Origin of the sequence: Bradyrhizobium sp. SSBR45G (assembly GCF_030159255.1) — a bacterium.
Lineage (GTDB): Bacteria > Pseudomonadota > Alphaproteobacteria > Rhizobiales > Xanthobacteraceae > Bradyrhizobium.
Genome location: NZ_BSCT01000010.1, coordinates 74,907 through 185,308 on the forward strand (window position 1 = coordinate 74,907; position 110,402 = coordinate 185,308).

A 110,402-nucleotide genomic window follows, 5' to 3' on the forward strand; every position below is an offset into this window, starting at 1 on the left:
CTCGAACAGCGGTGGTGGGGGGGCCCCCCCCCGGGGGGGGGGGGCCCCCCCCCCCCCGGGGGGGGGGGGGGGGGGCTTGTCCGGGACGACGCCGGTTTTTTATCGCGCTACCGGTCTCTGTCGCGCTTACGTTGGGGGCAAGCCCGAGCGTAGGCTGCCCTAATTCGTCGGCAGCGGCACCTGATCGTCGATCAGGGCATCGAGGGTCGCCTTCACGTCCACCTTGGCGTCGACCACGCCGGCCTGCTGCAAAGCGAGGCCAGCGGCCAGGATCGAGTCGCGCTGCGGCGCGCCGATGCGGCTGTGGGTCAGCTCGGTGCGCTCCTTGAGCTGCTTGTCGACGACGGTCTCCGGCAGCTTGGTCACGGTGATGAAGGTCTTCTTCAGGTCGTCGTAATTGGCCAACGCATCCTTGCGGGCGACCTCGTAGGTCGCGAGCACGCGGCGGACGATCTCCGGATTGTCCTTCAAAAACTGCTCGCGGACGTTGAGGATGCCCCAGGTGTTGGCGTCGGCCTTGCGGTAGAACAGCTTTGCGCCCTCCTCGACCTCGGCCTGCGCCATCATCGGATCGAGCCCGGCCCAGGCGTCGACGTCGCCGCGAAGCAGCGCCGCCTTGCCGTCGGCATGCTGCAGCAGCACCGGGGTGATGTCCTTGTCGGTCAGTCCGGCGCCGAGCAGCGCGCGCACCAGGAAGATGTGCGGGTCGGTCCCCCTGGTGACCGCGACGCGCTTGCCCTTCAGATCGGCCACGGAGGCGATCTTGGAGTCCTTGCCCGTCACCAGAGCGGTCCATTCGGGGCGCGAATAGACGTAGATCGATTTGATCGGGTTGCCGTTGATCCTGGCGACCAGCGCCGCGGAGCCTGCGGTGGAGCCGAAATCCAGCGAGCCGGCATTGAGGAACTCGAGCGCCTTGTTGGAGCCGGCCGATTGCACCCAGACGATGCTGATGCCGTCCTTGGCGAACTCCTTCTCCAGGAGGCCCTTCTGCTTCAGGACCAGTGACACCGGATTATAGGTCGCCCAGTCGATCCGGATTTCCTTGGGCTGCTCGGCAGCTGTTGCAATGCCGCATCCCAGTAGAAACACGGCAGCCGCCGCAGCAAATCCGCGCCTCGACAATCCACCCATCGTCAACCCTCCTGGCTTAAGAAAACATCGTTGTTGTTTCAAAGCGTTATGCCAGGGCTCAACGAGAATTGTTTTTCCTTTCGCGCGGCCGGGCCAGCACGATCATCATCCGGCATGAACCGGTGACAGCATGGATCGATTGCTGCATTGGAAGTTTCGTGACAGCACAGGCCTTGTTCGATATCCGGTTGCATCCATGGACAGCGTCACCACAGATTCGAAGACCATCTCGTTAGCCGATTTCGACAGCACCGGCATTGCGGCCGCGGTCGATGCGCTCGCCAAGCAGCACTCCGGCCGGGAGGACATGTTCCGCGCCGCCGTGGTGCAGTTCCTCAAGGCCGAGATGGTCAAGGCGCGCACGGCGGCCCAGGCGCAGCTCCTGAAGGACCGTCACGGCCGGCACTGCGCCGAGCAGCTCTGCTGGGTGCAGGATGAGATCATCCGCATCCTCTACGCCGCCGCCACCGAGCATCTCTACAAGTCGCAGGTGCCGAGCGGCGCCGAGCGCATGGCGGTGGTGGCGACCGGCGGCTATGGCCGTGGCCTGATGGCGCCGGAGTCCGACATCGACCTGCTGTTCATCCTGCCCTACAAGCAGACCGCCTGGGGCGAGCAGGTCGCCGAGGCCATCCTGTATTCGCTGTGGGACATGGGCCTGAAGGTCGGCCACGCCACCCGCTCGGTGGATGAATCGATCCGCCAGGCCCGCGGCGACATGACCATCCGCACCGCGATCCTGGAGACGCGCTACCTCGCCGGCGACCGCCCGCTCTATGACGAGCTCGTCCAGCGCTTCGACACCGAGGTCGTCCAGGGCACCGCGGCCGAATTCGTCGCTGCCAAGCTCGCCGAGCGCGAGGAGCGGCATCGCCGCGGCGGCCAGTCGCGCTACCTGGTCGAGCCCAACGTCAAGGACGGCAAGGGCGGCCTGCGCGACCTCCACACGCTGTTCTGGATCGCCAAATACGTCTACCGCGTGCGCGAGACCGCCGAGCTGGTCGAGCGCGGCGTGTTCGACGCCCATGAATACCGAACATTCCGCCGCTGTTCGGACTTCCTGTGGTCGGTGCGCTGCAACCTGCATTTCGTCAGCGGGCGGCCCGAGGAGCGGCTGTCGTTCGACCTGCAGCGCGAGATCGCGGTGCGGCTGGGCTACACCAGCCATCCCGGCCTGCAGGACGTCGAGCGCTTCATGAAGCACTACTTCCTGGTCGCCAAGCAGGTCGGCAACCTCACGGCCATCCTGTGCGCCAAGCTCGAGGACCAGCAGGCCAAGGCGGCCCCGGTTCTGAGCCGGATGATCTCCCGCCTGACCACCGGCTCGACCTGGCGGCGTGTGCCGGAGAGCGACGACTTCATCGTCGACAACAACCGCTTCAACCTCGCCGCGCCCGACGTCTTCAAGCACGATCCGGTCAATCTCATCCGCATCTTCCGGCTGGCGCAGAAGAACAACCTCGCCTTCCATCCGGACGCGATGCGCGCCGTGACTCGCTCGCTCAACCTGATCAACACCGAGCTGCGCGACGATCCCGAGGCCAACCGGCTGTTCATGGAGATCCTGACCTCCAACGACGCCGAAACGGTGCTGCGGCGGATGAACGAGACCGGCGTGCTCGGGCATTTCATCAGCGCCTTCGGCCGCATCGTGTCGATGATGCAGTTCAACATGTATCATCACTACACAGTCGACGAACACCTGATCCGTTGCATCGGCTTCCTGCAGGAGATCGAGCGCGGCGGCAACGACGAGTTCGCGCTGGCCTCCGACCTGATGCGCAAGATCCGCCCCGAGCACCGCGCCGTCATCTACATCACCGTGCTGCTGCACGACGTCGCCAAGGGCCGCCCCGAGGATCATTCGGTCGCCGGTGCCAAGATCGCGCGCCGGCTATGTCCGCGGCTCGGCTTCAACAATGCCGACACGGAGCTGATCGCCTGGCTGATCGAGGAGCATCTGACGATGTCGACAGTGGCGCAGTCGCGCGACCTGTCGGATCGCCGGACGATCGAGAAGTTCGCCGCGGTGGTACAGTCGGTCGAGCAGATGAAGCTCCTGACCATCCTGACCACTGCCGACATCCGCGGCGTCGGCCCCGGCGTCTGGAACGGCTGGAAGGCGCAGCTGCTGCGCACGCTGTATTACGAGACCGAGCCGGTGCTGACCGGCGGCTTCTCCGAGGTCAACCGCGCCAAGCGCATCACCGCGGCGCAGGCCGAGTTCCGCAACGCCTTCACGGACTGGCCCGAGGACGAGCTCAACACCTATATCGGCCGGCACTATCCGGCCTACTGGCTCAAGGTCGAGCTGCCGCGCAAGATCCGCCACGCCCGCTTCGTGCGGTCGAGCGAGGATGCCGGGCACAAGCTCGCGATCAATGTCGGCTTCGATCCGGCGCGCGGCGTCACCGAGCTGACGATCTTCGCCATGGACCATCCTTGGCTGCTGTCGATCATCGCGGGTGCCTGCGCCTCGGCCGGCGCCAACATCGTCGATGCCCAGATCTACACCACGACCGACGGCCGCGCGCTCGACACCATCGCGATCTCCCGCGAGTACGAGCGCGACGAGGACGAAGGCCGCCGCGCGACTCGCATCGGCGAGACCATCGAGCAGGTGCTGGAAGGCAAGCTGCGGCTGCCGGACGCCGTGGCGCGCCGGACGACGCGTGGCAAGCAGCACAAGGCGTTCTCGGTCGAGCCGGAAGTGACCATCAACAATCAATGGTCGGAGCTCTACACCGTGATCGAGGTCTCCGGCCTCGACCGCCCCGGCCTGCTCTATGAGCTGACGACGGCGATCTCGAAGCTGAACCTGAACATCGCCTCGGCCCATGTCGCCACCTTCGGCGAGCGCGCCCGCGACGTGTTCTACGTGACCGACCTCCTGGGCGCACAGATCAACGCGCCGACCCGGCAGGCGGCGATCAAGAGCGCGCTGCTGCACCTGCTGGCAACCGACGAGACGGCGGCGCAGCCGGCAGCATGACGGGATAAGGGGCGCGCCGGTGCGACCAGTCCGGTCGGTCGGCGGCGGATTTGAGGAAGGGACGCGGCAACACCGCCGGTCCCGGCAGGCTTGGGGGAGCCAGATCAATGGCATTGATCGCAAACATCGTCGTCGGGCTGATCGGTCTGCTTCACGTCTACATTCTCGTGCTTGAGATGTTTCTCTGGACCAAGCCTGCGGGCTTGCGGGCGTTCAACAACACGCCGGAGCGCGCGGAGCAGACCAAGGTGCTCGGCGCCAATCAGGGCCTCTACAACGGCTTCCTCGCCGCCGGCCTGTTCTGGGGCTTGGCGCATCCGGCGCCGGCCTTCGCGTTCCAGATCAAGATCTTCTTCCTGCTCTGCGTCCTGGTCGCCGGCCTCTACGGTGCAGCCACCGCGAGCCGCAAGATCCTGTTCATCCAGAGCGTGCCCGCCACGATCGGCCTGGTGCTGGTCTGGCTGGCGGGCTGAGTCGAACTGCACCTCCATCACAGGTGTCGTCCCGGGCAAGCGCGACGGCGCGAAGCGTCGGCGTGCGCCGACCCGGGACCCATAATCCCGGGCAGCGCTTGGGGCAGGATCGCCACTCCGAGTCATCGCCCCACGACCGCCTGTGGCTATGGATCCCGGCTCTGCGCCCGGCATCGCTGTCGCGACGCCAGGCTTGGCCGGGACGACACCGGAGTTTGGGGAGCCAGCTTGGCGACAAAGTCGGGTGTCGTCCCGGGCAAGCATGACGGCGCAACGCGCCGGCATGCGCCGACCCGGGACCCATAATCCCGGGCAGCGCTTGGGGCAGGATCGCCACTCCGAGTCATCGCCCCACGACCGCCTGTGGCTATGGATCCCGGCTCTGCGCCCTGACGTCGCTACGCGACGCCACGGCTTGGCCGGGACGACACCGAGTGCGAGGCGGCGGCTTCGCTCCGAACTCGATGGCGTCCCAAGCAAGCACATTGGCGCGCCCCGCCCCGCGGAACCCTCCCCGCCTAATCCCCTCGCCTTGCACTGGCCAAGCCGTTCCTCCACACTGCCCATAGCGGTGGTGCCCCGTCCGGGCAGACCAGCCGCACAACAAATCAGGAGGAACGCTCAACCCATGCGACAGGGAATTTTCCATCTCGCGGGAGCGGCCGCGTTGGCCGTCACCCTCTCCGTCACGTCAGCCTCGGCCCAGAAGAAGTACGATCCCGGCGCGTCCGACACCGAGATCAAGATCGGCCAGACCGTGCCGTTCTCGGGTCCCGCCTCGGCCTATGCCTCGATCGGCAAGACCCAGGCCGCCTATTTCAACATGGTCAACGAGCAGGGCGGCATCAATGGCCGCAAGATCAAGCTGATCCAGTATGACGACGCCTATTCCCCGCCCAAGGCGGTCGAACAGGTGCGCAAGCTGGTCGAGGACGACGAGGTGCTGCTGACCTTCCAGATCGTCGGCACGCCGTCCAACGCCGCGGTCCAGAAATATCTCAATTCCAAGAAGGTGCCGCAGCTGTTCGCCGCCACAGGCGCCACCAAGTTCACCGATCCGAAGAACTTCCCTTGGACCATGGGATACAATCCCAACTACTTCACCGAGGGCCGCATCTATGGCCAGTACATTCTGAAGGAGTATCCGAACGCCAAGATCGGCGTGCTCTATCAGAACGACGATCTCGGCAAGGACTATCTCAACGGCATCAAGGCCGGCCTCGGCGACAAGGCTGCGACCATGATCGTGGCCGATGCCTCCTACGAGGTCTCCGACCCGACCATCGATTCGCAGATCCTCAAGATCAAGTCGGCCGGCACGGACCTGCTGTTCTCGGCGGCGACGCCGAAACAGGCCGCACAGGCGATCAAGAAGCTGCATGAGCTCGACTGGCACCCCACGCACATCGTCGACATCAACGCGACGTCGGTTGGCGCCGTGCTGCAGCCGGCCGGCCTCGAAGCCTCGAAGGGTTTGATCTCGGTCAACTACGGCAAGGATCCGCTCGATCCGACCTGGAAGGACGATGCCGGACTGAAGCGCTATTTCGACTTCATGGCCAAGTATTATCCGGAAGGCGACAAGAACTCGAACTTCAACACCTATGGCTACGGCAACGCAGAGCTGCTGGTGACGATCCTGCGGATGTGCGGCGACAACCTCACGCGCGAGAACGTCATGAAGCAGGCGACGTCGCTGAAGGACGTCGTCGGCGACCTGTCGCTGCCGGGCATGAAGATCAACACCTCGCCGACCGACTATCGCGTCAACAAGCAGCTGCAAATGATGAAGTTCAACGGCGATCGCTGGGAGCTGTTCGGCCCGATCCTAGAGGACAAGGGCCCGGCGGGCTAGCACCGATCTCTCGTCATTCCGGGGCAGCCCGACAGGGCTGAACCCGGAATCCATCTCACGACCGGAAATGAGGCCAAATGGATTCCGGGCTCGCGCTTCGCGCGCCCCGGAATGACGCCTGAGGCAAACGGTAAGGGGCTGCGCGAAGGCGCAGCCCTTTTGCGTTGCGGCACGGATTGCGCCCGTTCGTCGCTGCGTGAATCCGTTGCGTTGGCGACTTGCTTCCTCCACACTCGCGTGCAGCGATGGCGACATAACAACCAACAAGGACCATCGTACACATCACGGGAGGGAGGACTCACATGAAAAGGTCACTGCTCGGTCTCGTCGGCAGCAAAACACGTGTCATGGCGCTTGCTGCGTCACTTGCCATCGCGCTTTCCAGTTCATCAGCCTACGCCCAGAAGAAATACGACACCGGCGCCACCGACACCGAGATCAAGATCGGCCAGACCGTGCCGTTCTCCGGTCCGGCCTCGGCCTATGCCGGCATCGGCAAGACCCAGGCCGCTTACTTGCGGATGATCAACGAGAAGGGCGGCATCAACGGGCGCAAGCTCAATCTGATCCAGTATGACGACGCCTATTCGCCGCCGAAGGCGGTCGAGCAGGTGCGCAAGCTGGTCGAAGGCGACGAGGTGCTGTTCACCTTCCAGATCATCGGCACCCCATCCAACGCCGCCGTGCAGAAATATCTCAACGGCAAGAAGGTGCCGCAGCTCTTGGCCTCGACTGGCGCCTCGCGCTTCACCGACCCGCAGAATTTCCCATGGACGATCGCCTACAATCCGAACTACCAGTCGGAGGGGCGCATCTACGCCAAATACATTCTCGCCAACCATCCCAACGCCAAGATCGGCATCCTCTACCAGAACGATGATCTCGGCCGCGACTATATCGCCGGCCTGCGCAGCGGGCTCGGCGCCAAGGCCGATGCGATGATCGTCTCGGAGGCGTCCTACGAGCTGTCCGATCCGACCGTGGACTCGCAGATCGTCAAGCTGAAGTCCTCCGGCGCCGACCTGCTCTACAACGCCTCGACGCCGAAATTCGCGGCGCAGGCGATCAAGAAGCTCGCCGATCTCGGCTGGAAGCCGGTGCACATCCTCGACATCAATGCCAGCCCGGTGTCCGCAACCTTGAAGCCGGCCGGGCTCGACATCTCCAAGGACATCATCAGCACCAATTACGGCAAGGACCCGGCCGACCCGCAATGGAAGGACGATCCGGGCGTGAAGGCCTATTTCGACTTCATGGACAAATATTATCCGGAAGGCGACAAGCTCAACACCGTCAACACCTACGGCTATTCGACCGCGGAGCTGCTGGTGCAGATCCTGCGCCAGTGCGGCGACGACCTGACCCGCGAGAACATCATGCGCCAGGCCGCCGGCATCAAGGCCTACGTCCCGAGCCTTGCGCTGCCCGGCCTCTCGATCAACACCTCGCCGACCGACTTCCGCATCAACAAGCAGATGCAGATGATGAAGTTCAACGGCGAACGCTGGGAGCTGTTCGGCCCGATCATCGAGGACACGGGGGCGGCGGGGTAGGCCGGGCTGCTTGAGGCCAAGCTGCTTCTGCACACACCATCGTCATGCCCGGGCTTGTCCCGGGCATCCACGTCGCTCTCGGGATGCCGAACGACGTGGATGGCCGGGACAGGCCCGGCCATGACGGCTTGGCGTGAGACACGCGCAAAAACTCAGACATTCGAATGCGGTGACCGGCAGACGGTCAGTCGCTACTCACGCTGCCCAGATCTCTCTGCTTCACGACCCGGTCGATCAGGCCCCATTCCAGCGCCTCGTCCGCCGTCATGAAGTGATCGCGGTCGAGCGTCCGTTCGACATCTTCATAGCTGCGCCCGCAATGTTCGGCATAAAGCCGGATCATGCGGCGCTTGGTCTGCTCCATCTCTTTGGCGTGGATCATGATGTCGGACGCCTGGCCCTGAAAACCACCGAGCGGTTGGTGGACATGGAGGCTCGCATTGGGCAGCGCTGTCCGCTCGCCCGGCTCGCCCGCCATCAGGAGAAACGACCCCATCGACCGCGCCGTTCCCATGCACAGCGTATGCACCGGCGCTTTGACGAATTGCATCGTATCGTACATCGCGAGCCCGCTGGTGACGACGCCGCCGGGTGAATTGATATAGAGATGGATCGGCCGTTTCGGATTGTCCGCCTCGAGGAACAGCAGTTGCGCGCAGACCAGAGCGGACACGGTGTCGTTGACCTCGCCGTTGAGGAACACGATGCGCTCACGCAGCAGCCGTGAATAGATGTCGAAGGATCGTTCTCCCCGACTGGATTGCTCGATGACCATAGGGACGAGTTGCATCGTGTCGCGCATGCGCGAGCTCCCGGTTCAGTGAGTTGGCGGTGAGTTGAAGCGTCAGGCCGCGCGCATGAGGCTGCGCGTGTTGCTGTTCGCCGCCGATGGCGAATGCCGTATGAGTTTCGTGGCGGCCAGTCCGTGAATGATCCGCAGCCGCGTGCCGCCTCCGGCATTGGGCATGACCTGGAACGTCACGATGCTTTCGAGGTAGGGCGGTTCGTCGTCGCGCATCCGATAGCGGACCTCTTCGCCTGAGATCGACGAGATGGGCGCGGCATCGGCCAGATCGCCGCGCGGCAGCCAGCTGTCCCGCAGCTCGGGAATGTTGATGGCGCGCCAGACCTTCTCCGGCGGCGCCTCGAGGTCGTAGTCGAGAACGAGCTCTTCGCCCTGCTGAGCAGCCTTGGTGTCGGTCATTGGTCCATGTCCTTCAGCAGGGTTTTCAACGCATCGACACGTGACGGCCAGTAGGCGCGATATTTCGTCAGCCAGCGAGCGATCAGCGCCAAGCCCTTGGGATCGACCTCGTAGTTGACGAAACGGCCCTGGCGCTCTTCCCGCACCAGCCCGGCATTGCGCAGCACCGCGAGGTGCTGCGACATCGCCGGCTGGCTGATCGCCATGCCATCGCGCAGGGCGCTGGCATTCATGCGGCCAGCCGCCAGCTTCTCGAAGATCACGTAGCGCGTCGGATCGGCCAGCGCCTTGAAGATGTCACTCTCGATCATGACAACACATAAGCATAAACTTATGTGACGTGCAAGCAAGCATTGCGCGGGCGGCAGCTGTCCTTTCGATGCTTGGGTCCGGCCGCAATGCCGCTCCACAACCGGTGTCGTCCCTGCGAACGCAGGGACCCATAACCCCGGGCGCGGCTTAGGGCACGACAGGTCCAACATGCGACCTGCCTCAAGATGGATCACGCGGTATGGGTCCCGGATCTGCGCCCGCTGACGCGTTGCGTCGGCGGGCTTGTCCGGGACGACAGCTTTGGATGATCGCCAGCTTCGCGGCCAGTTCTCGAAGACGTGTTTGCTGCGCAGGCGACTCGTCACCTCGCGCGCAGGATGATCACTCCGGCACCTCGCCAAAATTCTTCCCTACCGGCAGCACCGCGTGACGGATCAGCCGCGAATCCTCCACCGCCGCCTGCCGATGCTTCACGGCTTCCCGATAGACCGGATCGCGGATCATCTCGACGAACGCCTGCACGCTCGGATATTCGGCGATGAAGCAGTGGTCCCAGCGCTCCTCCTGCGGGCCGATCAGCATCAGCTCGAAGCGGCCCTGCCAGACGATGCGGCCGCCGAGGCGCTCGAACACCGGGCCGCTGTCGCGGCCATAGGCCGCATAGGCTTCGGCGCCGCTGACCTTTCGCCCGTCCGGATAGGCGGCCTCCTTGCGCAGCCGGACCAGGTTCAGCATGTGGATCGGACCGGGACGATCGTTCGCCCGGAACTGCGCGAACACCTCCTTGGTCGGGTCGATATGGCCCATGAGCTCCCTCGCCTCTTCGTTGTTTACCTCCGCTTAACCATAACGCGGCGTTAGCGGCGCGAAACTCCTAATCGCGCGTTAAGCTTTTCCTAACTGGCCCTTAAACTCCGCCCACTACCGTGGTTGGACGGCGGGGTCGCGGGCTCGGGTTGCGTATGGCGCGGGGACGGAAACAGGGCGGCGGACGCAAGGAGCCGCGATTCGGCCTTGCGGCTGCGATGGCCGATCTGCGCCTCGATCCAAAGGACCGCATTCCGGCCGGCGAGGACGCGCCGAAGAAATCAGCCAGGAAAAAGCCGGTCGAGTTCGACGACGACGATGAGGCGCCGGCGCGTGAGCCCAAATCAGCTCCGCCCAAGGCCGCTCCGCCCAAGCCGAAGCCTGCCCGCAGCAAGTCACGCTGGGGCATGTCCATTGGCCGCATGTTCTACTGGGCGCTGGTGTGCGGCCTGTGGGGCGTGATCGCGCTGGTCGGCGTCGTGATCTGGGCCGGTGCGCATCTGCCGCCGATCCAGTCGCTGGAGATTCCGAAGCGGCCGCCGACCATCGAGATCGTCGGCTTCGACGGCAGCATGCTGGCGCAGCGCGGCGAGATGGCCGGCGCCAACGTCGCGCTGAAGGATCTGCCGCCCTATCTGCCGAAAGCCTTCATCGCCATCGAGGATCGCCGCTTCTACCAGCATTTCGGCATCGATCCGATCGGCATTGCCCGCGCCGTGGTCGCCAACATCCTGCATCGTGGCGTGTCGCAGGGCGGCTCGACCCTGACGCAGCAGCTCGCCAAGAACCTGTTCCTGACCCAGGAGCGCACGCTCGCCCGCAAGCTCCAGGAGGCCGAGCTGGCGCTGTGGCTGGAGCGCAAATACTCCAAGCGCGACATTCTCGAGCTGTATCTGAATCGGGTCTATTTCGGCTCCGGTGCCTATGGCGTCGAGGCGGCTGCGCAGCGCTATTTCGGCAAGTCGGCGCGGCAAGTGACGGTCGGCGAGGCGGCGATGCTCGCGGGCCTCGTGAAATCGCCGTCGCGGCTGGCGCCGAACCGCAACCCGGAAGGCGCGGCCAAGCGCGCGCAGACCGTGCTCGCGGCCATGGCCGAGGCCAAGTTCATCAGCGACGCCCAGGCGCAGGCGCAGATCGCGCATCCCTCCGTGGCGGTGAAGCCCGCCGGCGCCGGCACCGTGAACTACGTCGCCGACTGGATCGGCGAGGTGCTCGACGATCTGGTCGGCCAGGTCGAGGAGTCGATCGTGGTCGAGACCACGATCGATCCGAAGCTGCAGAGCGTGGCGGAGGCCGCCATCATCGACGAGCTTGCCGCCAAGAGCGTGAAGTTCAACGTCAGCCAGGGCGCGCTGGTGGCAATGACCCCGGATGGCGCCGTGCGCGCCATGGTCGGCGGCCGCAACTATGCCGACAGCCAGTTCAACCGCGCCGTCACCGCCAAGCGTCAGCCGGGCTCGGCGTTCAAGCCGTTCGTCTATCTCACCGCGATCGAGCAGGGCCTGACGCCCGACACCGTCCGCCAGGACGCGCCGCTCGACCTGAAAGGCTGGAAGCCCGAGAACTACACCCGCGAATATTTCGGCGCGGTGACGCTGACGCAGGCGCTGGCGATGTCGCTGAACACGGTCGCCGTGCGCGTCGGCCTCGAGGTCGGACCGAAAAACGTGGTGCGCACCGCGCACCGCCTCGGCATCGCCTCCAGGCTCGATCCCAATCCGTCGATCGCGCTCGGCACCTCCGAAGTGTCGATGATCGAGCTGGTCGGCGCCTATGCACCGTTCTCCAATGGCGGCGTCAGCGTCTCGCCGCATGTGGTGACGCGGATCAAGACACTCGACGGCAAGCTGCTCTATATGCGCCAGGCCGAGCAGCCGGCGCAGGTGATCGAGCCGCGCAACGCGGCGATGATGAACCAGATGATGCAGGAGACGCTGATCTCCGGCACCGCCAAGAAGGCGGAGATCCCCGGCTGGGTCGCCGCCGGCAAGACCGGCACCAGCCAGGATTTCCGTGACGCCTGGTTCATCGGCTACACCGCGCATCTCGTCACCGGCGTCTGGCTCGGCAATGACGACAATTCGCCGACCAGGAAGGCGACCGGCGGCGGACTGCCGGTCGAGGTCTGGACCCGCTTCATGCGATCGGCACATCAGGGCGTGCCGGTGGCGGCGCTGCCGAATGCGCAAGGCTCGGGCCTGGTGCCGACCCTGGCGCAGATCGCCTCACAGATCACGGCGCCGTCGGCGCCTGCCTCGAATCCTGCCACCACCGCGCGCGCCGCTCAGCCGAGCCGCAGCAACGCGCGCCCGGAAGCCGCCGCCGGTCTCGACGGCTGGCTGGTGGACCGATTGTTCGGCGGTCAGCGCTGAGATTGTGGAGATGAAGGTGAGGCGCGCATCCGCGACAGGATGCGCGCGCGATCAGCTGGCGGCCGCAGCGATGGGAGGCGTGCCCGGCAGGGCGGCCGTCGCACCGGACGCCTTCGCCAGCTTGCGTCCGACCTGCCGCAGCATCAGGCTCGCCCGGAGCGCGCTGTAGTCGAGCAGCCAGCGGCTGAAGGCGGAGGCGGCCATCGGGCGCGCGAACAGGAAGCCCTGCATCGCGTCGCAGCCGAGCTCGGCCAGCAGCTTGCGCTGCGGCTCGGTCTCGACACCTTCGGCGACGACGGCGACATCGAGGCTCTGGCCGACCCTGACGACGGCGGTCACGATCGCCCGCGTGCCGCGGTTGTTCTCGAGATCCCGCATGAAGCTGCGGTCGATCTTGAGCTCGTGGATCGGCAGCTGGGCCAGGCGGCTGAGGCTGGAATAGCCGGTGCCGAAATCGTCCAGCGACAGGCCGACGCCCATGTTGCGCAGCTCGCTCATGGTGGCGATCACGGTGGCGCGCTCGTTGAGGATCACGCCCTCGGTGATCTCCAGCATCAGCATCTTCGCCGGCAGATCGTTGGCGGCCAGGATCTGGGCCACCACCGCCGCCAGATTGACGTTCTGGAAGTTGATCGGCGACAGGTTCACCGAGATGCAGGGGATGTCGAGACCGGCGCGGCGCCACGACGCCATCTGCTGGCAGGCGGTCTTGATCGTCCACACGCCGATCTGCTCGATCAGGCCGCATTCCTCGGCAAGCGGGATGAATTTCGACGGCGACACCTCGCCCAGCACCGGATCGTGCCAGCGCGCCAGCGCCTCGACGCCGTGGATGGCGCCGTCCTTGGTGCGGATCTGCGGCTGGTAATGCAGCGTCAGGGCCTCGCTGGCGATGGCCTCGCGCAGCGCGGTGGAATGCATCAGCCGCTCTTCGGCGAGCTTGTCGATATCGGCGCTGAAGAAGCGATAGGTGGCGCGCCCGGCCCGCTTGGCCTTGTACATCGCCCCATCGGCCTGCTTGATCAGGGTCTCGATGTCCTTGGCATTGTCCGGATAGAGGCTGAGCCCCATGCTCGCGGACATCGGCACCTGCCGCTTGCCGATCGTCAGCGGCATCGCCAGCGCGGCCGTGATCCGCGCCGCCGCCAGCGAGGTCTCGAGGGGATCGCGATTCTGCAGCACGATCACGAACTCGTCGCCGCCGAGCCGCCCCAGCATGTCGCCGGGACGAATCTGGGCCCGCAGCCGGTTGGCAAAGGCGACCAGGAACTCGTCGCCGGCCGCATGGCCCAGCGTGTCGTTGACGTCCTTGAAATTGTCGGCGTCGAGGAAGGCGACGGCGAGATGGCTGCCCTCCGGACACGCCTTGATGGCCTCGGCAATCATCGAGGGGATGCGGGCGCGGTTCGGCAGGCCCGTCAGCATGTCGTGATAGGCGACCTGCGAGATCGTCGAGCGGACCTCCTGGCGCTCGATGGCGAGCGCACCGAGCTGAACGCAGGCGGCGACGATCTGCTCGTGCCACGCGCTGGGGGCACGACATTCGCGGAAGTAGAAGGCGAAGGTGCCGATGACGCGACCGTCCTTGCCCTTGATCGGGGTCGACCAGCAGGCGCGCAGGCCGGCGCCGAGCGGGCCGGCCTTGTAGGGCTGCCAGCGCGGGTCGGTATCGAGATCGCGGGACAGCACTGGCTCGCACAGATAGGCCGCGGTGCCGCAGGACCCGACGTCGGGCCCGATCGCGACGCCGTCCAGGGCGGCGGAATAGGCCGGCGGCAGGCTGGGCCCGCCGAGCGGATGAATGCGTCCGTCGGAATCGACATGCAGGATCGAGCAGACCACGTCCGGCGCCAGCTCCTCGACCCGGCGGCACATCTGATCGGCAATTGTCGTGATCGGCAGATCGGACGCCAGCGACGACATGATCAGCTGCTGCAGCGAGCGCAGTTGCTTAGTCTCCCGGATGTCGCTGAGCAGGCCGACCAGATGCCTGATCTTGCCCCGCTGATTGCGGTGCGCCTTGACGTGGGCCGTGGTCCAGATCTCGCAGCCCGCCTTGTCATAGATCAGGACGTCTTCCTCGACGCCCCGCTCGTCCTCGAGGCATTGCTTCAGGCGCTCGACCGTTCCGGGATCGGTGCAGGGCCCGATCAGGAGTTTGTCGACCTGCCGTCCACGCGCCTCCTCGGAGGAATATCCGAAGGTGCTCGCGAAGGCCGCATTGGTGTAGAGGATGTTCAACTCTTGATCGGTCACGATCACGGCGCGGTTGCTCCGGTCGGCCACCGACGTCAACAGCGCGTTGCGCTCGCGCAGGTCGTTCTCGGCGGTGACGTCGCGCATCAGCAGCATCGTGCAGACCGGCGCGTGGCCGGGCGGCAGCGCCTGCAGGGAGAGACGGATCCGAGTCCGCGTGCCTTGCCCGAGACGGAGCGTCAGTTCGCGGTCCGGTTCGGCCTCGCCGGCTTTGCCTGGCTCGTGCGGCGTGGCCGCGACCTCGCTAGGCTCGTCGCCTGGTGCCGCCGGAACGAGATCCGCCGGCAGGCCGAGGCTTTCGAGATCCGCACCGATCAGCGCGGCCGGATCACGCTGCAGCAGGGCCGAGGCGGCCCGGTTGGCGTAATGGACACGGCCATTCGCGTCGATGAGGAGAATCGCGTCGGAGGCACGGTCAAGTGCAGCCGAGAGCAGTTGCGCGGATGCGGCCGGTTGGAACTCGCTTGCAAGCATCGTTCGATTCAAGGCGCCCTGCTCGTTTCGGGAGAAACGATCTGCGCTCTGGTTGCAGCGAACGACCCGGCGCTCTGCAGGGACGTCACCTTGGGTTGATTGCGGTAAATCTGGCGAGCCCGGCGTTACGGCCACGTTAAAGCGCCGTCGAATTGGGCGATATCCTCTGGTTGCGCGCGGTAAAGCTTAAGAATTCGATAGCCGCGCGCAGCAGGTTGCCGAAGTCATCGCGCACACGCGGCGAGGGACGCAAAAAAATGGCCCGGACCAAAAGGCCGGGCCATTGCGACATCCAACGCGCGACGGCTCAATCGTCCACGCCATAGCGATGCAGATCGTTGCCACAGGTGTCGAGCCACTTCTTGGCGCGCTCGACCGAGGAGCAGATCTTGCCGCAGACCTTCCAGAACCGCGGCGAGTGATTCATCTCGATCAGATGCGCGACCTCGTGCGCCGCGAGATAGTCGAGCACGAAGGCCGGCGCCAGGATCAGGCGCCACGAGAACGACAGCGAGCCAGCCGACGTGCACGAGCCCCAGCGGCTCGACTGGTCGCGGATCGACAGCCGCTTCACCTTGACGCCGAGCTGCTCGGCATAGGCGTCCGACGCCTTCTGCAGGTCACGGCGTGCCTCGCGCTTGAGGAAGTCGAGCACGCGGCGCTCGGTGTGCTCGATCCCGCCGGCCACGCACAGGATCTTCTCGCCGCTGTCGCGCGTCTCGGTCCACACCGTGCCGCGCTCGCCGGTGCGATGCACGATCTTGTGCGGCACACCGCGCAGCGGCACGATTGTGCCTGGCATGAACGGCGCCGCCTTCGGAAGACGGCCGAGACGGGCCGCGATCCACGCGCCATGACGCTGTGCGAAGTCCTTGGCCTCGATGATGGTGCCGCGCGGAGGCATCGTCAGGATCGCTTCGCGATCTGACGGATGAATTCTCAGGGTATAACGTCGCGCACGACGGTGACGCCGCAATCTAATCGAGTAGATTTGCGAGCCGTGCTTGACGAGAAGACGCGAGGGTTCGGCGGGCCGCCGATAGAGTAGCGCGCGAGTGGCCATTGCTGTCAGTCCGGGAGGGAAGAACTCGCCCGGATTCTGCCATATCCGCCGCCAGGGAAAGCGCTCGGCGCAAAAACAAATCATTTGCCCAACATACAGGGGTTCGGAGGGTTCCGCACCCTAGGCGTTGGGGCTCCAGCTTCGCTCAAGCAGCGAATCCAGAATCAGAAGCATCGCTCAAGCAGCGACGCCACATTCACTGCTTGAGTCACTCCGGAATTCCGGTTTCCGACGTCCCTTCAAAGAGTTACCGCGCACCCGGATTCGGATGCGCGATGAACCGTGTTTTCGCTCATTCAGCCGCAATGGCGAGCAGCGACTTCGGATCGGCTGCCGACAGCATGAAATCGTTGATGCGTGGCACGATCTCCGACTTGAATCGCGAACCGTTGAACACGCCGTAATGACCGACGCCGGGTTGCACGTAGTGAACCCGGCGATGATCCGGGATCGACGAGCACAGTCCATGCGTCGCTTCGGTCTGGCCGAGACCGGAGATGTCGTCCTTCTCACCTTCAACCGTCATCAACGCGACGCGCGTGACCTTCGACGGATCGACCAACACGCCGCGATGCGTCATCTCGCCCTTCGGCAGCGCGTGCTTGATGAACACCGTCTCCACCGTCTGCAAATAATATTCCGCAGCCAGATCCATGACGGCCAGATACTCGTCGTAGAAGTCGCGATGCTTGTCGACCTGGTCGCCGTCGCCCTTCACGAGATTGGCGAACAGCGCCTTGTGGGCGTCGACATGGCGGTCAAGGTTCATGCTGATGAATCCGTTCAGCTGCAGAAAGCCCGGATAGACGTCGCGCATGACGCCGGGATGCGGGAACGGCACCTTGGTGATGACGTGGTTGCGGAACCAGTCGATGCCGCGTTCCTGGGCGAGATTGTTCACGCCGGTCGGATTGCGGCGGGTATCGATCGGCCCGCCCATCAGGGTCATCGAGATTGGTGCGAATGGATCGCGATCCGCCTCCATCACCGAGACCGCGGCGAGCACCGGCACCGCCGGCTGGCACACCGCCATGACATGCATGTTGGTGCCGAGGAAGCGCAGCGCCTCGATGACGTAATCAATGTAGTCGTCGAGATCGAAGCGGCCTTCGGCCAGCGGCACCATGCGGGCATCGGCCCAGTCGGTGATGTAGACCTCGTGGGTCGGCAGGAACGCCTCGACCGTGCCGCGCAGCAAGGTCGCGTAATGGCCGGACATCGGCGCCACGATCAGCAGCCGCGGCTGCGGGCTGCGCAGCGGGCGGATGTGCTTGCGGTCGAAATGGAGCAGCCGGCAAAACGGCTTTTCCCAGATGACGCGAACCTCGACCGGGGTCCTGACACCGTTGACCTCGGTCTCGTCGAGCCCCCATTCGGGCTTGCCGTAGCGGCGCGTGGTGCGCTCGAACAGCTCGCAGGCCGCTGCGATCGACTTGCCCATCTCGGTGTGCGCCCAGGGATTGAGCGGGTTCTGAAACAGGATCTTGGTGGCATCCGTGACAGCGCGCGCCGGATTGAGCGAGGCATGCGCCATTTCGTACATCCAGTACATCGGCGTCGTCAGGACAGGACTGCCTTCCGTCGCCAGGGGCGGTGCACCGCCAAACTCACCTATCGGCATTCTCGTTCAACCCTCTCTGCAACGCAGCATACTGCCGAATGCGTAATTAAGCGTCAATGCGGTGTTGTACGAGTTGGTGCCCTAAAGCGGCGAAAAGAGCCCGAAAATCCACGGGAAAAACGTATCATTCGCCGGAGGACAGCAGCGAGCCGGCGCGGCGCGCGCTGCGCAAAAGGGCAATGAATGCCGCAAACGACGCCAATAGCAGGGCGGCATTGAGCCCGAGCGCGGTCAGCATCAGGTCCGACCGGAAGACGTGATCGGTCAACAGCGCGCGCATGCCCTCGAATACGTAGGTCGGCGGCAGCGACCAGGCGACCAGCTGCAGCCAGTGCGGCAGCACCTGCACGGGGTAGTACACGCAGGCCAGCGGCATCAGCGCGAACATCAGGGTCCAGACGATGCTCTCGGCCCCGAGCCCGTTGCGCAGCACGAGGCCCGACACGAAGATGCCGACCGCCCAGGAGGTGAAGATCAGGTTGCAGAAGAATGCAATCAGCGGCAGGCCGAGGCTGTAGAAGTTGAAATCGAAGAACCACACCGCGATCAGGGTCATCGGGATGATGCCGATCGCCAGCCGGACCAGGCTCATCGCCATCAGCGACAGCAGGAATTCCAGCGGCGTCAGCGGGCTCATCATCAGATTGCCGATGTTGCGCGCCCACATCTCCTCCAGGAAGGAGATCGAGAAGCCGAGCTGGCCGCGGAACAGGATGTCCCACAGGATCACGGCGCCGATCAGCGTGCCGCCGGCGCGGGCGAAGAAGCCGGCATTGCTGGTGATGTAGGTCTGCAGGAAGCCCCAGGTGATGATCTGCAGCGTCGGCCAGTACATCAGCTCCAGCAGCCGCGGCCAGGACGACAGCAGGAGATACCAGTAGCGCAGGATCATCGCACCGATGCGGTGCGGGGCGATGTGCAAGGAGACATCGTTCATTGTGCCGCCTCCCGGTCGCGGCCGCGGGCGACGTCGAGGAAGACCTCCTCGAGCGTCGCGCGGTTGTAGCGCGCCATGATCTGCGCCGGACTGTCGTCGTCCTCGATGCGGCCGCGCTTCATGATGATGACGCGGTCACAGAGACGCTCGACCTCGAGCATGTTGTGCGAGGCGAGCAGGACGGTGGCGCCGCGGCGCTCGCGATAACGCTCGAGATGGCCGCGCACCCAGTCGGCGGTGTCGGGATCGAGCGAGGCGGTCGGCTCGTCCAGCAGCAGGAGCTCGGGATCGTTGATCAGCGCCTTGGCCAGCGCCACCCGCGTCTTCTGCCCGGCGGAGAGCTTGCCGTTGGCGCGATCGATGAAGTCGGTCAGGTCGAGCTGCGCGGCGAGCTCGGCGATCCGTTCCTTGAGATGGTCGACGGCATAGAGCCGGCCGAAGATGGTGAGGTTCTGCCGCACCGTGAGCCGCATCGGCATATCGACATAAGGGCTCTCGAAATTCATCCGCCCGAGCACATCAGCGGCTTCATCGGGCATCCTGTGGCCGAGCACCTGGACCTCGCCCGAGGTCGGCTGCACCAGGCCCATGATCATGGCGATCGTGGTGGTCTTGCCGGCGCCATTGCCGCCGAGCAGCCCGGTGATGCTGCCGCGGCGGATCGCAAACGAGATGCCGTCGACCGCCGTGGCCGTCTTGTACACCTTGGTCAGCCGCGACACGGCAATCGCCGGCGAACTTGCGCCGGGATCGGATGCTGGGATCGGAACTGCGTCATCTTGCGTCATGGGAGGGGTTCATTGAGGCATTGTGCGGTAAATCGCAACAGGCCACCAACGACCGGCCCGATTTGTCGCCGCAACTGCGCGGCATTAAGTTCCTCATCATGACCGACGCCCTGATCATCGACGCGCCCGATACCGACTATCGCCATCCGCGCCAGCGCGTCCGGCTCGATACCATCCTGCGGCTGCGCTGGCTGGCGGCGCTCGGTCAATTGAGCGCGATCTTCATCGTGGTGCAGGGGCTGGAGTTCGACCTGCCTGTCGTGCCCTGCCTCGCCGTGATCAGCGTCTCGGCGCTGCTGAATCTCGGCCTGCAGATCGCCTTCAACCCGATGCAGCTGCTGGAGCCCGCCCATGCCGGCGGCCTGCTCGCGCTCAACATCGTCGAGCTGACGGTGCTGCTGTATCTGACCGGGGGACTGGAGAACCCGTTCTCCTACATGTTCCTGGCGCCGGTGCTGATCTCCGCGACCGCCCTGCCCATCCGCCTCACCATCATGCTGGGCCTGCTCGCCGTGGCCTGCGCCAGCGCCTTGTTCTTCATGCACCTGCCGCTGCCATGGGAAGGCGAGGAGCCGCTGATCTTTCCGCCGATCTATCTGTTCGGCGTCTGGCTCTCGATCGCGCTCGCGATCGGCGTCACCAGCCTGTACGCATTCCAGGTCACCGAGGAGGCGCGCAAGCTGTCGGACGCGCTGGCGGCCACCGAGCTGGTGCTGGCGCGCGAGCAGCATCTCACCCAGCTCGACGGCCTCGCCGCCGCCGCCGCCCACGAGCTCGGCACGCCGCTCGCCACCATCGTGCTGATCTCGCGCGAGCTGGAGCGGGCGCTGCAGGACAACAGCCAGGTCACGTCCGACATCAAGACCCTGCGCGAGCAGGCGCAGCGCTGCCGCGACATTCTCGGCAAGATCACCCAGCTGTCCTCGATGGGCTCGATGTACGACCGCATGAAGCTGTCGACCCTGATCGAGGAGACGGTCGCACCGCATCGCGATTTCGGCGTCGACATCAAGGTGCGCGTCGCGGTGACCGCCGCCAAGGAACCGGTCGGAACCCGCAACCCGGCGATCCTCTATGGCGTCGGCAACATCCTGGAGAATGCGGTCGACTTCGCGCGCAACACGGTCGAGGTGAACGCCTGGTGGAACAACGACACCATCGAGATCGTGGTCTCCGACGACGGCCCCGGCTTCGCGCCCGACATCCTCAAGCGGATCGGCGAACCCTATCTGTCGCGGCGGCGCAGCGCCGAGGATGTCCAGGGCGGCAACCAGGGCGGCGGCCTCGGGCTCGGCGTGTTCATCGCCCGGACCCTGCTGGAGCGGACCGGCGCCAAGGTCTCGTTTACCAACCGCACCTTTCCCGACCATGGCGCCGTGGTCCAGATCGTCTGGCCGCGGCGGCGCTTCGAAGCCAGCGACGATGGCGGGGAGGCCGAGCCGGAGTAGCCGGCGCGCACCGGCCAGCTGGCACCGCCGGCTGGCATACGGAACACCGGCAAACCACCGCAATGCGCGGCGTCACGCCGCAGACTGCGGCAACCCGCGATCTTGGCAGCGGCCGGTTCGCAGACCATATGAAGTGCGAAGAAACAGATCGTCTCGCAACATCGAGCCTTCTCTCGAGGATATGACCGTGGGCGCCATCGCCGAACTGACGAACCATCCCGACCGCTCTCTGCTGATCGTCGAGGATGACAAGCCATTCCTGGAGCGGCTGTCCCGCGCCATGGAGACCCGCGGCTTCACCGTCACCTCCTGTGAAAGCGTGGCCGAGGGCATTTCCCAGATCGGCAAGTCGGCCCCGGCCTTTGCCGTGGTGGACCTCCGGCTCGGCGACGGCAACGGCCTCGACGTCGTGTCGGAGCTGAAGCGCAAGCGGCCCGAAGCGCGCGCCATCGTGCTGACCGGCTACGGCAACATCGCGACCGCCGTGACAGCGGTGAAGATGGGGGCGGTGGATTATCTGGCGAAGCCCGCGGATGCCGACGACGTCGTCGCCGCGCTGCTGGCCACCGTCAGCGAGAAGTCCGAGCTGCCGCAGAACCCGATGTCGGCCGACCGCGTGCGCTGGGAGCACATCCAGCGCATCTACGAGATGTGCAACCGCAACGTCTCCGAGACGGCACGCCGTCTCAACATGCACCGCCGCACCCTGCAGCGCATCCTGGCGAAGCGGGCGCCGAAGTAGCACCCACCTGCCTTCACCCTCCGCAGCCTGTGCATGGGTCCGCCCTGCACGGGCCGCCGACGTTCGCCTTCCGGCAAGCCCGCGGAGTCCAGGCGCAGGTTCGAAACGCAGCTCGCGTCGACGCGTACCGTCCAGGACTTGCCAACCGCTGTCCTCAAGGCTCCATGATGCCTCGGGCTCAAGGAAGGACGGAGCGGCGGAATGGGCGTGTTGTATTCGCATTGTCTGATTCCACGGGACAATACGATCCGGCCGAGCCCGGAGCAGATCGCAGCGCTGATCGCGGCGTGGGTGGAGCAGCGCTACATCATCGTCGGACCGCGGCCTGACCTGTCGGCGAGCGGATGGTTCGCATCCACGGCGCTGACCGGGGCGCGCTTCTGGACGGATCCTTCCTTGAAGGAGGCGGAACTCGAGTCTGCCCCCGTCGCCGATCCAGCGAAATCGTTCTGGTCTCGGATATTCGGAATTGGGCGGCAGGCCGCAGACCCGGCCGGCCCGGATCCAGGCCTGCCGTTCGCGATCCCTCCCGCGGGCATCTCCCGGACAGCGCTCAGCCAGCCCGAGGTCCTGATCTCCTGGGCGGGTCATTCCGACGCCCTGTATCCGATGCAGACCGTCGCAGAAGAGCCCGCGGATTCTCATAAGATCAGCATCGAGCTCTCGGACGATTTCGTGAGCCCTTCTACCGACTCGTATGCGGTCGCAGGTGACACCTTGCAACTCGAGGGGCGCTGTGGCTGTGGTACCGATCTCCGCTACGAGAATTCTGAGTTCTGGTTCGCATCGGAACGCATCCGACGCGTTTGCCCTGCATGCGGCCAGGCATTCCGCCCCCAGGACCATCCCGTCGAGATCATCGACGGCCTGACCTGCGCCAAGGTCGTCCAGCCCGGCGGACTTTGCCGCCGCTTCGCCATCAGGATCCATTTCGGCAGATTTCATCCCACCCTGCGGCAGGACGCGAACGGAGAACTCGTTCCGTGGAAACCGCTTGCCTCCGAGCATTTCATCAGGACTTGCGAGATGACGCTCGGCTTCGCGTTCAACGAGTTCGAGAACTGGGGTTAGACCCTTGCCGCGTCAGCCGCGCTGCTCTCAATGCGACTTCACGAATGCCTGCAGCGCATGGAACACCGTGCGCCGCTGGTTGCGGCTGCACCAGTTGCGCATCCAGCTGTCCATCTCGGTGAGGTCGAGCTTGATCTGCATGCCCTCATCGCCGCGCGCCGCGTTGACGGCCGAGACGTAGCCCATCATCCATTGCTGATATTTCGAGATGCCGCTGAGATAGGCCCCGTCGGCGCTGCTGATCGCCTTGTAGGTGCCGGGCGGCTGCTCCTCGGCCGCGGTCAGGAAGCGCTCACAGGAGTCGGCACCCACGCCCAGCACGTAGAACGCCATTTCCTCCGCGCGGACCCCGGTCGCGAAGAGCAGTGCAAGCGCCAATACCACCCGTCGCATCTGCCGTCCTGTCTCGATCCCCCGGGTCCAAATACCGGTCAAGCATTGAACTGTCGCGACATATTGCGCCCCATGCCGGGCAATTGTCGGGCAAGGCCGGGAAAATGAGTCGGTCCAGGACAGACCGTCCGCAAAACGTGCGCGACGGCAACAGTCGAAGATCAGCATCCTGGCAATTTCAGGGCTCGCCGCAGGCGAACTGCACCCTCCGCCGGCCGATCGCAAGGCGCCTTTTCCGGCGGGCCCAGGCGCGGCGCATCGCGGCGGGAAGCCAAACGCGGAGCGCTCAGCCCTCGCCGCTCAGCCGGGAAAAATCGGCCAGCACGGCGGTGATCAGCTCGCGATGCCTCGTGTCGCGGTCCGAGAGGCTCGCGGCGTAGATGTTGAGGAGGTAGCGCGCCTTTGCCGCCGCTTCCGGCCATGACGAGGCCGCGTTCGCGAGCAGATGCGCTTCGAGCGCAGCCTGCCGCTCGCGCATCTCCTGCGCATGGCTTTCGGCCTCTGCGAGCGCACGGCGCAGGTCCACCGCCTTCTGCTCGCTCATGCCGCGGTGACTGTCGAGGTCGAGCGGCTCGTCAGACATCCGATGCACTCGCGATGCACCTGATGTTGATTGGGGTAAGGGTCACGAATTCGCGCCGCGAGCCGATGCTCATCTACGCCTGCCTTTCGCAAGAGCTTCGCCAGCGTAGGCCTCGAAGCCGAGGGGAGCATGCGCCTTGCCGCGATCAATAGCCACCGCTTTCTCAGCGGCCACGACGGCGTGAGCGGCGGACATGAACGCAGACTTGAACGATAGACTTGAAAGACCGACTTGAACGGCAGACTCGGGCCCCGGCCGGCCCGCAGCGCTTTGGTGCTCGCTATTGCATCGGCCCGGGTGTACCATCATCTATCACCGTAGTTTCGACGGCATTCACCGGTGACCGAGGATCGCGCGCACGCCCGCCGCAACTTGCGGATAGCGTTCTAGGCCGCAATTTCGTCTGAGCGAGTGGATCGTTCCACCCGTCGTTGTTCCGCTTCTCCTGATCCTGCTCGCGGCTGCCGCACTGCATTCGTAGTCCAGACCACCGCCCGCGCCGTCGGCAAACGGTGGACGACGGCCCCCCGGCCGACAGCCCGTGACACCGCGCAGGCAGGACTGACACGGCGCCTTCGTCCGACGCGTTGAACCCGTTCCAACATGAGCCGAGGAGACCGACATGGCCAAAGGTCAGCAAAAAGGCAATCGCGAAGCCAAGAAACCCAAGAAAGAGAAGCCCAAGAACATCGCCGCGGCGCCGAGCCAGAAGGTTGGCTCATGGCAGCCGGATTTCTCCGCCGACAAGAAGAAGCGGTAGGGACTTTCGGTCCTCATCAGTCTCGATGGGTCTCCCGAACGCAGGGCCGCGAGGCCGCGCGCAATCCGTTGCAGATGCGGCCGACCGTGGTCGAGAGTTCAAGAGGACAGACCATGGCACGCGAAACGATCTATGTCGTCCAGGCCTTCAGCGCCGGCCGGGGCGGACGCGCCAAGGCCGATACGCCGATCGCCTGCAAGACGGAAGCAAGCGCGCTCCGGACCGCGGAACGGCTGGTGTCGAGCAAGGCGGGCGTGGTGGCCTTCTCGTCCTCGGGCGATCCAGACATGGGTGACTATGACGATGAGCCGACCGTCTTCTTCCGCCACGGCGAGCTGCCGCAGGCTTTCGATTGAGATGCGCAAGCAATTTGTCGCCGGCGACCGCCGTGCGACGCCCCTGGATGCGTCGAGGTGATCCGCGACGCCGCCCGAACCTGATCGGTCACACACATGATTGAGTTTCCAAATCACAGCCGCTCCTACGACCGCACGCGACGGGCCGTCCGCTTCTGGGGCTATGACAGCGCGATGGAAGCATCGTTCTTCGTCGACGAGGGCGCGTTGCGGCGCCTGCAACCCGACACCCGTCCGGACGAGTCGGGCTTTCTGACCGCGTTCGATTCCAACCGCGATCGCATCTGCGCCGCCGCCGCCAGGGTCTATGTCCGCGGCAGCCGCGGCTCCTACGATCTCCTCGCCACTCACTTTTGACGGCGATGCCCGGCCGGTCGATTCCGGCTGATGCCGCGGCACACGCGCGCCGCTCATGGTGACGGGCGCCGCTTACGTCGGGTTTCGAGCCAAGCGTCCCGGGCGAGCCCGCTACTCCGCATGCCCCTGCGGATCGATCAGCCGGTTCATCCGGTGCGCCGCGGCGAGCGCGAAGCGCACCGTCATCAGCTTGCGGGTCGGCGCCGGCAATTTGTGCTCGGGCGCCTCGCAATGCAGATGCGCGCCATAGGCATCCGCCACGATCAGGCCGGTGTCCTGCGGAAAGATCTCACACGGCAGATCCCGGGTGAAGGCGAAGAACAGCCGGTCGCAATGGGCGCGATAGTCCTCCCATTTGTGGTCGGCGCGCAGATCCTCCAGCGACGACTTGATCTCGACGATCCAGATCTCGCCGCGCTCGTTCAGCGCCACCAGATCGGCGCGCCGTCCCGACGGCAGCGGCAGCTCGCTGACGGTGGCGAAGCCAAGCCCACGCAACAGGCGCGAGGTTCCGCGCGCGACCGCCAGCGCCGTCTCCGATTGGCGGCGGTCGACCGGAACGAGGCTGATCCTGGCGGCTGACGAGTCCATGCCGCGAGCATAGCCGATTCCCTTGCGATCCGAAGCCCCGGCACGGCACCGGAACCCGGGCGGCGTTCTCCGCAGGCAGAGGTCGACCGGGACGGGCAAGGCCGACCGCGAACGGTGGGGTCGTGCTTCTTCAAGGAGACGGGGGCGGATCATCTCTGCTGTCTGGCGACTCGTCTCTCGCGTGAACGAGACTCTCAACCTCCGCCAGGGCTTGCAAGGCCATCTCGCAGGACCTCTCGACGACCTGCTCGCCGCGCGACGTCAGGTTGATCACCGCGCGCATCTCCGCTTGGAACTGATGCCTTGCGAGGTTCAGACGATTTTGCACGGAAGATATGACATGGCGGGTGATCGCCGGCGATTGCGCAATGGCGCCGAGCGCCGGGCGGTCATACAGATAGACTGCAGCAAGGTCGAACGTATCACGCGCCGTATATGTCGCTGCGCGATAGATCAGTTTCTTGGCCATGATTTCCGCCGGCCGCTCTGCGGCAATGGCGCGCTCGCCGAAGCGCAACTGATACGTCGGGTCATCCGTGAATGTCGGCGCGTTCAGGAAATCGATCTCACCGACGTCTCGCAGGATCAGTTTGAGATACTTGCCAGGCCATTGCCACGTATCACAAAGGGACTTCGTAAAGGGATTGATGTTCGGCGCGAGACGCTTCAGGACGGCGCTCGAATCCAGGAAGATATCCACGTCGTAGCTGATACGGTGATCAAGACTCTGCGCCAGAGCCGTCCCGCCCCCGAACGTCCAGGGCCCGGGGCCTCCCTCCAGGCTATCGAGGGCCAGCAGCGCCTTCTGCATCAGGTCTTCCCATCTCGAAGGCCGCCATTTCCCTGACCCATCTTTCATTTTCGGACTCCGCGACCCGCCAGCTGTCGATGGCCTTAGATAGTTGTTCAAACGTCACGGCCTGGTCGATGACAAGACGATGAATGACGGAGACATCGACCTCGTCGAAGAACGCCTGCACATGCACGCGCCACTTTGGCTCGGAAATCTCGGTTCTCAGGCACGCCAACAACGTCGCCTCGTCGATACCGGCCGGCAGCGGCGTATTGATCGTGGTCACAGCCGCGGTGAGGCTGTCAAACGTCGTCTGCGGCATTCCAGTCACGCGGGGCGCCCTGAGATTCGTTGGGATCTGCCGTGCAATATGGTGCGAATCGGACGGAGGCTCAACGGCGCAGCCCCCCAATTGCTCAGGTAGAGGAGCGTGGGTGGCCGCGACGTGATGTTTTTCGCTTGGCGCACTGCGAAAAATCGGCATTCTGGCGCCATGAGCGAACCTGAAAACACCAAGGCGAAGGCCGGCGCGATGATCGTGCCCGTCACGCCGTTCGAGCAGAACTGCACCATTCTCTGGTGCGAGGCGACCAAGAAGGCGATCGTGATCGATCCCGGCGGCGACGTGCCCCAGATCCAGGCTGCGATCATCAAGGCCCAGGTCACGGTCGAGAAGATCTGGCTGACGCATGGCCATATCGATCACGTCGGCGGCGCGGCCGAGCTGCGCGACGCGCTGAAGGTGCCGATCGAGGGCCCGCATGTCGCCGACAAATTCCTGCTCGACAACGTCGTCGCCAGCGGCGCGCGCTTCGGCATGTCCGGCGTGCGCGATTTCGCGCCGGATCGCTGGCTGGAGGAAGGTGATCGCGTCGAGATCGGCGAGCTCGCCTTCGACATCCTGCACTGTCCCGGCCATTCGCCGGGCAGCGTGGTGTTCTACAACAAGGAGATGCGCTTCGCCCATGTCGGCGACGTGCTGTTCAACGGCTCGGTCGGCCGCACCGACCTGCCCGGCGGCAGCCACGAGACGCTGATCCGCTCGATCAAGGACAAGCTGCTGCCGCTCGGCGACGACGTCGGCTTCATCTGCGGCCATGGCGCCGGCTCGAGCTTCGGCCAGGAGCGGATGACCAACCCGTTCCTGACCGGGATGGCCTGAGGCGCGCCGCTCTCCCCGGCCTAGCTTGTCAAACGCTGGCGCAGGCAGGAACGTGAACGGAGATCGCGGCCGGCGACCCCATCAGCCGCCATTCACAGCGGCGTTTACCTCAGGCCGGCCGCCTGCAGCGCGCGGTCGATGACGGCGGCGACGTCGATCATGCGGCGGCGCGGCTTCGGGGCTGGCGGCAATGGGGCGGCAGCCGCCACCTTCGCCTCGATGAACGGAGCGTCGGCCGGCGTCATGTCGATCGCCTTTGCGATGACGCGCTTCACCTCGACTGGCGGCGTGTCGGCAGGCGTGCCAACTGCAATCTCCGGATCGCGCGACGCGCGTTCGACCGGCTTCGGCTCGGCAGCGAGCGGGGCAACCGGCGCCTTCTCGGCCGAAGCGAGCGGCTCGGCTGCCGGCCTCAGTGCCCTGTTCGGCGACCGCGCGGCCTTGGCTCGCGTGGGCTTCGCCTGCGATGGCCTGGATGCCTTGGCCGGCGCTGTCTCCGGCGCGGTGGTCGCGTCCAGCGGCTCCGCTGCCGGAGCGTCCCCCGGCCGGCGCAGCATCTTGGTGAGCACCGGCAGCGCCGCGATCGGCGAGACCTCCGGGATGAGCTTCGTGCTCGGCGAAGTCACGGCCGGCTTCAGCTGGCGGATCCAATCGGTGACGCCGAAGAATTTCGCGATGTGATAGGACGAGGAGATGCCGGCCTCGAGCAGGAACGGCCCCGCCTTGCCATAGCGCTTGTCGTTGGCCGCGATCCCGATCGGCGTGCCATGCGCCATGTTGGTGATGGTGAAGGACTCCACCATCGTCTCGCCGTCGGCATTCCACCACTGCTCGCGGGGATAGCCGTCGACGTCGGCCGCGGCCATCGGCGCCAGCGGCAGATGATGCAGGTCGAGCCATTGCTTGACGATCTCGCCGGCATTGTCCGGATGCACCGTGTAGTCGGCGGTGCCGTGCCACACCGACAGCTTCGGCCATTTGCCACGATGCGGCGAAGCACGGCGCACGAGATCGCCGAGCTCGCCCGCCGGACGCGCCGACGGCATCCGCATCTGCATGATGGCATCGCGCATCGAGCGCGCCGTGCCGAACGGCAGGCCTGCGATGACGGCACCGCCGGCAAACAGCTCCGGATGAGCCGCCAGCATCGCCATGGTCATCGCGCCGCCCGCCGACAGGCCGGTGATGAAGATGCGCCTGTTATCGATGGCGTAGTCGGCCACCATGCGCGCGATCATCTCGCGGATCGAGGCGACCTCACCCTGGTCGCGGGTGATGTCCTCGGACTGAAACCAGTTGAAGCAGCGCTGCGGATTGTTGATGCGCTGCTGCTCGGGCAGCAGCAGCGCGAAGCCGAAATGCTTCGCAAGCGTCGACCAGCCGGCGCCGAGATCGTAGTCGGCGGCGCCCTGCCCGCAGCCATGCAGCACCACCACGAGCGGCAGCAGCGGCTGTCGCTGCGCCGGCACATGGGCGAACATCTTCAGGCGACCGGGATTGCTGCCGAAACCTTCGACCTCGACGAGCGGACATTCGGGCGCAGGCCGCGCCTGGCGATGGAAGTCTGCGAATCCGGTGATGCCGTGCAGCTCGCGCAGCCGTCGCAGGTACTCAACATTTTCGGCGAGGGACAACGGCAGCTCCTGGGGCATTCACGTATTGACGTCGGCGCAGACCAACCGACCATCGCGCATATGGTTGCTGCAGTGCAAAAGAAAAAGCCTGCAGCGTCGCGGACGCCGGCAATTTGATTGCGAATTTCGGTCTTGCTGCGATCTAAATGTCACGCCGGCGCGGCGCATCACGCAGCATTCACCGAAATGCGAACCGAGCACGCCCCGCATCGCGGACAAGGTGAGCAAAACAGACCACGCAACTGCTACACGCCGCATTTTGCAAGAATGGCTGCAAGATGGTCGGCGCTTCACGATCACATCACGAATCGCATCATCCCGATCGGAGTGTGCGCAGCGCCAGGCGATCAGTAAACAACAAATGGCAGGCATGCACTGCCCGTTGCATGGCGCCAAGATGATTGCCTCGCAGCGAGGCGACACGTAGCCTGCGCGACAAGCAACAACGTAATTCCACGGAGAGAAACACCATGGCGCGGCTGAAATTCGGAGCCTTCCTCGCTCCGCATCATCCGATCGGCGAGCATCCGATGCTGCAATTCCGCCGCGACCTCGATCTCGTGTCGCAGCTCGACGAGCTCGGCTATGACGAGTTCTGGTGCGGCGAGCATCATTCGAGCGGCTGGGAGACGATCGCCTCGCCCGAGATGTTTCTCGCCGCCGCCGGCGAGCGCACCAAGCGCATCAGGCTCGGCACCGGCGTGATCTCGCTGCCGTATCATCATCCCTACAACGTCGCGCAGCGCATGGTGCAGCTCGATCACATGACCGGCGGCCGCGCCATCTTCGGCTCAGGGCCGGGCGCGCTCGCCTCCGATGCGCATACCCTGGGCATCGATCCGATGACGCAGCGCGACCGCCAGGACGAGGCGATCGCCATCATCCGCCGGCTGTTCAACGGCGAGCGCGTCACCGCAAAGAGCGACTGGTTCACGATGAACGACGCGGCGCTGCAGATCCTGCCCTTGCAGGAGGAGATGCCGTTCGTGGTGGCCTCGCAGATCTCGCCGTCGGGCATGACGCTCGCGGGCAAATACGGCATCGGCATCATCTCGCTCGGCTCGATGTCGACGCAGGGCCTGATGGCGCTGCCGCAGCAATGGGAATTCGCCGAGGACGCCGCGAAGAAGCACGGCACGACGGTGAGCCGCGCCAACTGGCGCGTCTTGTTGTCCTGGCACATCGCCGAGACGCGCGAGCAGGCCCGCCGCGAGGCCGGCCCCGGCCTGATGCGCTGGCACAACGAGTACACGGTGGGCACGCTGATGCGTCCCGGCCTGCAGCCGTTCGCCTCGCCGGACGAGGCCGTCGACAAGACCGCCTTCGTCGAGGGCGCGGCTTCGACGATCGGCACGCCCGACGATCTCGTCAAGACGATCAAGAACCTGATGCAGGTATCGGGCGGCGTCGGCCACATCATCGGCTTCGTGCACGACTGGGCCAATCCGGAGAACACGCGGCGCAGCTGGGACATGGTCGCGCGCTATGTCGTGCCGGAGATCAACGGCTACATCGACGGCCTGCGCCGTTCGCAAAAATTCGTCATCGAGAACCGCGCCATCTTCGAGCGCGCCGGCCAGGCCGTGATGGCCAAGATCATGGACAATGACAAGGCCGCCGCCGCGCTGTCGCAGACCGGGCCGGGACGGGTCGCGATTCCCGCGGTGAATGCGCCGGACCTGCAGGAGGCGGCGAAGCGGCGGGGATGAGAAGTAGGGCGGATTAGCGAAAGCGTAATCCGCCACCTCTCCGCAGACTCGATCAGCTTAATTCCGGCAACATGGCCAAGACCGCATGAATTCATCATGCGATGCCGTCATGCCGCTCAAGCGGCGGCGGATTACGCTTTCGCCAATCCGCCCTACGCCTCAGACTACCTCACCGCGGCGACCAGCTTCCCGCAGTCGGCGATGGTCGCGATCTGCTTCAGCGTCTCGCGCAGGGCCGGCAGGTCGACGGGCTTCTGGAATTGCGGATAGACGACGAGGCCGAGCACGGTCGCGAGCCGCACATGCTCCTCGCGGGTGCCGTCCTCGGCGCCGCTGATGAAGATCACCGGGGTGCGCGATTTCAGCTCGTTGAGCAGCAGCAGGATGTCTGCCCCGCAGCGGTCGCCGAGCGACAGGTCCAGCGTGATGCAGTCGAACGTCCGCTGGCGCAGCGCCTCCGCCGCGGCCTCGACCGTGGCAACGCAGGTCGCCTCGTAGCCGCATTGAACGGCGATCTTGCGCAGAATCGAGAGATGAACCTCGGTATCCTCAATCACCAGCAACTGATTGCTCATGCCCTTGCCCTCGTTGCCTATTGGTCCGACGTCCGGCCTGGCCGTTCCTAGACGGCGCGGATGGCCGCGAGGTAAAGATTTCGGTCCGTAGATTTGCGGGCTCCGAGCATTGGCGTCATAGCTCGGGTGAAAGTTGATCGTGGTTTCGGAGGTCGATTCAATGAAACTCAATCTGTCGGATGCCGCGGTGGTCAACGAGACCAACAACGCCGATGCCGTGGGCGACATCTCGCTCTTCAAGACCCTCGAAAGCCTGACGTCATGGGCCGAGCCGGTCGACGTCAGATATGGTGAATACTTTGCCTACACGCTGTCGGGGCAGGCGCTCGCGCTCGGCGTCGAGCATCATCGGGTCACCGTCGCCAAGGTCGGAGCCGATGCTGCGCTCTCGGCACATGCGAGACGCTTGCTCGAAGCGACCGCCGAGCGCGTCTTGAAAGCGCGTCGCTCCGATAACCCGGTCGGCATCAGACCGGGCAGCCTGACGATTGACGAGCTCGCCGCCTTGATCGGCTTCACGCGATAGGCCGCAACCGATGAGCTTGCTTCGCATGATGGAGAGACTCTCCCCTCAGCGCAGCCCGTCCTTGAACGCCTCGGCGTCCCAGGTCCGCGTCTCGCCGCGAACGTCGCCGTAGGCCCCGCGCTCGACGTCGACGATCGGAGGCTCGCCCGCCTTGACGCTCACCCATATCCGGACATCGCCGACCTGAAGCCACCAGGCATTGTCGTCCATCTGCTCGAGATGAAGCCAATCGTCGACGACGAGTTCATCGAAGATCCCATGGTTCTGAAGCTCGATGCTTCGGCCGTCGTCACGAACCGCACGAACGCGCCACCGTCGGCCGGGGCCGGTCACTGCTACGTCGGCCTCGACCGGGCGTTGTCGCGTCAGCGCTGCCCATAGCCGTCGCATCGAAGCCAACATCTTGAAATCCTCGCCAGCCAGTAACGTTCACCGCCGTCACCTCATACCCGCCGTCGTCCCGGGCAAGCCTCCGGCAGCGCGATAGCGCTGATGGAGGCGCCGACCCGGGACCCATACTCCGCGGCGGCCGTTCGAGGCAGGGATCGCAACGACGACACGTCGTCCCACGTCTCCCTGTGGCTATGGATCCCGGCTCCGCGCCCCGACATCGCTTCGCGATGCCAGGGCTTGGCCGGGATGACAGCAGATGCGCAAACGGCCTGCTTCTCGGCACACAGGGGCAAGCTCGGAGACCTCATCGACCAAACACGACTTGAGGCCGACAACGGACGGTGTCTTTCAAGACGGGAGCCCGATTACGAGGCAGGACGCCGCTCGAGGCCAAGCCTGGCAGCGATGGCCAGCAACGCAAATCCGAGAACGTAGCTTTGCAAGCGAGCAAAGCCGGGAGCTCCACGGACGATGGCAGCAATCCGTGACGCACCGAGAATGACGCAACTATGTGCCCCCGCTGCAGCGGCGACTTGGAGAAGACCGAGCTGCAATGTCTGCCAGAGAACACTTCCCTGCCCGACATCGACGAATTGCGGCAGCAGCGCCCCATAGGTCAGGACCAGCTTGGGATTCAAGAGGCAGGTCAACAGTCCCCGACGGAACAGAACGGCAAACGCCTCGGGGGCAAGCGCCGACGTGGCAAGCGCGTTTGACGGAGAACGGAAGGCCTTGATCGCCAACCAGACGAGATAGCCCGCGCCAAGCATTCGCACGATATCGTAGGCCACAGGAACGGCCTGGAAAATCGCCGAGAGCCCGAGCGTCGTGGCGATCACATAGGCCAGCATCCCCGTGCACACACCCGCAAGCGACGAGAAGCCCGCTCTGTGCCCCTGGCAGATCGCACGCGACGCCAAATACATGAGATTGGGCCCCGGCGATAGCGCCATGAAGAAAGCCAAGACACCGAACGTCACAGCCGTCGAACATCCAATCATCGCCGCAGCCCCAGAGCCCCCGTCGTTCCACCTCCGAACTCTGCACGAGATCGCGGGCGTTACAATTCTCATTTTCGAGACACATGGAAAACGATCGACGACCGCCTCTTATGGCGCCTCATTGCCCATAGCTGACCACTGCGGCACGGCATCAGTCCCGAGGGGAGCGCGCGCCGATGACAGTGAGCACCGTCAAACGGCAGGGCCGGCGAGGCTTGGCCCCGGACTGCCCGGGCGCTAGTTTGAGCACCATGCCCGCTGCCAAACCCCAGTTGCCTCCACGGCCACCCGCCCCGTTGTCTGCTGACGACATCATCTTCATCAAGGACACGATCAAGCGCTTCTACGGCGACGACGCGATCGTGCGCAACTTCGGCCCGGACCCGGCTCGCATGGAATTGCATGTCGAAACAGGCCGCGACATCGGAAGGGCGTATAATGACTGTTGCGGTGTCCTGATGACCCGAATCGACCGCGACCAAATCGTCCTCGAGGTCACGCGGCGAGGCATGCGGATAAGAGGCCGGGCCAAGCTCGCCTATCGCCAGGGCGTCGTGATTTGAAATCGGCCCCTCGATCAGCGGCTGTCGCGCCAGGTGTCCATCCCGAGCACGACCTTGTCGATATCCGCCCTGGTATTGTAGATGTGCGGACAAAGCCGGAATTCATCGCCTCCCCCACCGCCGCCGACGATCTTGTTGTCGAACAGCCATTGCTCCAGCGGCGGCTTGCTCCCACGGGGAGCGCTGACGCGGACGATTCCCCATCGTCGATCCGGCGATGCGGGAGTGAGCAGCTCCCAGGGCCTCGCCGGCGGCTGTCGCCTGGTTAGGCTATCGACCAGGTAGTTGCTGAGCTCTTGGACGCGCTGATACGGATTGTAGGACCCGACGCCCAAGGCCAGCTCCCGCCAGATGATTTGCGTCACGGCCAGCGTGATGATGTTCACGTCGTCGCGCTGGCCCAGCAACTCGAAGCGGAGCGCGGTGTTCGGCAGCTGTTCCGGAATTTCGATCTTGTAGTCGTAGGCGAAGATGCTCGGCGTGAAGTTCTGGACCTTGCTCGGATGCATGTACAGGATGCCGGTCTCCTTCGGGCCGAGGAACCATTTGTGACAGCTCGATACGAAGCTGTGGCAAAGCGGCTCGTGCTCGAGACTGACCGGGCGCGCTCCCCAGACCATCGTGCCATCGACATGAACGTGGCAATGATCGAAGCGAGCGGCGTGATCCCAGATCCTCATCATCACCCCGTCGGGAATGCGAAAGCCCTTTCCATTCGAGATCGCGGAATAGGACACGAAGCGGGTGTTGACATCGATGTTGCGGATGAACGCATCAGCGATCTGGTCATCGCTCTCGCCGTACTGAAAATTCACCATCCTGATCTCGAACGGCGCCCCTCGCCGCCGCAATTCCCACGCTGCGAGGTTGGTCGGATGGTTCTCCGTCCACAGCACCACGTTCTCGGCCGGCTGTCCCGCTCTCCAGCCACGATAGCCGCAATTGACCGCGTTGTTGGCTTCGCTGGCATTGCGCAGCAGCGCGACATCGCTCGGGCGGCTGACACCTAATCCAGCGGCAATGTACTCGCGCGCCCGCTCCAATTGTTGGACGCGCAGTCCCCTGGCCATTCGCGTCTGCTGCGCGACGTTGTCGTTGTATTGCAGCCGCAGCGTGTTCGCGGCATTGAGCAGCGCGGTGGGTTCCGGGCACAGATTGGCGGCATTCATTGGGAATGGTTCGCCGGCCTGCTGCGCGAAGCCGAACTGAGCCCTGAATGCGTTCCAGTACTCCTCGACCGGACGGTTGCGGTTTCGAATGACCTCCAGGAGCTCATCGATCTCACCGCTGAGATGCGCCAGCTCGTCCTTCGTCAGGATCCCCGCCTCGCAGACCGGATCGAAAAGGGCATGAAGGGCGGTCTCGGCCGCCGGGGCGGAGCTGTAGTCGATGGCGTCGAACATGGGCTTCTCTTCATCGCTGGGAGGGAGCGGACGTCGAATGCACGGCCAAAGGCGCGTTTCCTCGCCGCGCGACCATTCGAAGTGGCCCGACCGCCGAGGCCTACGTGGTCCAACTTAGTGAAGAGACACAAACTCGCACAAGTAGCTATATAGGCGCACTACAATTTTAAGGAGATGGCACAGATGGTCACCAATCGGTAGATGGCGCCGCTAAAACTCGACGCCTTGGGGCGCCGACGCCGTGCGCGAAGCGGCCGCGCGCGCCGCCGAGGACGTGCTGATGGAAGCATCGCCGATTCGCATGAGCACCACCGGGTTCAAGGCGTTCATGGCGGATGCCAGATGGTCCGCCATCAAACGTGTCGCGCAGGCAAAGCACGGGTCGATGGCCGGCAACGTCCAGGATCATCTGCTGACGCCGGTCGACGACTCGCCGGCATGTGGTCGCGGTCCGCCCCCCTCAACTCGACGCGCTGGTGGCCACATCGCTGACATCAGCGATCGCGCGTCACGAGGATTTTCTTAACCCGGCCCTGCCATGGTCGCAGCCAATCGCGCACGGCCTGCAAGATCCGCTCGCGCGCGTGATGCGTCAGGCAGCCCGCCGTCTCGACCCGGCGGGCTTTTCCGTGGGAAAGGCCGCCAATGTCACTCTCCTCAGCCAAGAACTACGCGCTGCGCGCCGAACGGTCGCAGGACCCCAAGGAGGCCGCCGACCTGCTGGCCAAAGCGATCCTGGAGCTGGCGGCCTCGATCGAGGCCACCGACGCCAAGGTGAAGAAGATCAACAAGTCGGGCGGCTGACGGTCAGGCGTCCGCGTTGGAACGCATGGCGGCTTCTGGCGGCGGCGCTTCGTCGCCGCGAAAAATGATCCGCGGATCCTGCTGCGAGCAATCGGCGATATCGCGGCATCGCTCAGAAGCCGCAACGGAAGTTGACGGCTACCGCCAGATCTCGACAGGCAAACCGTCGGCACGCGGATCGCCCGAGAACCGCACCATGCCCGCTGCCAGTCCTCGATATCCTCCGACGCCCCTGGCCCACTGTTTGATGATGACGTCATTCCAATCAAGGACGCGGTCATGCGCCTTTATGGCGGCGACGCGATCGTGGTAGTTCGGCCCTGACCCTACGCGGATATGACGTTGCAAGTGGAAACGAGCCACGACATTGGGCTCGCGAGCTACGATCGCCGCAGTATATAGACGGCCCGGATCGACCGTGATCAGATCGCGGCTCGTGAAAACGCGGCGGGGCACTAGAATACATAGCCGCGCGAACCTCGCCGACCGCCATGGCGTCGTATTTTCAACGCCCACGCGTCGAGAAGGCTTGGGTCAGAGCATTTGGATCGATCATGAAGACGAAAATCATCGATGTACAAGAACGAACCTTCGGGCAGCTGGAAATTGACGAGTGGGTCCCGTTCACCTTTCGCGCCTATACAAATGGTTTGGCAGGACCGCTCTACTGGATGCTTGGCGATCAAAAGACCTCGCTGCTTGAAATGAAGATCGAAAGAAGCACCGGAGCGATAGAAGCGGTATTGCTCCCGGCCTGCCACAGATTTGATTCGGATGACGGGTGGAGAGCTCCTGAAGGGATAACCCAGGTCGCTGGAATTCCCGTAGTCAAGATGGACCAATTTGAATCGGGCCACTGTGAAGAGTGCCGCGACTTCCGTCTCAATCAATTCGGTAGCAGCTTCTTTGTCATACTCGATGATAGTCCACGACCAGAAAGATGCATTCGTACCGATCGAGTCGGTTATTTCGAGGCCAACGGAAACCTATGCGCCGTCGGCTTTTTCGATCTTACACAGACCGAGGTGCAGACGGTCCATCGATGGAGGTCATACCAATACCGAGTCAAACTTGAGTAGCGGCAATCGACCGTGGCGGCGTCTGGCGCATCTCCCGCGCCTGGGTTTCATTGTGTGTCAGCAAGCGGCGTCGGCTAGGCAAGGATACGCACGCGACAACAGGGCGGGGCATCGTGCCAACCGCTGCATTCGCCGCCGTGGTGGTGAGCACGCGGCTCCTGACGTCGGCTGGTTGCTCGCTTATGACTGCGTTGCGCTGAGCTTGGACCACCAACCCGACGGGCAAATCGGCCCGCACGCAAATGCACGATGTGCCGCTCCGCACGCCGCCATATCGCCTCGAGGCGATCAAGAACGCCAAGCACCGAAAATCTAAATTCATGTTCGGCTTCAATCACATCACCTTCTCCAATCCGTCGCGCAAAAATATTTTTCTTTCTTTTTATCAGAATTCATGGTTCTCTCTCCCCGTCCCGTCTCGAAAAGAGGGGCGCTTCGCGGTCGTCACGAACGTTGATGCGGGATGCGGTGGGCGTGTCGATGTTGCAGCGTGGGGCAATCCCGCGCCGACGAACGGCAGCGATGCGCACGGTCAAGTCGCGTGGTCCTGACACCCCGAAGCTGGTGTCCAGCGCAACGTGCGAAAGCACGTTGTGCGATACGGTGGCCAGAAAGCCCGGCGCACCGGGGAGAACGCGAAGCAGCCGTTAAAACCATCGCGCGGGGAATGCCGGGTGTCCTCGGCTGAACCTGTGGTTCCTGCCGCCTGCATTTTTTTCTGCAGGCGGGCCATGGGTGCGGCCAGCGCCCGGCATTCCCCGTGCCCTCTATCTGGAAGAGGGCGGAATATTCCATCCCTCGGACGTATGAGCGCGTCGCGAGGCCGCGATCGTTTGCGATGCAGCACGACTGGCTGATCATGAGACACCGGAGCGTATTGCATCGCGGCTGCAACCGCCTATCAATGACGGCGATGGTGTCCGACAGATGCGACGCTGACCGAGACGAAGTCAGAGCCGAGACACCGGCCAGCCGAGGACGCAGACGAGAGGGAACTCCGAGATGTCGATGCAGCATGTGGTCTCTGATACGATCAGGCTCACGCCGCCCCGTCGAAACTCACTCACCCACATCCCCGGCGACGAAGGCTGGCCGATCATCGGCAAGACCTTCGAGGTGCTCGCCGACCCCAAGGGCCATGTCGAGCGCAACGCCAAGAAATATGGTCCGGTCTATCGCAGCCACATGTTCGGCGACGTCAACGTGGTGCTGCTCGGGCCGGAGGCCAACGAGCTCGTGCTGTTCGACCAGGCCAAGCTGTTCTCGTCGGCGCATGGCTGGGGCCACATCCTCAATCTGCTGTTTCCACGCGGCCTGATGCTGCTCGATTTCGACGAGCACCGGATGCACCGCAAGGCGCTGTCGGTCGCCTTCAAGGCGGGGCCGATGAAGTCCTATCTCGCCGGCCTCGACCGCGGCATCGCCGCACGCGTCGCGCAGTGGCGCGAGAGGCCCGGCGAAATGCTGTTCTACCCCGCGATCAAGCAGCTGACGCTCGACCTCGCCGCGACGTCCTTCCTGGGGAGCGAGATCGGGCCCGAGGTCGATGCGATCAACCGCGCCTTCGTCGACATGGTCGCGGCGGCGGTGGCGCCGATCCGCCGGCCGCTGCCGGGCACGCAGATGGCGCGCGGCGTCAAGGGCCGCCAGCGCATCGTCGCCTATTTCTCCGAGCAGATTCCGCTGCGCCGCGCGCGCGGCGACGGCGAGGATCTGTTCTCGCATCTGTGCCGCGCCACCGATGATCGCGGCGCACTGCTGTCGACGCAGGACATCGTCGATCACATGAGCTTCCTGATGATGGCGGCGCACGACACGCTGACCTCGTCGATCACCTCGTTCGTTGCGCAACTGGCGGCGCATCCCGAATGGCAGCAGCGGCTGCGCGCGGAGGTCGAGAGCCTCGGCCTCAGCCCCGGCGATCCGATGAGCTCGGAGCACCTGGAGAAGATGAAGCTGACCGAGATGGCGTTCCAGGAGACCTTGCGGCTGATGCCGCCGGTGCCCTCGCTGCCGCGCCGGCCGGTCCGGGATTTCACCTTCAAGGGGTTCGCGATCCCCGCCGGCACCGGCGTCGGCATCAATCCGATGTACACCCACCACATGCCCGAGATCTGGCCCGAGCCCGAGCGCTTCGACCCGATGCGGTTCACCGACGAGGCGCAGCGCGGCCGCCACCGCTTCGCCTGGGTACCGTTCGGCGGCGGCGCGCATATGTGCCTCGGCCTGCACTTCGCCTACATGCAGGTGAAGTGCTTCGCGCGGCATTTCCTTGGCAAGGTCGACGTGTCGTTCACGCCCGGCTATCAGCCGAACTGGCAGGTCTGGCCAATCCCGAAACCGCGCGACGGACTGAAGGTGCAGCTGAAGGCGGTGTGATTGGTCAGACGTGGACGGCTGACATGCCGGCGCGCACCGGCAAGACTGGATCGCTTCGCTTGCGCTCGCGATGACGGAGGCTAGATCACGGTACTCTCATCGCGTCATTGCGAGCGAAGCGAAGCAATCCAGGGCTCCGGACTCCGGCCCCTACTCCACCGCGTCCCCGAGCAGCTTGCGCATGGCGGCGTAGCCCTGCTGCTGCTGGCTCCAGTTGCGGCCGCCGGTGATGGCGCCGTCGATGACGAGATCATGGCCGTTGATGAAGCTCGATTCGTCGCTGGCGAGGAAGACAGCGGCGTGCGCGATGTCGTCGGGCAGGCCGGCGCGCGGAATCGGCTGCGCGGTGGCATAGGCGCTGCGGATCGTCTCCGGCGTCTTCTCCGCGGCCTCGGTCGACAGCCCCAGCGCCTTGCCGAAGATGCCTGTCGCGATCAGCCCGGGCGAGATCGAGTTGACGCGCACGCCGGATTCGCCAAGCTCCATCGCCACGCATTTCGTCAGATGGATCACCGCGGCCTTCGCCGTGCTGTAGACCACCGAGGTCGAATAGCCGGCGAGACGCCCGGCGATCGAACCGTTGTTGATGATGCTGCCGGAGCCCTGCGCCTTCATGTGAGGCGCGGCGTATTTCATCCCGAGCATCACGCTGCGCACCAGCACCGCCATCGCCTGATCGAAACGGTCAGCATCCAGCCCTTCGATGCCGCCGGTCTGCGCCGGACCGCCGGCATTGTTGAACAGGCAGTCGAGCCGGCCGAAGCGGTCGACGGCGAGATCGACCAGCGCGCGCATCTGCTCGTCGACGGTGACGTCCGTCTGGCGGAATACACAATCTGCGCCCAGCCGGCTCGCCAGCGCCTCGCCCTCGGCGCTGCGCCGGCCAGCGACGATCACCTTCGCGCCCTCGGCCACGAAGATCTCCGCCGTGCGCAGGCCGATGCCGCTGGTCGCGCCCGTGATCACCGCCACCTTGCCGTCCAACCGTGCCATTCCCCGATCCTCCACCGCGAGCATTCTCATTCCTGGCGTCGGAATAATATCGCGCCGAGTTCCGCCGCGGAACCATCATCCAGCGCACTGAATTGCAACACAAGCAAGACGGCCTCCACGAACCGGACAAATTACCGCCATCGCGGCCTTAATTTGGTTGCGCGCATGAGGCTCATGGATGGCCATGACGCGACTCATCGACGACATCAAGCAGATCTGGCGTGGCGAGCGGCAGCCTTCCCTGACCTGGAGCTGCGTGTTTGCAGCGTTCTGCCTGCTCGTCGCCACCGCCTTCCGCTTCGGCATGGCGCAGCTGCGGCCGGACGTGTTCTTCACGCCCTATACGCCGGCCGTGTTCTTCGCCACGGCGATGGGCGGATCGGGCATCGGCTGGGCTACCGCGATCCTTGGTGCAGCGCTGGGGCTGGCTCTCGATTTCGGCGGCGGTCCGGTCGATGCGGCGCGGCTCACGCTGATGGCGCTGTATCTCGCGGTATCGGGGCTGGTGATCTGGGGCGTCAACCACTATCGCGGCCTTGCCACCAAGCAGCGCGAGATCGCGCGGCGCCTGACCGAGGAGGAGCAGTATCGCAAGCTCGTGGTCGACGAGTTGCACCACCGGCTCAAGAACAAGACCTCGACCATTCACGCCGTGCTGCATCAGGTGCTGTACGACCAGCCGCAGGTCTGGACCCGCATCGACCAGCGCATCCGCGCGCTGGCGAGCGCCGACGATCTGATCGCCCGCGCCGACGGACAGGGCTGCGACCTGAAGGATCTGCTGATGTCGGAGCTCGGGCCCTATGGCCATGCGCGCTTCGCGCTCAATGGCGATCCGCTGTTCCTGCCTGCCAAGCTCGCCGTCAGCCTGGCGCTGATCTTCCACGAGCTTGCGACCAACGCCGGCAAATACGGCGCCTTCACCGCGCCGCGCGGCTTCGTGCAGGTGTCATGGATGATGCAGGGCGACCGGCTCAAGCTGAGCTGGGACGAGGCCGAGGGCCCGCCGGCCGGTCCGGTCGGCAGGCCCGGCTTCGGCACCAAGCTGCTGAAAGCGGCGCTGTCGTCGTTCGATGGCCAGACCGAGACCACCTATCTCGCGACGGGTCTTCACTGCACCATGCAATGCCGCGTGCCGCCGAGCTGACGGGTCGGCCGCCGCCCGCTCCAGCCTACGACTTTCGACGCATGCGCGCGCCCGGTTCTCGGCCGAAATTGAGGATCCGTTAATGACGCCGCGGCACAAAGCTCCACAATCTCTGGGACTTGGCTTGCGCGTTCCGTGTTTCTACGTAGCGCTTAACTAAAATGAAGCCGGAACTTCTCACAATCGGCGCATGTATAGCAGCGACCGATTCAACTTTTCCACCGAGGCCCCCGACGGGCTGGGCTCGACCGAGGCCGAACTGCGCTTCCTGCGCGGCATCCTCAGCCAGCTCCCGTCGGGCGTCACGGTGCAGGACGAGCACGGCCGCTTTCTCCTCGTCAACGACACTGCCGCCGTCCAGCTCGGCGCTGCCGCCAACAGCGTCGACGGCGTGTCGGCGCCCCATCTCGATCTCAGGCGCACCGCCTGCCGCGAGATCATCGGCCGGGGGCGCACCGTGATCGCCGAGGAGAAGGTCGCGGGCGAGCGCGGCCCGCAGACGCTGCTGACGGCGCATCGGCCGGTGCGGATCGGCGACCAGCCCGTGCTGATTTCGAGCTCCGCCGACATCACCGAGCAGAAGGAGTTCGAGGACCAGCTGTTCCGCGCCGCTTATTACGACGAGCTGACCGGCCTGCCGATGCGCCGCGTGGTAGAGCATCGCGCCGACAATCTGGTCCGGCGCGGCCGCGTCGACGGACGCTTTGCGCTGGCCTTCCTCGATCTCGACAATTTCAAGTACATCAACGACTATTACGGCCACGCCACCGGCGACGCGCTGCTGGTCGAGTTCGCCAAGCGGATCAGCCGCGACCTGCGCGATTCCGACCTGCTGTCGCGCATCAGCGGCGACGAATTCCTGCTGCTGCTGCATCCGATCGAGCGCGCCGAAGAGGTCGCCGAATTCCTGCAGAGCCTGCTCGATCGCCTGAACGCGCCGTTCTTCATCGATGGCGCCGAGGTGTTCGCCTCCGCGTCCGTCGGCGTCAGCCTGTTCCCCGAGCACGGCGCGAGCTACGACATCCTGCGCCAGAACGCCGATCTCGCGATGTATCGCGTCAAGAACGGCGGCAAGGGCACGCTCGCCTTCTTCTCCAGCGCGATGGAGCACGAGGCGCTGGCGCGCATGAAGGTCGAGCAGTCGCTGCGGCTCGCCATTCTCGAGAAGCGCTTCTGCTGCGCGTTCCAGGCCAAGGTCGATATCCGCACCGAGGAGATCAAGGGCATCGAGGCGCTGGTGCGGCTGCGCGACAATGAGGGCGTGATCCAGGCGCCCGGGTCCTTCATCAATCTCGCCGTCGAGCTCGGCCTGATCGACGAGCTCGCCCATCTCGTGCTCGACGAGATCGTCAAGTCGATCGACCTGATCAACGACACCTTCGGACACGAGGCGACGATCAGCGTCAACGTCGCGGCCAAGCAGGCGTCGAATCCGGATTTCATGCAGCCGTTCGCGCGGGCGCTCGAGGCCACCGGCTTCCCGAAGCGGTTCATGGTCGAGGTCACCGAGGACGCGTTCGTGACCCGCAGCCACTTCCAGGACGAGATCGTGCCGCTGCTGCGCGGGATCGGCGTCGGCATCTCGATCGACGATTTCGGCATCGGCTATTCGTCGCTGTCGGCGCTCGCCGACATCACCGCCGACGAGATCAAGATCGACCGCTCCTTCATCACCGACATTCACAAGCGGCCGCGCAGCCAGGGCATTTTGCGCGCGATCGAATCCTTGAGCGAGGCGCTCGGCATGACCGTGATCGCCGAGGGCATCGAGTCGTTCGAGGAGCTCGCTTATCTGCAGGCCGCGACCAAGATCCGCTATGCGCAGGGCTACTACTTCTCGCGCCCGATCTTCCTGGAGGAGCTGAAGCCGGCGATTCCGCTTGCAAGCGAAGCGCGCATGAGCCTCGCCAGTCGCGCGGTGCAGGAAAATCGCCAGGCCTATGCACGCAGCAGCCGCTATCGGCGCTGAATTCCGTTCGGGAGGCCACGCCCACCTATCAGCGCAAAGTATGAGCCGTCACGGACTGCCTCCGAAAGCGCCTTGACCCGGCCCGAGCCTGCACACTATCAGTTGCAGACAACAGCCGCCGGTAGCTGGGAGGAAGGCTCGTGAAAACGTCACAGATACTCAAAAGCCCTGTTTTCAAAGGTATCGTTTCATCACTGACTGCAGCCCTGCTGGCCACCGCCGCCCAGGCCGACGATCTGAAAATCGCTCTCATCTACGGCAAGACGGGCCCGCTCGAGGCCTACGCCAAGCAGACCGAAGCCGGCCTCCGCCTGGGTTTCGAATATGCCACCAAGGGCACCAACACGATCGACGGCCGCAAGATCGTCATCATCACCAAGGACGACCAGGGCAAGCCGGACCTGTCGAAGGCCGCGCTGTCGGAGGCCTATCAGGATGACGGCGCGGACATCGCGATCGGCACGACCTCCTCAGCCGCGGCGCTGGCCGATCTCCCGGTGGCCGAAGAGAACAAGAAGATCCTGATCGTCGAGCCGGCGGTGGCCGACCAGATCACCGGCGAAAAGTGGAACCGCTACATCTTCCGCACCGGCCGCAACTCCTCGCAGGACGCCATCTCCAACGCGGTCGCGATCGGCAAGCCGGGCGTCACGGTCGCCACGCTGGCGCAGGACTATGCCTTCGGCCGCGACGGTATCGCCGCCTTCAAGGAGGCGCTGGCCAAGACCGGAGCGACGCTGGCGGCTGAAGAATATGTGCCGACCAGCACGACCGATTTCACCGCCGTCGCCCAGCGTCTGTTCGACGTGCTGAAGGACAAGCCGGGTCGGAAGTTCATCTGGGTGCTGTGGGCCGGCGGCGGCAATCCGCCAGGCAAGCTGCAGGACATGGATCCCAAGCGCTACGGCATCGAGATTTCCACGGGTGGCAACATCCTCGCAGCGCTCGCTGCCTATAAGCAGCTGCCCGGCATGGAAGGCGCTACGTATTACTATTACGACATTCCCAAGAACCCCGTGAACGACTGGCTGGTGGCCGAGCACCAGAAGCGCTTCAATTCGCCGCCCGACCTGTTCACCGCCGGCGGCTTCTCGGCGGCAATGGCCGTCGTCGCTGCGGTGACCAAGGCCAAGTCGACCGACACCGAGAAGCTGATCACGGCGATGGAGGGCCTGGAGTTCGAGACGCCGAAGGGCAAGATGATCTTCCGGAAAGAAGATCACCAGGCGCTGCAAAGCATGTATCACTTCCGCGTCAAGGTCGATCCGAACCTCGCCTGGGCCGTCAACGAGCCGGTGCGCGAGATCAAGATCGAGGAGATGGATATCCCGATCCGCAACAAGCGCTAGACGAGTCAATCCGTGCCCGGCCCATCGCGCCGGGCACGTCCATTTTGGAAGTCATGCTGACGATATGACCCTCACTCTCGAAACCCGCGACCTGACCATCCGCTTCGGCGGCCATGTCGCGGTCAACAGCGTCAGCTGCAGCTTCCGGCCCGGCGAGCTGACCGCGATCGTCGGCCCCAACGGCGCCGGCAAGACCACCTATTTCAACCTGATCTCCGGCCAGCTCGCGGCGTCCTCGGGCACCATCCTGTTCGGCGGCCGCGACATCACCGGCCTCTCGGCGCCGCTGCGCACGCGCGCGGGGCTGGGGCGCGCGTTCCAGCTGACCAATCTGTTCCCCAATCTCAGCGTCGAGGAGAACGTCCGCCTCGCCGTCCAGGCGCAGAGCGGCGTGCATTACGATCTGCTCCGTCCCTGGATGGCGCGCCGTGACCTGATTGCGCGGGCAGACGCGATCCTCGATCAGGTCGCACTCGGCAGCCGGCGCGGCGTCACCGCAACCACATTGTCGCATGGCGACCAGCGCAAGCTCGAAGTCGCGCTGATGATGGCGCTGCAGCCCGATGTCTTCATGTTCGACGAGCCGACCGCCGGCATGAGCATCGACGAGGTGCCGGTCGTGCTCGACCTCATCGGCAAGCTCAAGCAGGACAGGAGCAAGATCATCCTGCTGGTCGAGCACAAGATGGACGTCGTGCGCTCGCTCGCCGACCGCATCATCGTGCTTCACAATGGACAATTGGTCGCGGACGGCAAGCCTGCAGAGGTGATCGCCTCGCCGATCGTGCAGGAAGCCTATCTCGGCGTCTCACCCCGGAGCGCGGCATGAGCGCATTGCTGAAGCTCACCGGCGTCGAGACCTATATCGGCCGCTATCACATCCTGCAGGGCGTCGATTTCGAGGTGCCCGAGGGCCAGACCACGATGCTGCTCGGGCGCAACGGCGCCGGCAAGACCACGACCTTACGCACGATCATGGGGCTGTGGCAGGCCAAGGCCGGCACCATCTCGCTCGCCGGCGAGGCCATCGAGAAGCTTTCGACGCCGGACATCGCGCAGCGCGGCGTCGGCTACGTCCCCGAAAGCATGGCGGTGTTCTCCGACCTCACCGTCAAGGAGAATCTGGTGCTGGCGGCGCGCAACGGACCGCTCGATGACGCCCAGCTCGCCTGGATCTTCGGCTTTTTCCCCGCGCTCAAGAAATTCTGGCTGTCCCGCGCCGGCAGCCTGTCCGGCGGGCAGAAGCAGATGCTGTCGATCGCGCGCGCGATCGTCGAACCGCGCAAGCTGCTTTTGATCGACGAGCCGACCAAGGGCCTCGCACCGGCGATCGTGATGTCGCTGATCGAGTGCCTGAAGGAGATCAAGCGGCGTGGTGCCACCATCCTGCTGGTCGAGCAGAATTTTCATGCCGCGCGCGAGCTCGGCGACCAGGTGCTGGTGATGGACAACGGCACCATCGTCCATCGCGGCGCGATGGCTGCGCTGGCCGCCGACGTGCCGATGCAGGAGCGCCTGCTCGGCCTCAGCCTGGAGGCGCATCAATGAGCGAGATCGCTGCAACCGACGCGCTGCCGAAGCCGAAGCGCGACATCGCGCCGCTGCTGCTGCCGGCCGTACTGGCGCTCCTGATGATCCCGCTCATCGGCTCGGCGAGCTCCTGGGTCACACTGACGGTCGCGAGCCTCGCGATGGGCATGATGATCTTCATCATGGCCTCCGGCCTGACGCTGGTGTTCGGCCTGATGGACGTGCTCAATTTCGGTCACGGCGCCTTCATCGCCGTCGGCGCCTATGTGGCGACCGTGGTGCTGCTGCCGCTGGCGAGCTGGGCGCAAGCCGATTCGCTGCTGACCAATCTCGCGGTCCTCCTGCCGGCAGCGCTGCTGTCGATGGGCGTGACCGGTGCGCTCGGCCTCGTCGTCGAGCGCGTGCTGGTGCTGCCGGTCTATGGCCAGCACCTCAAGCAGATTCTGATGACCACCGGCGGCCTCATCGTGGCCGAGCAGACGCTGTATGCGCTGTTCGGCCCGCAGATCATTCCACTGCCGCTGCCCACGGCGTTGCGGGGCTCCTTCATCATCGGCGACGTCGCGATCTCCAAATACCGGTTGCTGGCGATGCTGGTCGGCTTCGCGATCTTCGTCGCCATCGAGCTGGTGCTGAACCGCACCAAGATCGGGCTGCTGATCCGCGCCGGCGTCGAGAACCGCGAGATGGTGGAGGCGCTCGGCTATCGCATCCGCCGCCTGTTTCTCGGCGTGTTCATGACCGGCTCGGCGCTCGCCGGCCTCGGCGGCGTGATGTGGGGGCTCTACCGCGAGCAGGTGCATGCCTCGATCGGCGATGAGCTCACCGTGCTCGTCTTCATCGTCGTCATCATCGGTGGGCTCGGCTCGATCACCGGCTGCTTCATCGGCGCGATCCTGGTCGCGATGGTCGCCAATTACGGCGGCTTCCTGGTGCCCAAGCTCGCCCTCGTCTCCAACATCCTGCTGATGGTCGCCGTGCTGATGTGGCGGCCGCGCGGCCTCTATGCGGTGACCAGCCGATGATGCTCCTGTCCGGCGATCCACCCCGCAGCCGCGCGCTGTCGATCCTGCTCGTCGTCATCATCCTGGCGCTGCTGGCGACGCCCTTCATCTTCCCCGGCGCCAAGGCGCTCAACGTCGCCGCAAAAATCTGCATCTTCGCGGCACTGGTCGCGTCCTACGATCTGCTGCTCGGCTACACCGGCTCGGTGTCGTTCGCGCATACGATGTTCTACGGCATCGGCTCCTATGCGATCGCGATCGCGCTTTATGGGCTCGGTCCGAACTGGACCTCGGTCGCCGCCGCCGTCGCGGCCGGGCTGCCGCTTGCACTGCTGCTGGCGCTCGCGATCGGGCTGTTTTCGCTGCGCGTCGAAGCGATCTTCTTTGCCATGATCACGCTTGCGGTCGCCTCGGCGTTCCTCGTTCTGGCCTCGCAACTGTCGTGGCTGACCGGCGGCGAGGACGGCCGCAGCTTCCAGCTGCCCGAGCTGCTGCGCCCCGGCACTGTGTTCATCGGCAAGGAATGGTTCGGCTTCCCCATCAACGGCCGCATCCTGACCTATTACCTGGTGCTGTCGGCCTGCGCGCTGATGATCCTGGCGCTGCTGCGCGTCGTGAACTCGCCGTTCGGCCGCGTGCTGCAGGCGATCCGCGAGAACCGGTTTCGCGCCGAGGCGCTCGGCTATCGCACCGTCTTCCATCTCACTTACGCCAATTGCATCGCGGCCGTCATCGCCGCCGGCGCGGGGATGCTGAATGCGCTGTGGCTGCGCTATGCCGGGCCGGATACCTCGCTGTCGTTCTCGATCATGCTCGACATCCTGCTGATGGTCGTGATCGGCGGCATGGGCACCATCTACGGCGCGATCATCGGTGCGGCGATCTTCATCCTCGCGCAGAACTATCTGCAGGCCCTGATGAGCATCGCCTCCACCGCCGCGGCCGACGCCGGGCTGCCGTTGCTGCCCGGCCTGCTGCACCCCGATCGCTGGCTGCTGTGGCTGGGCCTGCTGTTCATCGCCAGCGTCTACTTCTTCCCGACCGGCGTGGTGGGCCGCCTGCGCAACAAGCCGGGTGCCTCACGCTGAGCTGCGATTACGCTTAAATCTTTATGCAGCCGGCCGATCAAGCCCGCCACGACGCGGTATTCGAATGCAGAAACCCTCGGTTGCAGCGAAGTTTCCGCGTCCGCTTAAGCCACGGCTAACCGCGTTTCCTAACCGCTCCGGTACCAGTGCCTTGCTATCAAGCCTGCTGGCAGCACGTCATTTCCTTCCCGGGTCGATCAAGGCATGCAGGGCGCATCAGACACGTCAGAAGCCGGCGGGACCGAGCCGGAACGGATTGGCACGTCTCTCTGGCGCGGTCCGGTGCCGTGGCTGATCGCATGCGGCACGCTGCTGATTGCGGCCATCGTCGTCGGCACGATCGTCATGGCCAGCGGCTTTCGGGCGCGCACGATCGCCAACAATGAGCGCGAGCTCGAGAATACCGTCCTGCTGCTGAGCCGGCATTTCGCTCAGCAGTTCGAGGACGCCGAGACCGCGGTGTCCCACGCAATCCGCCGGATGCAGCTCGGACCCATTTCCTCGCCGGAGGCGTTCCGGTCCCGGATGGCGCAGCCCGACATCCGCGAGATGCTGCAGTCGCAGGTCAACGGCCTGTCCTATATGGGCGATCTGACGATCATCGACGCCGACGGCAATTTCGTGAACTGGTCGTCCAACGACCCGCTGCCGGGCATCAACGTCACGGACCGCTCCTACTTCAGGGATCTGCAGTCGACATCACAGCCCGACGCCTTCGTCATCCTGCCGGTCGTCAGCCGCGTCACCAGCGGCTGGGCGACCATCGTGGCGCATCGCCTCAGCGGCGCCAACGGCCAGTTCCTCGGCCTGCTGACGCGGCGGGTCGATCCGCACACCTACGAGATGTTTTTGGAGTCGATGGCACTCGGCAAGGGCGCCTCGATCACGCTGTTCCACACCGATGGCGCCGTCCTGGCGCGTTATCCGCACATCGAATCCCTGATGGGCGCCAGGATCGGCGATGACGAATTGCTCAAGGGCGTCCCCGACAATGGTGCGGGCACCAGTCTGCTCACGAGTCCGGTCGACAATTTGGAGAAGATCGCCGCAAGCGCCAGGATCGGCCGCTTCCCGCTGATCGTCTCCGCAAACCGAGCCGTCGACGATGCGCTGGCCGACTGGCGATCGCAGATGGTGCTGCTGGTCGCGGCGGCCATGCTCGCCGTCCTGGTCATCGCCGTGATGTTCAGCCTCATGATCCGGCAGATCGTGCGGCAGAACCGGATCGCGAGGAGACAGCTCGAAGCCGAGAAACAGCGGGTCGAGACCGCGCTCGACAACATGACCCTGGGACTGATCTCGTTCGACGCGGACGCCCGCGTCGCGATGTTCAACCAGCGCTTCATCGACCTGCTCGGCCTGTCCAGCGACGTGATCAAGCCCGGCATCCACCTCGGCGAGGTCGTCGCGCATTGCAAGGCGCGCGGGGCATTCGACGGCGACGTGACGGATTTCTGCGCTGATGTCCTCGACAGGGCCAACGCGGGCGGCACGTCGCAGATGGTCGCAGAGGGAAGCCGGGGCCGCTTCTTCAACGTCATCGACAAGCCGCTGGCCTCCGGCGGCTGGGTGACGACGATCGAGGACATCAGCGAGCGTCGCAGGCTCGAGCAGGAGCGAGACCGCAACCATGCGTTCCTGCGCACGATCATCGATCACATCCCTTCTCATATCATGGTCAAGGATGTCCGCGACCGTCGTTATGTTCTGGTCAATCAGTCGACGGAGCAGCGCTTCGGCATGCCGCGCGACGAGATCGTCGGCAAGACGGCCTTCGACCTGCTGCCCAGATCGACGGCCGAGAAGGTCACCGCCGACGACGATCGCGCACTGGAGCAGTCGGACGGGCTGTTCCTTGGCGAGCATCCCTGGCAGACGCCGGCGCTGGGACTGCGCTACATCACCTCGCGCCGCATCACCGTCGCCGATGAGGCCCACCGGCCGCGCTACCTGATCAACGTGATCGAGGACACGACAGAGCGGCGGCTGGCCGACGAGAAGATCGCCCATCTCGCCCATTTCGACGCGTTGACGGAGTTGCCCAACCGCGTGCTGTTCCGCGAGCGCATCGACGAGGAGCTCGAGCGCGCGCGCCACGGCACCTTCTTTGCCCTGCTCTATATCGACGTCGACGAATTCAAGGGCATCAATGATTCCCTCGGACATCACGTCGGTGACGAGCTGCTGAAGACCATCGCGCGCCGGATCGAGAGCTGTCTCGGGCCGGAGGACATGGTGGCCAGGCTCGGCGGCGACGAGTTCGCGGTGCTGCTCACCACCGTCGCGGACCAGGACGAGGTCATCGTGACCGTCACGAAGATCCTGGAGACGATCCGCCAGCCGTATCGCTGCCTCGGCCACCAGCTGTCGACCGATGCCAGCATCGGTATCGCGCTGGCGCCGCGCGACGGTGTCGAGCGCGACCAGGTGACCAAGCACGCGGACCTCGCGATGTACGCCGCCAAGGCCGGCGGCCGCCGCACCTTCCGCTTCTTCGAACCGTCGATGGACGAAAGTGCGCGGGCCAGGCTGCAGCTGCAACAGGATCTGCGTCGCGCGATCGCGGAAAGCGAGTTCGAGCTGCATTATCAGCCGCTGCTCGGCTTTACCCAGAACATCATGACCGGCTGCGAGGCGCTGCTGCGCTGGCGCCATCCGGAGCGCGGCATGGTGCCGCCGCTCGACTTCATCCCGCTCGCCGAGGACACCGGGCTCATCAACGAGATCGGCGACTGGGTGATGCGCACCGCTTGCGCCGAAGCCGCGAGCTGGCCGTCCGACATCCGGATCGCCGTGAACGTCTCGCCGGTGCAGCTGAAATCTCCGACCCTGGCGCTGCGGATCGCCGGCGCGCTGTCGGCCGCAGGCCTTGCGCCCGAGCGGCTCGAGATCGAGATCACCGAGGCGGTGCTGATCAGCGACGATGACGTCGCACTCAGCGTCCTGCACCAATTGCACGACATGGGCGTGCGGATTGCGCTGGACGATTTCGGCACCGGCTATTCCTCGCTCAGCTATCTGAAGCGGTTCCCGTTCGACAAGATCAAGATCGACCGCTGCTTCGTCAGCGACCTCGGTGCCGGCAGCTCCTCGGCCATCGTCCAGGCGGTGGTGAGCATCGCGGCGGCCAGCAACATGACGACCACCGCCGAGGGCGTCGAGACCGGAGCGCAGCAATCGGCGCTGCGCCAGCTCGGCTGCACCGAGATGCAGGGCTATCTGTTCAGCGCGCCGAAGCCGGCCGCCGAGCTGCGCAAGCTGTTCGCGCGGGAGGCAGCGGCGAAAGAGGACCTCCAGGCTGCCGGCTGACCCGGCAGCCGGCCATCCGCATCGCGCCGTGCCCCAATCGGGTGCGCCGAACCGCCTCAGCCGGCAGGCCTGCGCCTTAGCCACCACCTTTGGCTCCTGCCGAAGACGACCTATATAAGCGTCGTCGGAACCCTCAGGTGGCCCATGCAACCCGTCTCACTGCTTCTCAACGTGCTCTGGATCGTGCTCGGCGGCGCCTATATGGCGTTCGGCTGGCTGGTCGCTGCCGTGGTGATGGCCATCACCATCGTCGGCCTGCCCTGGGCGCGCGCCGCCTTCAACATCGCGGCCTACACGCTGCTGCCGTTCGGCTCGCGCGCCGTCCGCCGCGACGAGGTTTCCGGCATGGAGGACATCGGAACCGGCGTTCTCGGCCTGCTCGGCAACATCATCTGGTTCGTGCTGGCCGGCTGGTGGCTCGCGCTCGGCCACCTCATCACGGCGGTCGCGCTGGCCGTGACCATCATCGGCCTGCCCTTCGCCTGGGCCCACCTCAAGCTGGCCGGACTCGCGCTCTGGCCGATCGGCAAGACGATCGTGCCGGCCTGATTCGGCCGCCAGCGCGATGTGCCATCCAGCCGACGGGATCCCGCCCCCGTCGGCGGTGCCGCTAGCCCCCCGGACCGGCTTGTTCAAGGCCGTTGCCGACCACGAGGCAATCGGCTAAACGGATTTCCGTACGCACCCGTAGCTCAGCTGGATAGAGCGTTGCCCTCCGAAGGCAGATGTCAAGCTGTTTTGCGGCAGTGTGAAAGTAAAAAGTCACTTGGGTTTCAGACACTTAAGAAATCGGCGCGGATCGCTTCACAGCCACGAAGTTTCCGCGTAAGCACTGCGTAAGCAGCGCAGGCACCCGTAGCTCAGCTGGATAGAGCGTCGCCCTCCGAAGGCGAAGGCCACACGTTCGAATCGTGTCGGGTGCGCCACCCAATCAGCTCATATTGCGGGCTCGGGAAGAGCTCGGGACACGTTCTTCGCAGCCACGGATCAGATTTGCGTTCAGCGCCAAAGGTGCCTTCGGCGAATTGGATTTGATCGTCAGAAGCCAAAGCGATGTGCTCGAATTGCCACGCCATTTAATGGGGCAAGGGCTACATTGATCTGGGGGCTGGTTAGGCCTTCGGGCTCTTGAGCCTCACGCCTTCGCCTTTTTGGTCCGCATCAAGAAATTCTATGCCGGCTTTGACCAAAGCTTCCTGAACGGCCTGCACCGTACTTATCCGCGAATCCACGACGCCGCCCTCGAGCCTTGCGACGGCGTTCAGGGACACGATCGCCTTGTCCGCGAGTTGCTGCTGGGACCAGCCAAGCAACGCTCTAGCAGCCCGAATTTGTCGAGAGGTGACCATGAGATCACCATCGACAGCCCTAGCAAAAGCGCCACTATAAGGTTATAAATACACCTCTTAAGGGTATTATCTACCCGTATAGAGACGAAATCTCATGTGGATAGCCTTGAGAATTCCGAGCTGACCGTCTGCGCAATTTCGGGTGCATGTTGCCGTTCATTGAGGATACCTGAGCAATGAAGCCCCTCTCTTCCCAACAGTCTTTCGAGTCTCAGACCAAAGTCGGTTCTCACTCTGGCCACCGCGACGGCGACAATCCGAACAATGCCTGTAGCCGATCAACTTCAGACCTCGCCAAAAATCGACGGGCAACCGACGACGATTTCGGCTTGCTCGTATTGGGCAAGCAGCTCGAAGAGGCTCTGGGCAAGATACGATCCTTGTACGACCCGGCATCACCAGATCATCTCGATCGAATTGAAACCATGCTCGCCGATCTAGCGCCCGTAGAACAGGCCATTATGGGCACACCGGCACGAACGATAGCCGGCTTGGGCGTGAAAGCTCGCCATGCAGCCTACGTCGTTTCAGAATATTGGGATACGCCGCTTGATCAGAACGACTGGCACGCTCGGGCTGTTCGTTCCTTGATCGAAGCGGTTTGCGAGGTGGCATCCGTTCCATATTCCTTCGAGCCGAATCCAACAGAAGAGAACTAATGACGCCGTACAAATTTTGTTGCTGATCAACTTTCGATGGAAGGATTGGAGCGAATGAGCATCGTATCCATCATGGCCGCGATCCTCGAAGAGGAGTTGCGAGAACATGGCATTCGCGGACTAACCAAACTCGACCGCGAAACGATTGTTCACAGCATGATTGAACGCACGGCCGAACTCGAAGCAGACATCAAACAGCGTCATCTGGAATCACGCCTCGATGATCAGGACTGAGGGACTGCTGGCGTGTTGCGGACCGCTTCCGAGGATAGAGGAGAGAGCGGACCGATGATGGACTGCAAAAGACTGTCGGCTGGAGTCGGCTTTTTTGAAGGTTTTCCGCCGCTGCCAAAACCGATGGCGGAGAGGGGAGTCCGCGCAAACAAATCTAATCTAAATGTAGAATCAATCGGTTAGCTTGATACTATCGTCGGCTGCCCGCGACGCTACCCCTATCCGAACCGCGGATTGCGCCGGAGAACGGGGGACGATTACGGCTGAACTACGACGGCCGATCACGCGCCAGCTTACAAGGCACATTGGGAGATTTCGCGGTGAACAAATCCGCTTTTCCTATCGGCGCCAGAGCATCACGACCTGCTGCCCTTCCGCCGCGAAAGGTTGCCAGTGCAAACCGCCTCCATGGTTGCGATGCCGAGCCTGCTGGATGCGCGACCAGTTCTGAACGAAACGCTGTTTTTTGACCTGGACGACACTAGGCGCGGGCTCGCCGGCCGCCGACTACAAGAACGACCGGCCGTACTCATCGGTGGCCTATCAGACCCCTGCGTAGACGCGGACCTCAACGCAACGCGCCATCGGCTAGAAGATCCCGACCAGCTCCGCCTCCACCGTTGCTCTACCGGGACCGCTCGGCACAACAGGGCTCTAAATGCTACTGGATGACACTTCGGTGGCAGGTCACCGCCTTGAACCAAATCGAGAATATGTCTGCCAAGCGGCGTGAAATATGAATTTCCCTCAATTGGTTGTGTGACTATCGAACTGGCGGCCCCACGGAGTTACCCCTCAGGGTCCCGAGGATTCACTCGAGCAGCACTTAGAGGGACTTCACAATCGCTAGCCGTCGACGCTCAATCGTTTTAGTGCTGAGACGCCGGTTCCCCATCGCTTCGCAAAACTTCGGACCGCCAGCATTGCCCCAACGATGATCTTAATGTGCTCGCGGCTCGACGCTAGTGCCACCATCGTCGCGGCGATTCCACAGAACGGCAATTCTATCCACACCCGCACGACCAATGATCTTACAGAGCAGGGGTGCTAGATATGTTGTTTCAGGTGCAAACGGATGGATGGACCATCCGTTTCTTAACGAACGGACTATCGACTCCGTGGAGGCGCATATGCGCGTAATACAATGGGCCCTCGTGTTCCCACTGATGATCCCGCTTCTGTTGTCGCCTTGCCAGGTCGTGCTCGCGGCTAGCTGCAGTTCGAGAGCGACAGAGGACATCGTCATCGCGATCGACGTGGGACACATCGCGCGCCAGCCGCTGCAACAATGTCAACGAGGTAAAGTATGCAGCTGGGGAGAAACAAGCGCCCGCGGCGTGCCCGAATATGATTTTAATATCAAGCTTGCAACGCGAGTTAGCGATGAACTGATCAGCGAAGGTTTTCGTTCCACACGCCTCTTGATCCCTAGAGTGGGAACTACTCTCGCCCAAAGGGCGGATCTCGCTAACGCAATGAATGCCAATGTATTCATTTCTGTTCATCATGACGGCATCAACGACGATTATCTTAACAAGTGGACGTACGGCGGCCAAACACTCTACTTCTTCGATCAATCGAATGGGTTCTCCCTTCACGTCGCGCCGAGCAATCCAAAATACCTCGAGAGCTTGGAGCTAGCGCGCTTAATCGCGGATCAATTGATTGAGAAAGGTTTGAACTTTAACCGGATTCATGAGGCCTGGAAGCCATGGGGAGCAAGGAAACCCTATGCGGATTCTACCCGGGGAATCTACAAGCGAGACGACTTGGCCTTGCTTCGCGCGCTAAAAATGCCGGCAGTGCTGCTGGAGGGCGGCGTAATCGTTAACCGAGACGAGGAGCTACTGATTGCGACGCCTGCATACCAAGTAAATATCGCTTCTGCTGTCGCGAACGCCATCACGGAATTCTGTCGGCCTCGGAAAACTCTCTAGGCACACGGTAGTTCGCGTCGCCTCCAACGCGCTTAACATCCGATCTGGCGGTCACGCAGCCCAATTCTCAGCGCCACCCTTGTATGGAAATCATGGCTGCGGCGGCCAGCGGTCTCTAACCCATCATTTACAAGCCAAGAGGCGTGTAACCGACGCGACCTTCAGCGAAGCCGACCACGCGCGGTCATTTTGTGCCAGCCGAAAGGACGCTGTGACGTAAGCTCCAGGTGACGGCCGGCTTACTCCGGAGGTGCCGCTTGGAGAAGCCATAGGACTAGTCCTGGAGCTGGTCCGATGACGAAGGCGGAAGTGGAAGTGATCACGTCGGAGCGCCGCCGGCGGTATTGGCCGCAGGCGGCCGAGGAGCCGATTGTGGCTGCGACGCTTCAGCCCGGAGCGACGATCCTCGGGGGCGCACGGGCGTTCGGTGTGCATGCCTGCCAGGTGTTTCGCCGGCGACAACAGCTGTGCAGCCAGGAGGCAATTCGGTTCGGCTTTCCGGCGGTGAAAGATCGCTGCCCATCCGCACGCAGCCGCTAATTTTGCGCATGGGCTGATCGAGATCGAATGCGGGTCCGGGACACGGATCCGGATCAACGGCGCGGCTTATGGCGCGATGGGACCGCGGTGATTGCGGCGCTCCAGGCGGGTTCGCGATGACGATCCCGATCCCCTCCGGCACCCAGGTCTGGCTTGCGCCGGCATACCGACATGCGCAGGGGCTTCGACGGCCTTGCCCTGCTGGTCCAGGAGACATTGAAGCGCGATCCGCATGGCGACCATGCGCGGCGCAGTTTCTTCGAGTCGCGGGATTAAGAAAGGCGCCGATCGCGATCGAAGCGATCGCCAAGATCGATGGGTCGTTCGCGTTCGAGCGCGAGATCAATGGCCAGCGGCACACGAGCGCGCCGCTATACGCAACCAACGCAGCACCCGCTGGTCGGCGCGGCCCACGCCTTCCTGCACGAGCGCCGCGCCAAGTTCTCCGAAGAGCGAGACCGCCGATCGACTACAACCTCAAACGCTGGGAGGCGTTCACGCGCTACTTGACGACGGAACGCTGTGCATGTCCAACAACGCAGCCGGCGCGAGCTGCGCCCCGCGGCTGTCGGCCGCAAGAACTGGACCTTCGTCGGCTCCGACGACGGCGGCCGCTGCGCTGCTGCGATCTACTCCCTGATCCAGACCGCGAAGCTCAATAATGTCGATCTCAAGCGTGGCTGGCCGACGTGCTCGCCAGACGGCCGGATATCCGGCCAGCAAAGGTCACCGACCTGCTGCCCTGCAACTGGAAGATCGCCGAAGCGTCGGCTGGCGCCTGATCAAACGGGTCAAGCCTCAAACCCGCGCCGCCGCTCAATTGGCGGTCTTCACCGGATGCGTACGCCGTGACCTCTCGTCGACCACGTCGGACTACCATCGGCCGGCTCGCACCATTGGAAGTTCTCCCATCGGTAGCAGGGCGCACTTCGGGTGGCAGCACGGTCACGTATGGCATCTTACCCAGCAAGAGCACGTCCCCCCCCCCGAGTTGATCCAACTTCTCTACCTTAGGTCCTGCACCCGCTCAAAACGTCGGCGCTGCCCCGCAGTCCAATCTACCTGGGTACTCAGCACAACTCCCCCGATCCGCTACGCGAAATCGACAGCCGCGCTGAAGAACGCGCCGACGGGATCAATCGCAACGCTGCTTTTCGACTTATGCGCCACGCGCGAGGCGGAGTCGCAGCCGGCCGGCTGTCGTCGAAACCAAAGGACAGTGACGTTACGCTTTCATTTCTCAGCAGAGAGCCACCTTACAGATCATGGCGGCTCGTCGAGAAGGCGCCGCCCTCAGGGCGCCTCAAGACACTCCTTGCTTCGGCCAAAGAGGCTCATTTTGGGTTGCAGCCCTGATTTAACATGATCTATCGTTGCGTGAACGGCGACGGAATTGAGGAGACGTCATGCCTAGGAAGCGTGGAGCCGTGGTCATAGGGGTCAATAAGACAGGCGCTCTACCGGTCCTTAAGGCGTCTGCAAGCGGCGCGGAAGCTTTTGGCAAGTGGTTGGCCACTGAGGGATTCGAGGTGGTCATCATAACCGACCAGACTGAACCCGTAGTGCCTCGTCAAATCGCAGAAGCGATCCAGGGATTTATCGGAACCGGCACTTTCGAGCAACTCGTCATCTATTTCTCAGGCCACGGATACTGGAAAAACGATTCTGAGATTTGGCTCCTTAGCGGCGCACCAGCCGACGCCAACGCTGCGATCAGTTGGGCGGAAACGGCCGAGTTCGCAAAAGATTGTGGGATACCAAGCGTCGTGATCATCTCAGACGCCTGTCGCACGATTCCGGACACGCCTCGAGCTCTCAAGGTGCGAGGCACTATCGTCTTCCCAAATGAAGATATCCAGCGGAAGCGCGCAAAGGTCGATAAGTTCATGGCAGCAGCGCAAGGTGCTTCTGCTTTCGAAGCCCCGATCGGCAAAGAAGGTCTTATAACGAACGTGTTCACGCACTGCTTCCTGCAGGCGTTTGAGAGACCAGACGCCGACATGATTCGTGAAATCGTAGAAGATGGCCGTTCTATTAGCATAATCCCGAACCGCAACCTCGGTAAGTACCTTGAGCGTGAGGTGCCATCGCTCCTGGCTAACATAGATGTCCGTTTGAGCCAGTTACCGGATGCGGAAGTTCTTTCTGACGACACGGTCTATATCGGCACTGCAAAAGCGAAGCCGGCACCCGCGGATTGGAGTGGCGACATCGCCGATGTCGCTCCCGCTACGCAGGTTCTTCACGTGCGGGAGGTCGCGTCCCTTGCTCTAAGTCACGCGCTAGGGATGCGAGGGACCGAAATGATCGAGGATGCACGACCATTCTCGACTGCTGCGGCCAAGCCGTTCAAGCATGTCCTCGCAACGCTCGGAGCGCTCTCACCTAGCATCCATCCCTCCGTGACCACATCCGGATTCGTAATCATAGGTGCAGCAATCTCTGACGCCATAGTTGCAACCGGCGAGCGGCCCAAACTCAGCTCGTTGGGAGATGTAAGGGGTCCAAACGCGATTTCAATTGGCACACCACGGACCGGCGGCTGCACTGTTGTGATTAGGTTCACAAACGGCTACGGCACAGCATTGGCGGCATTGAACGGATATGTCGGTCACGTAATCGTGGACGGCAGAAAAGTTGTAAACGTCAGTTATATCCCGGCCCAAAATAGCCCTCGCTGGGTCGACTATAGCCATCGACGGCAGAGATTGGATCGGTTGAGGGCTGTGGTCGCTGCTGCTGCGCAGTTTGGCGTGTTTCGCCTGAACGAGACACCACATGCTAGCGAACTTGCCGAGCGAATTCGCGTTGGGGAGGGGCTCGATCCAACCGCAGCTTTGTATGCGGCATACGCCTATTCTGAAGCCGATCGCCGCGACGATATCTCTTTTGTTCTCGACTGTATGACCGGCGACTTGCGAAGCAAGTTGTTCGATGTCGCGATGCTGGCGAGACGAATTGCCGAACAGGATCCTGGCAACTCGGCGATCGTGCCATTCTGTCCAATGCTGACGCAAGGCTGGAACTTCTTGCGCGCGCGACGCATCGTACTCCCTGAAGTTCTCGATCATGCCCAAGATGAACTCGAACCCGCGCTATGGACTACATTCACTCCGTCTCGAACGCAGGCGATTATTGACGCGATCCAGCACGGCAGACTTGGAGAACTTCAATGAGAGTTCTGTTTGTGCACGGCCGCAGCCAAGAACATAACAATCCTGAAACGCTGAAAGCGAAATGGCTTGAGGCGCTGAACAACGGACTTAATAAGGCCGGATTGGCGTTGCCCGCTGGCGTCGTGTTCGATTTTCCTTTCTATGGGGATCGCCTCGACCACTTCGTTCGTCAGTTTGAGTTGCCGGCCGACCCGGCTATTGCTCCCAAAGGGAGTCCGGCATTCGACGAGTACGCCGAGTTTCGACGGCAAATCGCTAATGAAATGCGGCTCCGCGTCGGAATTAGCGATGCAGAGGTGCAAGCCCAGCTAGGATCAGCGCCGGCGGAAAAAGGGCTGCAAAACTGGAAATGGGTGCAAGCCATCGTTCGTCTTATCGATCGTCGCATAACGACGATATCGCAAGGCACAATTGAGGTCTTCATGCGCGACGTTTTTCTATACACGCAGCGCGATTCGGTCCGAAACGCGATCGATAGTATCGTAGCGGATCTACTTGCCCAAGAAACGTCGGTTGTCGTGGGACATTCCCTTGGGAGCGTTGTCGCTTACAACGTTCTTAAGGCGCGGTTCACTCCGCTTCCGGCTTACGTGACAGTAGGCTCCCCCCTTGCGATTCGAGCGATCCGAAAATCAGTGACACCTATCTCAAACCCGTTCGGCATCAATGGATGGTACAACGCTTACGATCCTCGTGACATCGTTTCTTTGTATCCGCTTGACACCAACAATTTCGACGTAGACCCATCGATTATCAATATTGGCACCGTCAACAACTACACCGACAATAGGCACGGGATCACAGGATATCTTGACGATGCAAATGTAGCGAAAGCTATCTGGCTTGGGCTGCACCGAGTGTGAGGCGGCGGCTGTTCTCGCGCAACTAGCGTTCCCTTCTGAACCAGCGTCAAAGTGAGACATCCGAGAACGCCTCCTTAGCCTGCACGAAGGCAATGGAAGCATACTTTAGCCTGCCGATAGGCACGGACCTTAAATCATAGTGTGGACTTGTGCCATGAGACCGGAGATAAAGCGAGCAATCGCACGGATAACGAGCATTAGGGACGATCGCAATACAGTCCTCGGAACGGGTTTTTTAGTAACCGAGCGGCACCTTTTGACCGCCTTTCATGTTGTGGGAGATCGGATCCAGTCTTCGCTGAGTGACGCTCCATTTTTCTACTCGGCCTTGCGGGTAACATTTCCGGACGCTGGATTGTGCGATCTTGCAGCTAAAGTAACAGAGGGATGCTTTGACGTTATAGGCGACTGGGCTTTGTTGGAACTTGACAATCCGACAGCAGGCATTTTTCCACTGACGCTCGGCGAACTCTCTCCCAACTCCAATGACGACAGTGCCTCTCGAGCATTTGAAAGTTGGGGCTTCCCCGCAATTGCCGAGATGGCTGGTGGGGCTCTCTTCATTGACGGCCGCGTTCAAGGCGCACTGTCACAAGGTCCAGAGATCGACGTCTATCAGCTTTACAGCGACAATGTCGCAGCCGGTCAGAGCGCTCGACTAGACGGCTTCTCTGGCGCTCCATGCCTTGTTGATGGCGTCGCAGTCGGCATTATCCGATCAAACTTAGTTTCACCTCTCAATAGAGATTCCGTTGCAGCTGGCGTACTGTTCGCTTGTCCCATCAACAACGACGTACTCCAAACACGCTGCGCACGATATCTGCCAGCAATAGATCCAATTCTCGGATTGCCGGGACTTCCTCATCAAGCACTGCCAGCAGAGCCGTTCCGGTACCTTCGATGGTACGGCGCCGAGCATGCGGAAGTCTTCTTTGGTAGAAGCCGTAGATTGCGGGAACTATATGAGCAGGTGGTTGACAACGAGGGGCCCGGCGTCATTCTGGTGTATGGAGCTTCAGGGGTCGGGAAATCGTCATTACTCGAGGCTGGGTTGCTTCCTCGCCTACGGTGGAGCTACGAAGCGCGGGCGCATCGCAGGGAGGCGGGCAAGACTCTTCTGGAGCTTTTCGAAGACCGCCTTAAAGAAGCTCTTGCGGCCACCGACACCAGCAATAAGCCTGTTGTCCTAGTAATCGACCAGATAGAGGAAGCATTCACTAGCCGGTCGTTCGGTAACGCCGAACTTAGCCAGTTGGCACACCGCCTCAAGCGACTTAAACACGAGCGACGCGATACTAGAATTCTGATCGGATTTCGAAGCGAATGGCTGGCCGAAGTTCGTGCCCGCTTGCGCGAGGCGGAGGTGGTCTTTACCGAGTTCTTTCTTGAGAGATTAACGCAGGATGAAATCGAGGAAGTGGTCCGCGGTATAGTCAGCACCCGGCGGCTCCGTAGTTGGTATAATGTTGGCGTCGATGACGACCTTCCGGCGCGCATAGGCATGGATCTGTTAAGCGACCCCAAGTCGCCCATAACACCCATGCTAAGCATCATTCTTACGCGGCTCTGGCAAGAGGCCAAGAAGGACCGAGCCGGCAACCAGTGCCTTAGTCTGACGCACTATGACGTCCGCATGCGTGGAAAATTGGACCTCGATCAATTTCTTGAAGAACAAATAAACGTTCTAGCGGAGATCTATCCGCAACATGTCAACTCGGGACTAGTCGAGGATATCCTCTACCGGCATACCACGGACTATGGCACAGCGCTTGAGCTGTCCAGGTCGGAGACGTTTAAGCTATATGCCCATCTTGCTGATCAAAAACACGATATCGAAGGATTGATCGACGAGCTCCTGCGAAATGCTCTGCTCTACACGGTAGCTACCGCCGATGACGAAAGGTCCACGAGGCTCGCTCACGACACTCTTGCTTCTCCTGTGCGTCGTCGCTTTGACCGGTCGGAAAGGCTTGGTCAAAGAGCCATCCGTCGTCTATCCGACCGCGCCAAGGAATGGGACCCAAGGGATCCGTCAGCCGGCCTTCTTGACGTTGCTTCCTTAGAACTGGTGCGAAAGGGCCTGGTCGGCTCTCGGGCACCGACCGGCAAGGAGGTCACTTATCTGAATGCATCCAAGGAAGCGGACGAATCCTCTAGACGTCAATCCCGGCGCATCCGCTTGGCTTCTGCTGTCGCTTTTTGTATAGCAGTCATTACCGCGGTGATCTGGTGGCAGCACCGTTGGCTTCATTTGATGGCCTACCAACTCACTCAAGTTCATACTGCTGCGGTTGGCTCGCTGTCTGTAGGGAGTACTTTCAAAGAATGCTCGCACTGCCCCGAAATGGTCGTTTTACCAACCGGCCGCATCATCATCGGCTCGCCAACCGCGGCGGTAAAAGAGATGGCCAGGGAGCAGCCTGCCAAGATGTTAGAGTTTGAGACGCCAATTGCCGTGTCCAAGCATGAGATAACGAACGACGAATGGGACCAGTGTGTTAGGTTTTCATTTTGTTCGCAGAGAGCGGATCCAGCAACTAACGGAAATACGCCGATTACGAACGTCAGCTGGGCCGATGCACGTGACTATGCATCTTGGCTGAAGCAGGTGACTGCCGAGGACTATCGGCTGTTAAGCGAGGCCGAGTGGGAGTACGCAGCCAGAGGCGGAAAATCGACCTACTTTTCCTTTGGAAACGACGACAAGGAGCTCGATCTATACGCATGGTACGGTGGGGGTCTCGCACTCACGGAACCACAAGAGGTTGGAAAAAAGCGCCCAAACGATTTTGGGTTATTCGACATGCACGGGAACGTGTCCGAGTGGGTTGCGGACTGTTTCAGAGACAATTACGGAGACGGGCCAAAGAAGGAGCCATGGAATGAAACAGCTTGTATACGGCACGTTATAAGGGGCGGCTCATACCTTGACAAGCCAAGGGGACTGCGCTCATCAGCCCGCGACTGGTCCAGCTCTGGCAGCAGCACCATTGGGATACGAGTTGGACGGTCGATTAGACCAAGCGACTCAAGATGAGTTCAGAGATTTTCATCGTCGTCGCTCCAAACGCTGCAGCTGACCGAACCACCCACGGCCTCCCGTTTAGCAGCATACAACGCGTGGCGCGTTGTTGGAAAGCGTCGAATTATTTCAAAATTCATTCTATGCTCTTCCGGAGCCCTGTTCGCGCAGTGATAAATGATCGCCATCCAGGTGTACGCGTTGTCGATAGCGTTGGCTCGGGGAAACTTATCGACGAGCGCTTGAAAAGTGCGCTCGGCGGCCTCTACATTTTTTAGCCTTACTCCCTCCGAGTACAACTGCTCCGCCATGGCGTCGTCTAACAGGCTTGAACCCGGGAATTCGTTTGAAAGATCCACGACTGAGGTTGGAACCTTGCGAGGATCAAAAGAAACCAGGATTCTGACCTTTCTATAAAGTAGCCATTCGCGTAGTGAATCGAGTTGCGTCTTCTTTGGCAACTGCGCGAGAGAAATGTCTATAAGGTGCAGGGCCTGTCGTAGGTCGCGGTGCGCCAGCGGCGCCATGCGCTTTCTGCTGGCTACGTCGTCGGTGGCGTCTGTGAGCCGTGAGTACTTGATCACAGCCATTCTCACAATTTTATTGGCCGCATCAGGGCGACTGTCAGCAATTGATTTAATAGAGGTGCTAAGTTCGACGATCTCCCGAGACGCCTGCAACACGTATGGAATTTCCACAAAATTGGGATCGTCAGCATACTTGTGCTTAATCTTTTTCAGTGCTTGCGCAATGAGAATTGGGTCCGTAGTCGCAGGTAGCTGGTCCGACGGCGCTTGCAAGTAGCGCAACGCTCTCTCAGCTACATCGATCACGTACGTATAATCGAAACGCCGGTAAGCATCTCGAGCCACCTTGTACCATATCGCGGGCTGCTGCGACAACGCAGGAATCTCTTCAAGTGCTGCAACCTGCTGCTGAGGCGTGTATCTCTCAAATATTCGAAGCACTAGCCGTGTGGCAGCAGAACTATAATCGCCATTTCCAACGTTCATTGCCCGCGCAGCGTAACCGAGCGCTTCTTGCATCTTATTCTGATGAAACGCAAGCCAGCCTATCATGTAGGCCGCATCATCGGCCAATCTAGACGATTCGTCATTTAGCACCAGCTCGAACAGCGGCTTGGCGACTGCCGCCCTGCTTACAAACTCGGGATCGACAGCACTTAGTCGCGTACTTCTATATCGTGCTTCATGATTCAGGAGCGAGATTACTGACTCTATGGAATCGCCGTCGGCAAGATGGATTTCGGGATCGTTTAGACGTTTTACGACGCCTTCGAGTAACGGCCTAAGAGCAGCATAGCCCATAGCATACCGGAGCTCCGTCTTGATGACCGACGAGGGGTTAACCGCCAGTCCTTTTTCGAACTCACCTATCGTGTAATATAGAAACTCTGAAAATCGTCCTTTGGGATTTGCAGCCAAGAACTCTAATATCCGTTCTCGTATTTCCGGATACAGGGTATTAGGACCATAGTTTACTTCCGTCCAATGTATCTTCTGACCGAGCGTTTCAGAAACACCCAAAGGAAGTAGCGCCCACACACGCGATTGAAGCTTTTTTTGCCGGTATCTCTGGAAGATCTTATCCAATTCTCGATTTGCAACCGCAGGAGAGGCGGCAACGGCGATACGCCTGCTGTCCTGAGCGACTTTAATCCAGAGCGAGAAGTCATCTGCCGAACGAGTCTGGTCATCGCGAACGGCTTCCTCGAGCGTGGGAACGAAGGTCGTGATCGCCGCCTGAGCCATATTGGCTGCAACGTAGTGCCTGTGCCCCCGTCCACTTGCATCGAAGCTTGCGCAATAGACATAGCCGGCTTCTCCCGCTACTCTAAATATGGGAAGGCCCTGATCTGTTGATTTATCGGGATCTTCCAAGGGATCAATCAATGCATCCGTGCGACCAATATCGTCTTTGTGGATCCTTGCGAGTTCAAGCTTGCCCCATACACCGATTACGGCAGTGATGCCATCTCGAGTCTGATACCAGTCAAGCTTTATTGGTTGTTCTTTGTTTTCTCGCGAGAGCTCGTCAATCTCCGCCTGCACTATCGACTTGCTAAGCGAGACGGGCGCTACGGTCGTCATAAGATAGGTGAGTGTTCCATCTTTCGACCGAAGAATCTGTGTAGTAGCTTGACCGCGACCTAAGCTAGTCGGCCTCGGCTGAATTCGCTTGCACCACTGATATCCGTCAAAATCGCGGCTGTCGCTGCACTCACTGAACCTCTTTGCGTAAGAACTGGCCGGGAGTTTCTCACCCAGCGTCATGCCATCGATTACATAAGCATAGGAACTTTTTACTTCACCTGTGACCACAAACAGAGTTTGCAGGAATATCTGCAGCGTAAAAATGCGAGCGTAAACCATCTCCCTCTCCTCGGTCCCGCCAGGTGCCCAAAAGCAACCTTTAGGTGAATGTTACCGGAGGGCCAGACGCAGCGATAGTACTGCTGATAGGAAATTTTGGTCGACTCCCGTGCTCTGAGCGCGCCTATATGTCGGCCGAGTCTCGCTGCAGTAAATTGAACGTCTGATTGATTGCGTTAAATTGAGGCACGACGCTCCGATTTCGGACTCAACACTTAGCCTCGCCACCGACTCTATTTTTGGTCGTATCCGGCATTTCTTGTAGCTTGGCAGAATGAACCCGTCCGGCCGCGTCGCCCTGACATTTCGGCAGACCGGTCGGAGAGCCTTACCCCAGAGAGCTGCACCGCTACCGGAACAAGTGACAAACCTGTTCATCGCGCATGAAAGCTTCCGCGTCGCCGCGTGTCGCACCGGCCGCCAGCTCGAAGCTTAGCTGCGAGTCGTCACCCGTGGTGCCGACGATCTTGAGCGGCGCGCCAGCCGGCTCAGCGGCCACCGACGCTGCGTCAGCTTCCTTGTCCCTCGCGGTCGACTGGCAAGCGCCTCGCCGGCACGCCACTCCTGTCATGCTCCCTTCGACCATGCGTGATCTCCGTTGTGGTGGCAATCAAGGCGCCGAGCGATTGCGCCGGCCACCTGAACTCTCCCTGCCCTACTGCTTCCCTCTTGTCCCACCACGCGCATAGCCCGATGAGTCCGCCGCACGTTGGCCGTTCGGCTCGTCCTCCAGCATGCCGCTGGCAACGATCAACTCTCGAACAGCCGCTCGCACGTCGCCGTCGCATGACGCGATCACTTCGTCCGTCGCTGCTTCTAGGGCGCGGGTTTAGGCCTTGGATCTCATCGGTGTTGGCGGACACGGCCCTGTTCCGTGCTCACCGAAACAAAGAATAGCTCTTCTTTTGTTCAAATGCCAATCTAGACCGCAAGCCGGCCCTCTATTCGCTGTCCCGGAGCAAAGACGTCAACGTCATGTTCGAGCCGCCCCCCGATCACAAGCCACGGTCGAGTGCGCTCACAATAAGAGCTTGGCTTGCCGCATTTCCCGCGCTATGGCGCGACGGGAAGCCGCGCGGGGGGCCGGGGCGCCCGGCGGGACTTAGCGGTCCTGCAGATCGGCAGGTTGGCAATTCAGTTCCGAGGACGATCTACCAATGGCCATCTCTCTTGACACGTCAGAGCGTACCAGCCTGATTAAGAATTCCCGGAAGGCGCGCTATGGTGGCCCAATAACCTTAGGATTGCTTGGAGACATCCGATGGGAACGAACACTTAGCAGTCGGCTCAGAATACAGGGAAAGTACTTTGTAACGCCGAACACTGGGCTGTCGTCGCCTCCCTTATCGAGACCTGCAAGCGCAACGATGTCGACCTGCTTGCCTATCTCTCCGACGTCCTGACCAGGATCGCGAATGGTCATCCGAACCGCGAAATAGACGAGCTCCTGCCCTGGGTCTACCGCGGTCAAGTCCTCAAAGCCGTGGCTTGAGAACGACGCTTACGGCACGTTTGTGTTCGTCACTAAAGTCGATCTTTCAGCGGAGCTTTGGGTAAGCCATCAAAGGTCTGAACTCTGGCTTCCATCCAACCGAAAAGGGACCTCAAGCCGCGCGTTGGCGGGCAGCACTGCAATATTCGGAGACTTCGCGCCGCCCACGATGGGTCATTCCCGATGCTGCGCCGTTTGCTGCGATAGTGAGAGTACATGTGTCGCCCGTTCCACAGAAAATGCCTCCTTTCCTTTTGCGGCCCAGAGCGCACTCGCCGTTTCGCGCCGATCGCCGTTGAGTTTCTCGGCGATCCAGATTAACGCGCCGTAGATCATAACGCGATCATCGCGAGTCAGCCCCACGATTCCGGCTTTGACGACGAGACCGCCGAGTTCGATGAGGTGCCGCGTGCGCTTGCGGCGTTCGACCTGCCATGCGCGCATGTCATGCCGCGCCCTTGCGGCTTGATGCCGGTTGCACGCCGCTCGGTTGCGTAGGAGCGACGTCAGGGTTGAGGTCAGTTGTTGGCGCATTTCGCCGCGACCGGCTTTGAAAGAACGCGGCGCCGCGCTTGGCCCATGCCTCCTTCCTACCGGCCTCTTTCGTCTCGGCCAGCACGATCAGCGCGCCGGCCAGTTCTTCAGCGGTGAGAGTGTCGGCTCCAGTCGCGATAACCAGTTCGCCGAGCTGGCGCACCTTGCGAGTTTTCAGCCCGCGCGCCTTTTCTTCGAGTGCCTTCAGGTCCGCATCAAAGTCTCGTGGTTTGCGCATCCTCGTCTCCATGAGTTCGATGCAGAAATCATAGGCGAGCAAACAGCAGAATACTGTAGGATCATCAGGACAGGCTGACACGGTGCGATCCCTCCCGAGATTTTTTCGAGGGAGGGCGCGCTTATACGTCGTTCCGACGTGCGCTTCGGTGTGTCAGTGATCTGATCGCGATGGCGATCTATCATCTTCACGTCAAGGTCATCGGCCGCAAGGCCGGAAGCAGTGCGGTGGCGTCGGCCGCCTACCGTTCGGGCTCGCGTCTGCGCGACGAGCAGCTTGGCCGTGATCAGGATTTTTCCGGCAAGCGTGGCGTCGTCCATTCCGAGGTGATGCTGCCGGAGAACGCGCCGGAGGCTTGGAGCGATCGCGAACGGCTTTGGAATGATGTCGAAGCGTTCGAAGTCCGGAAAGATGCCCAGCTTGCACGCGAGGTCGAATTCGCCCTTCCGCGCGAGATGACTGATGCGCAGGGCATCGAGCTGGCCCGGGACTTCGTTCACGGTGAGTTCGTCGGTCTCGGCATGATTGCCGATCTCAATGTGCATTGGGACAGGGGTGAGGACGGACTGCCCAAGCCCCATGCCCACGTGATGCTAACGATGCGCGCGGTCGGCGAGAAGGGCTTTGGCCAAAAGGTGCGAGACTGGAACCGCACCGAGATGGTCGAGCGCTGGCGCAAACGCTGGGCGGAGCTCGCCAACGAGCGCCTGGCCGAGCTCGACATCGACGCGCGGATCGACCATCGCAGTCTAGATGCCCAGGGCATTGCGCTCGAGCCGCAAAGCCAGATCGGCGCGCCGGCCAAAAGGATCGAAGTTCGGGGCGTCGCAGGCGAAGGGATTGAGGCCGACCGGGCCGAGATGCACCGCGAGATCGCGCGGAACAATGGCGCGCGGATCATCGCCGATCCCTCCCTTGGACTGGAGGCCATCACCCGGCAGCAATCAACCTTCACGCGCCGCGACCTGGCGAAGTTCGCGCACCGGCACAGCGACGGGCTCCACCAGTTCAACGCGGTGATGGGCGCAATGCAGGGGGCGCCTGATCTGGTCGAACTCGGCAGGGACGCCCGCGGCGAGGACCGGTTCACCACCCGCGGAATGATCGAGGCAGAGCAGCGCCTGCACCAAGCTTCAGAGCTGCTGGCGGAGCGGAAGCGCCATGAGGTCGGCGACGCGGACCGCAGGGCCGCTTTGTCGCGCGCGGAAGCGCAAGGCCTGGTCCTGTCATCCGAGCAGGCCGAGGCGCTGGCGCATGTCACAAACGGGCGCGATCTCGGCGTCGTGGTCGGCCATGCCGGGACGGGAAAGAGCGCGATGCTGGGGGTGGCGCGAGAGGCGTGGGAGGCGGCCGGCTTCGAGGTCCGGGGCGTGGCGCTGTCCGGCGTCGCCGCGGAAAACCTCGAAAGCGGATCGGGCATATCGTCACGCACGATTGCCAGCCTGGAGCATGGCTGGGAGCAAGGCCGTGATCTGCTGAAATCGAGCGATGTGCTGGTGATCGACGAGGCCGGCATGGTCGGCACGCGCCAGCTCGAGCGCGTGCTGTCCCATGCTGCCCAGGCTGGCGCCAAGGTGGTCCTGGTCGGTGATCCGCAGCAACTGCAAGCGATCGAGGCGGGCGCGGCATTCCGGTCGATCCATGAGCGTCACGGCGGCGCCGAAATCGGTGAAGTGCGCCGTCAACGCGAGGACTGGCAGCGCGACGCCACGCGCGATCTGGCGACCGGTAAAGTGGGCCATGCGCTCGGAGCTTATCGCTCCCGCGGCATGGTGCATGAGGCCCAGACCCGAGAGCAGGCGCGCGGCGATCTGATCGAGCGCTGGGACCACGACCGGCAGGCATCGCCGGATTGGAGCCGGATCATCCTCACCCACACAAACGACGAGGTCCGCATCGTGAACGAGGCGGCGCGCAGGCGGATGCGGGCCGCGGGCGATCTGGGCGACGAGGTGCGTGTGACAGTCGAGCGCGGCGCGAGAAGCTTCGCGAGCGGAGATCGCGTCATGTTCCTGCAGAATGAGCGGGGGCTTGGCGTGAAGAACGGCACGCTCGGGACCATTGAGTTGGTCAGCATTCAATCGATGACCGTGCAGACCGACGATGGCCGAGCCGTGCGCTTCGACCTCAAGGACTACAACCGGATCGACCACGGCTATGCGGCGACGATTCACAAAGCGCAGGGCATGACGGTCGACCGGGTCCATGTGCTGGCGACGCCCGGCATGGATGCCCACAGCAGCTATGTCGCGCTGTCGCGACATCGCGACGGCGTCGACCTGCATTACGGCCGTGACGATTTTGCCGATGCGGACCGTCTTGTCCGCGCCCTGTCGCGCGATCGGGCCAAGGACATGGCTTCGGACTACGAACGTGCCGATCCGATCCAGAACTACGCCGAGCGGCGTGCCATCGCCTTCCGCGAGCGCGTGGCCGAGATCGTGCGCAAGATCGTGCCGGAGAAGCTGCGCGACATATTCGACGGCATTCGCGTTCCTGGAGAGGCGTCCGACCGGGATGGCGGACAACGGCCCGAGCGGGGATCGCCGGAAAGGGAGACGAGCGATACGGAAGCCGGCCGGCGCGCAGCCGAAGTGCCGGCAAGGAATGTGGCGCAAGATCCCGAAGCGGAAGCGCGTCGCGTCCGGACCCGGGCGCTGGTACGCCATGCCCGCGCTATGGATGCGATCCTTACGGCGCAGGAGACGGGCGGCAGAGCAAGCCCCGAACAGGTCAAAGAGCTGCAGAAGGCCCGCCAAGCCTTTGAGGAGGTGCGTCCCTTTGGCTCGCACGACGCCGAGGCCGCTTACAGAAAGAACCCGGAGCTGGCCCGTGAGGCCGCCAGCGGACGCCTCAACCGCGCCATCCGCGCGCTCCAGCTCGAGACCGAACTGCGCATCGATCCGAGCCGCCGTGCCGACCGGTTCGTGGAGCGCTGGCAGAAGCTCGAACAGACCAGCCAGCGCCTGTATCAGGCCGGCGACATGGCCGGCTACAGGGCGACGCGCGCGGTGATGGGCGACATGGCCAAAGGTCTCGAGCGCGATCCGCAACTGGAATCCATCCTCGCCGGCCGCAAGAATGACCTCGGCATCGCGTTCGAATCAGGCCGGCGCCTCGGCCAGGATCTGGCCTTAGCCCATGGCATCGATCTTGGCAGAGGCCGTGGCCTCGGACTTTAGCCCATCCCAATTGCAGCCGACCTTACGCTATGACCGGCAACGCACGAACTCCCATTGTCCGCCTTCACCTGTTGGGCCTCTCTGGCCTCACAAGCCGTCAGAAGCAGCCAGCAAGGGGCATCTCGGCCATGCGCGAGCCAGACCGTATCATCCGTCTAAAAGCCATCCTCGCCAGGACCGGACTATCCCGGTCCACCATCTATCGAAAGATTGCGGAGGGTACATTCCCCGCGCAGCTCAAAATCAGCACCAACGGCTCGGGCTAGCATGAATCCGACATCAACCGCTGGATCGCAGACCCGGTCGGATGGCGGCCGAGGGGGATGAGGTCTGGAGACGAGTAGAAGTTCACGGTCGGGGGAAAAGCAAACAGCCGAGGGCCAACTTTCCGCGATGGCAGCTAACCCGGTCGACGGGTAGGGATTTGAACCTATGACCTTCAGGTTATTTGCAGTGAGCCTGCGACGGGATTTGTTTCCGTCAAAGCGCCCGAGCTTTGAATAGTTTTATTCTCACCCTGCCTACCTTATCTCATTCTTGCGGCAAATATCCAGAAGTCACGACGTGATCGGGCGAATTCCGATCGACCGCGTTTCCGACAGAAGCGTCGCTTGCAGATCGACATCTTCGATCCACATCGCGCTACGAAGGCGAAAGTACGTCTTACACAACGACACAACCTTGTTGCTTTCCCCAAGATACATCGGCTCTGTGAATTCAGTGATCCCGCGGTACAGGGGCTTCGTGAAGCCGGATGTAGACAGAAAGATGCCCGCTGTAGCCTGTCGGGACGCGGTCACTTCGACGAACTTTCGTACATGAGCCATGCCCGGTCTCGCCTCCGCCCAATGCTTAACCTCGACAAGGTATATTTGTTTTCGACCGCCTTCCGTAGCAGTCAATTCGAGATCGAATCCGCCATCCTTACCCGGCCGTGTGAGCTTCGTCTCGAAGCCAATTCCTTCAAAGGCTTCCCGCAAAACTTTCTCAAGCTCCCGCCATTCAAGCTCTACGAGGGTCTCCGGCCGACGAGCGATCAGTTCTACGAGCTGCCGCATTGCCGTTCTCACGATCCGTTCGTATGCCGTATCTGCCTGTTCAGAATCGTCTTGTTCCGCCTCGGCCTGTTTTGAAAGCCATGCGCGCAGATCGTTCGGCTGGAGCAAATCAATTTTACCGAGTCCGACCGTATCGGCATGACGGAGCGCTTCGGCAGAAAATCCGAGTCGCGATAAGATCATCGCGCGATCAAACGGCCCAGTTGTTTTTAACCTGAAAGCTTGCTCAACTGATTCGAGACCAGCCTGTCTCCCAGCAGCTTTTATCTCGATTGCGATCGTCTCCAGAGACTCATCAATCTTCGTGCGAATGAAGCAATCGACCTCAAGCAGAGCATGTTCCGAGACGGCGAAACCCTTTTCAATAACCGGGCAGCCGCACGTCTGAAAGACTTCCACGATTAAACTCTCTGCCTCAGATGGTTCGACAAACTTCCCTGCTTCAAACCGATCCACGAGGGTCAACGCCGATTGCAAGTTTTTCATATAGCTATCGACCTAATATTTGGTGCGGATGTAGGCCCCGTAAGAACCGTAGCACTGGTAGCCCGCCCGGTTCTTGTGAGGCCGCAGCGTGCTGTCGTGGGTTTTACGCTCGAAAAGCTTGCCGCAAACGGTGCAGCGAAAGACGTAAGTTGGTCCGGAGCTCGAGGTTCGCGACTGCCGCCGCGTCGAGGCTCGTGGCATCGATATTTCCGTAGATCGTGATGTCGGCGGAATTGACTGAACGCCGGTTGGTGTCAGTTCGATCGGATAACGGGGCGAGAAGGTGGTCTGCGTCGGTGAAGCTCCAAGGATACTGTCTAGGCGATAGGTGCGCGACTTTCCGTCTTCTGCGCGGACGGCCATCAACAGGATGGCGCCCTCGCGTGATCGTCGCAGCGAGTATGCTTCGATTGCGCGAGTCGAGCGTTTGCCATCCTTATCGCGGTAATCAATATTAACAAGCAGCCGGTTGGCCGCAGCGAAGCGGATAACTTCGATCGCGGTCTGGCCGGGTAACCCGGTTGGTAGGCCGATGATCCGGTCGCGGACAATTTCCGCGGTGGCGCCACCCATGAGCGGCATGGCTGGCAACACCGGTGCCACCACCTCACTATGGAGCCACTGGAAAATCTCGGGCAGAGCGTTCCAGAACGACGCAATTGGCAACAAGGCCGGAAGCTGATGGTTGAGCATTCCCGTCCAGCCGGCCTCGACGTCACCTCGATGCTGTTCGATGTCCACTAGCTGCGGCAGCTGAATGCCTTTGAAGGCGCATTTCTGGCGCAGAACATCGACAAACTGAACGCGCTCGGGCCTGGCGTCAGAGTTTCGGTAGAGATTGACGACGTCATAGAGGTCGCGAGGACGGGTGCGCTCAGCAAGCGCCCGAAACTTCTCGGCGAATGCCTCAACATAATCGTAGGCAAGCACCTCGATGCCCTCTTCCGGAGCATCGGAGTAAGGATGGAAAATCTCCACAGTCTCAGGCGGCAGAGCGACGTACTCGTCAGCCGTCAGATCGAGCTTGATGCGCGGCAAGGGCCGGGTCGGGGAGACCGGGCCTTTGTAACTGATCTTGCCTTGGCAGGAGAGGTTGCCGCGTGGATTGCGGTAGATATCGAATTCCTGTTGAGCGGCCGGAACCTCGATGCCGGTCTCTTCGTAAATCCAAGTCCCGATCTCGGAGAAGACGCGCTTGAGGAAAGCTTCGTCGAGCTGGGCTTCGTCACGCAGCGTAAAATCGAGATCCTCCGAGAACCGGTAGGTCTCAAAAAAGCACTTCTTCAGACAGGTGCCACCTTTGAAGATCCATTTCTCGGCGAGCTCCTCATGGGCGTAGATGCCGGCCAGTATCCAGCCGAGAACGTAATCCTTTTCGATGACATGCGGAGTGAGCGACGTCTGCACGGCAAGATCGAGGATTTCGCGCCTGTCGATCAATGAGGGTCTCCGGCTGCCCAGGATGCGGGAATGAACAACCGCCATCTTGAGGCGAGTCGCTTACAATCCAAAGCGGGATCTAACTTTGCATTACCGGTTGTCAGCCTTTGACGGCAGAGCTCGGCGAGTTCCGTCCCATCGGCCTGCCGTTCGGCCAAGAAGCCGAGGCGCTTAAAGACGGCGCCGTTCCCGAGCTGGTCCGCGTATTGGATGAGCTTCTCGTTGCTGCGGTCAGATCGCTTGAAGTAAGCATTCAGACAGTCCGAGACCTGCTGGATGCCGCCGCCGATGGCTGGGTCATCAAGTATATCAACGATGGTGCGGTGCACGTCCGACACCGGCACTTTGCTCTGATGGCGCCAAACTTGCCTGGTACCGAAAATCTTTGCCGGATTCAGATGCTTGAGCGTGAAGTCGAAGCCCTGGAGCTGCTTGTGTTTGGTGCGGAGGGCCCGGCCGGTCACCACGACAACGTCCTTGAAAATCTGCTCCGTGAGATCCCAGTGCTCGGCCGCAGTGCGACCGCCGATATAGGCCGGAGCGAACAGGGCCGGCACCAGCACCCAGGCGTCATCAAGAACGCGCTCCGAGCCGAGCGTATCCACGGCTGCGGGCACGTAAGCGCCAGTCCCCACCCGGCTAAGCCAGCCTTGCTCTCGCCAACGTGCGAGCCGCTTCGCCGCCTCCACCCGCGAGACGTCAAGCGCCTTCGTCACATCCTCGATGTGGATCACATCACCGGATGCGGAGAGAACGCGCTGGAGCTGCGCGCGACCTTGCGGCAGATGAGAGACTGTACTTTTCACAAGCTTTAATTCACAGAAAATGAGAAAACTGGCATATAGAATATACTCCCTTGAGCAGAGCCGCAATGCTAAAGCTGCTGATATTCGCAAAAACTGCGAATTTTTGCGTACACAATAATCCTCCGACCCAAATTGGCCAAGGCAAGCTTCACCTTGAAGTCCTGATCCGCGACGCTGAGCAGGGCGCGGTATGGGTTCTTTGGTTGGGCGAACGATCTCCCGTGCCCCTCACCACATTTGCCGATGACCTTAATGCCGCGCGCGACATTGATCGGCTATCAGTCTTACGCATTGGTCCGTGGATTGTTCTAAGGTTGCGTGCGAGGCGGCCTGACGATCCGCTTCTTTGATTTCATCGGTAAGCTGACAAACTGCCTTGGCCAAGAAGCGAGCCAAGGCGGCCTTCCGGGAATCAAGATCTAACGCATAGGCGGTCTGTTTGAACTTGACACCTTCCAGCAGGCCCTGGATGTAACCCGCGATCGTATCGGCAGCCATGATGAGAGCTGTATCGAGTGTATGGATGTACTTGCTGGTGACCGACCCCTTTGAATGCCCGACCAGCGCCGCGATAGTCACCTCAGTGAAGCCAAGGTCGTTAGCGATGCTCGCGAAGCTATGACGTAGCACATGGGGTGTGACGTCGGAGAGCGATGATTTACTGAACAACTGTTCCCAGTGGTTTGGGAAGCTGCCGAATGCATTGTCATCTCTGTACCCAGGGAAAACGTAAGAGCCGACTTTCTTCCTCTTTCGGGCCTCCATAAATTCCACCACAGGAAGTCCGATCGGTCGGATCGAAGCGCCCTCCTTGCTGTCCGCTAGACGCAAACAGCTCGCGTCGGTATCCACTTCGGACCACCTGAGGCCGATAATTTCACTGCGACGGCAGCCGGTCAGCGCGATCTGACGAATGATGTCGACCGTTATGGCGTACTTTTCGTCCTTGGCTGCTGTCTCCAGCATCTCACCCAGCGTCCGGTACTCGGCCTCCGTGAGCCGACGATTGCGCACGTTGTCCTTCGGCTTGCGAATGCCATGAGCTGGGTTGTGCTCGATGATACCGGCCTCCACCGCGTAGGTGAGGATGCCGCCGAGGAGGCCTACGGTCCTCGTTGCCGTGCCGACACCACCGCGCACGTTGGCTCTGCCGCGGAGCTTCTTGGTCTTGACGCTGACACGGGTCTTCCCTGCCATGATGTCCTTCAAGACCTTGTTGACGTCTGCTTTGACGAGATCCTTGACCCGACGCGTGCCGATCAAGGGAATGATATGGCGATTGATGCGCCCAGTGTCCGTCACCAACGTGGTCGACTTCTTCGGGCGTCCGCCCTTGCCTAGAATAAGGCCCGCTTCAAAGTCTTTGAGGTAGAGTTCGCAGAGCTCCTTGACCGTGACCGCCTTGTGATCGAGTTGCCGCTCTTCGGCTGGGTTGTCGCCCTGTGCCACCCGCCCCAGCTGAATCTTGGCTTCCTTGCGTGCAAGCTCCGGCGTCCAAACACCGTGAACACCGATGCTATAGCGGCGAGAGCGGCCGGCTGAACGGTATTGAATTAGGTAGCTGCGCTTACCCGACTTGAAGACGCGCAGACCAAAGCCAGGCAGATCGTCATCCCAGATGACGTAGTCTTTGGCTTGCGGTTCGGCGCCATCGACAACGCGTTTACTGAGCTTAGGCACGGATTTTCTCTCCTCCGAAGCCCGTCTCCCGCGTAAGCACCACGTAAGCACTTGGAGGAAAACTGGGGCGTATCGCAGGATAGAGCCGGCGGACGCTCATTCGAGATTTACTAATGATTATAGTAGGATATCGCAGCATTGGATGTCCTGGCGTTTTCTGGCGCAAGACAACTTAAAATACTCCGAAGGCAAAGGTCACACGTTCGAATCGTGTCGGGTGCGCCATTTGCGTAGACGGCCCGCGCAATTGACCGTCCAATGAGCGGGGGCCCGAGCGAACTCCCGGGCTCGTGCCACGTGGTCCGCTGGTTGGGGCAGCGCAGCGCGGGTTGGTGACAAATGGCGCCCGGTGGCGCGTAGAAGCGCAGATTGGCTTCGGCAGCATACCACGTTCACGGACGCATAGTCGCACTGCTCTGACCGCTCCAATTTAAGGGCCGACACGCAAAGTGCTTCTGGGCAAGACGCCACTCACCTCGCTTCCCCAGATATGGGACCTCTCATCCTGAACGACAAAGACGTTCGCAATCGCGCCCAATATGGCAATTTTAGATTGATTTTTCTTCTTCTTGCAGCTAATGTCCAGGTTTTCCCAAATCTTATATTGGAGACCTCCGATGAGGGGCGCTCTCTGGCTACCGTTCGTCGTCGCGATTTCGGCACTCGTGAATGTTCACTCCTTAGCCGCGGAAGATGCCGGCGTCTCTCCTCCAAAGCCGGCCGCACCTGTTCCTGAAGAGACCAAGGCGCCGGACCAGCCTGCAAAGCCGAAGCCCGCAACATGGTCACCGGGAGACGATTGCATCGGCGACAACAAGTTCATTTACGGTGCAGGTCAGCAGCTAATAGCGACTACAGCTATTGTTCCGGCAGGAACGACAACAGAATTCATCCTGAAGGCAAAGATTCTTGAAGGAGCGACCTACTACGGCAAGGTCGCTACAGCAGACAATATCTACGGTGGACGTGACTACGCTTCCGCGACAAAAATTCCTGAGAAAAGCCGATATATTGCCAGCGGGCTTGCTAGCAGTACCGACACGCTGGTGACGCTAGATGTACCGACCGATGCTGGCGGGCTCTGGAAATCCGCCACGGTTTACATCTATGCGTGCAACACAAACGTGGATAAGCCGCCTCTGCTCATGTCTAAGCTCTCGATCCCTGTGAGCTCTTCATTCTGGAGCACGGCGGCGGTGTTGATCGTCATCGTTTTCATCTATTGGTTTGCCTCACGGGCGTTCGCAAAAGACGGCAAGCTGGGAATTCGCAATTTTGATCCCGTTTTCCTGACGGCCGGCTCCGACGGAAAAGGCAGTCTTGCGAAGCTTCAGATTCTGTTTTTCTCAATTATTGTATTCGCCCTTTTGCTATACATTCTTCTGCGCACCGGTGCGTTGTCCGAACTTTCGGAGACGATATTGTTGTTGCTGGGAATCGCTGCGGTCGGGTCGACAGCGGCCAAAGGGACCGACGTCCAACGCAACCGCCTCGACTATGAGAATTGGGCCTGGCTATTACGAAGGAATTGGATCAGCCCCGCCGGTCTTTCTGAAGGCAAGACCGCACGTTGGCGCGACATCGTCACCAGTGATGGCGAATTCGACGTCTATCGGTACCAGAACTGCATTTTCAGCCTTGTCGTAGGCGGAGCGCTTCTCGTCACCGGAGTCAACCAACTCGCATCCTTTGCAATCCCGGCGACGCTGCTCGGGGTTCTTGGCCTCAGCCAAGTGGTGTATGTGGCCGGAAAGCTCGTTTCTCCGCCTGCATTGGCCGAACTGAACAGGGCCATAGGCGATCTGAGAGTGCTTGAGGAAAAGCTGCGCATTGCTGCAGGCAATGCGAACCCGCCCGTGACGACCATCGCCGACGCAAAGGTGCGGACAAAGACAGAGTACGATAAATATGAGGCTGCGGCCGAGTCTGCGCTTGCGCTTTTTCGATCGGCGGCTGACCTCTCCGGCCCGGCGAGCGTCGAACCGTCGCTTGTTCCATGAGCATTGGAGGACGCAATGCGACGGTGGCTCGCGGACATGTTCGAAAGGTGGAAGCATCGAAACGATCCATTGGACTGTCCGGCATGCAAGGAGAAAGCCTCTCCCCGGACCTTCTTGAGGGGCCGCTATAAAACGGTATCGGAGCCGATCGCTTGCGACCGTGAATCTTGCAAGCAGATCAACTCAGCGGTACTTTGGCGCGCTGCGGCGTTCACCAGAATTCAGAGGGAAATCCTCGAGAGGGAGGTCGCTAGACTTCCGCGATAACGATCGCAATGGCCCGAGCAGACTTGCCGTGCGTTGAGGCCAACATGTTGGTCACCGTTATACGGCGAAGATGAAGATGGCGATCTCCTCTTGGATCGGTCGCGCAATGATTTCAGCCGCGCCCCACGCCCGCCCGCGCCTTCATGAATTCGCGCGCGACGATCAGCTTCTGCACTTCCGTCGCGCCCTCGTAGATGCGGAGCGCGCGGATCTCGCGGTAGAGGCTCTCGACGATCTCGCCCTTGCGCACGCCGCGGCCGCCGAACATCTGCAGGGCGCGGTCGATGACGCGCTGCGCGGTCTCGGTGGCGGTGAGCTTGGCCATCGCGGCCTCGCGCGTGGTCGGCAGCTTCTGGACGTCGCGGCGCCAGGCGGCGCGATAGGTCAGCAGCGCCGCAGCGTCGGTCTCGGTGGCCATCTCGCCGAACGCAGCCTGCGTCATCTGCAGGTCGGCGAGAGCGCCGCCAAACATGCGCCGGTTCGAGGCATGCGCCTGGGCTTCATCCAGTGCGCGGCGGCCGAAGCCGAGCGCGGCGGCCGCCACCGAGGCGCGGAAGATGTCGAGCGTCTGCATCGCCAGCTTGAAGCCGCCGCCGGTCGCGCCGAGCCGCCGGCTCGACGGGATGCGGCAGCCCTGCAGGCGCAAGGTCGCCAGCGGATGCGGCGCGATCACCTCGATGCGCTCGGCGACCGAGAAGCCGGGATCGTCGGGATAGACGACGAAGGCCGAGATGCCGCGCGCGCCCGGCGCCTCGCCGGTGCGCGCGAACAGCGTGTAGACGTCGGCGATGCCGCCGTTGGAGATCCAGGTCTTCTCGCCGTCGAGGATATAGCTGTCGCCATCAAGGCGCGCGGCACAGGTCATCGCGGCGACATCGGAGCCCGCCTCCTTCTCCGACAGCGCAAACGCCGCGAGCCATTCGCCCGATCGCACCTTCGGCAGCACGCTGGCGCGCAACTCGGGCGAGCCGCCGAGCGCGATGGCCCCGGAGCCGAGCCCCTGCATGGCGAAGGCGAAGTCGGCGAGCCCGTCGGCATAGGCCAGGGTCTCGCGCGACAGGCAGATCGCGCGCGAGTCGATCGCGGCCGCGTCCGCATCGGGCGCCACGACCGCGCTGTCCAGCAGCCCGGCGGCGCCAAGCGCACGCACGATCCTGCGGCAGGCGGTGTCGACGTCGGCATGATCGACCGCGTCGAGCGCGCCCGAGCCGACAAAGCGGTCGAGCTGTTCGCACAGCGCGCGGTGCTTCGGCTCGAAGAACGGCCAGTCGAGCCAGTCGCGCGGGATCACCTTGGCCGATGCACTCATGATGGACCTGTCCGCCAATTATTTTAAACATAAAATAATTGGCGGCCGATCCGATTGTCAAGGTTCCGAAGGCGCTTCGCGCGCCGGCGGCGGATTACTCCGCCGCCTTGCCGAGCTTGCCGAAGACGCGCGTCGGCGCCGGGAAGCCGCAGGAGGTGCCGTCGGTGATCTTGACCTGGTCTTCCCAGGGCAGCCGGTAGGTGCCGGCGACCATGTCGTGCATGAACGTATAGGGGCAGTCCATCGCGCCGCCCTTCACCGCGACATAGCCGCGATGCCAGAGCTGGTAGATGTTGTTCTCGACGCCCCAGCCGATACGCGCCTCGCGCACCAGGTCGGGACGCACCTCGGCGGTGATGATCTCGTCGACGCGGCCCGTCGTGCCGTGCGCGAGAATGCTGCCGTCGAAATTGACGATCATGCCCTCGCCCATCGAGTCGAACGAGCCGTCCGAGCCGCACATGCAGACATTGGCCGTGACCATCAGGTTCTGAAAGGCGTTGGCCTGGTTGGTGAAGCGCCAGCTGTCGCGGATCGGCGCGGTGTAGCCGGCCGTGCGGATCATGATCTCGGCGCCCTTGTAGGCGCATTCCCGCGCCATTTCCGGGAACATGCCGTCATGGCAGATGATCAACGCGATCTTGGCGCCGCGCGGGCCCTCGATGACGGGAATGCCGAGGTCGCCGGGCTCCCACGGCTCGACTGGAATCCACGGATGGAGCTTGCGGTAGTACAGCTTGATGTCGCCGTTGTCGTCGATGATCAGGCCTGAATTGTAGGGATTGCCGTCGGGGTTGTACTCCATGATTGAGAAGCAGCCCCAGATCTTGTTGTCGATGCAGGCCTGCTTGAAGGCTGCGACCTCCGGCCCATCGAGCCGGCACATGATCTCGGGATTGGTGTCCATCGACAGGCCATGCAGCGAATATTCCGGGAAGACCACGAGATCCATGGTGCCGAGATTGCGCCGCGCCTTGCCGACCATCCAGACGATCTTCTCGGTCTGCCGCGCGAGGTCTTCCTTGGTCACGACGACCGGCAGTTGCAGCTGCACCAGGCCAATGACCACGCCATGGTCGGATTTGTTGAGACCGCCTAACCCATTCATGCCGGACCTCCCTGATATCAGCCGTTGCCTGAGACGTTGCCCAAGACAACCACGGATTCATCGGAGCCGCGCGCCGATTTTTCAGCCCGACTGTTGCCGCTTGCGGAGGCAGGCGCGGCCGGCGGTTCCGGCCTCACATCACGGGCGGCTCGCGCAGGCGCGTCTGAAGCCGTGCCAGCGCGCGGCCGAACACCGCCGTGTCGGCGGTCGCACGCGCCAGCACCAGGGCCCCCTGGATGCCGAGCACCACCTCCTCGGCGCTATCGGCTGCCGCCGCCGGCGGCCAGCCGCCGCGCACCAGGGCATCGCGCAACGCCGCGATCCAGCGCGTGAAGTAGCTGGCAATGGCAGCGGCGAAGCGGTCGCGCGTCCCGTCGAGCGCGAAGGCGCCGACCAGGCACACCCGCCGGCCGGAACGGAAGTAGTTGTCGACGCCGCGCCACATCCGTACGATCGCCGCATCCGGCACGTCGTCGCGCAGCGGCGCGTAGATCTCACGCTCGAACCAGCCGTCGACATGCGCGAGCACGGCGCGCGCCATCTCATCCTTCCCGCCGGGGAAGAAGTGATACAGGCTGCCTTTGCCGAGCCCCGTGGTCTCGGTGATACGGCTGAGCGAGGCGCCCTCGAAGCCGTACTCGCGGAACACCTCGGCGATGACAGGGATGACGTCGGCGCGCTCGTTCAGCGTCCGCATGTCGCGTCCGTCCTAGAGTCCGAGCTCCGTCAGGCCCGGATGATCGTCGGGACGGCGGCCCAGCGGCCAGTGGAATTTGCGCTCGCTCTCCTTGATCGGCAGATCGTTGATACTGGCAAAGCGGCGCTGCATCAGCCCCTGCGCGTCGAACTCCCAGTTCTCGTTGCCGTAGGAGCGGAACCAATGGCCGCTGTCGTCGTGCCACTCATAGGCAAAGCGCACCGCGATGCGATCGTCGGTGAACGCCCAGATCTCCTTGATCAGCCGGTAGTCCAGCTCCTTCGCCCATTTGCGGGTGAGGAAGGCAACGATCTCGGCGCGCCCGGTGATGAACTCGGCGCGATTCCGCCAGCGGCTGTCCGGCGTGTAGACCAGCGACACCCGCTGGGGATCGCGACTGTTCCAGCCGTCTTCGGCCATCCGCACCTTCTGGGTGGCGGTCTGCAAGGTGAAGGGCGGGGCAAGCGCAGCCATCGTGGGATCTCCATTTGTACCGTTCGTATAACTCTGTACCTTTCGGTACAGCGAGTCAAGTGACAGGAGGCAAGTTGCGGTTTCCGGAACCCGGTTCCACCGTTGCGCCGAGGACGTGATGGCGTCCGCAAGAATTGGTGACAACGCCGCGGTGCCGCCCTACCGATCTGTCTGCCGCGACCGTCAGCACGCTTGTGTGCTCAGCCGAAATTTGAATTGATCAGCAATTGGAACTGGTCGGCACGCGGGGACAAAAGCGGCCGGCCGGCTGCACGCTGTGGGGATTTCTGGACATGTCGAAGCTCACGCCGCATGGCGAGTGCCTGCTGTGGTCGCCTGAATTGATCTGGGTGAACGCGATCTCCGACGTCCTCATCTCCATCGCCTTCTTCGCCATCGCCTTCGTGCTCGCCTTCATCGTCTATCGTCGCCGCGACTTTCAGTTCAGCTACATCTTCTGGGCGTTCGCGCTGTGGGTGTCGGTCTGCGGCTTGACGCGGCTGATCGAGGTCCTGACGCTCTGGGTACCGGCCTATGTGCTGGAGGCGGCCACCAAGGGCTTCCTCGCCTTCATGTCGGTCGGCATCGCCGCGGCGCTGCTGCTGATGCTGCCGCGGGTCCTGACGATGCCGTCACGCGCGGAGCTGCGGAACGCCTATGCGCAGCTCGAGGAGGAGACCCGGCAGCGGCGCACCGCAGAGGCGATGGTCAAGCGCTTCCAGGAGATCGAAGCCACCGAGGCGCAGGTGCGCCAGGCCCAGAAGATGGAGGCGATCGGCCAGCTCACCGGCGGCGTCGCGCACGACTTCAACAACATCCTGACCGTGATCACCGGCACCATCGAGATTCTCGCCGAGGCGGTGAAGGACCGGCCGCAGCTGGTGCAGATCACCAGCCTGATCAACTCGGCGGCCGCCCGCGGCGCCGACCTGACCAAGCATCTGCTGGCGTTCGCCCGGCGCCAGCCGCTGCAACCGCGCAGCGTCGACATCAACGGCATGGTGGTCGACACCGCCCGTCTGCTGCGGCGGACGCTCGGCGAGCAGATCGAGATCGAATCCATGCTGGCGCACGATTCCGCGCCGGCCATGATCGACCCCAGCCAATTGTCGACCGCGATTCTCAACCTCGCACTGAACGCCCGCGACGCGATGCCCGAGGGCGGCAAGCTGACCCTGGAAACCAAGAACGTCCTGCTCGACGAGGCCTATGCGCGGATGAATCCGGAGGTGGTCCCCGGCAACTACGTGATGATCGCGGTCAGCGACACCGGCGAAGGCATCCCGGCCAATCTGCTGGACAAGGTGTTCGAGCCGTTCTTCACCACCAAGGATGTCGGCAAGGGCGTCGGCCTGGGCCTGAGCATGGTCTACGGCTTCGTCAAGCAGTCCAACGGCCACATCAAGATCTACAGCGAGCCGGGCCACGGCACCTCGGTGAAGCTGTATCTGCCGCAGGCCACCGCCGATGCCGATGCGCGGTTGTCCGAGGATAACCTTGCCAGCATGGAGCGCGGCGACGAGACGATCCTGATCGTGGAGGATGATGCGCTGGTGCGCGAATATGTCATCGCCCAGATCAGGCGGCTCGGCTACACGACGCTGGCGGCCAGCAAGGCCGACGAGGCGCTGGCGCTGATCGACAGCCCGGTGCGCATCGATCTCCTGTTCACCGACATCATCATGCCCGGTGGCATGAACGGCCGCCAGCTTGCGATCGAGGCGATGAAGCGGCGGTCGAACCTCAAGGTGCTGTATACGTCGGGCTACACGGAGAATGCGATCGTCCACCACGGCCGCCTCGATGCCGGCGTGCTGCTGCTCACCAAGCCATATCAGAGCGCCGATCTGGCCCGCATGCTCCGGACCGCGCTGAACGCATAGCCAGCCCCCATCCCGGCGCATGATCCGGCTTGACTGCGGGCGCGTTACCGGCATGGCAGCGCGCAAGCTGCTGCGGAATTGAGGGACGTGAATGGGTGAGATGTTCGGACGCTGGCTGGCCGCGGTGCAGGCCTATGCATCCGCCGACGATCCGCAGTCCGACATCGCCGCGAAGGTGGCGCTGGTCATCGTCTCGAACCAGCCATTCTACCCGCTCTACCTTCACGCCATCGCCGGCACGGCGGCGTGGCCCGCCTGGCTCACGCTGCTGACGACGCCGATGTTCGCCAGCGTGCCGGTGCTCGCGCGGCGCAATCCGTTCGCCGGCCGTGCGCTGATGGTCGTCGCCGGCACGGCCCACACGGTGTTCTGCGTCAAGCTGTTCGGCGCGCCCAGCGGCGTCGAGCTGTTCCTCATCCCCTGCGCCCTGCTCGGCGCGCTGCTGTTCGGACCCGCCGAGCGCCTGGCGTCGCTGCCTCTGCTGGGCTTGCCCTTCCTGTCCTATCTGCTGATCGACTCGCGCCTCGGCGCGCCCTTGATGCAGGTTGCCGAGACCGACTACGCCTCGCTGGTCGCAATCAACGCGACCAGCGTCGGCGCGCTGACGGCCCTGATCGGGATCCTCGCCGCATCGCGGCTGTCGACGCAGTGAAGCCTGGCCAGGACGGTCCTGCGCTCACGACCGCGATGCCCAGATCGGCGCCGGCGCGCCGCCGCTGCGCCGGCGCAGCCACATCTGGTCATAGAGGTCCTGCAGCGACCGTGCATAGGCGGCGGCATCGAACAGCGGCGTGACCAGCCGGTTGCGCGAGAGCTTGTCCTTGACCGCCTGCAGCAGGTCCGGCTCAGCGGCGAGCGTCAGCGCCACCGCGAGATAGTCGGCCTCGTCAGCGGCGATCAGCTCGGGACATCCGACCGCGTGCAGCAGGCTGCCGGCGACGCGGGAGGCGAAGGTATCGCCGGCGCAGCTGACGACCGGCACGCCCGCCCACAGCGCATCGCTCGCCGTGGTGTGAGCGCCATAGGGCGCGGTGTCGAGCACGAGATCCGCGAGCTGGAGCCGCCGCAGATGCTCACGCTGGGTCATCTCCGGCGCGAATACCAGGCGCCCCGGCGCCACGCCGCGCCGCAGCGCCTCGCCGCGCAAATTGCCCTCGGCCTGATCGCACGCCAGCAGCCACAGCACACTGTCCGGCGTCGCATCGAGCAGGCGGCACCAGAGGTCGAACATCGGAGGCGTCAGCTTGTAGGACTGGTTGAAGCAGCAGAACACGATCGCATCATCCGGCAGGCCCGCCTCGGCGCGGCCCGGCGGCGGGCCGAGCGCCGCACGCCCATGCGGCTGATACGAATGCGGCATGTAGGCGAAGCTTTCCGAATAGTCGGCCGCAGCGGTCAGTGGCGTGATGAAGGGATCGGTGATGATGTAGTCGCAGAGGCCGCCGCCCAAGGTCCCGGGATAACCGAGGAAGTTCACCTGGACCGGCGCCGGGTGCAGCATCAGGATCCCGGTCCGGGCGCCGCGCGTGTAACCCTTGAGATCGACGAGGATGTCGATCCGGGCGGCGTGCACGGCCGCTGCTGCCGCGCTGTCGCTCAGGGCCGTGACATCGTGGAAGCCGTCGAAGGCGGCGTGGAGCCGGCCCCGCATCGCGCCGCGATCGTCGGCTCCAAACGAAAAGGCGTGCAGCTCGCAGCGCCCGGGATCGCGCGCCTCCAGCGCCTCGATCAGCAGATGCGCCGTGGCATGGTCGTGGAAGTCGTTTGACAGATATCCGACACGCAGCCTGTCGCGGATTGTCAGGTCGAAGCGAAAGTCCAGCCGCGTCCGCTCCGCGTGGCTGGCGGCGATCCGGTCGCGGGTCCACAGCTCGGAGCAGATGCGGTGCTCGCCCGCGCTCATGCCGGGCACCGAGAGCAGCAGGAATGGCGGAATCTGCCCCGATCGCGCCTCTGCCAGCGACGATCGGGCGTCCGTCGACGACTGGGCGAAATCGTCCCAGGCACACATGCTGCGGTCACGCCCGAGCGATCGCATCGGATCCCTTCATCACCGGCGCCGCCGGCCAAATGATCCTCAGCAAGTCCTGCGCCAGCCTTCGTCGAGACGCGCTGCTACGCCCACTCCGTCATCCCGGAGAAATCCGACACCGCACCAGCGGTGGCGGACGCAGATCCGGGATCCATCACCACCGTCCGAAATTGGAGCGCACACTGGCGCTACGTTCTTCGCAACCACGACGCCCTGGGGCTATGGGTCCCGGCTCGGCGCCCTGACGTCGCTGCGCGACGCCATGGCTTGCCCGGGACGACAGCTTTCGCAGACGACACTTGCAGCGGAGGACGTGCTGTCACACCTCACTCCACCGTCATCCCGGACAAGTCCGGTACCGCGCCAGCGGTGGCGGGCGCAGATCCGGGATCCATAACCACCGTCCGAAATGGTAGCGCACGCTGAAGCGACGTTCTTCGCGACCACGACGCGTTGGGGGTATGGGTCCCGGGTCGGCGCCCTCACGTCGCTACGCGACGCCACGGCTTGCCCGGGACGACAGCTGTTGTTGACGACGCACCGAAGCAACTCACGCGCTCCGTCCGTGGCAAGTGAGTCGCCCGTCGGGCAGACGCGCGCGCCGCTGGCACTGGGCCCAGCCTCGTGACGGCAGCAAACCGGATGCGCCGAAACGCTGATTTCGCGCGCCGCTTCAACGCGATGACCTCTGTCCAGATGGCGCCGCGAAAATATTTCTCTTTCGCTTTTTCGGAATCCGATGTTTGCTGCACCCAGTCCGCCTCGGGCAGAGGGCGTATCGCGGTCGTCACGACACGCGAGGCGGGGAGCGGTGGCCGCGACGGATCGCAGCAGTCCCCTTGGGAGTGCCGACGAACGGTTCGTTGCGGACGGTGAAGTCGTGTGGTTCTGACACCCCGATGCTGGTGTCTTCAGCGCAACGCGCACGCGTCGTCGCTGATACGGTGGCCAGAAAGCCCGGTGCACCGAGAAGAGCACGTATAAGCCGTAGCCCATCGCGCAGGGAGGGCCGGGATTGCCGGCTGAACCTGTGGTTCCTGCCCCGTGCACTTCTTCACGCACGGGGGCCACAGGCACCGGTCGGTGCCTGGCCTTCCCTGCCCCTCTCATTTGCGGAGGGTCTTGTGGACACAACTCGGGCGCGGATCGCGCCGCGGGACTGAAATGCTTTTGCCTGAGACCTACGCGGCGGCCATGTGCCAGCGCGATGGCGCGGAGGACTGCGCATGATGGTTCATGTTCGCCGGTGCCTGCGGCGGCGCCTGACGGGCGACGAAATAGGCCTCGAGCTCGGCGACAGCGCGGCTTTCCCATTCCGCCGCCTGCGCCAGCAGCGAGTCGCGCTGATGCGGCCGGAACGCCGCGGTCTGCCGATACAAGGAGGCGACGGTGCGATAGCGCCGCACGTTTTCCAGAACCGCTTCCCCATTCATCATGATGGCTCTCCCCTCTCCGTCACCCTCAGGGCCAGCCGACGGTGCACCATCACGATTTTCCAAATCGTTATCGGCGTGGACCTGCGGCGGGCATGGTTGGAGAAGCGTTGCCGCCAAACCGCGCCGGAATGCGGCGTTGCAGGCCGTTGGCGGCACAGCCGCGGCACGCTTATTAACAGCCTGGAAACCGTGTCGCTGGCGCAAGAGCGCGGCGTGTCTTTCCCGTCACGCTCCGGCCGCGGCGATCGCCGCCCGGAAGCGCCGCAAGGTCAGCGCCAGCATCAAGGCGCCGATCGCCGCGACCGCCACGAATTGCGGCCACACCACATCGATGCCGGCCCCGCGATAGAGGATCGACTGCGCGAACGACACGAAGTGCGTCGACGGCGAGGCCTTCATGATCGTGGCGAGCCAGACCGGCTGGCTCTCCACCGGGGTCATCCCGCCGGAGAGCATGTTGATCGGCACGGCGACGAGGATGTAGAGCAGCCCGAGTTGCGGCATCGAGCGCGCGATGGTGCCGAGAAACAGTCCGACGGCGGTGGCGAAGAACAGATAAAGCACTGTGCCGGCGAGAAACAGCGGGATCGAGCCCATGATCGGCACCTGCAGATAGCCTTTCACGACGACAGTGAGGGCGACTGCGACGGCTACCGCGATGACCAGCGCATTGGCCCAGATCTTCGACATCGCGATCTCGAATGGCGACAGCGGCATCACCAGCAGATGATCCATCGTGCCATGCTCGCGCTCGCGCACCAGCGCCGCCCCTGCCAGAATGATGGCGAGCATGGTGACGCTGTTGATGATGCCCATCACCCCCTCGAACCAGGCGGTGGTCACGTTGGGATTGAAGGCGATCCGCGTCACCAGGTTGACCGGAGCCTGCACCGGCGCATCCGAGCGGGCGACGAACCAGGCGACCTCGGTATCGATGATCTGAAGGGCATAGCCGGAGCCGATGCCGGCCTGGATCATCGCAGTCGCATCGACGTTCACCTGCACGGACGGCCGGCGACCGGCGAGCACGTCGCGCTGGAAGCGCGGCGGGATGTCGAGCACGAAGGTGAAGCGGCCGCTGTTCATCAGCGGCTCGATCTGCCCCTGGCTGATGTAGACAGGCGGCTGGAAATAGGGCGGCAGGAAAGCGCGCACGACGCGGCGCGACAGCTCGGAATTGTCCTCGTCGACAACTGCGATCGAGGCGCGGTTCAGCTCCTGCGAGCTGCTCTGCGCCTGGCTGATCACCGCCACCGTGAACGAATAGATCACGAGCCCGATCAGCACGACATCGCCGAACAGGCTGCGCAGCTCCTTGGTGCCGAGCCAGAAGATGTTGGCGAGCGAACGCATCACGGCTCAGCGCTCCTGCTTCGGCAGCATGAGAAGACTGAACCCGGTCAGGATCGGGATGAACACCAGCAGCACCAGGATGTCGGCGCCGACATCGGCGAAGCCCAGGCCCTTGGTGAAGGTGCCGACGCTGATCGGGCGGTAATAGGTCATCGGAAAGCCCATGCCGATCACCCGGGCGACGCCGGACAGCGACGACACCGGGACCATCATCCCCGAGAACTGCGTCGCCGGCAGCACGGTGAGGATCGCGGTGCCGAACAGGGCCGCGATCTGGGTGCGGCAGAAGGTCGAGATCAGCATGCCGAAGCCGGTGGTCGTGATCACGTAGACGACGCTGCCGATCAGCAGCGGAGGGAACGCGCCCTTGAGCGGCACGCGGAACAGCACGAGCGCCATCACGAACATCAGTGCGAAATTCGCCATCGCCACGGCGATGTAGGGCAGTTGCTTGCCGACCAGGAATTCCAGCCGTGTCACCGGCGTGACGTAGAGATTGGTGATCGAGCCCAGCTCCTTCTCGCGCACCACCGCCAGCGCCATCAGGATCGCCGGAAACAGCGCCAGCAGCAGAGCGATCGTGCTGGGCGCCATTGCGTAGATGCTGTCGAAGGACTGATTGTACTTGAACCGGATCTCGACATTGACCGGCGCGGCGAGTGCCGGCCGCGTCGTCTTGACAGCGGGATCGGCGAGATAGAGCTGGTGCGTGCCTTCGAGATAGCCGCGGATGGTCTCGGCCCGGAACGGCATCGCGCCGTCGATCCAGGCCGACACAAAGGCCGGGCGGCCGCGCTTGATGTCGACGCCGAAATTCGGCGGGATCTCGATCGACGCCTTGATGTCGCCGCTCTGCATCCGCCGCTCCAGCTCGGCATGATCGGACAGAGGGGGCTTCTCGACGAAGTAGCGCGAGCCCCTGAGCTCGGCGAGATAGGCCCGGCTCTCCGGCGACTGATCGCGATCGAGCGCGGCGAAGGTCAGATTGTTGACGTCGGTCGAGATGCCGAAGCCGATCACGATCATCAGGAACGCCGTTCCGAACAGCGCGAACATCAGCCGGATCGGGTCGCGGATCAGCTCCAGGCCTTCGCGGATGGTGTAGGCCAGCAGCCGTCGCGTACTGAACGCGGCGTGGCCGCTTCCATCGCCGGGCAACTGCCGGGGATGCGGATCGGACCGCGCCTGCGTCAATGTCACCGGCGGATCGGCGACGCCAGCCTCGCGCTCGAGGAACGCAATGAAGGCCTGCTCGAGCGTCTGCGCGCCCTTGGCACGGATCAGCCCGTCCGGCGTGTCGGTCGCCAGCACGCGTCCCTCATGCATCAGCGACAGCCGATCGCAGCGCGCCGCCTCGTTCATGAAATGCGTCGAGACGAAGATCGTCATGCCGTCCCGGCGCGACAACTCGATCAGCAGCCGCCAGAACTGGTTGCGCGCGACGGGATCGACGCCCGACGTCGGCTCGTCCAGGATCAGCAGGTCGGGCTTGTGCACGATGGCGACGGCGAGCGACAGCCGCTGCCGGATGCCGAGCGGCAGGTCGGCCGCGAGGCCATCGACATGCTCGGCGAGGTCACAGCGGTCAATCAGCTCGGCAATCCGCTTGTCGGCGGTGTCGCGCGCGAGGTTGAACAGCCGGGCATGCAGCACGAGGTTCTGCCGCACGGTGAGCTCGCCATACAGCGAGAACGCCTGCGACATGTAGCCGACGCGGCCGCGCGATTCACGATTGCCGGCTTCCATCGAGCGGCCGAAAATCAGCGCCTCGCCGGCGCTTGGCGGCAGCAATCCGGTGAGCATCTTCATCGTCGTCGTCTTGCCGCAGCCGTTCGAGCCGACGAAGCCGAAGATTTCTCCCTTGCGGATCTGGAAGTTGACGCCGTCGACGGCGGTGAAATCGCCGAAACGGCAGGTCAGATCGCGCGCGACGATGACCGTCTCCTGGCTGCCATCGAGCGCGGTCTTGACCGGCATCTGCGCCTGATCGGCCGAGGCGGCCGGCGGCAGCAGCGCGACGAACGCGTCCTCGATCGTCGCGGCGCCGGCCTGCGCCTTCAGCTCGGCCGGTGTGCCGGTGGCGAGGATGCGGCCGTCATTCATCGCGACCAGCCAGTCGAAGCGCTCGGCCTCCTCCATGTAGGCGGTGGCGACGATGACGCTCATCGCCGTGGCGCTGCGGGCGCGCAGCCGGTCGATCAGGTCCCAGAACTGGCGGCGCGACAGCGGATCGACGCCGGTGGTCGGCTCGTCGAGAATCAGGAAGTCCGGATCATGGATCAGCGAGCAGCACAGGCCGAGCTTCTGCTTCATACCGCCGGACAGTTTTTTCGCCGGCCGATCGGCAAAATCGGACAGCCCCGTCGCCGCCATCAGTTCGGCGATGCGCCAGTCGCGCTCGGCGCGGGACTGGCCGAACAGCCGCGCGAAGAACGTGATGTTCTCGCGCACGCTGAGATCGGGATAGAGATTTTTGCCGAGACCCTGCGGCATGTAGGCGATGCGTGGACAGACCTGCTCGCGCGCACGCCGGTCGGCCATGTCGGCGCCGAGCACGGCCGCCTCCCCGGCCTGGATCGCGCGGGCGCCGGCCAGGATCGACAGCAGCGACGACTTGCCGACGCCATCGGGGCCGATCAGGCCGATCACGCATCCGGAGGGAATCTCGATCGAGACGTCGTCGAGCGCGGTGACGTCACGATAATGATGTGACAGCCGCGTCACGACCGCGACCGGCGGCGCGGCGATGCTCATGGCGCAGCTTGCAGGCGCGAGGGCCAGGCGACGTCGGGATTCCACCTGACATACGCAACGCCCGGCAGGCCGCTTCTGACAGCATCGGCATGCGCGGCCAGCCTGTCCTGGTCGACGCGGACGCGGATGCGGAACATCAGCTTGTCGCGCTCGCTTCGCGTCTCCACCGTCTTCGGCGTGAACTGCGCCTGGCTGGCGACGAACGAGACCTTCGCTGGGATGGGGCGGTCAGGATAGGCATCCAGCACGATACGGGCGTCGCTCCCGACCTTGATCTTGCCGACCTCCTCGGTCGGTAGGAACACGTCCATATAGACGTAGCCGATGTCGAGCATGGTGAAGACCTTGCCGCCCGCCCCAAGCACTTCGCCGACATTGGCGAGGCGATACTGAATGCGGCCGGCCTTCGGCGCGATCAGCGAGTTGTCCGCGATCTGCACCGTGTAGAGCGCGACGTCGTGACGCGAGGCTTCGAGCGCACGCTCCGCCTCGGAGATCCGCGCCTGTGCGCCGGCGAGACCCGCAGCGGCGCCGTCCAGCGCCTGCTGGCGCTGATCGGCGAGCTCGCGCGTGGTCCAGCCGTTCTGCAGCAGGCTGCGCGTGCGCTCCATCTCCTGCTCGGCCAGCGTCCGCTGCGTCTGCAGCTGCGCAAGATTGGCGCGGGCCTGATCGATCACGTGCTGCGCCTGCTCCGCCTGCGCCTCGGCCTTGGCGAGCGACTGTTGCAGCTCCTTGCTGTCCATCCGCGCCACGATCTGCCCAGGCTCGACGAGATCGCCGATATCGGCACGCAGCTCGGCGACGCGACCGGCATATTTGGTGGCGATGTCGATCTCGTCAGCCTCGATGCGGCCGTTGCTGACGCTGATGCCCGGTGGCAACGGCGGATGCAGGCGCTGCCACCAGACATAACCGCCGCCTCCGGCCGCACCGATGATGAGGAGAAGCAGCACGAACGGCCATATCGCCCGCTTGCGCAGCGGCTGAGGCGGCGCGGGAACAGGCAGCGCCGGCGCAGGAATGAGGCCAGCCGATTCAGCACGGATAGGCTGAGCGGGCGGTTGGTCTCCGACGAGCTGGGTGTCCTGCGGGTCCATTCCAAGAAGGCCTTCATCATTGCTGAAGCAGGCCGTTCATTTGCCAGAGGCGCCGGAGATTCCGTTGACACAGCTCAATCCGAGGCGCGAACGCCGCCATCGACCGGGATCACGTTTGGGTTACGGGGCCGAGTCGGACGTCGCAATCGCATGGATCAGCAGCAGGCTGCTGAAGATGACAAACAGAGCGAAGGCCTGGAACTCGCGCAGCGACATGTCGAGCAGAACCAATATCCATTCGACCGGCAGGCCCGCGATGAACAGCAGGAGAAGTCCCGTCACGGAGACAAAGATGCCATCGAGGATCTTCAGCGCGATCATCTTGCTCGTCATCGCCGGCGCTCCGCGCTGGACGCATCCTCGGTCGGCTGCGCGCCGCTGCTGCCGCGATCGCCGCGCACCTCCCGCGGCGTCAGCCCGTATTGACGGCGGAACGAGCGATTGAAATGCGAGAGATCACCGAAGCCGACATCATAGGCGATGCTGGCGATCGCCAGCTGGCCGTGGGCCGGATCACACAGCAGGCGATGCGCGTTCGCGAGCCGCACGCCCGACAGGAAGGCGGAGAATGTCGTTCCGTCGATCTCGAACAGGCGCTGGACGTAACGCGGCGTGACGTTCAATTTGCCGGCGACCATCGTCACCGACAGATCGCGGCGTTTGCTGTTGGCGATCAGGAAAGACTTGGCGAGCTTCAGCCGCGCTGCGCGCAGACCTCGCGCGCGCATCGTCTCGGCCACATCGGGCGCCGGCCCGATCGACAGCGCCAGCAGATCCTGGATGTGACGCACGGACAGATTGAGCAGCTGGGCATCCAGCGCACCGCCGCTGGCCATCAGCCAGCTGGCATAGTGGTCGAGCAGCCTCAGCGCGCCCTGGTCGGCCCGTATCGGTCGCATGACGGCGTCCTCGACGCTGACGTCGGCGGCTTCGAGCATCAGGCGGGGAACGAGCAGCGTGAACGAGTGGCCATTGCTGGCGCGATGGAACGCGCAGGGATCGGCGCCGCTGAGAATCACCGCTTCGCCTTCGCGCAACTCGCGGGTCTGATGGGAATGCGCGACGAAGGCGGTGCCCGCACGGTTGATCGCGAGCAGCACGTTATCGGCGCCGTCGGCGAGATCGCGGCCGGAGCGCGAGATGCGCGCCGGGGTCGCCCAGGCATCGAGCAACTGCAGACCCGGCAAGGTCAAAGCGCGGTTCCGCGCCTTGAACGCGACGTCTTTCGCCGGCTCGAAATCGACACGCAACATGATCCGTCCGTAGTGCTCACGCCAGAACGCCGCGCGCTCCTGCTCTGGAATGTGGTCCGTCGAAAACTCGACGATGCGGGAGTTCAAGTCCGACATGCAATCACCCGTGACTCTTGCAACCGAGAACTGGACGGTTCGCGCCGATGGAAATCGATATCGCCATCGTCGCGCGACCTGCGTCCTCTCATCAGGGGACGTGCCACTGCACGCGGTCGTCGAATGTGAAATGGATCACGCCTGGTCGTGGCAGCCCCGGCATTGGTCGCCGGATGCCAAGACGCCCGGACGCTGGAATGATGCCGTCCGCCGCTCTGACAAACTCATGAGGACGACGATGACACTTTCTGGACGATGTTTTTGCGGCACAGTCGAAATCGAGGTTTCCGGAAGCCCGGAGGCAATGGGCTATTGTCACTGCCGCTCCTGCCGGTCGTGGTCGGGCGGACCGGTGAACGCCTTCAGCCTGTGGAAGCCGGACGCGGTCAAGATCAAAGCGGGGGCCGAGCACGTGGCGATGTTCCAGAAGACGCCGCTCAGCCAGCGGCAATACTGCGCCAAATGCGGCGGTCATCTCATGACCGATCACCCGCCGCTCGGGCTCGTCGACGTGTTCGCAGCGACGCTTCCAGAGCTTGCGTTCCAGCCCGCGGTCCACGTGAACTATGCCGAGACTGTGCTGCCGATGCGCGACGGCCTGCCGAAGCTGAAGGATTTTCCGCGCGAGTTCGGCGGCTCCGGCGATATCGTCGCTGATTAGCTCCGCGCGTCCGGGGCCTGGAGGCGCCACCGCCTCCAGGCACCTGCGGTCATGAACCTCGTACTCTCCGTGGCGACCCATGATGAGGAATATTGTCGGCAGCTCCGTGTCGAACGTTGAAATCGGAGCAGCGGGCCCTGGGCCATCGTGGAGAGGTGATCGTGGAGAGCGAACATTATGCCCAGGCGCTGGACGCCATCTACCAGGGCCTAGCGGAACCCTCCGGCATCACGGATGCGCTGGAGTCGATCCGGACCCTGATAGGCGCCGAAGGTGCGACCTTCGAGGTCATCGACACGGCCGCGCGCCGGCCGCTGATCTTTCACAGCAGCGGCGTCGCGTCCGCCGAGGGCGACGACTATCTCGCTCATTTCGCGCCACGCAATCCCCGCCTGCCGGTGGCGCTGCGCCAGCAGCGCGGTGGATTGTCATGGGACTATCAAGTCATGGATGAAGGCACCATGAAGCGAGATCCGTTCTATGCGGAGTTTCTGCCGCGCGCCGGACTGCGTTATTTTCTCTCGTTGGTGCTGGACCAATCACCGCAACGGCTCGTCGCCGTCACCTTGCAACGCTCGCCGCGGCGGGGACACGTCGGTACGTCTGAGATCGCACTGATGAAGCGCCTGACACCTCATCTCCAGCGCGCCTATGGCATGCGCAACAGCCTCATCGCAGCCGGCGGCCGCGACATTGCCACGGCCGTGCTCGATCTCCTCAAGGACGGCATTGCGTTGCTCGACCCGAAAGGCGCGATCCTCCATGCCAATCCGGCGTTGCACACGATCGCGACCGAGAGCGGACTGTTCCGGCTCGACTCCCGCGGCATTCAGTTCGGCTCGTCCGAGCTCCGCAGCCGCTATGCGCGCGTCTTCAGCACGGTGATGCGCGACGACGCTCTCGCGGATTCGGATGCGGCGCTGGACTTCCTGGCGCCGCGCCCAAGCGGCTTGCCGGCCTGCACGATCTCGCTGCGCGCGCTGCGCCATCCCCGGCCGGCATCGGATTGTCCCGACGCCGCCGTCATGATGCTCGTGCACGACCCGCTTCGGGACAGCGCGGCGGCGCATCTGCTGCAGGATCTCCATGGCCTGACCAGGGCCGAGGCCCAGCTGGCCTGCGCCCTGAGCGCGGGTATGACGGCGGTCGAATACGCGGCGCATCGCGGTGTCAAGGTGACGACCGTGTATACGCATCTCAAGCGTACCCGCGAGAAGACGGGATGGCGCAGCGTCGCCGAACTGACGCGGCGCGTGCACCAGATCTCGATCAGGCTCCGGGAGAGCTGAAATGGGGCTTACGTTGCGGCGAAATCTTCGATCCGCTCCGCCAGCGCATCGCCGACGCGGGCAACGACATGGGCATAGTCGCGTCGCGCATCCTGGCGGAACAGCCGCACGCTCGGATACCATGGGCTGTCGTCGCGATCGAGCAGCCAGCGATAGTCCGGCGTGTAGGGCAGCATGATCCAGGTCGGCTTGCCCAGCGCCCCAGCAAGATGCGCCACGCTGGTGTCGACCGTGATGACGAGGTCGAGATTGTCGATGAGGGCTGCGGTGTCGACGAAGTCGCGGATGTCGCCGGTGAGATCGAGGATGTCGCCGCGCGCCGCGAGAAACGCCTTGTCTGCTGGCCGCGCGTCCTTCTGCAGGCTGACAAATCGCGCGCCGAGATCCAGCAGCGGGGCAAGCATCGCGAGCGGCATCGAGCGGTTGTGATCATTGAGATGCGCGGGGTTGCCGGACCAGACGAGACCGACACGCAACCGCTCATGCGGTCCGAGGCGCTGCCGCCAGATGGCGCGGCGCTCGGCCGGCGGACGCGGCAGATAGGACGGCGCGGCAGGGATGCTGTCGAGGCGGGTGGCGAAAGCCAGCGGCAGGCTCGACAGCGGGCAGTGATAGTCGATCGCCGGCACGGCATCGACGCCGCGGGCGAGGCATTGCGCAATCCCCTCCAGGCCCGACAGCAGGGGCTTCAGCGCAGCGTCGAGCTCGAGCACGACGCGTGCGCCTTGCGCGGCGATCATCGTGGCGTAGCGTGCGAACTGGATCGTATCGCCCAGTCCCTCGTCGCTGTGGAGCAGGATGGTCTTGCCTGCGAGCGGCGCATCGGCGAGCCACATCGGCGCGTCGAAGCTGCGCTCGACGAAGCCGACGGCGCGGCATTGGCGGCCCCATTCGCGCGCGGCCCAGCCGCGTGCGAAATCGCCGGTCAACAGGCGAAACAGCGCCGCATTCCAGTGTGCGTCGGCGAGGTCCGTCTTCAGCGCCACGGCACGATCGAAGCTGGCAAACGCCTCCTCGAAGCGATGCAGTTCGGCCAGCGAGGTGCCGCGGTGATTGTAGAACTCCGCAGTCTGCGGCCGGATCGCGATCGCCTTGTCGAACACGGCGACGGCCTCAGCATGGCGTCCGAGATTCTGCAGGATGCAGCCATAGCTGTTGGCGATGTCTGGATCATGCGGCGCCAACACATGCGCGCGCTCGCCGCAAGACTGCGCCTCGGCATAGCGGCGCATCCGCCGCAAAGAGATGCCCTTGAGACAGAGCGCGCCGGCTTGGTCCGGCTTCACGGCCAGCGACTGATCGAAGCGTGCGATCGCCTCGTCGTAACGGCCGGCATCGAAATGAACGGCACCAGCCCTGTTGGCGGCGTCGACCTGATCGGGCTTCAGCTTCAGCACCTGATCGAACGCCAACGCCGCCTCGTCGCGGCGCCCCTGCGCGTCCAGCACCTCGCCGAGACGAAACCACGTCGGAGCCCGATCGGGTGCGAGTTGCAGCAGGCGGTCACAGGCCAGCGCCGCCTCGGCAAGACGACCGGTCAGCTGCAGCAGCTCGCCGAGCTCATCCCAGCTCTCGGCAGCATCCGGCTGCAGCTGCAGCGCACGATCATAGGCCTTGATCGCCTCGTCGAGGCGGCCGGCCAGCCGCAGCGCCTGCGCGAGGCCGACGAAAGACGCCGGCACGGAAACGTCTTGCCTGATCGCGCGCGCGAACCATTCGATCGCATCGTCGAAGCGCTTGAGCGCGAGGCACACCCGCCCCATCGCATGCAGTGCGTCGACGGAGGCCGCATCGAGCGTCAACGCGCGGCGGCAGGCGGCCTCGGCCTGCGCCAGCTGGCCAGCCCGCAGCAGCCGCAACGCCGCTTCACACAGCGCGTCAGCCGTGTCGTCGTGACGCGACGACCCGGGTTTGACCGGGGATTTGCCGGCAGGCCGCCGCGGCTTGTGCTTCATCGAAGGATCTCTGCGCTCGTCCTGCAAGCGGTAGATGATTCCCCGATGCGCGGAAAGATTGTGCCGCGGCCGCGCACGGCCGCATCAAGCGCTCTGCGCCGGTGCGAGCGGCACCGCCTCGAGACCGCCGAAGCGGCGCTCACGGCCGCGGAACGAGGCCAAGGCCTGGGCGAGATCATCGCCGTCGAAGTCGGGCCACATCCGCTGGGTGAAATGCAGCTCGGCATAGGCGCCTTCCCAGAGCAGGAAGTCCGACAGCCGCTGCTCGCCCGAGGTGCGGATGATCAGGTCGACGTCGCGCAGGCCCGCCTCTCCGGTCACGAGATCGGAGAACGCCTCGCGCGTCAGTCCGGCGATGCCGCCCGCTTGCGCCGCGGCATTGAGAATTGCATCGCGGGCCGAGTAGTCGACGGCGATGCGCAGATGCAAGGTGCGGCCGTCGCGGGTCGCCTGCTCCGCGCGGCCGATGGCGTCGGCGATGCCACCCGGCAGGCGATCGCGCCGGCCGATCACGCTGAGCCGGACGCCGTTGCGCACCAGCGCTTCCACCTCGCTGGCGAGATAGACCCGCAACAGCGCCATCAGGGCAGAGACCTCGGCGCGCGGACGCCGCCAATTGTCGCTCGAGAATGCGTACAGCGTCAGCGTGCCGATGCCCTGGTCCGGCGCGGCTTCGACGATGCGCCGGATCGCCTCGACGCCGGCCTCGTGGCCACGCAGCCGCGACAGGCCCTGGCGCGTCGCCCAGCGGCCGTTTCCGTCCATGATGATGCCGACATGCAGGCCGTCCACCACAGCAGGCGATTTAGGTAGCAGACTACTTTGCATTGCAAAGCTCCAGGTCAAAAAAATGCGATGAGATTGTCAGGCGCGACCGGGGATCAGCCCGGCCGAATTTGGTGCGGGCTCCCTCCCGGCCGCCGCGGCGGCGTCGCGAACCAGGCGCTCGAGCACGGCGAGATAGTCGAGGAACCGGTGGCGTCCCGCCTTGGTCAGGCGGCAGGTGGTGTGGGGGCGATTGCCCTCATAGCCCTTGGTGACCTCCACCAGACCGGCCTCCTGCAGCACCTGCAGATGGCGCGACAGGTTGCCATCGGTCAGTCCGCAGAGCTGCTTCAGGTCGGCAAAGGCAAGGCCCTTCGGATGCGCCATCAGCGACGTCAACAGGCCGAGCCGGGCCTTCTCGTGGATGACACGATCGAGCCCGTCATAGGAAAACGGCGCACTGCCGTCAGTCTTCGACATCGGAATCTCCGGTCGCAAAGTAGAGAATGCCCGCCATCAGCGCCTGGCCGACCGCGAAAGGCAGGCCCATGGTCCACGGCGACAGCTCATGCGAGATGCTGCCGAGCAGGAGCGCGGCGAAACCCGCGAGGAAATAGAACGCGCCGGCCAGCGCGACCGAGCGCGGCAGCGAGCGCACCGAGGCGAATACGCCGAGCGACATCAGGATCTGCCAAAGGCCAGGGAGCATCCACAGCGCTTCCGGCGCAAACTTCCACAACAGCACGGCGAGCAGCACGCCGGCGATGCCGGCGGGGAGGAACTGTTCGACCGCCTGGTGAATCATCGCGTCGGCCAGACCGGAATGATGGCGTCGCGAACGCGCCCGCATCTCGACCCAGATCATCGTCAGCGAGACGCAGGCCGCGGCCGCCCAGCCGAGCAGGTAGGTCAACGGCTCCGCGGTCGGATCGCGCAGGACGAGTTGCTGAATGAACGCCGTGATCAGGGCCACCGCCGCGGTCGCAGCCATCGTCGCCGGTCCGTAGCCGCGAAACGCGGTTCCGGCCGCGAGCTGGCTGCGGATTGCGATGATATCCGCCAGCGCCTTGTCGAGGTCGCGCATGTCTGACTTGAGTCCAGGCTCAATAACTTTGCAATACAAAGTATACACGATCGCAAAGCTCATGCAAGGCCGGCAATGGCGGCGGGGGTGCCGCCGCCTGGTCGTCTCGAAAGCTCAGTAATAATTGTAGCGGTGCACACGCCGCGGCGGCGGCATGTCGACATAGACCGTTGGCCCGCGCCGCGCGGGATCGAACGCAACGCGGGGGTTGACACCGCATCCGGCGCTGCGCCCCGAGGCGCTGGCCCGGCATTGCTCGAACGTCTGATAGGAGCAGTCGCCGGGATAGCCGATACCTCTGCCCTGCACGCACCAGGGGTAGTCATAGCCGGCATGGGCCGGCGTTGCGCCGCCCGCGCCAACCAGTGCAACGCCGACGAGGCCGGCTGCCAACATCATCACCTTGCGCATGATCTGTTCCTCTTCTGGCGAGGACGGTTGCACCACATGGGCATGGTCAAAAGACGACAAATTGGCGGAGCCGCCCGCCAACCAGGGCGGCGACGTGTCGCGCCTGCGGCACGTCGCCAACGGCTCCACGACCGCTTTGCGTCAATCCAGCTTGAGCCCGGCGAAGTCGACGACCTTTTTCCATTTCTCCGTCTCGGCCGCCACCTGCGCACCGAACTGTTCCGGCGATTGGATCAACGGCTCACCGCCGAGATCGACCAGACGCTTCTTGATGTCGGGCTCGGCGAGAACCGTATTGATCTGTCTGTTGAGCTTCTCGATGATTTCCTTCGGCGTAGTCTTGGGCGCACCCATGCCGAACAGCGCACTGGCCTCGTAGCCCGGCACCGTCTCCGCAATCGCCTGCACGTCGGGCAATTGCGGCGAACGCTCCTGCGTGGTGACGCCAAGGGCGCGCAGCGAGCCGGAGCGGATGTGCTGGATGATCGATGGCATGTTGTCGAAGATGACCTGGACCTGGCCGCCGAGCATGTCGGTGATGGCCGGCGCCGCGCCACGATACGGCACGTGCTGCATCTTGGTGCCGGTCATGGCCATGAACATCTCGCCCGACAGATGCACGGACGTGCCATTGCCGGAGGATGCCATGTTCACCTTGCCCGGATTTTCCTTCAGATAGGCGATGAACTCGGCGACGGTCTTGGCCTTGATGTCGCTGTTGACGGTCATCACGTTCGGCACGCGGTTGAACGAGGCGACCGGCGCGATGTCGCGCACGAAGTTGAACTTCAGGTTGGTGTAGAGGCTGGCATTGATGTAGTTGGCGGGATTGACCAGCAGCACGGTATAGCCGTCGGCCGTCGCGTTCACGACCGACTCGGTGCCGATGTTGTTGCCGGCGCCCGGCTTGTTCTCGACCACGAATTGCTGGCCCAGGGTCTCCGACAGCCGCTGGCCGACAAGCCGCGCGAGAATGTCGGTCGCTCCGCCCGGAGGATAGCCCACCACGAAGCGCACCGGGCGCGCGGGGTAATCCGCTGCGGCCACGCTGCGGATGGCCGCGACGGATGGGACGGCAGAAGCGATCAGACCAAGCGCAGTACGACGTGAAATCATGCGTTTCCTCGGATATATCGTTGAGCGTTCGTTAGCGAACTGCCGGCGCCGACGTTAACAGAACGCCGCGATTGCGGCGAGGTCGATGTGTCAACCGCGAGGGAGGAGCTCATGCCGGTCAAGATCGATGCACTCGATCATCTGGTCATCAATGTCGCCGACGTGGACCGCACGACGGCCTGGTACCAGAAGGTCCTGGGCATGACGCTGCAGGTCTCCGATCCCGGCCCTGGACGGGCGAAGCGGACGTCGCTGCTGTTCGGGAACCAGAAGATCAATGTGCGACCGAAGGACGCGGACAAGGTCGACTGGTTCACGGCCGACCGTGTCATGGCCGGCAGTGACGACCTGTGCTTCCTGACCTCCAGCGCGCCCGACGAGGTCGTGGCCCACTTGCAGGCGCTCGGCGTCGCCATCGAAGAGGGCCCGGTGGCCAAGCAGGGCGCCCGCGGCACCCTGCGCTCAGTGTATTGCCGCGACCCGGACGGCAGCCTGATCGAGATCTCCTCCTACCAGGACTGAACCGCTGCCCCGCGCTACTTCGTTGCGGTTTCGCCGCTCTGCGCCATCTTGGCGACGATCTCGCTCTGCGACCAGCCGGTCAATGCGGCGACATCAGCCGCCTCCTTGGAGAAGCGGGCGGCGAGCCTCTCCTGATAGGACTTGGCCGCGTCGCATTTTGCCTCGCCCCGCCAGGGATGGTGCTGAACGTAGCGGCCCTGGAAATTGCTGCGGTCCTTGGTCTCGATGAAGACGATGTCCTCGGGGAAGGTCTTGGCGTCGTAGCGGACGTGCAGCCGGGTCACGAAGGCGTCGGAGCCACCGCCGCGGCGCCCAGCGCTGAATGCCGTGTCGCCGTCACTGCCGATCCAGCGCGCCCCGAGCTCAACCAACTCCTTGTTGCTCAGGGGGTCGGCGGCACAGGGATCGCACCAGGCCATGTCCCAGGCATATTCGACGAACACCGCCTGCATGTTCTCGCGCACCACCGCGCGCTCGAACAGCGCCTTGTAGAACGGGCCAAACTCGTTCTTCACATACAGCGGCACGTCGATATTGGAAGGGATCTTCACGGTGCGGTAGTTGGCGGCCTCGATGCGGCCGCTTTTCGTGAGCGCGAAGATGATCAAGTCCTGCGGCCCCTTGGCATTGACCGTGCCGAGCCGCAGCGGGACCATGAACTTGGCGCTCTGGTAGCGCACCTGCAGCGGCCGGAGCTGACCATTGCCCAGGCCCTTCATGCGCTCGACATTGACCTTGGCGACGAAGAACCGCATGCCCTGCCTGATGTAGCTGCCGAGCACGGCTTCTGCGCCCTGCGGGATACGATAGTCGTTGTCAGTCAGCCAGCGCGTCAGACCGTCGCTCTCCTGTGCCGACAGGATCAGTACGTCGTATTCGGCGACGTCGTAGCTGGCCTCGATGGTAACGCCATAGGCTTGGCGCGACCTCTCATAGAACGCTCCCGCCATCATCGGCGCCGCCGGCATCGCCCGCGCCGCGACGACGACCGGCGCACACGGATCGGCGTCGTGGTATTCGACCAGCCGCGGAGCGGTGTATTTGTCGAGATGATCGATCGTCTTCGGCTCGACCACGCCGATCTGCTTGCGCTCGATGAAGGTCGGCACGGGAACAACGACCGCGAATTCCTTGACGTCGCCCTCGAAGTCGCTCGCCATCGTGATCGCGGTCTGCTGGCCGTCACGCGCCAGCACGACCTTCGACGACTGATTGAACAGCTTGGTGTCCGCCTGCGCGACATAGAAGCCGCAGAACGCGTTGGCCGGGACGATCGTCGCGTTGGCGAGGATCGCGACGGCCGCGACGCTGGTCCGAAACATCTTGCTGAGACGCAGGGTCATGTCGACACTGCTTCGAGAACGGACGAACGCCAGGAAAAACGGGCCGCCGGGATCAGCCGGTCGAGCACCAGCGTGAGCGGCGAGAGCGCGATCAGCGCGACATAGAGCGCGGGGCGCATCTGCATGAAGAACGTCAGATAGTGCGCCGTCACCGCGACCGTCATTGCGAACAGCAGCCGGCCCGCGCGCGAGTCCGGCGTGGTGCGCGGATCGGAGATCATGAAGAAAGTGAAGATCAGCAGCGAGCCGCTCTGCAGCTGATGCAGCGGGATCGCCAGGGGGTCGCCGAGCCACGCGGCACGCAGTATCAGAAGCGCGGCGTGGCTGGCGAAGAAATAGATCGCGATGTCAGCCCGGCGGGAGGCGCTGAGAACGAGAATGGCGAAACAGCCGGCGAGCGTCGCGAACCAGATCTCCGCGCCCCACTGCCCTGGCGAAATCCACACGCCTTTCGAGCTGAACAGCAGCACCACGATCGCAAGGCCCGCGGGATTGAAGACGTGCTTGCCGTCGATCCGCAGCACGAATTTCGATCCGATTGCGACGACCGCCGCAGCGCCATGCAGCCACAGCGCATCGGCGCGCAACAGCAGGCTGAGCGACAGGCCGGTGATCAAGGGCGACTTGGCGTCGAAAGGGACCCCGGCGAGCCGGGAGCCGATGGCCTGTGTGAGCAGCGCCATCGTGATCGCGATCACGCTGGCCGCGGGCCGCGCGCCGAAGTCGATGATGGCGAAGTTGATCGCCAGCAGCGTGGCCAATGCCGCGATCTGGAAATAGCGGGCATCGGGCAGCCGCCATGGTCGTGCCAGGGCCTGCATGCGAACCTCCGGGCGTGTTTTGCCGCGCCATTGGTCGCCCGCAAATAGAAACGGGTTCAATCCCGATTTGATTGCGATGACGCGAGGTGGCAAAAGACGATGAACAGGAAGCGGCCGGGACGGGTCGCGGATAACAACAGTGGGAGCCAAGATGAACGGAATGACGATCGCGCCTGGCACGGTGACGCCGTTCGACGGCATGGATGTGCCCTGGCTGCTGAAGCTGCGCAGCGAGACCCGGCGCGATCACCCGTTCCTGATCTGGGCACCATTCGATGCGCCCGCGCGCCGCTGGACCTATGGCGAGTTTCACGACCGCGTGGACGCCCTCGCGGCGGGGCTCGTCAAGCGCGGGATCAAGCCGGGCGATGCGGTGCTGATCCATCTCGACAATTGCGTCGAGGCGATGCTCGCCTGGTTTGCCTGCGTCGAGCTCGGCGCGCTCGCGGTCACCACCAACACGCGCTCGGCAGCTGCCGAAATGAACTACTTCGCCGATCATTGCCACGCGGTGGCCGCGATCACTCAGCCGGCTTACGCCGAGATGATCTCGACGCATTGCCGCGGCCTCCGCTGGCTTGCGGTGATCTCGCATGATCCGGGGCGGCCGGAAACGGCCGCGGTCGGCGTGGGCGACCGTTTCGAGACGCTGTTCGCCGATAGCGCCGACCGGCCGCGGCGCGCGGTCGATCCGCTGGCGCCTTGCAGCGTGCAGTACACGTCGGGCACGACGTCGCGGCCCAAGGCGGTGCTGTGGACGCATGCCAATGCGCTGTGGGGCGCCAAGGTCAATGCCGTGCACGAGGATTTGCACCAGGGCGATGTGCACCAGACCTATCTGCCGCTGTTCCACACCAACGCGTTGGCCTACTCGATGCTGGCAACGCTGTGGGTCGGCGCCACCTGCGTGATCCAGCCGCGCTTCTCGGCGAGCCGCTTCTGGCCTGTCGCGCTGGAGCACGGCTGCACCTGGACCTCGACGATTCCGTTTTGCATGAAGGCGCTGCTCGACCAGGACGTGCCGAAGAACCACAAGTTCCGGCTATGGGGCACCGCGATGTCCGAGCCTGCGGTATTCGCCAAATTCGGCATCAAGATCATCGGCTGGTGGGGCATGACGGAGACGATCACCCACGGCATCGTCGGCGAGATCGACCAGCCGAACACGCCGATGTCGATCGGCCGCGCCGCGCCGGAATACACCATCCGCATCACCGACGATGACGGACGGCCGACCGCCGTTGGCGACACCGGCAATCTCGCCATCAAGGGCGTGCCCGGCCTGTCGCTGTTCGCGGCGTATCTCTACAACGAGGACGCGACGCGGACGAGCTACGATGCCGACGGCTTCTTCCTCACTGGCGACCGCGTCACGCGCCTCGCCAACGGCTTCATCAAGTTCGGCGATCGCACCAAGGACATGATGAAGGTCGGCGGCGAGAACGTCGCGGCGTCCGAGATCGAGCAGGTGATCATCACCGTGCCCGGCGTGCGCGAGACCGCCGTCGTCGCCAAGAGGCACTCGATGCTGGACGAGGTCCCCGTGGCCTTCGTGATTCCGCAGACCGGCATCGCCCGCGAGGAATTGCCGGAAAAGGTGCTGGCGGCCTGCCGCGCCGCCCTCGCCGACTTCAAGGTGCCGCGCGAGGTGAGGCTGGTCGACGAGATGCCGCGCTCGACCTTGGAGAAGGTTGCCAAGGCCGAGCTGCGCAAGCTGCTGGATTGACCGCTACGACGTACCGATCCAGCCGCCTCGCGCGGCTCAGACCATTGCCACGCGGATCGGCAGCTTCTTCGGTCCGTTCACGAAGGTCGCCTGGGTCATCTTCACCGGGCCATCCAGCGACAGCGAGGTCAGGCGCGGCAGCAGCTCCTCGAACAGAATGCGCATCTCGAGCTTGGCGAGGTGCTGGCCGAGGCACAGATGCGCGCCATAGCCGAAGGCAGCGTGCCGGTTGGGCTTGCGGTCGCAGCGGAACGTGTCCGGTGTCTCGAACACGGCCTCGTCACGGTTGCCCGAGGCGTAGCACAGCATCAGCCAATCCCCCTTGGCGATCCTGCGGCCGCCGAGCTCTGTGTCCGCGGTCGCGCTGCGCATGAAATGCTTGACCGGCGTCATCCAGCGGATGGCCTCGTCCACGAGGCCAGGAATCAGCTCGGGATCGGCCTTGACGCGCGCGAACTGGTCGGGATCTTCTGCCAGCGCCCAGACCGCGCCCGCCGTGGAGGACGACGTCGTATCGTGGCCGGCCGTCGCGACGATCATGTAGTAGCTGGTGCGATCATGCAGCGGCATCTCCTCGCCGTTGATCCGGGCATTGGCGATGACGGTCGCGAGGTCGTCGCGCGGCCTTGCCCTGCGGTCGTCGGTGATGCGCTCGAAATAGGCGCCGAAATCGGCCACCACCGCCTGCATCATCGCCGCGAACACCTCGGCCGACAGCGCCTCACGCACCCGCGCCGTGTCCGGGTCCTGCGGCCCGAACAGCTCCTGCGTCAGCTTGAGCATGCGCGGCTCGTCTTCCTCCGGCACGCCCAGGATCTCCATGATCACGTGCAGCGGATAATGAAGCGCGACATCGTCGACGAAATCGCAGGCGCCGCCATTGGCCGCGGCCTTCGCTGCCATGCGGTCGACCGTCGCCCGGGCGATCTCGCGGATCCGCGGCTCGAACTTGGCGATGTTGGCCGGCATGAACCAGCCCTGCGTCAGCGCGCGGTATTTCGGGTGATCCGGTGCGTCCATCTGCACCAGCGAACGCACCAGGTTGGGCTGGCCGGTGATCTTGTGGACGCGCTCGAGCACGGCCTTGTTGGTCAGCGTCGTGGCACGATCGGCATTGTGGAACAAGTCGTTCTGACGGCTGATGGCGAGGATGTCGGCGTGCCGGGTCACCACCCAGAACGGATCGAAGGCGTCGAGCTCGGCGCGGCCAAGCGGATTGTTGGCGCGCAGCCAGCGATAGGCGTCATGGATGCGGTGGTCGGCGTAGCAGGCCGGATCGACCAGCGTCGCGGCGATGTGCCCGGGGATGACCTCCCCGGCCTGTGCGGCTGCGCCCATGCTGCTCCTCCCGCCCTGTGATGATGTTGCGGGTAGGATAGTGCGCCGCGCGCGAATTGCACTTGCGTCCAGCGGCTGCCGCGCAACCCAGGCGTGGTCGCCGTTCGAGATCGTCAGTGCGCGCCCATCGCGACCGGGCGGAACGCCTGCAACAGCTGCTGATCGAGCTTCGGACCCATGCCCTCCATGATCTGGAACGCGCGCGCATGGGTGAAGGCCGGCCGATAGGCGCGGTGCTCGATCAGTGCGGCGTAGATGTCGACGATCGTGGTGAGACGCACGATGTCGCTGATCTGCTCGTTGTGGAGCGCGTCCGGATAGCCGGAGCCGTCGAGGAACTCGTGATGATGCAGAATCACGTCGAGCATTTCCGGCGGGAAACCGCCCTGCCGCCACAGCGCCTCATAGCCGCGGCGCGGATGCTGGCGCAAGAGCGCGATTTCCTCGGTCGTGAGCTTGCCCTGCTTGTCGAGGATCGCAACCGGGATGAAGGCCTTGCCGACGTCGTGCAGCAGCGCCGCGCGGGTCAGCCGGCGCTGGTCGTCGTCGCGCATGCCGAGATGGATCGAGAAGCCGACCGCGAGCCCCGTCACGAACAGGCAGTGCCGATAGGTGTCGTTGTGGTGGCAGCCGACCACCGTCATCCACTCGCGCAGCGACGAATGCTTGATCGCCTTGAGGATCTTGTTCTCGGCCGCGACGATGTCCTCCATCGTCAGCATGATGCCCGCCGGCAGCTTCTCGAAGATCTTGGCCATCACGGCCTGCGCCGCCTCGACGCCGCGGTTCAAGAGCTTGCCGCGATCGGTCTCGTCGTAGCCGTCATCGGCCGGCAACGCCGAGCGGACCCGCTGCAGCACGTCGGCCGCGCTGAACGGGCGGGCGATGGTGTCGGTCGCACCCAGCGCCCAGGCCTGCATCGTGGCGTGGTGCAGCGCTTCGGCGAGCACGAACAGGCGCGGCACGTCGCTATAGGCGCGCGAGGACAGCTTCTTGCGCACCCGCTGCACGCTCTCCGGCGAACGCAGGTTGATGTCGACAATCACGCCGGAGAAGCGGTTGCCGGGGTTTTCCGGAATGTCGGTGGTCGGAATCAGGTCGACGTCGCCGACCGAGCGCAGGATGCGCGCCAGCTCGCTGCTCTGATCGCCGCGATCGGACGCGAGCAGGAGATGGCGCCTGGTCGCGGTCTGGGTCACGGTCTGCTTGGCTGTCGCGCTCATACGTGCTCGCCCCTGCGGTTTGCTGCCCATGCAAGTTACCGGGATACGGGTTCGTCACGGCTTAAGCCGTTCAATCAAGGTGTCTGCTTTCTGGTAAGCGAAGCGTTAAACGTTTTGGTCAAATCGTGCCGCCCCGGGCGGGTCGCCGCGCAAAAAAAGAACCGCCGGAGAGGATCTCCGGCGGCTCCCAAGGCGCTGCGGTGCAAACCGGCGATGGTCTACGCCTTCATGTTGGCCTTCACCGCCTCGGCGGTGATCGGCAGCGAGCGCAAGCGCGCGCCGCAGGCGTTGTAGATGGCGTTGCCGAGTGCCGGCGCGACCACGGTCACCGCGGGCTCGCCGACGCCGGTCGCCTTCTCGCCATTGGCGATGACGGCGATTGCGACCTCCGGCACCTGGCTCATCCGCAATGGCGTGTAGCTGTCGAAGTTGGTCTGCTCGATGCCGCCATCCTTCAACGTCGCCTTCTCGTACATCGCCAGCGACAATCCCCACAGCGCCGCGCCCTCGACCTGGGCGCGGATGTTGTCGGGATGCACCTGCGTGCCGACATCGGTCGCCACGGTGAGCTTCTTCACCGTGACCGCACCGTTGTCAGCCACCGCGACATGGGCGACGCACGCCGTCCAGCTCGCGGTGGCCCGCTCCTGCGACGACACGCAGGACACGCCCATGCCCTCGCCCTTCGGCAGCTTCTTCGCGCCGTAGCCGGACAGGCCCATCGCGGCGAGTAGCGTGTTGCGCAGCCGCTGCGCGCCGCCGTCGTTCTTGCCCTTGCCGTCGAGCA

97 protein-coding genes, 1 tRNA gene and 2 pseudogenes are annotated in these 110,402 nt (G+C 63.5%); 49 read left to right on the forward strand and 51 right to left on the reverse strand.

All coding sequences use genetic code 11. The features are described from left to right. Positions 1-159: 159 nt before the first annotated feature. A complete protein-coding gene (locus QQL87_RS14840) occupies positions 160-1,134 on the reverse strand; it encodes an aliphatic sulfonate ABC transporter substrate-binding protein (RefSeq protein WP_284422865.1) in 975 nt (324 codons plus the stop codon). A gap of 196 nt (positions 1,135-1,330) precedes the next feature. Between QQL87_RS14840 and QQL87_RS14845 the strand changes: the two genes are divergently transcribed. From QQL87_RS14845 to QQL87_RS14860, 4 genes are all read left to right on the forward strand, one after another. Further along, positions 1,331-4,126 carry a [protein-PII] uridylyltransferase gene (locus tag QQL87_RS14845; protein ID WP_284422866.1) on the forward strand — a complete coding sequence of 932 codons (2,796 nt, stop codon included), beginning with the start codon at positions 1,331-1,333 and terminating at the stop codon, positions 4,124-4,126. Between the two features lie 107 nt (positions 4,127-4,233). Continuing rightward, positions 4,234-4,599 carry a DUF1304 domain-containing protein gene (locus QQL87_RS14850; RefSeq protein WP_284422867.1) on the forward strand — a complete coding sequence of 122 codons (366 nt, stop codon included), beginning with the start codon at positions 4,234-4,236 and terminating at the stop codon, positions 4,597-4,599. Positions 4,600-5,227: 628 nt separating this feature from the next. Continuing rightward, positions 5,228-6,454: an ABC transporter substrate-binding protein gene (locus QQL87_RS14855; RefSeq protein ID WP_284422059.1), complete on the forward strand. Its 1,227-nt coding sequence runs from the start codon at positions 5,228-5,230 to the stop codon at positions 6,452-6,454. A 302-nt stretch (positions 6,455-6,756) separates the two neighbouring features. Continuing rightward, positions 6,757-8,007: an ABC transporter substrate-binding protein gene (locus QQL87_RS14860; RefSeq protein ID WP_284422060.1), complete on the forward strand. Its 1,251-nt coding sequence runs from the start codon at positions 6,757-6,759 to the stop codon at positions 8,005-8,007. A 184-nt stretch (positions 8,008-8,191) separates the two neighbouring features. Here QQL87_RS14860 and QQL87_RS14865 read toward each other — a convergent pair whose 3' ends face one another. The 4 genes from QQL87_RS14865 to QQL87_RS14880 all read right to left on the reverse strand — a co-directional run bounded on the left by QQL87_RS14865 (position 8,192) and on the right by QQL87_RS14880 (position 10,291). Beyond that, entirely contained in the window at positions 8,192-8,809 is a 618-nt protein-coding gene (locus QQL87_RS14865; RefSeq protein ID WP_284422061.1) for an ATP-dependent Clp protease proteolytic subunit, read from the reverse strand. A 42-nt stretch (positions 8,810-8,851) separates the two neighbouring features. Then, positions 8,852-9,211 (reverse strand): SRPBCC family protein, encoded by a 360-nt coding sequence (locus QQL87_RS14870; RefSeq protein WP_284422063.1) that lies wholly within the window; start codon positions 9,209-9,211, stop codon positions 8,852-8,854. Continuing rightward, positions 9,208-9,522, reverse strand: coding sequence for an ArsR/SmtB family transcription factor (locus tag QQL87_RS14875; RefSeq protein WP_284422065.1), 315 nt, complete (start codon positions 9,520-9,522; stop codon positions 9,208-9,210). The genes QQL87_RS14870 and QQL87_RS14875 overlap by 4 nt, the downstream gene beginning before the upstream one ends. A gap of 343 nt (positions 9,523-9,865) precedes the next feature. Next, on the reverse strand, positions 9,866-10,291 hold the full coding sequence (locus QQL87_RS14880; protein ID WP_284422067.1) for a DUF1330 domain-containing protein: 426 nt from the start codon (positions 10,289-10,291) through the stop codon (positions 9,866-9,868). 155 nt (positions 10,292-10,446) lie between these two features. Between QQL87_RS14880 and QQL87_RS14885 the strand changes: the two genes are divergently transcribed. Continuing rightward, positions 10,447-12,663, forward strand: coding sequence for a transglycosylase domain-containing protein (locus QQL87_RS14885; protein ID WP_284422068.1), 2,217 nt, complete (start codon positions 10,447-10,449; stop codon positions 12,661-12,663). A gap of 51 nt (positions 12,664-12,714) precedes the next feature. Here the strand turns inward: QQL87_RS14885 and QQL87_RS14890 are convergent, their stop codons facing one another. From QQL87_RS14890 to QQL87_RS14910, 5 genes are all read right to left on the reverse strand, one after another. Further along, positions 12,715-15,393, reverse strand: coding sequence for an EAL domain-containing protein (locus QQL87_RS14890; protein ID WP_284422069.1), 2,679 nt, complete (start codon positions 15,391-15,393; stop codon positions 12,715-12,717). A gap of 307 nt (positions 15,394-15,700) precedes the next feature. Next, positions 15,701-16,540 carry a M48 family metallopeptidase gene (locus QQL87_RS14895; protein WP_284422070.1) on the reverse strand — a complete coding sequence of 280 codons (840 nt, stop codon included), beginning with the start codon at positions 16,538-16,540 and terminating at the stop codon, positions 15,701-15,703. Between the two features lie 208 nt (positions 16,541-16,748). Beyond that, on the reverse strand, positions 16,749-18,077 hold the full coding sequence (locus tag QQL87_RS14900) for a polyhydroxyalkanoate depolymerase (protein ID WP_284422071.1): 1,329 nt from the start codon (positions 18,075-18,077) through the stop codon (positions 16,749-16,751). 124 nt (positions 18,078-18,201) lie between these two features. Beyond that, on the reverse strand, positions 18,202-19,014 hold the full coding sequence (locus tag QQL87_RS14905) for an ABC transporter permease (protein WP_284422073.1): 813 nt from the start codon (positions 19,012-19,014) through the stop codon (positions 18,202-18,204). Continuing rightward, positions 19,011-19,802 (reverse strand): ABC transporter ATP-binding protein, encoded by a 792-nt coding sequence (locus QQL87_RS14910; RefSeq protein ID WP_284422074.1) that lies wholly within the window; start codon positions 19,800-19,802, stop codon positions 19,011-19,013. The genes QQL87_RS14905 and QQL87_RS14910 overlap by 4 nt, the downstream gene beginning before the upstream one ends. A 98-nt stretch (positions 19,803-19,900) precedes the next feature. Between QQL87_RS14910 and QQL87_RS14915 the strand changes: the two genes are divergently transcribed. From QQL87_RS14915 to QQL87_RS14925, 3 genes are all read left to right on the forward strand, one after another. After that, positions 19,901-21,250 (forward strand): ActS/PrrB/RegB family redox-sensitive histidine kinase, encoded by a 1,350-nt coding sequence (locus QQL87_RS14915; protein WP_284422075.1) that lies wholly within the window; start codon positions 19,901-19,903, stop codon positions 21,248-21,250. A 187-nt stretch (positions 21,251-21,437) separates the two neighbouring features. After that, the gene (locus QQL87_RS14920; RefSeq protein ID WP_284422076.1) at positions 21,438-21,992 is read left to right on the forward strand and encodes an ActR/PrrA/RegA family redox response regulator transcription factor; all 555 of its coding nucleotides are present in this window, start codon (positions 21,438-21,440) and stop codon (positions 21,990-21,992) included. 291 nt (positions 21,993-22,283) lie between these two features. After that, on the forward strand, positions 22,284-23,063 hold the full coding sequence (locus QQL87_RS14925) for a hypothetical protein (RefSeq protein WP_284422077.1): 780 nt from the start codon (positions 22,284-22,286) through the stop codon (positions 23,061-23,063). Positions 23,064-23,090: 27 nt separating this feature from the next. On the opposite strand, the gene QQL87_RS14930 is transcribed toward QQL87_RS14925, so the two are convergent. Next, positions 23,091-23,456 carry a hypothetical protein gene (locus QQL87_RS14930; protein WP_284422078.1) on the reverse strand — a complete coding sequence of 122 codons (366 nt, stop codon included), beginning with the start codon at positions 23,454-23,456 and terminating at the stop codon, positions 23,091-23,093. Positions 23,457-23,742: 286 nt separating this feature from the next. Beyond that, positions 23,743-24,039: a hypothetical protein gene (locus QQL87_RS14935; protein WP_284422079.1), complete on the reverse strand. Its 297-nt coding sequence runs from the start codon at positions 24,037-24,039 to the stop codon at positions 23,743-23,745. A 622-nt stretch (positions 24,040-24,661) separates the two neighbouring features. Between QQL87_RS14935 and QQL87_RS14940 the strand changes: the two genes are divergently transcribed. The 3 genes from QQL87_RS14940 to QQL87_RS14950 all read left to right on the forward strand — a co-directional run bounded on the left by QQL87_RS14940 (position 24,662) and on the right by QQL87_RS14950 (position 25,512). After that, positions 24,662-24,799, forward strand: coding sequence for a hypothetical protein (locus tag QQL87_RS14940; RefSeq protein ID WP_284422080.1), 138 nt, complete (start codon positions 24,662-24,664; stop codon positions 24,797-24,799). 113 nt (positions 24,800-24,912) lie between these two features. Continuing rightward, entirely contained in the window at positions 24,913-25,155 is a 243-nt protein-coding gene (locus QQL87_RS14945) for a hypothetical protein (protein WP_284422081.1), read from the forward strand. A gap of 96 nt (positions 25,156-25,251) precedes the next feature. Continuing rightward, a complete protein-coding gene (locus QQL87_RS14950) occupies positions 25,252-25,512 on the forward strand; it encodes a DUF1488 family protein (RefSeq protein ID WP_284422082.1) in 261 nt (86 codons plus the stop codon). A 111-nt stretch (positions 25,513-25,623) separates the two neighbouring features. Here QQL87_RS14950 and QQL87_RS14955 read toward each other — a convergent pair whose 3' ends face one another. From QQL87_RS14955 to QQL87_RS14965, 3 genes are all read right to left on the reverse strand, one after another. Further along, on the reverse strand, positions 25,624-26,103 hold the full coding sequence (locus tag QQL87_RS14955; RefSeq protein ID WP_284422083.1) for an MmcB family DNA repair protein: 480 nt from the start codon (positions 26,101-26,103) through the stop codon (positions 25,624-25,626). A gap of 130 nt (positions 26,104-26,233) precedes the next feature. Continuing rightward, entirely contained in the window at positions 26,234-26,914 is a 681-nt protein-coding gene (locus QQL87_RS14960) for a hypothetical protein (protein ID WP_284422084.1), read from the reverse strand. Continuing rightward, a complete protein-coding gene (locus tag QQL87_RS14965) occupies positions 26,886-27,218 on the reverse strand; it encodes a hypothetical protein (protein ID WP_284422085.1) in 333 nt (110 codons plus the stop codon). Before QQL87_RS14965 ends, QQL87_RS14960 begins: the two co-directional genes overlap by 29 nt. Before the next feature lie 171 nt (positions 27,219-27,389). On the opposite strand from QQL87_RS14965, the gene QQL87_RS14970 reads away from it, so the two are divergent. Beyond that, positions 27,390-28,058, forward strand: a complete 669-nt coding sequence (locus QQL87_RS14970) for an MBL fold metallo-hydrolase (RefSeq protein WP_284422086.1) — start codon at positions 27,390-27,392, stop codon at positions 28,056-28,058. Between the two features lie 104 nt (positions 28,059-28,162). Here QQL87_RS14970 and QQL87_RS14975 read toward each other — a convergent pair whose 3' ends face one another. Further along, on the reverse strand, positions 28,163-29,710 hold the full coding sequence (locus tag QQL87_RS14975; protein WP_284422087.1) for an extracellular catalytic domain type 1 short-chain-length polyhydroxyalkanoate depolymerase: 1,548 nt from the start codon (positions 29,708-29,710) through the stop codon (positions 28,163-28,165). A 452-nt stretch (positions 29,711-30,162) separates the two neighbouring features. Here QQL87_RS14975 and QQL87_RS14980 point away from each other — a divergent pair, with 452 nt between their 5' ends. Continuing rightward, entirely contained in the window at positions 30,163-31,401 is a 1,239-nt protein-coding gene (locus QQL87_RS14980; protein WP_284422088.1) for an LLM class flavin-dependent oxidoreductase, read from the forward strand. Positions 31,402-31,565: 164 nt separating this feature from the next. On the opposite strand, the gene QQL87_RS14985 is transcribed toward QQL87_RS14980, so the two are convergent. Continuing rightward, positions 31,566-31,976: a response regulator gene (locus QQL87_RS14985; protein ID WP_284422089.1), complete on the reverse strand. Its 411-nt coding sequence runs from the start codon at positions 31,974-31,976 to the stop codon at positions 31,566-31,568. 160 nt (positions 31,977-32,136) lie between these two features. Between QQL87_RS14985 and QQL87_RS14990 the strand changes: the two genes are divergently transcribed. Further along, a complete protein-coding gene (locus tag QQL87_RS14990) occupies positions 32,137-32,502 on the forward strand; it encodes a hypothetical protein (protein WP_284422090.1) in 366 nt (121 codons plus the stop codon). 45 nt (positions 32,503-32,547) lie between these two features. On the opposite strand, the gene QQL87_RS14995 is transcribed toward QQL87_RS14990, so the two are convergent. Together QQL87_RS14995 and QQL87_RS15000 are read right to left on the reverse strand one after the other, a co-directional pair. Further along, positions 32,548-32,904 carry a hypothetical protein gene (locus QQL87_RS14995; protein ID WP_284422091.1) on the reverse strand — a complete coding sequence of 119 codons (357 nt, stop codon included), beginning with the start codon at positions 32,902-32,904 and terminating at the stop codon, positions 32,548-32,550. Positions 32,905-33,260: 356 nt separating this feature from the next. After that, the gene (locus tag QQL87_RS15000; protein ID WP_349817296.1) at positions 33,261-33,968 is read right to left on the reverse strand and encodes a LysE family translocator; all 708 of its coding nucleotides are present in this window, start codon (positions 33,966-33,968) and stop codon (positions 33,261-33,263) included. Positions 33,969-34,072: 104 nt separating this feature from the next. On the opposite strand from QQL87_RS15000, the gene QQL87_RS15005 reads away from it, so the two are divergent. Beyond that, entirely contained in the window at positions 34,073-34,459 is a 387-nt protein-coding gene (locus QQL87_RS15005; RefSeq protein WP_284422092.1) for a hypothetical protein, read from the forward strand. A 14-nt stretch (positions 34,460-34,473) separates the two neighbouring features. Here the strand turns inward: QQL87_RS15005 and QQL87_RS15010 are convergent, their stop codons facing one another. Then, positions 34,474-35,862 (reverse strand): aminotransferase class V-fold PLP-dependent enzyme, encoded by a 1,389-nt coding sequence (locus QQL87_RS15010; RefSeq protein ID WP_284422093.1) that lies wholly within the window; start codon positions 35,860-35,862, stop codon positions 34,474-34,476. Positions 35,863-36,103: 241 nt separating this feature from the next. Here QQL87_RS15010 and QQL87_RS15015 point away from each other — a divergent pair, with 241 nt between their 5' ends. The 5 genes from QQL87_RS15015 to QQL87_RS15035 all read left to right on the forward strand — a co-directional run bounded on the left by QQL87_RS15015 (position 36,104) and on the right by QQL87_RS15035 (position 40,124). Continuing rightward, complete coding sequence (locus QQL87_RS15015) at positions 36,104-36,388, forward strand: hypothetical protein (RefSeq protein ID WP_284422094.1); 285 nt, start codon at positions 36,104-36,106, stop codon at positions 36,386-36,388. 119 nt (positions 36,389-36,507) lie between these two features. Further along, positions 36,508-36,666, forward strand: coding sequence for a hypothetical protein (locus tag QQL87_RS15020; RefSeq protein WP_213737209.1), 159 nt, complete (start codon positions 36,508-36,510; stop codon positions 36,664-36,666). A gap of 554 nt (positions 36,667-37,220) precedes the next feature. Further along, the gene (locus QQL87_RS15025; RefSeq protein ID WP_284422095.1) at positions 37,221-37,745 is read left to right on the forward strand and encodes a hypothetical protein; all 525 of its coding nucleotides are present in this window, start codon (positions 37,221-37,223) and stop codon (positions 37,743-37,745) included. Between the two features lie 242 nt (positions 37,746-37,987). Further along, positions 37,988-38,296, forward strand: a complete 309-nt coding sequence (locus tag QQL87_RS15030) for a hypothetical protein (protein WP_284422096.1) — start codon at positions 37,988-37,990, stop codon at positions 38,294-38,296. A gap of 451 nt (positions 38,297-38,747) precedes the next feature. Further along, complete coding sequence (locus QQL87_RS15035) at positions 38,748-40,124, forward strand: cytochrome P450 (RefSeq protein ID WP_284422097.1); 1,377 nt, start codon at positions 38,748-38,750, stop codon at positions 40,122-40,124. 150 nt (positions 40,125-40,274) lie between these two features. On the opposite strand, the gene QQL87_RS15040 is transcribed toward QQL87_RS15035, so the two are convergent. Continuing rightward, complete coding sequence (locus QQL87_RS15040) at positions 40,275-41,117, reverse strand: SDR family NAD(P)-dependent oxidoreductase (protein ID WP_284422098.1); 843 nt, start codon at positions 41,115-41,117, stop codon at positions 40,275-40,277. 178 nt (positions 41,118-41,295) lie between these two features. Between QQL87_RS15040 and QQL87_RS15045 the strand changes: the two genes are divergently transcribed. The 10 genes from QQL87_RS15045 (at position 41,296) to QQL87_RS15090 (ending at position 53,439) form a co-directional block, all read left to right on the forward strand. After that, positions 41,296-42,264, forward strand: coding sequence for a sensor histidine kinase (locus QQL87_RS15045; protein WP_284422099.1), 969 nt, complete (start codon positions 41,296-41,298; stop codon positions 42,262-42,264). Between the two features lie 190 nt (positions 42,265-42,454). Then, positions 42,455-44,233, forward strand: coding sequence for a putative bifunctional diguanylate cyclase/phosphodiesterase (locus QQL87_RS15050; RefSeq protein ID WP_284422100.1), 1,779 nt, complete (start codon positions 42,455-42,457; stop codon positions 44,231-44,233). A gap of 140 nt (positions 44,234-44,373) precedes the next feature. After that, positions 44,374-45,582, forward strand: a complete 1,209-nt coding sequence (locus tag QQL87_RS15055; protein WP_502871172.1) for a substrate-binding domain-containing protein — start codon at positions 44,374-44,376, stop codon at positions 45,580-45,582. A 64-nt stretch (positions 45,583-45,646) separates the two neighbouring features. Further along, a complete protein-coding gene (locus tag QQL87_RS15060) occupies positions 45,647-46,411 on the forward strand; it encodes an ABC transporter ATP-binding protein (RefSeq protein WP_284422101.1) in 765 nt (254 codons plus the stop codon). Next, on the forward strand, positions 46,408-47,130 hold the full coding sequence (locus QQL87_RS15065; RefSeq protein ID WP_284422102.1) for an ABC transporter ATP-binding protein: 723 nt from the start codon (positions 46,408-46,410) through the stop codon (positions 47,128-47,130). The genes QQL87_RS15060 and QQL87_RS15065 overlap by 4 nt, the downstream gene beginning before the upstream one ends. Continuing rightward, a complete protein-coding gene (locus tag QQL87_RS15070; RefSeq protein WP_284422103.1) occupies positions 47,127-48,137 on the forward strand; it encodes a branched-chain amino acid ABC transporter permease in 1,011 nt (336 codons plus the stop codon). The genes QQL87_RS15065 and QQL87_RS15070 overlap by 4 nt, the downstream gene beginning before the upstream one ends. Beyond that, positions 48,134-49,204, forward strand: coding sequence for a branched-chain amino acid ABC transporter permease (locus QQL87_RS15075; protein ID WP_284422104.1), 1,071 nt, complete (start codon positions 48,134-48,136; stop codon positions 49,202-49,204). The genes QQL87_RS15070 and QQL87_RS15075 overlap by 4 nt, the downstream gene beginning before the upstream one ends. 204 nt (positions 49,205-49,408) lie before the next feature. After that, a complete protein-coding gene (locus QQL87_RS15080; RefSeq protein WP_284422105.1) occupies positions 49,409-52,513 on the forward strand; it encodes a bifunctional diguanylate cyclase/phosphodiesterase in 3,105 nt (1,034 codons plus the stop codon). A 144-nt stretch (positions 52,514-52,657) separates the two neighbouring features. Further along, positions 52,658-53,062 (forward strand): YccF domain-containing protein, encoded by a 405-nt coding sequence (locus tag QQL87_RS15085; RefSeq protein ID WP_284422106.1) that lies wholly within the window; start codon positions 52,658-52,660, stop codon positions 53,060-53,062. A gap of 300 nt (positions 53,063-53,362) precedes the next feature. Next, positions 53,363-53,439 (forward strand) — tRNA-Arg (locus QQL87_RS15090). Between the two features lie 186 nt (positions 53,440-53,625). Here QQL87_RS15090 and QQL87_RS15095 read toward each other — a convergent pair. Further along, positions 53,626-53,862 (reverse strand): helix-turn-helix domain-containing protein, encoded by a 237-nt coding sequence (locus QQL87_RS15095; protein WP_284422107.1) that lies wholly within the window; start codon positions 53,860-53,862, stop codon positions 53,626-53,628. A 176-nt stretch (positions 53,863-54,038) separates the two neighbouring features. Here QQL87_RS15095 and QQL87_RS15100 point away from each other — a divergent pair, with 176 nt between their 5' ends. The 9 genes and pseudogenes from QQL87_RS15100 to QQL87_RS15140 all read left to right on the forward strand — a co-directional run bounded on the left by QQL87_RS15100 (position 54,039) and on the right by QQL87_RS15140 (position 64,308). After that, positions 54,039-54,521, forward strand: a complete 483-nt coding sequence (locus tag QQL87_RS15100) for a hypothetical protein (protein ID WP_284422108.1) — start codon at positions 54,039-54,041, stop codon at positions 54,519-54,521. 54 nt (positions 54,522-54,575) lie between these two features. After that, positions 54,576-54,755, forward strand: a complete 180-nt coding sequence (locus tag QQL87_RS15105; RefSeq protein WP_284422109.1) for a hypothetical protein — start codon at positions 54,576-54,578, stop codon at positions 54,753-54,755. A 1,079-nt stretch (positions 54,756-55,834) separates the two neighbouring features. Further along, positions 55,835-56,692 carry an N-acetylmuramoyl-L-alanine amidase family protein gene (locus tag QQL87_RS15110; protein ID WP_284422110.1) on the forward strand — a complete coding sequence of 286 codons (858 nt, stop codon included), beginning with the start codon at positions 55,835-55,837 and terminating at the stop codon, positions 56,690-56,692. Between the two features lie 294 nt (positions 56,693-56,986). Then, complete coding sequence (locus tag QQL87_RS15115) at positions 56,987-57,232, forward strand: hypothetical protein (protein WP_284422111.1); 246 nt, start codon at positions 56,987-56,989, stop codon at positions 57,230-57,232. 171 nt (positions 57,233-57,403) lie between these two features. Next, positions 57,404-57,508: a hypothetical protein gene (locus QQL87_RS15120; protein ID WP_284422112.1), complete on the forward strand. Its 105-nt coding sequence runs from the start codon at positions 57,404-57,406 to the stop codon at positions 57,506-57,508. 191 nt (positions 57,509-57,699) lie between these two features. Continuing rightward, positions 57,700-58,014, forward strand: a pseudogene (locus QQL87_RS37325) (IS66 family transposase); the annotation flags it as partial. A 624-nt stretch (positions 58,015-58,638) separates the two neighbouring features. Further along, positions 58,639-60,408 carry a caspase family protein gene (locus QQL87_RS15130; RefSeq protein ID WP_284422114.1) on the forward strand — a complete coding sequence of 590 codons (1,770 nt, stop codon included), beginning with the start codon at positions 58,639-58,641 and terminating at the stop codon, positions 60,406-60,408. Continuing rightward, on the forward strand, positions 60,405-61,271 hold the full coding sequence (locus QQL87_RS15135; RefSeq protein WP_284422115.1) for a hypothetical protein: 867 nt from the start codon (positions 60,405-60,407) through the stop codon (positions 61,269-61,271). The genes QQL87_RS15130 and QQL87_RS15135 overlap by 4 nt, the downstream gene beginning before the upstream one ends. Positions 61,272-61,425: 154 nt before the next feature. Beyond that, complete coding sequence (locus QQL87_RS15140) at positions 61,426-64,308, forward strand: SUMF1/EgtB/PvdO family nonheme iron enzyme (RefSeq protein ID WP_349817297.1); 2,883 nt, start codon at positions 61,426-61,428, stop codon at positions 64,306-64,308. 2 nt (positions 64,309-64,310) lie between these two features. On the opposite strand, the gene QQL87_RS15145 is transcribed toward QQL87_RS15140, so the two are convergent. After that, the gene (locus QQL87_RS15145; protein WP_284422117.1) at positions 64,311-66,686 is read right to left on the reverse strand and encodes a tetratricopeptide repeat protein; all 2,376 of its coding nucleotides are present in this window, start codon (positions 66,684-66,686) and stop codon (positions 64,311-64,313) included. Positions 66,687-68,001: 1,315 nt separating this feature from the next. Here QQL87_RS15145 and QQL87_RS15150 point away from each other — a divergent pair. Next, a pseudogene (locus QQL87_RS15150) lies at positions 68,002-68,178 on the forward strand (transposase domain-containing protein); the annotation flags it as partial. Positions 68,179-68,352: 174 nt separating this feature from the next. Here QQL87_RS15150 and QQL87_RS15155 read toward each other — a convergent pair. Both QQL87_RS15155 and QQL87_RS15160 read right to left on the reverse strand, forming a co-directional pair. After that, positions 68,353-68,622, reverse strand: a complete 270-nt coding sequence (locus QQL87_RS15155) for a conjugal transfer protein TraD (RefSeq protein ID WP_284422119.1) — start codon at positions 68,620-68,622, stop codon at positions 68,353-68,355. A gap of 1 nt (position 68,623) precedes the next feature. After that, positions 68,624-68,950, reverse strand: coding sequence for a conjugal transfer protein TraD (locus QQL87_RS15160; protein ID WP_284422120.1), 327 nt, complete (start codon positions 68,948-68,950; stop codon positions 68,624-68,626). Between the two features lie 170 nt (positions 68,951-69,120). Here QQL87_RS15160 and traA point away from each other — a divergent pair, with 170 nt between their 5' ends. Next, positions 69,121-72,132 carry a Ti-type conjugative transfer relaxase TraA gene (traA, locus tag QQL87_RS15165; protein WP_284422121.1) on the forward strand — a complete coding sequence of 1,004 codons (3,012 nt, stop codon included), beginning with the start codon at positions 69,121-69,123 and terminating at the stop codon, positions 72,130-72,132. Positions 72,133-72,260: 128 nt separating this feature from the next. After that, positions 72,261-72,398 carry a helix-turn-helix transcriptional regulator gene (locus QQL87_RS15170; protein WP_502871173.1) on the forward strand — a complete coding sequence of 46 codons (138 nt, stop codon included), beginning with the start codon at positions 72,261-72,263 and terminating at the stop codon, positions 72,396-72,398. A 291-nt stretch (positions 72,399-72,689) separates the two neighbouring features. Here QQL87_RS15170 and QQL87_RS15175 read toward each other — a convergent pair whose 3' ends face one another. The 4 genes from QQL87_RS15175 to QQL87_RS15190 form a co-directional block, all read right to left on the reverse strand. Beyond that, on the reverse strand, positions 72,690-73,676 hold the full coding sequence (locus QQL87_RS15175; protein ID WP_284422123.1) for a restriction endonuclease: 987 nt from the start codon (positions 73,674-73,676) through the stop codon (positions 72,690-72,692). Between the two features lie 12 nt (positions 73,677-73,688). Beyond that, a complete protein-coding gene (locus QQL87_RS15180) occupies positions 73,689-75,116 on the reverse strand; it encodes a nucleotidyl transferase AbiEii/AbiGii toxin family protein (protein WP_284422124.1) in 1,428 nt (475 codons plus the stop codon). Further along, positions 75,113-75,922 carry a type IV toxin-antitoxin system AbiEi family antitoxin domain-containing protein gene (locus QQL87_RS15185; RefSeq protein WP_284422125.1) on the reverse strand — a complete coding sequence of 270 codons (810 nt, stop codon included), beginning with the start codon at positions 75,920-75,922 and terminating at the stop codon, positions 75,113-75,115. Before QQL87_RS15185 ends, QQL87_RS15180 begins: the two co-directional genes overlap by 4 nt. 249 nt (positions 75,923-76,171) lie before the next feature. Further along, positions 76,172-77,602, reverse strand: a complete 1,431-nt coding sequence (locus tag QQL87_RS15190) for a tyrosine-type recombinase/integrase (protein ID WP_284422126.1) — start codon at positions 77,600-77,602, stop codon at positions 76,172-76,174. A 617-nt stretch (positions 77,603-78,219) separates the two neighbouring features. On the opposite strand from QQL87_RS15190, the gene QQL87_RS15195 reads away from it, so the two are divergent. Then, positions 78,220-79,602 (forward strand): hypothetical protein, encoded by a 1,383-nt coding sequence (locus QQL87_RS15195; protein WP_284422127.1) that lies wholly within the window; start codon positions 78,220-78,222, stop codon positions 79,600-79,602. A gap of 379 nt (positions 79,603-79,981) precedes the next feature. Here QQL87_RS15195 and QQL87_RS15200 read toward each other — a convergent pair whose 3' ends face one another. The 4 genes from QQL87_RS15200 to QQL87_RS15215 all read right to left on the reverse strand — a co-directional run bounded on the left by QQL87_RS15200 (position 79,982) and on the right by QQL87_RS15215 (position 83,457). Then, complete coding sequence (locus QQL87_RS15200) at positions 79,982-81,178, reverse strand: acyl-CoA dehydrogenase family protein (protein ID WP_284422128.1); 1,197 nt, start codon at positions 81,176-81,178, stop codon at positions 79,982-79,984. A gap of 94 nt (positions 81,179-81,272) precedes the next feature. Then, complete coding sequence (locus tag QQL87_RS15205) at positions 81,273-82,286, reverse strand: formamidase (RefSeq protein WP_284422129.1); 1,014 nt, start codon at positions 82,284-82,286, stop codon at positions 81,273-81,275. A gap of 133 nt (positions 82,287-82,419) precedes the next feature. Then, positions 82,420-82,983, reverse strand: coding sequence for a TetR/AcrR family transcriptional regulator (locus tag QQL87_RS15210; RefSeq protein ID WP_284422130.1), 564 nt, complete (start codon positions 82,981-82,983; stop codon positions 82,420-82,422). A 12-nt stretch (positions 82,984-82,995) separates the two neighbouring features. Next, positions 82,996-83,457, reverse strand: a complete 462-nt coding sequence (locus QQL87_RS15215; RefSeq protein WP_284422131.1) for a nuclear transport factor 2 family protein — start codon at positions 83,455-83,457, stop codon at positions 82,996-82,998. 293 nt (positions 83,458-83,750) lie between these two features. On the opposite strand from QQL87_RS15215, the gene QQL87_RS15220 reads away from it, so the two are divergent. Next, the gene (locus QQL87_RS15220) at positions 83,751-85,340 is read left to right on the forward strand and encodes an ATP-binding protein (RefSeq protein WP_284422132.1); all 1,590 of its coding nucleotides are present in this window, start codon (positions 83,751-83,753) and stop codon (positions 85,338-85,340) included. Between the two features lie 91 nt (positions 85,341-85,431). Beyond that, entirely contained in the window at positions 85,432-85,992 is a 561-nt protein-coding gene (locus QQL87_RS15225) for a hypothetical protein (RefSeq protein ID WP_284422133.1), read from the forward strand. A 24-nt stretch (positions 85,993-86,016) separates the two neighbouring features. Here QQL87_RS15225 and QQL87_RS15230 read toward each other — a convergent pair whose 3' ends face one another. From QQL87_RS15230 to QQL87_RS15260, 7 genes are all read right to left on the reverse strand, one after another. Next, positions 86,017-87,378 (reverse strand): O-linked N-acetylglucosamine transferase, SPINDLY family protein, encoded by a 1,362-nt coding sequence (locus QQL87_RS15230; protein ID WP_284422134.1) that lies wholly within the window; start codon positions 87,376-87,378, stop codon positions 86,017-86,019. A gap of 1,175 nt (positions 87,379-88,553) precedes the next feature. Further along, a complete protein-coding gene (locus QQL87_RS15235; RefSeq protein ID WP_284422135.1) occupies positions 88,554-88,808 on the reverse strand; it encodes a hypothetical protein in 255 nt (84 codons plus the stop codon). 225 nt (positions 88,809-89,033) lie between these two features. Then, complete coding sequence (locus QQL87_RS15240) at positions 89,034-90,164, reverse strand: ABC transporter permease (RefSeq protein ID WP_284422136.1); 1,131 nt, start codon at positions 90,162-90,164, stop codon at positions 89,034-89,036. Positions 90,165-90,167: 3 nt separating this feature from the next. Continuing rightward, positions 90,168-92,915 carry a ribosome-associated ATPase/putative transporter RbbA gene (rbbA, locus tag QQL87_RS15245; protein ID WP_284422137.1) on the reverse strand — a complete coding sequence of 916 codons (2,748 nt, stop codon included), beginning with the start codon at positions 92,913-92,915 and terminating at the stop codon, positions 90,168-90,170. Continuing rightward, positions 92,912-94,012, reverse strand: coding sequence for an HlyD family secretion protein (locus QQL87_RS15250; RefSeq protein WP_284422138.1), 1,101 nt, complete (start codon positions 94,010-94,012; stop codon positions 92,912-92,914). Before QQL87_RS15250 ends, rbbA begins: the two co-directional genes overlap by 4 nt. A gap of 120 nt (positions 94,013-94,132) precedes the next feature. Continuing rightward, on the reverse strand, positions 94,133-94,333 hold the full coding sequence (locus tag QQL87_RS15255; RefSeq protein ID WP_284422139.1) for a hypothetical protein: 201 nt from the start codon (positions 94,331-94,333) through the stop codon (positions 94,133-94,135). A gap of 8 nt (positions 94,334-94,341) precedes the next feature. Next, a complete protein-coding gene (locus tag QQL87_RS15260; RefSeq protein WP_284422141.1) occupies positions 94,342-95,361 on the reverse strand; it encodes a helix-turn-helix transcriptional regulator in 1,020 nt (339 codons plus the stop codon). Positions 95,362-95,599: 238 nt separating this feature from the next. Here QQL87_RS15260 and QQL87_RS15265 point away from each other — a divergent pair, with 238 nt between their 5' ends. Both QQL87_RS15265 and QQL87_RS15270 read left to right on the forward strand, forming a co-directional pair. Beyond that, positions 95,600-96,022, forward strand: coding sequence for a GFA family protein (locus QQL87_RS15265; RefSeq protein ID WP_284422160.1), 423 nt, complete (start codon positions 95,600-95,602; stop codon positions 96,020-96,022). A 161-nt stretch (positions 96,023-96,183) separates the two neighbouring features. Next, positions 96,184-97,311: a helix-turn-helix transcriptional regulator gene (locus QQL87_RS15270; RefSeq protein WP_284422142.1), complete on the forward strand. Its 1,128-nt coding sequence runs from the start codon at positions 96,184-96,186 to the stop codon at positions 97,309-97,311. 8 nt (positions 97,312-97,319) lie between these two features. On the opposite strand, the gene QQL87_RS15275 is transcribed toward QQL87_RS15270, so the two are convergent. The 6 genes from QQL87_RS15275 to QQL87_RS15300 all read right to left on the reverse strand — a co-directional run bounded on the left by QQL87_RS15275 (position 97,320) and on the right by QQL87_RS15300 (position 102,642). Beyond that, the gene (locus QQL87_RS15275; protein ID WP_284422143.1) at positions 97,320-99,266 is read right to left on the reverse strand and encodes a tetratricopeptide repeat protein; all 1,947 of its coding nucleotides are present in this window, start codon (positions 99,264-99,266) and stop codon (positions 97,320-97,322) included. 84 nt (positions 99,267-99,350) lie between these two features. After that, on the reverse strand, positions 99,351-100,094 hold the full coding sequence (locus QQL87_RS15280; RefSeq protein ID WP_284422144.1) for a di-trans,poly-cis-decaprenylcistransferase: 744 nt from the start codon (positions 100,092-100,094) through the stop codon (positions 99,351-99,353). 36 nt (positions 100,095-100,130) lie between these two features. Beyond that, entirely contained in the window at positions 100,131-100,511 is a 381-nt protein-coding gene (locus tag QQL87_RS15285) for a winged helix-turn-helix domain-containing protein (protein ID WP_284422145.1), read from the reverse strand. Further along, positions 100,498-101,115 carry a hypothetical protein gene (locus QQL87_RS15290; protein ID WP_284422147.1) on the reverse strand — a complete coding sequence of 206 codons (618 nt, stop codon included), beginning with the start codon at positions 101,113-101,115 and terminating at the stop codon, positions 100,498-100,500. Before QQL87_RS15290 ends, QQL87_RS15285 begins: the two co-directional genes overlap by 14 nt. A gap of 114 nt (positions 101,116-101,229) precedes the next feature. Further along, positions 101,230-101,526, reverse strand: coding sequence for a DUF3551 domain-containing protein (locus tag QQL87_RS15295; protein ID WP_284422148.1), 297 nt, complete (start codon positions 101,524-101,526; stop codon positions 101,230-101,232). A gap of 141 nt (positions 101,527-101,667) precedes the next feature. Next, positions 101,668-102,642: a Bug family tripartite tricarboxylate transporter substrate binding protein gene (locus tag QQL87_RS15300; protein WP_284422150.1), complete on the reverse strand. Its 975-nt coding sequence runs from the start codon at positions 102,640-102,642 to the stop codon at positions 101,668-101,670. A gap of 111 nt (positions 102,643-102,753) precedes the next feature. Between QQL87_RS15300 and QQL87_RS15305 the strand changes: the two genes are divergently transcribed. Then, positions 102,754-103,164 carry a VOC family protein gene (locus QQL87_RS15305; RefSeq protein ID WP_284422151.1) on the forward strand — a complete coding sequence of 137 codons (411 nt, stop codon included), beginning with the start codon at positions 102,754-102,756 and terminating at the stop codon, positions 103,162-103,164. A 14-nt stretch (positions 103,165-103,178) separates the two neighbouring features. Here QQL87_RS15305 and QQL87_RS15310 read toward each other — a convergent pair whose 3' ends face one another. Together QQL87_RS15310 and QQL87_RS15315 are read right to left on the reverse strand one after the other, a co-directional pair. Then, positions 103,179-104,507 (reverse strand): DUF2330 domain-containing protein, encoded by a 1,329-nt coding sequence (locus QQL87_RS15310; protein ID WP_284422152.1) that lies wholly within the window; start codon positions 104,505-104,507, stop codon positions 103,179-103,181. Then, on the reverse strand, positions 104,504-105,328 hold the full coding sequence (locus tag QQL87_RS15315) for an RnfABCDGE type electron transport complex subunit D (RefSeq protein ID WP_284422153.1): 825 nt from the start codon (positions 105,326-105,328) through the stop codon (positions 104,504-104,506). Before QQL87_RS15315 ends, QQL87_RS15310 begins: the two co-directional genes overlap by 4 nt. A gap of 151 nt (positions 105,329-105,479) precedes the next feature. On the opposite strand from QQL87_RS15315, the gene QQL87_RS15320 reads away from it, so the two are divergent. Then, positions 105,480-107,054, forward strand: a complete 1,575-nt coding sequence (locus tag QQL87_RS15320) for an AMP-binding protein (RefSeq protein ID WP_284422154.1) — start codon at positions 105,480-105,482, stop codon at positions 107,052-107,054. A 36-nt stretch (positions 107,055-107,090) separates the two neighbouring features. On the opposite strand, the gene QQL87_RS15325 is transcribed toward QQL87_RS15320, so the two are convergent. The 3 genes from QQL87_RS15325 to QQL87_RS15335 all read right to left on the reverse strand — a co-directional run. After that, positions 107,091-108,392 (reverse strand): cytochrome P450, encoded by a 1,302-nt coding sequence (locus tag QQL87_RS15325; protein ID WP_284422155.1) that lies wholly within the window; start codon positions 108,390-108,392, stop codon positions 107,091-107,093. A gap of 113 nt (positions 108,393-108,505) precedes the next feature. After that, the gene (locus QQL87_RS15330; protein ID WP_284422156.1) at positions 108,506-109,615 is read right to left on the reverse strand and encodes an HD-GYP domain-containing protein; all 1,110 of its coding nucleotides are present in this window, start codon (positions 109,613-109,615) and stop codon (positions 108,506-108,508) included. 218 nt (positions 109,616-109,833) lie between these two features. Continuing rightward, positions 109,834-110,402, reverse strand: a 569-nt coding sequence (locus QQL87_RS15335; protein ID WP_284422157.1) for a molybdopterin cofactor-binding domain-containing protein, incomplete at its 5' end; no start/stop codon positions are given.

What these genes read in the sequence shown, in the direction of transcription:
- QQL87_RS14880 (WP_284422067.1), bottom strand. Translation starts at nt 10,291, where the DNA reads ATGGGCCATATCGACCCGACCAAGGAGGTGTTCGCGCAGTTCCGGGCG.
- QQL87_RS15085 (WP_284422106.1), top strand. Translation starts at nt 52,658, where the DNA reads ATGCAACCCGTCTCACTGCTTCTCAACGTGCTCTGGATCGTGCTCGGC.
- QQL87_RS15000 (WP_349817296.1), bottom strand. Translation starts at nt 33,968, where the DNA reads ATGAGAATTGTAACGCCCGCGATCTCGTGCAGAGTTCGGAGGTGGAAC.
- QQL87_RS15215 (WP_284422131.1), bottom strand. Translation starts at nt 83,457, where the DNA reads ATGGCTGCGCTTGCCCCGCCCTTCACCTTGCAGACCGCCACCCAGAAG.
- QQL87_RS14990 (WP_284422090.1), top strand. Translation starts at nt 32,137, where the DNA reads ATGAAACTCAATCTGTCGGATGCCGCGGTGGTCAACGAGACCAACAAC.
- QQL87_RS15205 (WP_284422129.1), bottom strand. Translation starts at nt 82,286, where the DNA reads ATGAATGGGTTAGGCGGTCTCAACAAATCCGACCATGGCGTGGTCATT.
- QQL87_RS15175 (WP_284422123.1), bottom strand. Translation starts at nt 73,676, where the DNA reads ATGAAAAACTTGCAATCGGCGTTGACCCTCGTGGATCGGTTTGAAGCA.
- QQL87_RS15105 (WP_284422109.1), top strand. Translation starts at nt 54,576, where the DNA reads ATGAGCATCGTATCCATCATGGCCGCGATCCTCGAAGAGGAGTTGCGA.
- QQL87_RS15225 (WP_284422133.1), top strand. Translation starts at nt 85,432, where the DNA reads ATGGGTGAGATGTTCGGACGCTGGCTGGCCGCGGTGCAGGCCTATGCA.
- QQL87_RS15220 (WP_284422132.1), top strand. Translation starts at nt 83,751, where the DNA reads ATGTCGAAGCTCACGCCGCATGGCGAGTGCCTGCTGTGGTCGCCTGAA.
- QQL87_RS14935 (WP_284422079.1), bottom strand. Translation starts at nt 24,039, where the DNA reads ATGTCTGACGAGCCGCTCGACCTCGACAGTCACCGCGGCATGAGCGAG.
- QQL87_RS15170 (WP_502871173.1), top strand. Translation starts at nt 72,261, where the DNA reads ATGCGCGAGCCAGACCGTATCATCCGTCTAAAAGCCATCCTCGCCAGG.
- QQL87_RS14975 (WP_284422087.1), bottom strand. Translation starts at nt 29,710, where the DNA reads ATGCCCCAGGAGCTGCCGTTGTCCCTCGCCGAAAATGTTGAGTACCTG.
- QQL87_RS15290 (WP_284422147.1), bottom strand. Translation starts at nt 101,115, where the DNA reads ATGCGCGACCTCGACAAGGCGCTGGCGGATATCATCGCAATCCGCAGC.
- QQL87_RS15300 (WP_284422150.1), bottom strand. Translation starts at nt 102,642, where the DNA reads ATGATTTCACGTCGTACTGCGCTTGGTCTGATCGCTTCTGCCGTCCCA.
- QQL87_RS15200 (WP_284422128.1), bottom strand. Translation starts at nt 81,178, where the DNA reads ATGAGTGCATCGGCCAAGGTGATCCCGCGCGACTGGCTCGACTGGCCG.
- QQL87_RS15065 (WP_284422102.1), top strand. Translation starts at nt 46,408, where the DNA reads ATGAGCGCATTGCTGAAGCTCACCGGCGTCGAGACCTATATCGGCCGC.
- QQL87_RS15210 (WP_284422130.1), bottom strand. Translation starts at nt 82,983, where the DNA reads ATGCGGACGCTGAACGAGCGCGCCGACGTCATCCCTGTCATCGCCGAG.
- QQL87_RS15195 (WP_284422127.1), top strand. Translation starts at nt 78,220, where the DNA reads ATGAGGGGCGCTCTCTGGCTACCGTTCGTCGTCGCGATTTCGGCACTC.
- QQL87_RS15320 (WP_284422154.1), top strand. Translation starts at nt 105,480, where the DNA reads ATGAACGGAATGACGATCGCGCCTGGCACGGTGACGCCGTTCGACGGC.
- QQL87_RS15080 (WP_284422105.1), top strand. Translation starts at nt 49,409, where the DNA reads ATGCAGGGCGCATCAGACACGTCAGAAGCCGGCGGGACCGAGCCGGAA.
- QQL87_RS15280 (WP_284422144.1), bottom strand. Translation starts at nt 100,094, where the DNA reads ATGCAAAGTAGTCTGCTACCTAAATCGCCTGCTGTGGTGGACGGCCTG.
- QQL87_RS14950 (WP_284422082.1), top strand. Translation starts at nt 25,252, where the DNA reads ATGATTGAGTTTCCAAATCACAGCCGCTCCTACGACCGCACGCGACGG.
- QQL87_RS15110 (WP_284422110.1), top strand. Translation starts at nt 55,835, where the DNA reads ATGGACCATCCGTTTCTTAACGAACGGACTATCGACTCCGTGGAGGCG.
- QQL87_RS15305 (WP_284422151.1), top strand. Translation starts at nt 102,754, where the DNA reads ATGCCGGTCAAGATCGATGCACTCGATCATCTGGTCATCAATGTCGCC.
- QQL87_RS14850 (WP_284422867.1), top strand. Translation starts at nt 4,234, where the DNA reads ATGGCATTGATCGCAAACATCGTCGTCGGGCTGATCGGTCTGCTTCAC.
- QQL87_RS15235 (WP_284422135.1), bottom strand. Translation starts at nt 88,808, where the DNA reads ATGATGAATGGGGAAGCGGTTCTGGAAAACGTGCGGCGCTATCGCACC.
- QQL87_RS14995 (WP_284422091.1), bottom strand. Translation starts at nt 32,904, where the DNA reads ATGTTGGCTTCGATGCGACGGCTATGGGCAGCGCTGACGCGACAACGC.
- QQL87_RS14965 (WP_284422085.1), bottom strand. Translation starts at nt 27,218, where the DNA reads ATGCCGCAGACGACGTTTGACAGCCTCACCGCGGCTGTGACCACGATC.
- QQL87_RS14960 (WP_284422084.1), bottom strand. Translation starts at nt 26,914, where the DNA reads ATGCAGAAGGCGCTGCTGGCCCTCGATAGCCTGGAGGGAGGCCCCGGG.
- QQL87_RS15250 (WP_284422138.1), bottom strand. Translation starts at nt 94,012, where the DNA reads ATGGACCCGCAGGACACCCAGCTCGTCGGAGACCAACCGCCCGCTCAG.
- QQL87_RS15095 (WP_284422107.1), bottom strand. Translation starts at nt 53,862, where the DNA reads ATGGTCACCTCTCGACAAATTCGGGCTGCTAGAGCGTTGCTTGGCTGG.
- QQL87_RS15070 (WP_284422103.1), top strand. Translation starts at nt 47,127, where the DNA reads ATGAGCGAGATCGCTGCAACCGACGCGCTGCCGAAGCCGAAGCGCGAC.
- QQL87_RS15060 (WP_284422101.1), top strand. Translation starts at nt 45,647, where the DNA reads ATGACCCTCACTCTCGAAACCCGCGACCTGACCATCCGCTTCGGCGGC.
- QQL87_RS15145 (WP_284422117.1), bottom strand. Translation starts at nt 66,686, where the DNA reads ATGGTTTACGCTCGCATTTTTACGCTGCAGATATTCCTGCAAACTCTG.
- QQL87_RS14970 (WP_284422086.1), top strand. Translation starts at nt 27,390, where the DNA reads ATGAGCGAACCTGAAAACACCAAGGCGAAGGCCGGCGCGATGATCGTG.
- QQL87_RS14980 (WP_284422088.1), top strand. Translation starts at nt 30,163, where the DNA reads ATGGCGCGGCTGAAATTCGGAGCCTTCCTCGCTCCGCATCATCCGATC.
- QQL87_RS14870 (WP_284422063.1), bottom strand. Translation starts at nt 9,211, where the DNA reads ATGACCGACACCAAGGCTGCTCAGCAGGGCGAAGAGCTCGTTCTCGAC.
- QQL87_RS14915 (WP_284422075.1), top strand. Translation starts at nt 19,901, where the DNA reads ATGACCGACGCCCTGATCATCGACGCGCCCGATACCGACTATCGCCAT.
- QQL87_RS15315 (WP_284422153.1), bottom strand. Translation starts at nt 105,328, where the DNA reads ATGCAGGCCCTGGCACGACCATGGCGGCTGCCCGATGCCCGCTATTTC.
- QQL87_RS15010 (WP_284422093.1), bottom strand. Translation starts at nt 35,862, where the DNA reads ATGTTCGACGCCATCGACTACAGCTCCGCCCCGGCGGCCGAGACCGCC.
- QQL87_RS15330 (WP_284422156.1), bottom strand. Translation starts at nt 109,615, where the DNA reads ATGAGCGCGACAGCCAAGCAGACCGTGACCCAGACCGCGACCAGGCGC.
- QQL87_RS15045 (WP_284422099.1), top strand. Translation starts at nt 41,296, where the DNA reads ATGGCCATGACGCGACTCATCGACGACATCAAGCAGATCTGGCGTGGC.
- QQL87_RS14905 (WP_284422073.1), bottom strand. Translation starts at nt 19,014, where the DNA reads ATGAACGATGTCTCCTTGCACATCGCCCCGCACCGCATCGGTGCGATG.
- QQL87_RS14985 (WP_284422089.1), bottom strand. Translation starts at nt 31,976, where the DNA reads ATGAGCAATCAGTTGCTGGTGATTGAGGATACCGAGGTTCATCTCTCG.
- QQL87_RS15035 (WP_284422097.1), top strand. Translation starts at nt 38,748, where the DNA reads ATGTCGATGCAGCATGTGGTCTCTGATACGATCAGGCTCACGCCGCCC.
- QQL87_RS14890 (WP_284422069.1), bottom strand. Translation starts at nt 15,393, where the DNA reads ATGCTTGCAAGCGAGTTCCAACCGGCCGCATCCGCGCAACTGCTCTCG.
- rbbA (WP_284422137.1), bottom strand. Translation starts at nt 92,915, where the DNA reads ATGAGCATCGCCGCGCCGCCGGTCGCGGTCGTGACGCGGCTGTCACAT.
- QQL87_RS15140 (WP_349817297.1), top strand. Translation starts at nt 61,426, where the DNA reads ATGAGACCGGAGATAAAGCGAGCAATCGCACGGATAACGAGCATTAGG.
- QQL87_RS15130 (WP_284422114.1), top strand. Translation starts at nt 58,639, where the DNA reads ATGCCTAGGAAGCGTGGAGCCGTGGTCATAGGGGTCAATAAGACAGGC.
- QQL87_RS15155 (WP_284422119.1), bottom strand. Translation starts at nt 68,622, where the DNA reads ATGCGCGCATGGCAGGTCGAACGCCGCAAGCGCACGCGGCACCTCATC.
- QQL87_RS14860 (WP_284422060.1), top strand. Translation starts at nt 6,757, where the DNA reads ATGAAAAGGTCACTGCTCGGTCTCGTCGGCAGCAAAACACGTGTCATG.
- QQL87_RS15075 (WP_284422104.1), top strand. Translation starts at nt 48,134, where the DNA reads ATGATGCTCCTGTCCGGCGATCCACCCCGCAGCCGCGCGCTGTCGATC.
- QQL87_RS14910 (WP_284422074.1), bottom strand. Translation starts at nt 19,802, where the DNA reads ATGACGCAAGATGACGCAGTTCCGATCCCAGCATCCGATCCCGGCGCA.
- QQL87_RS15255 (WP_284422139.1), bottom strand. Translation starts at nt 94,333, where the DNA reads ATGATCGCGCTGAAGATCCTCGATGGCATCTTTGTCTCCGTGACGGGA.
- QQL87_RS15265 (WP_284422160.1), top strand. Translation starts at nt 95,600, where the DNA reads ATGACACTTTCTGGACGATGTTTTTGCGGCACAGTCGAAATCGAGGTT.
- QQL87_RS15120 (WP_284422112.1), top strand. Translation starts at nt 57,404, where the DNA reads ATGCGCAGGGGCTTCGACGGCCTTGCCCTGCTGGTCCAGGAGACATTG.
- QQL87_RS14840 (WP_284422865.1), bottom strand. Translation starts at nt 1,134, where the DNA reads ATGGGTGGATTGTCGAGGCGCGGATTTGCTGCGGCGGCTGCCGTGTTT.
- QQL87_RS15325 (WP_284422155.1), bottom strand. Translation starts at nt 108,392, where the DNA reads ATGGGCGCAGCCGCACAGGCCGGGGAGGTCATCCCCGGGCACATCGCC.
- QQL87_RS14845 (WP_284422866.1), top strand. Translation starts at nt 1,331, where the DNA reads ATGGACAGCGTCACCACAGATTCGAAGACCATCTCGTTAGCCGATTTC.
- QQL87_RS14930 (WP_284422078.1), bottom strand. Translation starts at nt 23,456, where the DNA reads ATGCGACGGGTGGTATTGGCGCTTGCACTGCTCTTCGCGACCGGGGTC.
- QQL87_RS15285 (WP_284422145.1), bottom strand. Translation starts at nt 100,511, where the DNA reads ATGTCGAAGACTGACGGCAGTGCGCCGTTTTCCTATGACGGGCTCGAT.
- QQL87_RS14940 (WP_284422080.1), top strand. Translation starts at nt 24,662, where the DNA reads ATGGCCAAAGGTCAGCAAAAAGGCAATCGCGAAGCCAAGAAACCCAAG.
- QQL87_RS14945 (WP_284422081.1), top strand. Translation starts at nt 24,913, where the DNA reads ATGGCACGCGAAACGATCTATGTCGTCCAGGCCTTCAGCGCCGGCCGG.
- QQL87_RS15275 (WP_284422143.1), bottom strand. Translation starts at nt 99,266, where the DNA reads ATGAAGCACAAGCCGCGGCGGCCTGCCGGCAAATCCCCGGTCAAACCC.
- QQL87_RS14865 (WP_284422061.1), bottom strand. Translation starts at nt 8,809, where the DNA reads ATGCGCGACACGATGCAACTCGTCCCTATGGTCATCGAGCAATCCAGT.
- QQL87_RS15295 (WP_284422148.1), bottom strand. Translation starts at nt 101,526, where the DNA reads ATGCGCAAGGTGATGATGTTGGCAGCCGGCCTCGTCGGCGTTGCACTG.
- QQL87_RS14895 (WP_284422070.1), bottom strand. Translation starts at nt 16,540, where the DNA reads ATGATTTGTTTTTGCGCCGAGCGCTTTCCCTGGCGGCGGATATGGCAG.
- QQL87_RS15030 (WP_284422096.1), top strand. Translation starts at nt 37,988, where the DNA reads ATGCACGATGTGCCGCTCCGCACGCCGCCATATCGCCTCGAGGCGATC.
- QQL87_RS15025 (WP_284422095.1), top strand. Translation starts at nt 37,221, where the DNA reads ATGAAGACGAAAATCATCGATGTACAAGAACGAACCTTCGGGCAGCTG.
- QQL87_RS15230 (WP_284422134.1), bottom strand. Translation starts at nt 87,378, where the DNA reads ATGCGATCGCTCGGGCGTGACCGCAGCATGTGTGCCTGGGACGATTTC.
- QQL87_RS14855 (WP_284422059.1), top strand. Translation starts at nt 5,228, where the DNA reads ATGCGACAGGGAATTTTCCATCTCGCGGGAGCGGCCGCGTTGGCCGTC.
- QQL87_RS15100 (WP_284422108.1), top strand. Translation starts at nt 54,039, where the DNA reads ATGAAGCCCCTCTCTTCCCAACAGTCTTTCGAGTCTCAGACCAAAGTC.
- QQL87_RS15050 (WP_284422100.1), top strand. Translation starts at nt 42,455, where the DNA reads ATGTATAGCAGCGACCGATTCAACTTTTCCACCGAGGCCCCCGACGGG.
- QQL87_RS15310 (WP_284422152.1), bottom strand. Translation starts at nt 104,507, where the DNA reads ATGACCCTGCGTCTCAGCAAGATGTTTCGGACCAGCGTCGCGGCCGTC.
- QQL87_RS14955 (WP_284422083.1), bottom strand. Translation starts at nt 26,103, where the DNA reads ATGGACTCGTCAGCCGCCAGGATCAGCCTCGTTCCGGTCGACCGCCGC.
- QQL87_RS15160 (WP_284422120.1), bottom strand. Translation starts at nt 68,950, where the DNA reads ATGCGCAAACCACGAGACTTTGATGCGGACCTGAAGGCACTCGAAGAA.
- QQL87_RS15005 (WP_284422092.1), top strand. Translation starts at nt 34,073, where the DNA reads ATGACAGTGAGCACCGTCAAACGGCAGGGCCGGCGAGGCTTGGCCCCG.
- QQL87_RS14875 (WP_284422065.1), bottom strand. Translation starts at nt 9,522, where the DNA reads ATGATCGAGAGTGACATCTTCAAGGCGCTGGCCGATCCGACGCGCTAC.
- traA (WP_284422121.1), top strand. Translation starts at nt 69,121, where the DNA reads ATGGCGATCTATCATCTTCACGTCAAGGTCATCGGCCGCAAGGCCGGA.
- QQL87_RS14900 (WP_284422071.1), bottom strand. Translation starts at nt 18,077, where the DNA reads ATGCCGATAGGTGAGTTTGGCGGTGCACCGCCCCTGGCGACGGAAGGC.
- QQL87_RS15115 (WP_284422111.1), top strand. Translation starts at nt 56,987, where the DNA reads ATGACGAAGGCGGAAGTGGAAGTGATCACGTCGGAGCGCCGCCGGCGG.
- QQL87_RS14885 (WP_284422068.1), top strand. Translation starts at nt 10,447, where the DNA reads ATGGCGCGGGGACGGAAACAGGGCGGCGGACGCAAGGAGCCGCGATTC.
- QQL87_RS15135 (WP_284422115.1), top strand. Translation starts at nt 60,405, where the DNA reads ATGAGAGTTCTGTTTGTGCACGGCCGCAGCCAAGAACATAACAATCCT.
- QQL87_RS15260 (WP_284422141.1), bottom strand. Translation starts at nt 95,361, where the DNA reads ATGTCGGACTTGAACTCCCGCATCGTCGAGTTTTCGACGGACCACATT.
- QQL87_RS15020 (WP_213737209.1), top strand. Translation starts at nt 36,508, where the DNA reads ATGTCACTCTCCTCAGCCAAGAACTACGCGCTGCGCGCCGAACGGTCG.
- QQL87_RS15040 (WP_284422098.1), bottom strand. Translation starts at nt 41,117, where the DNA reads ATGGCACGGTTGGACGGCAAGGTGGCGGTGATCACGGGCGCGACCAGC.